Annotated in this window: 117 protein-coding genes and 1 pseudogene (2 of these 118 running past the window's edge); 66 read left to right on the top strand and 52 right to left on the bottom strand. The window is 67.7% G+C overall.

Features of this window, described 5'->3' with window-relative positions; genetic code table 11:
- The 42 genes and pseudogenes from flgJ to AC1DOM_RS02950 form a co-directional block, all read left to right on the top strand.
- Window positions 1–428: pseudogene (flgJ, locus tag AC1DOM_RS03155) on the top strand (flagellar assembly peptidoglycan hydrolase FlgJ); its annotated part reaches 421 nt to the left of the window's first position; the annotation flags it as partial.
- 7 nt (window positions 429–435) lie between these two features.
- Window positions 436–2313 (top strand): flagellar hook-associated protein FlgK, encoded by a 1878-nt coding sequence (gene flgK / locus AC1DOM_RS03150; RefSeq protein WP_498960114.1) that lies wholly within the window; start codon window positions 436–438, stop codon window positions 2311–2313.
- On the top strand, window positions 2313–3536 hold the full coding sequence (flgL, locus tag AC1DOM_RS03145; protein WP_498960112.1) for a flagellar hook-associated protein FlgL: 1224 nt from the start codon (window positions 2313–2315) through the stop codon (window positions 3534–3536). The genes flgK and flgL overlap by 1 nt, the downstream gene beginning before the upstream one ends.
- Before the next feature lie 147 nt (window positions 3537–3683).
- On the top strand, window positions 3684–4847 hold the full coding sequence (locus AC1DOM_RS03140; protein WP_498960110.1) for a flagellin: 1164 nt from the start codon (window positions 3684–3686) through the stop codon (window positions 4845–4847).
- Between the two features lie 72 nt (window positions 4848–4919).
- Window positions 4920–6254, top strand: a complete 1335-nt coding sequence (gene fliD / locus AC1DOM_RS03135) for a flagellar filament capping protein FliD (RefSeq protein WP_498960108.1) — start codon at window positions 4920–4922, stop codon at window positions 6252–6254.
- A 14-nt stretch (window positions 6255–6268) separates the two neighbouring features.
- The gene (gene fliS, locus AC1DOM_RS03130) at window positions 6269–6667 is read left to right on the top strand and encodes a flagellar export chaperone FliS (RefSeq protein WP_498960105.1); all 399 of its coding nucleotides are present in this window, start codon (window positions 6269–6271) and stop codon (window positions 6665–6667) included.
- On the top strand, window positions 6664–6963 hold the full coding sequence (locus AC1DOM_RS03125) for a hypothetical protein (protein WP_498960104.1): 300 nt from the start codon (window positions 6664–6666) through the stop codon (window positions 6961–6963). Before fliS ends, AC1DOM_RS03125 begins: the two co-directional genes overlap by 4 nt.
- Window positions 6960–7508: a PilZ domain-containing protein gene (locus AC1DOM_RS03120; protein ID WP_498960102.1), complete on the top strand. Its 549-nt coding sequence runs from the start codon at window positions 6960–6962 to the stop codon at window positions 7506–7508. The genes AC1DOM_RS03125 and AC1DOM_RS03120 overlap by 4 nt, the downstream gene beginning before the upstream one ends.
- Before the next feature lie 123 nt (window positions 7509–7631).
- Window positions 7632–8258, top strand: coding sequence for a response regulator transcription factor (locus AC1DOM_RS03115; protein WP_498960100.1), 627 nt, complete (start codon window positions 7632–7634; stop codon window positions 8256–8258).
- Between the two features lie 160 nt (window positions 8259–8418).
- Window positions 8419–9795 carry an RNA polymerase factor sigma-54 gene (gene rpoN / locus AC1DOM_RS03110; protein WP_498960098.1) on the top strand — a complete coding sequence of 459 codons (1377 nt, stop codon included), beginning with the start codon at window positions 8419–8421 and terminating at the stop codon, window positions 9793–9795.
- An 11-nt stretch (window positions 9796–9806) separates the two neighbouring features.
- On the top strand, window positions 9807–10202 hold the full coding sequence (locus AC1DOM_RS03105; RefSeq protein ID WP_498960096.1) for a response regulator: 396 nt from the start codon (window positions 9807–9809) through the stop codon (window positions 10200–10202).
- Window positions 10199–11671, top strand: a complete 1473-nt coding sequence (locus AC1DOM_RS03100; protein ID WP_498960095.1) for a sigma-54 dependent transcriptional regulator — start codon at window positions 10199–10201, stop codon at window positions 11669–11671. The genes AC1DOM_RS03105 and AC1DOM_RS03100 overlap by 4 nt, the downstream gene beginning before the upstream one ends.
- Window positions 11672–11753: 82 nt before the next feature.
- The gene (gene fliE, locus AC1DOM_RS03095; RefSeq protein WP_498960093.1) at window positions 11754–12089 is read left to right on the top strand and encodes a flagellar hook-basal body complex protein FliE; all 336 of its coding nucleotides are present in this window, start codon (window positions 11754–11756) and stop codon (window positions 12087–12089) included.
- Between the two features lies 1 nt (window position 12090).
- Window positions 12091–13764: a flagellar basal-body MS-ring/collar protein FliF gene (gene fliF, locus AC1DOM_RS03090; protein ID WP_498960091.1), complete on the top strand. Its 1674-nt coding sequence runs from the start codon at window positions 12091–12093 to the stop codon at window positions 13762–13764.
- Window positions 13765–13774: 10 nt separating this feature from the next.
- On the top strand, window positions 13775–14761 hold the full coding sequence (gene fliG, locus AC1DOM_RS03085) for a flagellar motor switch protein FliG (protein ID WP_498960223.1): 987 nt from the start codon (window positions 13775–13777) through the stop codon (window positions 14759–14761).
- Window positions 14758–15351, top strand: a complete 594-nt coding sequence (locus AC1DOM_RS03080) for a FliH/SctL family protein (protein ID WP_498960089.1) — start codon at window positions 14758–14760, stop codon at window positions 15349–15351. The genes fliG and AC1DOM_RS03080 overlap by 4 nt, the downstream gene beginning before the upstream one ends.
- The gene (gene fliI / locus AC1DOM_RS03075) at window positions 15348–16712 is read left to right on the top strand and encodes a flagellar protein export ATPase FliI (protein WP_498960087.1); all 1365 of its coding nucleotides are present in this window, start codon (window positions 15348–15350) and stop codon (window positions 16710–16712) included. Before AC1DOM_RS03080 ends, fliI begins: the two co-directional genes overlap by 4 nt.
- A gap of 50 nt (window positions 16713–16762) precedes the next feature.
- The gene (gene fliJ / locus AC1DOM_RS03070) at window positions 16763–17206 is read left to right on the top strand and encodes a flagellar export protein FliJ (protein ID WP_498960086.1); all 444 of its coding nucleotides are present in this window, start codon (window positions 16763–16765) and stop codon (window positions 17204–17206) included.
- Window positions 17203–18306 (top strand): flagellar hook-length control protein FliK, encoded by a 1104-nt coding sequence (locus AC1DOM_RS03065; protein ID WP_498960084.1) that lies wholly within the window; start codon window positions 17203–17205, stop codon window positions 18304–18306. Before fliJ ends, AC1DOM_RS03065 begins: the two co-directional genes overlap by 4 nt.
- 94 nt (window positions 18307–18400) lie before the next feature.
- Complete coding sequence (locus AC1DOM_RS03060; RefSeq protein ID WP_498960082.1) at window positions 18401–18898, top strand: flagellar basal body-associated FliL family protein; 498 nt, start codon at window positions 18401–18403, stop codon at window positions 18896–18898.
- Window positions 18895–19902, top strand: a complete 1008-nt coding sequence (gene fliM / locus AC1DOM_RS03055) for a flagellar motor switch protein FliM (protein WP_498960080.1) — start codon at window positions 18895–18897, stop codon at window positions 19900–19902. The genes AC1DOM_RS03060 and fliM overlap by 4 nt, the downstream gene beginning before the upstream one ends.
- On the top strand, window positions 19899–20228 hold the full coding sequence (fliN, locus tag AC1DOM_RS03050; RefSeq protein WP_498960078.1) for a flagellar motor switch protein FliN: 330 nt from the start codon (window positions 19899–19901) through the stop codon (window positions 20226–20228). The genes fliM and fliN overlap by 4 nt, the downstream gene beginning before the upstream one ends.
- A complete protein-coding gene (gene fliO / locus AC1DOM_RS03045; RefSeq protein WP_498960076.1) occupies window positions 20225–20584 on the top strand; it encodes a flagellar biosynthetic protein FliO in 360 nt (119 codons plus the stop codon). The genes fliN and fliO overlap by 4 nt, the downstream gene beginning before the upstream one ends.
- A 5-nt stretch (window positions 20585–20589) precedes the next feature.
- Complete coding sequence (fliP, locus tag AC1DOM_RS03040; protein ID WP_498960221.1) at window positions 20590–21408, top strand: flagellar type III secretion system pore protein FliP; 819 nt, start codon at window positions 20590–20592, stop codon at window positions 21406–21408.
- A 10-nt stretch (window positions 21409–21418) separates the two neighbouring features.
- The gene (locus AC1DOM_RS03035; protein WP_498960074.1) at window positions 21419–21688 is read left to right on the top strand and encodes a flagellar biosynthetic protein FliQ; all 270 of its coding nucleotides are present in this window, start codon (window positions 21419–21421) and stop codon (window positions 21686–21688) included.
- A 3-nt stretch (window positions 21689–21691) separates the two neighbouring features.
- On the top strand, window positions 21692–22480 hold the full coding sequence (fliR, locus tag AC1DOM_RS03030; protein WP_498960072.1) for a flagellar biosynthetic protein FliR: 789 nt from the start codon (window positions 21692–21694) through the stop codon (window positions 22478–22480).
- 7 nt (window positions 22481–22487) lie between these two features.
- Window positions 22488–23642, top strand: a complete 1155-nt coding sequence (gene flhB / locus AC1DOM_RS03025; protein WP_498960070.1) for a flagellar biosynthesis protein FlhB — start codon at window positions 22488–22490, stop codon at window positions 23640–23642.
- 20 nt (window positions 23643–23662) lie between these two features.
- Complete coding sequence (gene flhA / locus AC1DOM_RS03020) at window positions 23663–25705, top strand: flagellar biosynthesis protein FlhA (RefSeq protein ID WP_498960219.1); 2043 nt, start codon at window positions 23663–23665, stop codon at window positions 25703–25705.
- 20 nt (window positions 25706–25725) lie between these two features.
- Window positions 25726–27354 carry a flagellar biosynthesis GTPase FlhF gene (flhF, locus tag AC1DOM_RS03015; protein ID WP_498960068.1) on the top strand — a complete coding sequence of 543 codons (1629 nt, stop codon included), beginning with the start codon at window positions 25726–25728 and terminating at the stop codon, window positions 27352–27354.
- A complete protein-coding gene (locus AC1DOM_RS03010; protein ID WP_498960067.1) occupies window positions 27341–28225 on the top strand; it encodes a MinD/ParA family protein in 885 nt (294 codons plus the stop codon). Before flhF ends, AC1DOM_RS03010 begins: the two co-directional genes overlap by 14 nt.
- Window positions 28222–28977 carry an RNA polymerase sigma factor FliA gene (locus AC1DOM_RS03005; RefSeq protein ID WP_498960064.1) on the top strand — a complete coding sequence of 252 codons (756 nt, stop codon included), beginning with the start codon at window positions 28222–28224 and terminating at the stop codon, window positions 28975–28977. The genes AC1DOM_RS03010 and AC1DOM_RS03005 overlap by 4 nt, the downstream gene beginning before the upstream one ends.
- Before the next feature lie 81 nt (window positions 28978–29058).
- Window positions 29059–29451 carry a chemotaxis response regulator CheY gene (gene cheY, locus AC1DOM_RS03000; RefSeq protein WP_498960062.1) on the top strand — a complete coding sequence of 131 codons (393 nt, stop codon included), beginning with the start codon at window positions 29059–29061 and terminating at the stop codon, window positions 29449–29451.
- Window positions 29448–30086, top strand: coding sequence for a protein phosphatase CheZ (locus AC1DOM_RS02995; RefSeq protein WP_498960061.1), 639 nt, complete (start codon window positions 29448–29450; stop codon window positions 30084–30086). Before cheY ends, AC1DOM_RS02995 begins: the two co-directional genes overlap by 4 nt.
- Window positions 30087–30100: 14 nt before the next feature.
- On the top strand, window positions 30101–31852 hold the full coding sequence (locus AC1DOM_RS02990) for a chemotaxis protein CheA (protein ID WP_498960059.1): 1752 nt from the start codon (window positions 30101–30103) through the stop codon (window positions 31850–31852).
- An 8-nt stretch (window positions 31853–31860) separates the two neighbouring features.
- Window positions 31861–32601 (top strand): flagellar motor protein, encoded by a 741-nt coding sequence (locus AC1DOM_RS02985; protein ID WP_498960217.1) that lies wholly within the window; start codon window positions 31861–31863, stop codon window positions 32599–32601.
- An 8-nt stretch (window positions 32602–32609) separates the two neighbouring features.
- Window positions 32610–33557 (top strand): flagellar motor protein MotD, encoded by a 948-nt coding sequence (gene motD, locus AC1DOM_RS02980; RefSeq protein WP_498960057.1) that lies wholly within the window; start codon window positions 32610–32612, stop codon window positions 33555–33557.
- A 1-nt stretch (window position 33558) separates the two neighbouring features.
- The gene (locus AC1DOM_RS02975) at window positions 33559–34329 is read left to right on the top strand and encodes a ParA family protein (protein WP_498960055.1); all 771 of its coding nucleotides are present in this window, start codon (window positions 33559–33561) and stop codon (window positions 34327–34329) included.
- Window positions 34326–34919 (top strand): chemotaxis protein CheW, encoded by a 594-nt coding sequence (locus AC1DOM_RS02970; protein ID WP_498960053.1) that lies wholly within the window; start codon window positions 34326–34328, stop codon window positions 34917–34919. Before AC1DOM_RS02975 ends, AC1DOM_RS02970 begins: the two co-directional genes overlap by 4 nt.
- A 64-nt stretch (window positions 34920–34983) precedes the next feature.
- Window positions 34984–35274: an STAS domain-containing protein gene (locus tag AC1DOM_RS02965; protein WP_498960052.1), complete on the top strand. Its 291-nt coding sequence runs from the start codon at window positions 34984–34986 to the stop codon at window positions 35272–35274.
- Window positions 35271–35636 (top strand): response regulator, encoded by a 366-nt coding sequence (locus tag AC1DOM_RS02960; RefSeq protein ID WP_498960050.1) that lies wholly within the window; start codon window positions 35271–35273, stop codon window positions 35634–35636. Before AC1DOM_RS02965 ends, AC1DOM_RS02960 begins: the two co-directional genes overlap by 4 nt.
- Window positions 35637–35639: 3 nt before the next feature.
- Window positions 35640–37616 carry a chemotaxis protein CheW gene (locus AC1DOM_RS02955; RefSeq protein WP_498960048.1) on the top strand — a complete coding sequence of 659 codons (1977 nt, stop codon included), beginning with the start codon at window positions 35640–35642 and terminating at the stop codon, window positions 37614–37616.
- A 31-nt stretch (window positions 37617–37647) separates the two neighbouring features.
- Window positions 37648–38139, top strand: a complete 492-nt coding sequence (locus tag AC1DOM_RS02950; protein WP_498960046.1) for a chemotaxis protein CheW — start codon at window positions 37648–37650, stop codon at window positions 38137–38139.
- A gap of 114 nt (window positions 38140–38253) precedes the next feature.
- Here the strand turns inward: AC1DOM_RS02950 and AC1DOM_RS02945 are convergent, their stop codons facing one another.
- Genes AC1DOM_RS02945 through AC1DOM_RS02930 form a run of 4 tightly spaced genes read right to left on the bottom strand, consistent with a single transcriptional unit; the run spans window position 38254 to window position 40829 of the window.
- Window positions 38254–38751 carry a hypothetical protein gene (locus AC1DOM_RS02945; protein ID WP_498960044.1) on the bottom strand — a complete coding sequence of 166 codons (498 nt, stop codon included), beginning with the start codon at window positions 38749–38751 and terminating at the stop codon, window positions 38254–38256.
- A gap of 20 nt (window positions 38752–38771) precedes the next feature.
- Window positions 38772–39626: a flagellar motor protein MotB gene (motB, locus tag AC1DOM_RS02940; protein ID WP_498960042.1), complete on the bottom strand. Its 855-nt coding sequence runs from the start codon at window positions 39624–39626 to the stop codon at window positions 38772–38774.
- Window positions 39627–39636: 10 nt separating this feature from the next.
- Window positions 39637–40497 (bottom strand): flagellar motor stator protein MotA, encoded by an 861-nt coding sequence (gene motA / locus AC1DOM_RS02935; protein ID WP_498960040.1) that lies wholly within the window; start codon window positions 40495–40497, stop codon window positions 39637–39639.
- Between the two features lie 23 nt (window positions 40498–40520).
- Window positions 40521–40829 (bottom strand): energy transducer TonB, encoded by a 309-nt coding sequence (locus AC1DOM_RS02930; RefSeq protein WP_498960038.1) that lies wholly within the window; start codon window positions 40827–40829, stop codon window positions 40521–40523.
- A gap of 162 nt (window positions 40830–40991) precedes the next feature.
- Here AC1DOM_RS02930 and AC1DOM_RS02925 point away from each other — a divergent pair, with 162 nt between their 5' ends.
- The 9 genes from AC1DOM_RS02925 to AC1DOM_RS02885 are packed head-to-tail and all read left to right on the top strand — an operon-like array spanning window position 40992 to window position 52209.
- On the top strand, window positions 40992–43673 hold the full coding sequence (locus AC1DOM_RS02925; RefSeq protein ID WP_498960036.1) for a methyl-accepting chemotaxis protein: 2682 nt from the start codon (window positions 40992–40994) through the stop codon (window positions 43671–43673).
- Window positions 43674–43679: 6 nt separating this feature from the next.
- Window positions 43680–45005: a sensor domain-containing diguanylate cyclase gene (locus AC1DOM_RS02920; protein ID WP_498960034.1), complete on the top strand. Its 1326-nt coding sequence runs from the start codon at window positions 43680–43682 to the stop codon at window positions 45003–45005.
- A complete protein-coding gene (locus AC1DOM_RS02915; RefSeq protein ID WP_498960032.1) occupies window positions 44998–45879 on the top strand; it encodes a CheR family methyltransferase in 882 nt (293 codons plus the stop codon). The genes AC1DOM_RS02920 and AC1DOM_RS02915 overlap by 8 nt, the downstream gene beginning before the upstream one ends.
- Window positions 45880–45926: 47 nt before the next feature.
- Window positions 45927–46325 carry a hypothetical protein gene (locus AC1DOM_RS02910; RefSeq protein WP_498960030.1) on the top strand — a complete coding sequence of 133 codons (399 nt, stop codon included), beginning with the start codon at window positions 45927–45929 and terminating at the stop codon, window positions 46323–46325.
- A complete protein-coding gene (cheD, locus tag AC1DOM_RS02905) occupies window positions 46312–46908 on the top strand; it encodes a chemoreceptor glutamine deamidase CheD (RefSeq protein WP_498960028.1) in 597 nt (198 codons plus the stop codon). The genes AC1DOM_RS02910 and cheD overlap by 14 nt, the downstream gene beginning before the upstream one ends.
- A 1-nt stretch (window position 46909) precedes the next feature.
- Entirely contained in the window at window positions 46910–47965 is a 1056-nt protein-coding gene (locus AC1DOM_RS02900; RefSeq protein ID WP_498960026.1) for a protein-glutamate methylesterase/protein-glutamine glutaminase, read from the top strand.
- Between the two features lie 58 nt (window positions 47966–48023).
- The gene (locus AC1DOM_RS02895; RefSeq protein ID WP_498960024.1) at window positions 48024–49199 is read left to right on the top strand and encodes a methyl-accepting chemotaxis protein; all 1176 of its coding nucleotides are present in this window, start codon (window positions 48024–48026) and stop codon (window positions 49197–49199) included.
- Window positions 49200–49235: 36 nt separating this feature from the next.
- Entirely contained in the window at window positions 49236–51125 is a 1890-nt protein-coding gene (locus AC1DOM_RS02890; RefSeq protein WP_498960022.1) for a histidine kinase, read from the top strand.
- A gap of 13 nt (window positions 51126–51138) precedes the next feature.
- Window positions 51139–52209 carry an HDOD domain-containing protein gene (locus AC1DOM_RS02885; RefSeq protein WP_498960020.1) on the top strand — a complete coding sequence of 357 codons (1071 nt, stop codon included), beginning with the start codon at window positions 51139–51141 and terminating at the stop codon, window positions 52207–52209.
- 1 nt (window position 52210) lies between these two features.
- On the opposite strand, the gene msrB is transcribed toward AC1DOM_RS02885, so the two are convergent.
- The gene (gene msrB, locus AC1DOM_RS02880) at window positions 52211–52660 is read right to left on the bottom strand and encodes a peptide-methionine (R)-S-oxide reductase MsrB (protein ID WP_498960018.1); all 450 of its coding nucleotides are present in this window, start codon (window positions 52658–52660) and stop codon (window positions 52211–52213) included.
- A gap of 149 nt (window positions 52661–52809) precedes the next feature.
- On the opposite strand from msrB, the gene AC1DOM_RS02875 reads away from it, so the two are divergent.
- Window positions 52810–53622 carry an alpha/beta fold hydrolase gene (locus tag AC1DOM_RS02875; protein WP_498960017.1) on the top strand — a complete coding sequence of 271 codons (813 nt, stop codon included), beginning with the start codon at window positions 52810–52812 and terminating at the stop codon, window positions 53620–53622.
- Window positions 53623–53635: 13 nt separating this feature from the next.
- On the opposite strand, the gene AC1DOM_RS02870 is transcribed toward AC1DOM_RS02875, so the two are convergent.
- From AC1DOM_RS02870 to katG, 3 genes are all read right to left on the bottom strand, one after another.
- Window positions 53636–54067 (bottom strand): GFA family protein, encoded by a 432-nt coding sequence (locus tag AC1DOM_RS02870; protein ID WP_498960015.1) that lies wholly within the window; start codon window positions 54065–54067, stop codon window positions 53636–53638.
- A complete protein-coding gene (locus AC1DOM_RS02865) occupies window positions 54064–54675 on the bottom strand; it encodes a TetR/AcrR family transcriptional regulator (protein WP_498960013.1) in 612 nt (203 codons plus the stop codon). Before AC1DOM_RS02865 ends, AC1DOM_RS02870 begins: the two co-directional genes overlap by 4 nt.
- A 128-nt stretch (window positions 54676–54803) precedes the next feature.
- Window positions 54804–56972 (bottom strand): catalase/peroxidase HPI, encoded by a 2169-nt coding sequence (gene katG / locus AC1DOM_RS02860; RefSeq protein WP_498960011.1) that lies wholly within the window; start codon window positions 56970–56972, stop codon window positions 54804–54806.
- Window positions 56973–57118: 146 nt separating this feature from the next.
- On the opposite strand from katG, the gene AC1DOM_RS02855 reads away from it, so the two are divergent.
- The gene (locus AC1DOM_RS02855) at window positions 57119–58048 is read left to right on the top strand and encodes a YihY/virulence factor BrkB family protein (protein ID WP_498960009.1); all 930 of its coding nucleotides are present in this window, start codon (window positions 57119–57121) and stop codon (window positions 58046–58048) included.
- Here AC1DOM_RS02855 and AC1DOM_RS02850 read toward each other — a convergent pair whose 3' ends face one another.
- The 12 genes from AC1DOM_RS02850 to AC1DOM_RS02795 form a co-directional block, all read right to left on the bottom strand.
- Entirely contained in the window at window positions 58049–58714 is a 666-nt protein-coding gene (locus AC1DOM_RS02850) for an SDR family oxidoreductase (protein ID WP_498960007.1), read from the bottom strand.
- A gap of 3 nt (window positions 58715–58717) precedes the next feature.
- Entirely contained in the window at window positions 58718–59446 is a 729-nt protein-coding gene (locus AC1DOM_RS02845) for an oxygen-binding di-iron domain-containing protein (RefSeq protein ID WP_498960005.1), read from the bottom strand.
- A 43-nt stretch (window positions 59447–59489) separates the two neighbouring features.
- Entirely contained in the window at window positions 59490–60065 is a 576-nt protein-coding gene (locus AC1DOM_RS02840) for an SCO family protein (protein ID WP_498960003.1), read from the bottom strand.
- On the bottom strand, window positions 60062–60850 hold the full coding sequence (locus tag AC1DOM_RS02835; protein WP_498960002.1) for a formylglycine-generating enzyme family protein: 789 nt from the start codon (window positions 60848–60850) through the stop codon (window positions 60062–60064). The genes AC1DOM_RS02840 and AC1DOM_RS02835 overlap by 4 nt, the downstream gene beginning before the upstream one ends.
- 1 nt (window position 60851) lies before the next feature.
- Window positions 60852–62351: a copper-containing nitrite reductase gene (nirK, locus tag AC1DOM_RS02830; RefSeq protein ID WP_498960000.1), complete on the bottom strand. Its 1500-nt coding sequence runs from the start codon at window positions 62349–62351 to the stop codon at window positions 60852–60854.
- A 119-nt stretch (window positions 62352–62470) separates the two neighbouring features.
- Window positions 62471–63526: a PLP-dependent cysteine synthase family protein gene (locus AC1DOM_RS02825; protein WP_498959998.1), complete on the bottom strand. Its 1056-nt coding sequence runs from the start codon at window positions 63524–63526 to the stop codon at window positions 62471–62473.
- Entirely contained in the window at window positions 63514–63915 is a 402-nt protein-coding gene (locus AC1DOM_RS02820) for a SirB2 family protein (RefSeq protein WP_498959996.1), read from the bottom strand. The genes AC1DOM_RS02825 and AC1DOM_RS02820 overlap by 13 nt, the downstream gene beginning before the upstream one ends.
- Window positions 63915–65108: an NnrS family protein gene (locus AC1DOM_RS02815; RefSeq protein ID WP_498959994.1), complete on the bottom strand. Its 1194-nt coding sequence runs from the start codon at window positions 65106–65108 to the stop codon at window positions 63915–63917. The genes AC1DOM_RS02820 and AC1DOM_RS02815 overlap by 1 nt, the downstream gene beginning before the upstream one ends.
- A gap of 1 nt (window position 65109) precedes the next feature.
- A complete protein-coding gene (locus tag AC1DOM_RS02810) occupies window positions 65110–67389 on the bottom strand; it encodes a nitric-oxide reductase large subunit (RefSeq protein ID WP_498959992.1) in 2280 nt (759 codons plus the stop codon).
- A 65-nt stretch (window positions 67390–67454) separates the two neighbouring features.
- Window positions 67455–68207, bottom strand: a complete 753-nt coding sequence (locus tag AC1DOM_RS02805; protein ID WP_498959990.1) for a helix-turn-helix domain-containing protein — start codon at window positions 68205–68207, stop codon at window positions 67455–67457.
- A gap of 22 nt (window positions 68208–68229) precedes the next feature.
- Window positions 68230–69627, bottom strand: coding sequence for an oxygen-independent coproporphyrinogen III oxidase (hemN, locus tag AC1DOM_RS02800; RefSeq protein WP_498959988.1), 1398 nt, complete (start codon window positions 69625–69627; stop codon window positions 68230–68232).
- Between the two features lie 10 nt (window positions 69628–69637).
- The gene (locus AC1DOM_RS02795; RefSeq protein WP_498959986.1) at window positions 69638–69874 is read right to left on the bottom strand and encodes a hypothetical protein; all 237 of its coding nucleotides are present in this window, start codon (window positions 69872–69874) and stop codon (window positions 69638–69640) included.
- Between the two features lie 188 nt (window positions 69875–70062).
- Between AC1DOM_RS02795 and AC1DOM_RS02790 the strand changes: the two genes are divergently transcribed.
- Both AC1DOM_RS02790 and fnr read left to right on the top strand, forming a co-directional pair.
- Entirely contained in the window at window positions 70063–70716 is a 654-nt protein-coding gene (locus AC1DOM_RS02790) for an alternative oxidase (RefSeq protein ID WP_498959984.1), read from the top strand.
- Window positions 70717–70774: 58 nt separating this feature from the next.
- A complete protein-coding gene (gene fnr, locus AC1DOM_RS02785; protein WP_498959982.1) occupies window positions 70775–71533 on the top strand; it encodes a fumarate/nitrate reduction transcriptional regulator Fnr in 759 nt (252 codons plus the stop codon).
- Here fnr and AC1DOM_RS02780 read toward each other — a convergent pair whose 3' ends face one another.
- From AC1DOM_RS02780 to AC1DOM_RS02705, 16 genes are all read right to left on the bottom strand, one after another.
- Window positions 71534–72253 carry a sulfite exporter TauE/SafE family protein gene (locus AC1DOM_RS02780; protein WP_498959980.1) on the bottom strand — a complete coding sequence of 240 codons (720 nt, stop codon included), beginning with the start codon at window positions 72251–72253 and terminating at the stop codon, window positions 71534–71536.
- On the bottom strand, window positions 72243–72422 hold the full coding sequence (ccoS, locus tag AC1DOM_RS02775) for a cbb3-type cytochrome oxidase assembly protein CcoS (RefSeq protein WP_498959978.1): 180 nt from the start codon (window positions 72420–72422) through the stop codon (window positions 72243–72245). Before ccoS ends, AC1DOM_RS02780 begins: the two co-directional genes overlap by 11 nt.
- The gene (locus AC1DOM_RS02770; RefSeq protein WP_498959976.1) at window positions 72419–74827 is read right to left on the bottom strand and encodes a heavy metal translocating P-type ATPase; all 2409 of its coding nucleotides are present in this window, start codon (window positions 74825–74827) and stop codon (window positions 72419–72421) included. The genes ccoS and AC1DOM_RS02770 overlap by 4 nt, the downstream gene beginning before the upstream one ends.
- Window positions 74824–75324 (bottom strand): FixH family protein, encoded by a 501-nt coding sequence (locus tag AC1DOM_RS02765; RefSeq protein ID WP_498959974.1) that lies wholly within the window; start codon window positions 75322–75324, stop codon window positions 74824–74826. Before AC1DOM_RS02765 ends, AC1DOM_RS02770 begins: the two co-directional genes overlap by 4 nt.
- Complete coding sequence (locus tag AC1DOM_RS02760) at window positions 75321–76868, bottom strand: 4Fe-4S dicluster domain-containing protein (RefSeq protein ID WP_498959972.1); 1548 nt, start codon at window positions 76866–76868, stop codon at window positions 75321–75323. Before AC1DOM_RS02760 ends, AC1DOM_RS02765 begins: the two co-directional genes overlap by 4 nt.
- A gap of 3 nt (window positions 76869–76871) precedes the next feature.
- Window positions 76872–77156, bottom strand: coding sequence for a hypothetical protein (locus AC1DOM_RS02755; RefSeq protein WP_498959970.1), 285 nt, complete (start codon window positions 77154–77156; stop codon window positions 76872–76874).
- A complete protein-coding gene (gene ccoP, locus AC1DOM_RS02750) occupies window positions 77153–78097 on the bottom strand; it encodes a cytochrome-c oxidase, cbb3-type subunit III (RefSeq protein WP_498959968.1) in 945 nt (314 codons plus the stop codon). Before ccoP ends, AC1DOM_RS02755 begins: the two co-directional genes overlap by 4 nt.
- A complete protein-coding gene (locus AC1DOM_RS02745) occupies window positions 78094–78249 on the bottom strand; it encodes a cbb3-type cytochrome oxidase subunit 3 (protein ID WP_498959967.1) in 156 nt (51 codons plus the stop codon). The genes ccoP and AC1DOM_RS02745 overlap by 4 nt, the downstream gene beginning before the upstream one ends.
- A 1-nt stretch (window position 78250) precedes the next feature.
- A complete protein-coding gene (gene ccoO, locus AC1DOM_RS02740) occupies window positions 78251–78883 on the bottom strand; it encodes a cytochrome-c oxidase, cbb3-type subunit II (RefSeq protein ID WP_498959965.1) in 633 nt (210 codons plus the stop codon).
- 7 nt (window positions 78884–78890) lie between these two features.
- Complete coding sequence (gene ccoN, locus AC1DOM_RS02735; protein ID WP_498960215.1) at window positions 78891–80357, bottom strand: cytochrome-c oxidase, cbb3-type subunit I; 1467 nt, start codon at window positions 80355–80357, stop codon at window positions 78891–78893.
- A gap of 148 nt (window positions 80358–80505) precedes the next feature.
- Window positions 80506–81333, bottom strand: a complete 828-nt coding sequence (locus AC1DOM_RS02730) for a hypothetical protein (protein WP_498959963.1) — start codon at window positions 81331–81333, stop codon at window positions 80506–80508.
- Between the two features lie 97 nt (window positions 81334–81430).
- Window positions 81431–82117 (bottom strand): potassium channel family protein, encoded by a 687-nt coding sequence (locus AC1DOM_RS02725; RefSeq protein ID WP_498959961.1) that lies wholly within the window; start codon window positions 82115–82117, stop codon window positions 81431–81433.
- 3 nt (window positions 82118–82120) lie between these two features.
- Window positions 82121–83182 (bottom strand): calcium/proton exchanger, encoded by a 1062-nt coding sequence (gene cax, locus AC1DOM_RS02720; RefSeq protein ID WP_498959959.1) that lies wholly within the window; start codon window positions 83180–83182, stop codon window positions 82121–82123.
- Window positions 83179–84609: an efflux transporter outer membrane subunit gene (locus AC1DOM_RS02715; protein WP_498959957.1), complete on the bottom strand. Its 1431-nt coding sequence runs from the start codon at window positions 84607–84609 to the stop codon at window positions 83179–83181. Before AC1DOM_RS02715 ends, cax begins: the two co-directional genes overlap by 4 nt.
- A 7-nt stretch (window positions 84610–84616) precedes the next feature.
- A complete protein-coding gene (locus AC1DOM_RS02710; RefSeq protein ID WP_498959955.1) occupies window positions 84617–85798 on the bottom strand; it encodes an HlyD family secretion protein in 1182 nt (393 codons plus the stop codon).
- Complete coding sequence (locus AC1DOM_RS02705; protein WP_498959953.1) at window positions 85798–86226, bottom strand: DUF3302 domain-containing protein; 429 nt, start codon at window positions 86224–86226, stop codon at window positions 85798–85800. Before AC1DOM_RS02705 ends, AC1DOM_RS02710 begins: the two co-directional genes overlap by 1 nt.
- A 226-nt stretch (window positions 86227–86452) precedes the next feature.
- Between AC1DOM_RS02705 and AC1DOM_RS02700 the strand changes: the two genes are divergently transcribed.
- The 8 genes from AC1DOM_RS02700 to AC1DOM_RS02665 are packed head-to-tail and all read left to right on the top strand — an operon-like array spanning window position 86453 to window position 96817.
- On the top strand, window positions 86453–87631 hold the full coding sequence (locus AC1DOM_RS02700; protein ID WP_498959951.1) for a sensor histidine kinase: 1179 nt from the start codon (window positions 86453–86455) through the stop codon (window positions 87629–87631).
- A complete protein-coding gene (locus tag AC1DOM_RS02695) occupies window positions 87628–88290 on the top strand; it encodes a response regulator transcription factor (RefSeq protein ID WP_498959949.1) in 663 nt (220 codons plus the stop codon). Before AC1DOM_RS02700 ends, AC1DOM_RS02695 begins: the two co-directional genes overlap by 4 nt.
- Before the next feature lie 34 nt (window positions 88291–88324).
- Complete coding sequence (locus AC1DOM_RS02690) at window positions 88325–88708, top strand: response regulator transcription factor (RefSeq protein WP_498959947.1); 384 nt, start codon at window positions 88325–88327, stop codon at window positions 88706–88708.
- Window positions 88705–91458: an Orn/Lys/Arg family decarboxylase gene (locus AC1DOM_RS02685; RefSeq protein WP_498959945.1), complete on the top strand. Its 2754-nt coding sequence runs from the start codon at window positions 88705–88707 to the stop codon at window positions 91456–91458. Before AC1DOM_RS02690 ends, AC1DOM_RS02685 begins: the two co-directional genes overlap by 4 nt.
- 29 nt (window positions 91459–91487) lie before the next feature.
- The gene (locus AC1DOM_RS02680; protein ID WP_498959943.1) at window positions 91488–93188 is read left to right on the top strand and encodes an aspartate:alanine exchanger family transporter; all 1701 of its coding nucleotides are present in this window, start codon (window positions 91488–91490) and stop codon (window positions 93186–93188) included.
- Window positions 93185–94516, top strand: coding sequence for an OprD family outer membrane porin (locus AC1DOM_RS02675; RefSeq protein ID WP_498959941.1), 1332 nt, complete (start codon window positions 93185–93187; stop codon window positions 94514–94516). The genes AC1DOM_RS02680 and AC1DOM_RS02675 overlap by 4 nt, the downstream gene beginning before the upstream one ends.
- Before the next feature lie 10 nt (window positions 94517–94526).
- Complete coding sequence (locus tag AC1DOM_RS02670) at window positions 94527–95924, top strand: DUF3300 domain-containing protein (protein WP_498959939.1); 1398 nt, start codon at window positions 94527–94529, stop codon at window positions 95922–95924.
- Window positions 95921–96817 carry a DUF2950 domain-containing protein gene (locus AC1DOM_RS02665; protein ID WP_498959937.1) on the top strand — a complete coding sequence of 299 codons (897 nt, stop codon included), beginning with the start codon at window positions 95921–95923 and terminating at the stop codon, window positions 96815–96817. Before AC1DOM_RS02670 ends, AC1DOM_RS02665 begins: the two co-directional genes overlap by 4 nt.
- Here the strand turns inward: AC1DOM_RS02665 and AC1DOM_RS02660 are convergent.
- From AC1DOM_RS02660 to AC1DOM_RS02620, 9 genes are all read right to left on the bottom strand, one after another.
- Window positions 96814–98436: a mechanosensitive ion channel family protein gene (locus tag AC1DOM_RS02660; protein ID WP_498959935.1), complete on the bottom strand. Its 1623-nt coding sequence runs from the start codon at window positions 98434–98436 to the stop codon at window positions 96814–96816. The genes AC1DOM_RS02665 and AC1DOM_RS02660 overlap by 4 nt on opposite strands.
- A gap of 33 nt (window positions 98437–98469) precedes the next feature.
- Window positions 98470–98919 carry a PepSY domain-containing protein gene (locus AC1DOM_RS02655; protein WP_498959933.1) on the bottom strand — a complete coding sequence of 150 codons (450 nt, stop codon included), beginning with the start codon at window positions 98917–98919 and terminating at the stop codon, window positions 98470–98472.
- A gap of 111 nt (window positions 98920–99030) precedes the next feature.
- Entirely contained in the window at window positions 99031–99633 is a 603-nt protein-coding gene (locus tag AC1DOM_RS02650) for a hypothetical protein (protein WP_498959931.1), read from the bottom strand.
- Window positions 99630–100355, bottom strand: coding sequence for a lipase family protein (locus AC1DOM_RS02645; protein ID WP_498959929.1), 726 nt, complete (start codon window positions 100353–100355; stop codon window positions 99630–99632). Before AC1DOM_RS02645 ends, AC1DOM_RS02650 begins: the two co-directional genes overlap by 4 nt.
- Window positions 100356–100417: 62 nt before the next feature.
- Window positions 100418–101212, bottom strand: coding sequence for a hypothetical protein (locus AC1DOM_RS02640; RefSeq protein WP_498959928.1), 795 nt, complete (start codon window positions 101210–101212; stop codon window positions 100418–100420).
- A 108-nt stretch (window positions 101213–101320) separates the two neighbouring features.
- Entirely contained in the window at window positions 101321–101620 is a 300-nt protein-coding gene (locus tag AC1DOM_RS02635; RefSeq protein ID WP_498959927.1) for a hypothetical protein, read from the bottom strand.
- A 140-nt stretch (window positions 101621–101760) separates the two neighbouring features.
- The gene (gene trpE / locus AC1DOM_RS02630; protein ID WP_498960213.1) at window positions 101761–103236 is read right to left on the bottom strand and encodes an anthranilate synthase component I; all 1476 of its coding nucleotides are present in this window, start codon (window positions 103234–103236) and stop codon (window positions 101761–101763) included.
- A gap of 119 nt (window positions 103237–103355) precedes the next feature.
- Complete coding sequence (rpe, locus tag AC1DOM_RS02625) at window positions 103356–104030, bottom strand: ribulose-phosphate 3-epimerase (RefSeq protein WP_498959926.1); 675 nt, start codon at window positions 104028–104030, stop codon at window positions 103356–103358.
- 17 nt (window positions 104031–104047) lie between these two features.
- The gene (locus AC1DOM_RS02620; RefSeq protein WP_498959925.1) at window positions 104048–104386 is read right to left on the bottom strand and encodes a J domain-containing protein; all 339 of its coding nucleotides are present in this window, start codon (window positions 104384–104386) and stop codon (window positions 104048–104050) included.
- Window positions 104387–104457: 71 nt separating this feature from the next.
- On the opposite strand from AC1DOM_RS02620, the gene AC1DOM_RS02615 reads away from it, so the two are divergent.
- The 3 genes from AC1DOM_RS02615 to AC1DOM_RS02605 are packed head-to-tail and all read left to right on the top strand — an operon-like array spanning window position 104458 to window position 106804.
- The gene (locus tag AC1DOM_RS02615) at window positions 104458–105378 is read left to right on the top strand and encodes a phosphoribosylaminoimidazolesuccinocarboxamide synthase (RefSeq protein WP_498959924.1); all 921 of its coding nucleotides are present in this window, start codon (window positions 104458–104460) and stop codon (window positions 105376–105378) included.
- A 23-nt stretch (window positions 105379–105401) separates the two neighbouring features.
- Entirely contained in the window at window positions 105402–105893 is a 492-nt protein-coding gene (locus AC1DOM_RS02610) for an Mpo1 family 2-hydroxy fatty acid dioxygenase (RefSeq protein WP_498959923.1), read from the top strand.
- Window positions 105890–106804, top strand: coding sequence for a DMT family transporter (locus AC1DOM_RS02605; protein WP_498959921.1), 915 nt, complete (start codon window positions 105890–105892; stop codon window positions 106802–106804). The genes AC1DOM_RS02610 and AC1DOM_RS02605 overlap by 4 nt, the downstream gene beginning before the upstream one ends.
- On the opposite strand, the gene AC1DOM_RS02600 is transcribed toward AC1DOM_RS02605, so the two are convergent.
- The 7 genes from AC1DOM_RS02600 to hppD form a co-directional block, all read right to left on the bottom strand.
- Window positions 106805–107182 carry a DUF5329 family protein gene (locus AC1DOM_RS02600; RefSeq protein WP_498959919.1) on the bottom strand — a complete coding sequence of 126 codons (378 nt, stop codon included), beginning with the start codon at window positions 107180–107182 and terminating at the stop codon, window positions 106805–106807.
- Window positions 107183–107205: 23 nt separating this feature from the next.
- The gene (locus AC1DOM_RS02595) at window positions 107206–108069 is read right to left on the bottom strand and encodes an NAD-dependent epimerase/dehydratase family protein (protein WP_498959917.1); all 864 of its coding nucleotides are present in this window, start codon (window positions 108067–108069) and stop codon (window positions 107206–107208) included.
- A 1-nt stretch (window position 108070) separates the two neighbouring features.
- Window positions 108071–109261: a Na+/H+ antiporter NhaA gene (nhaA, locus tag AC1DOM_RS02590; RefSeq protein WP_498959915.1), complete on the bottom strand. Its 1191-nt coding sequence runs from the start codon at window positions 109259–109261 to the stop codon at window positions 108071–108073.
- Complete coding sequence (locus AC1DOM_RS02585) at window positions 109261–110214, bottom strand: sodium:calcium antiporter (RefSeq protein ID WP_498959913.1); 954 nt, start codon at window positions 110212–110214, stop codon at window positions 109261–109263. Before AC1DOM_RS02585 ends, nhaA begins: the two co-directional genes overlap by 1 nt.
- A gap of 54 nt (window positions 110215–110268) precedes the next feature.
- Window positions 110269–110946, bottom strand: coding sequence for a hypothetical protein (locus AC1DOM_RS02580; protein ID WP_498959911.1), 678 nt, complete (start codon window positions 110944–110946; stop codon window positions 110269–110271).
- A gap of 48 nt (window positions 110947–110994) precedes the next feature.
- Window positions 110995–112290, bottom strand: coding sequence for a homogentisate 1,2-dioxygenase (hmgA, locus tag AC1DOM_RS02575; RefSeq protein ID WP_498959909.1), 1296 nt, complete (start codon window positions 112288–112290; stop codon window positions 110995–110997).
- A 62-nt stretch (window positions 112291–112352) separates the two neighbouring features.
- On the bottom strand, window positions 112353–112506 hold the end of the coding sequence (hppD, locus tag AC1DOM_RS02570; protein ID WP_498960211.1) for a 4-hydroxyphenylpyruvate dioxygenase. 914 nt of this gene lie beyond the right edge of the window; the window shows 154 of its 1068 coding nt (coding positions 915–1068); its start codon lies off the right edge, out of view; the stop codon is at window positions 112353–112355.

The raw sequence follows: 112506 nt of genomic DNA, 5'->3' as shown, positions 1-112506 counted from the left end.
CGCAGAAGACGGCAGCGGAACTCGGCGTACCGGCGAAGGCGCTCGTCGCACAGGCCGCGCTCGAAACCGGCTGGGGCCGTCGCCTCGCGCAAACGCCGGGCACGACGTCGAACAACCTGTTCGGCATCAAGGCCGGCGGCGGCTGGAACGGCCAGCGCATGCGCGCATCGACACACGAATACACCAACGGCGTGCGCGAAACCACGCGCGCCGATTTCCGCGCCTACGGCTCGGCCGCCGAGAGTTTCGAGGATTACGCGCGCCTGCTCGGCAATGCACGCTACGCCGCCGCGCGCGGCACGGGCGAGGACACGCACCGTTTCGCCGCGGCCTTGCAGCAAGCCGGTTACGCGACCGACCCGGCGTATGCCGCGAAAGTCACCGCGATCGCCTACGGCGACACCCTCAACCGCGCACTCGCCGGATTGAATTGACATGACAGGCATCCTTTCCACCGGCACCTCCGCCCTGCTCGCCTTCCAGCGCGCGCTGGGCACCGTCGGACACAACGTCGCCAACGCGGCCACGCCCGGGTACAGCCGGCAGCGCGTCGAACTGTCTGCGCGCCCGGGCCAGGCCACCAACATCGGCGCGATCGGCCAGGGCGTCGATGTCGCGCGCTTGCGCCGTCTCGCCGATGGCCTGGTGTTCGCGCGCCAGGTCGACAGCAGCGGCGAGATGGGACGCCTGGAACAACTCTCGTCGCTGAACTCGCGCGTGGATGCGTTGCTGTCGGACAAGGCCACCGGCTTGTCGACGCCGTGGTCGGCGTTCTTCGCCGCGGCCAAGGGCGTGTCGTCGGATCCGACCTCGCCGGTCGCGCGCAGCCAGCTGATCACCGCGGGCGACCAACTCGCCGCGCGCTGGCGTTCGCTCGACGGCCAACTCTCCTCGATCGAGGAAGACACCGACCAACGCCTGAAGACGACCGTCGGCGACGCCAATCGCCTCGCCGGCGAGATCGCCGGCTTGAACCGCGACATCGCCACCGCGGGCACCAACGCCTCGCCCGATCTGCTCGACGCACGCGAACAACGCATCGGCGAATTGGCCAAGCTCGTCGGTGGCAGCACTGTCGCGCAGGATGATGGCTCCATCAACGTGTTCACCGCCGGCGGACAACCGCTCGTGCTTGGTGCGCGTTCGATGCAACTGACGACGGCGACCGATCCCTATCGTTCCGATCGCCTGCAGGTCGCGCTCGAAGGCAGTGGCGGCACGGTGCGTTTGTCGGCGTCGGCGTTCAGCGGCGAAGTCGGCGGGCTGTTGGAATTCCGCACGCATTCGCTCGATCCGGCGCGCGCCGAACTCGGCCGCGTGGCCACCGCCTTCGCGATGGCGGCCAACGACGTGCAACGCGCGGGCGTGGATTACAACGGCGTGGCCGGCACCGATCTGTTCGCGATCGCACCGCCGCGCGTGGATGCGCATGCGAAGAACACCGGCAGCGCGACCTTGTCGGCGACGATTACCGACACCGGCGCACTCACCGGCCACGACCTCGAACTGCGCTTCGACGGCGCGACCTGGAGCGCGACGCGCGCGGGCACCGGCGAAGCAGTCACGTTGACGGGCACCGGCACGGCCGCCGATCCGCTGCGCGCGGAAGGCGTGTCGATCGTCGTCGGTGGCGCGGCCGCGGCCGGCGATCGCTTCGCCGTCGCGCCGACCGCGGATGCCGCAGGCAGCCTGAAACTGATCATGCGCGATCCCAACGGCATCGCGGCCGCATCGCCGCTGCAGGTGAAAGCCGACGCCACCAACATCGGCAATGCGAAAGCCGACGCACCGGTGGTCACCGATCCGTCGGCGTTCGCAAGCTTCGCCGGCGCGACGATCGACTTCATCGACGCCACGACCTACACCATCGATGGCGCGGGCCCGTACACCTTCACCGCCGGCACGCCGATCGCCGGCAACGGTTGGTCGCTGAACCTGCAGGGCACGCCGGGCGCGGGCGACACCTTCACCCTGTCGCGCACGCCGCCGCGCGCCGCCGACAACGGCAATGCACGCAACTTCGCGGCGCTCGACACCAAGGGCGTGCTCGATGGCGGCGCGACCAGCCTCACCAACGGGCTGAGCCAACTCACCGCCCGCGTGGGCAGCGATGCACGCCACGCCGATCTCGCGCTCGAAGCGCAGGAAACGCTCGACACGCAGATCGCCGCCGAGCGCGACTCGGTCTCGGGCGTGAACCTCGACGAAGAGGCGGCCGACATGCTGCGCTACCAGCAGGCCTACCAAGCGGCCGCGCAGGTCATCGCCACCGCCGACAACGTGTTCCAGACCCTGCTCGGAGCGATCCGCTGATGACTCTTCGCGTCTCGACCGCCGCCCTCCATGCGCAAGGCCTGTCCGCGCTGCTGCGCAAGCAGCAGGAAATCGCGCACACGCAACAACAACTCACCACCGGCGTGCGCATCACGCAGGCCAAGGACGATCCGGTCGGCGCGGCCACCGCGCAACGGCTCGACCATGTGCTGTCGATGCTCGGCGAATTCGAGAAGAGCGCAGGCGCGGCCGAACATCGCCTGCGCACGCAGGAAGACGCACTCGCCGACACGGGCGATGTGCTTTCTCGCGCACGCGAACTGGCGATCCAGGGCAACAACGCCACGATGTCCGACGGCGATCGTCGCGCCGTGGCCGTGGAGATCCGTGCGTTGCGCGCCTCGCTGATCAGCATCGCCAACCGCGACGATGGCAACGGGCGTCGCCTGTTCGCCGGCACGCGCGATGGCGTGGCGCCTTTCGTCGACGGCGCGGCGGGCATCGCCTACCAAGGCGACGACGGGCAGAACCACATCGACATCGCGCCGGAAGTCGCGATCGCCGACACCGATCCCGGCAGCGCGGTGTTCCTGCAAGTGCGCACCGGCGATGGATTCGTGCGCGGCAGCGCGAACGCGGCCAACACCGGCAGCGGCGTATTGCAGCAAGCGCAGGTGAGCGATGCGACGGCGTGGTCGGGCGGCGCGCTCACGGTGCGTTTCACGTCGCCCACCAATTACGAAGTCGTCGACGCGAGCGGCGTGGCGCTCGTGCCGCCGGTCGTCGGCACCTATGCGACGGGCCAGGCGATCCCCGATCCCGCCGCGGGGCTCGGCGTGCAATTCTCGATCACGGGCGCGCCTGCGACCGGCGACGCGTTCACGCTGCAACCGGCACCCACACGCGATGTGTTCGCTACGCTCGATGCCCTGGCCGATGCACTCGAAGCGCCCTCGGGCACGCCGGCCGATGCCGCGCGTCGCGCCAACGCCATCGGCGGGGTGATCGGCGACATCGCCACCGCACAGGACCACATGCTCTCCGTGCGCGCGAGCACCGGCATGCGCCTGCAGGCCATCGACGACACCGCCGATCGCCGCGACAGCGACGAAATCGCGCTGTCCGACAGCATTTCCCAGCTGCGCGACACCGATTACGCCGAGGCGATCAGCCGCCTGACCCTGCAATCCACCGCCCTGGAAGCCGCGCAGAAGTCGATGCTGCGGATCCAGGGGCTGTCGTTGTTCGACAAAATCGGTTGACAAATCGACCTGAGCGACAAGAGGCGCTAAAGACCCGGAAGACGGTGCCGTTATCGACCCCAGCAGAGGACATCGCCACCAACGGCACGCCCCTGCGGACCACAGATCCGGCGTCCCCGTCGGCACCGTCACCAGGAGAACAACGCAATGTCCATCATCAACACCAACGTGATGTCGCTGAACTCTCAGCGCAACCTCGCGACCAACAGCGCCAGCCTCGCCACGACCATCCAGCGCCTGTCATCGGGCCTGCGCATCAACAGCGCCAAGGACGACGCCGCCGGCCTGGCGATCTCCGAGCGCTTCTCCACGCAGATCCGCGGCATGAACCAGGCCGCGCGCAACGCCAACGACGGCATCTCGCTCGCGCAGACCGCCGAAGGCGCGCTGGGCGAAATCGGCAACAACCTGCAGCGCATCCGTGAGCTGGCCGTGCAGTCGCGCAACGCCACCAACTCGTCGGACGACCGCGCCGCGCTGCAGAAGGAAGTCTCGCAGCTGAAGTCGGAAATCGACCGCGTCGCCGACCAGACCTCGTTCAACGGCACCAAGCTGCTCGACGGTTCGTTCACCGCCCAGACCTTCCAGGTCGGCGCCAACCAGGGCCAGACGATCACCGTCGCCTCGATCGCCGACGCCAACATCGCCGCGCTGGGTTCGTGGAACTCGCCGTCGACGACGACCTACACGCAGACGACCGCCTCGGCCTCGGCCACCGCGTTCGCCACCGGCGTGTCGATGGACATCAACGGCGTGACGGTTTCCACCGCCAACGGCGCCGCCGACGCAGCCGCCGCCACCGCCGCGCTCAAGACCGCGTTCGACGCCGCGAAGGCCAACCCGGCCAACACCGCGCTGGCCAACGTCTCGATGGACAACACCGGCAAGCTGACCTCGACCGACGCCACGCTGACCCTCGCCAACCTGACGAACGTCAGCGGCGTGACGGCCGGCGCGACCGCCGGTACGGCCACGCAGGTCGCAGGTGCCGCGCACACCGGTTTCGCCACGCTCGACATCTCGACCGCCTCGGGCGCCGACGACGCGATCCTCGCGATGGACGGTGCGCTGAACGCCGTCAACAGCGCGCGCGCCGACCTGGGTGCCGTGCAGAACCGCTTCACTTCGGTCATCGCGAACCTCAACACGACGTCCGAGAACCTGACCGCTTCGCGCAGCCGCATCCGCGACACCGACTTCGCGAAGGAAACGGCGGAACTGACCCGCACGCAGATCCTCACGCAGGCCGGTACCGCGATGCTCGCCCAGGCCAACCAGGCGCCGCAGGGCGTGATGAGCCTGCTGCGTTAACCGTTACGAACGCAGGGCGCGGATCCATCGCGCCCTGCGTCTTTTTTCTTCCAGTAGAAGGAGCCGCCGCCGATGAGCATCACCTCCACAGGCATCGGCAGCGGGCTCGACGTCAACACGCTGGTGTCGCAGCTGGTCACGGCCGAACGATCGCCGACCGCCGCGCGCATCGACGCATTCGAAAAAAAGACGAAGGCCGAGATCTCGGCGTTCGGAACCCTGCGCAGCACCCTCGACGGCCTGCGCACCGCAATCGGCAAGCTCCGCCTGCCTGAGACCGTCCAGGCGCGCAAGGCCTCGGTGCCGGAAGGCGCCCACTTTTCCGTGACGACGACGTCGGACGCCGCGATCGGCCGCTACGACGTCGAAGTCCTCGCGCTCTCCAGCGCGCACAAACTCGCTTCGACCCCGTTCGCGACGCAACAAACGCCCGTCGGCACCGGCAAGCTCACCATCGCCAGCGGCGACACGACGATCGCGGTGGACATCGATGCGACGCACAACACGCTCGACGGCGTGCGCGACGCGATCAACAAGGCGGCCGGCGGCAAGGGCGTGGTCGCGACGATCGTGCAGGCCGACGATGGCGCGCACCTGGTATTGAGCGCGACGCAGACCGGCGCGGCCAACGCGCTGCACATCACCGCCAGCGGCGGCGACGGCGGCCTGGCGGTGTTCGCGAACGCGTCCGCACCGAACACCATGCAACAACTCGAGGCCGCGACCGACGCACGCATCAAGGTCGATGGCTTCGAGCGCAGCAGCCCCACCAACACGATCGCCGACCTGGTCGAAGGCGTGAGCTTCACGCTGACCAAGGCCGAGCCGGGGACCACGCAGACCCTCACCGTCGCCGCCGACAGCTCGGTGTTGCGCACGGCGGCGAAGGCGTTCGTCTCCTCCTACAACAGTGCGACGACCGCGTTGAAGTCGGTCTCGCGCTACGACGCAGCGACGAAGGTCGCTGCCCCGCTCAATGGTGATCCGCTCGTGCGCGGCGTGAGCCGCGATCTGCGCGCGCAGGTCGGCGAGCAGGTCGAAGATCTCAAGGCGCTGGGCATCACGGTCGGCGCCGATGGCTTGTTGAAGATGGACGACGCTGCCTTCGACGCCGCGATGGCGAAGGATGCTGCGCCCGCTGCGCGCCTGTTCACCGGCGACGACAGCCTGTCCGCGCACCTGGACCAGTCGCTCGACCGCCTGCTCGACGACGACGGCCTGCTGCACGATCGCGACCAGGGCTTGTCGGCGCGCACCAAATCGATCGCCAAGCAACGCGACGACCTGGATACGCGCATGACGCAGGTCGAAGCACGCTATCGCGCGCAGTTCGTCGCGCTGGATGGGCTGATGACGCAGATGCAGTCGATCAGCAGCTACCTCACGCAACAACTGTCCAACCTCTGACGCCGGACGATCCCATGTACAGCGCCCGCAACCTCGCCAACCAGTACCGGAACACCGGCGTGTCCAGTGCCGTCCTCGACGCCAACCCGCACCAGCTGATCACGCTGATGCTGGCCGGCGCACGCGAGCGCGCGCGCCTGGCCATCGCCTGCCTCGAACGCGGCGACATCGCCCGCAAGGCGCAGGCGATCAGCGAAGCGAGCACGATCGTGGCCGCGCTCGATGGCGCGCTCAACCTCGAAGCGGGCGGCGAGATCGCCGACGGCCTGCAGGCCCTGTACGACTACGCGCAACGTCGCCTGCTGACCGCCAACGCCGAGAACGACACGGTGCCCCTGCACGAAGTCGACACCCTGCTCGGCGAAATCGAATCGGCGTGGCGCGCGATCGCGCCGGGAGACGCCGGTCGATGAATGCGGTGGTCGCCAGCGTCCCGAACCTGCCCGCCGTGCAATTGCGCGAGGCGATCGAAGCGCACGACTGGCTGCGCGCGACGCAATTGCTGAGCGAACACCAGCGCGCGGTGGCCGCGGCCCTGGCGACGCTGGATTCGACGACGATCGTGCGCGAACACTGGATCGACCTGCTGCTCGCGCAGCGCGCGATGCTGGGCGAACTGCACGCCGCGCGCGCGAAGGTCGCCACCGCGCTCGCGCGTTTGGGCGAGGATCATCGCGGCGCGCGCGCCTGGCTGCGGGAACTGGCATGAACGCCGTGCAGGCCGCACGCGAAGCGCTGTTCGGCGACGTCCTGGCCTGCCGGGAAACGCGGCCCGCGGCGTTCGAGGCGACCGTGCTCGACGGCGCGCGCCTGCAGGCACTGTTCGCGCGCAGCGAGGCGCTGTTGCGCGCACTGGCCGTGGTCGAGGACAGCCCGCGCCACGAGGACACCGACGGCAACGATGCGTCCTCGCTTCACCGCATCGAAGCCAAGCTCGACCTGCTCACCACGCTGGTGGCCACGCTCGCGGGCGCGCATGCGACCGACCCGTTGCGCGCCCTGCAGTGGTCGGCGCGTGGCGCATTGCTGGCGGTCGATGCCCCGCTCGCGGTGGGCACGACCGGCCTGCTGCGCGTGCAGCCCGCCGATTGGCTGCCCTCGCCCCTGCTGCTGCCCGCCACCGTGATCGCCTCGGCCGACGACGGCGCACTGCTGCGCTTCGACGACCTGCCGCCGGCCCTGGAAGCGGCGCTGGAACGCCACCTGTTCCGCCTGCATCGGCGCGCCGTGGCCGAAAGCCGCCGTCCGCGCTGATCCGCACGAATGCGCCGATGAGGCCGGCGCAAGTGGTGACCGGCCGTCAACACGCGGCGACGGCACCTTGCGTAAGCTGACTCCCGGAAAAGTTGCCAGGGAGGCGACGGATTGGTTCGGGTCATGATCTGCGACGACCACACTCTCGTGCGGGCGGGCTTGCGCCGGCTCGTGGATTCCTTCGACGGGATCGAGGTGGTCGGTGAAGCCAGCAACGCCAACGAGGCCGTGCTCCGCGCGCGCCAGATGATTCCCGACGTGATGCTGCTCGACGTGGCGATGCCCGGGCGCAGCGGCTTCGAAGCGCTCGAGGAAATGCACGCCGCGCAACCGGAAACCGCCGTGGTCATCATGTCGATGCACGACGACGCCGCGCACGTGCGCGAAGCCCTGAAGCGCGGCGCCATCGGATTCGTGGTCAAGGAAGCCGCACCGGCGGAACTGGAAGTGGCCATCCGCGCCGCCGCCGCCGGCCGCACCTTCCTCAGCCCGCAGGTGTTCGCCCCGCAATTGCAGGCGCACCGCGGGCGCAAGACCCTCGGCACCGGCGACATCGAATCGCTGCCCAAGCGGCAGCGCGAGATCCTCGAAGCACTCGGCGCCGGCCGCACCACCAAGCAGATCGCCGCCGACCTCGGCCTGAGCGCCAAGACGGTGGAAACGCACCGCGCGCGGATGATGGAAACCCTGGGCGTGCGCAACGCCACCGAGCTGCTGCGCATCGCGATGCGACATCACGACAAAAGGTGACGCGCGGTGACTGGTTTGTGACGCAATGTAGGGGAGACCCCTACGTCACTTAGGGGCGCCCCCTACTTTCGCGCGGGTTTGCCCCGATTCGGATTCACGCGCCGTTGCGACAGCATGTGTCCCAGGGGATCGGTCCAGGCCGATCAGGGGAGACAACGTAGTGAAAGCGTCAGTCCGCACCAGCCAGGTGCAGGGGCTCAATCTCACGCCGCAGTTGTTGCAGTCGATCCGGCTGCTCCAGCTCAACGCGCAGCAGCTCGAACTGGAAGTCCACCAGGCGCTCGAACGCAATCCTTTGCTCGAGCACGAAGAGACTTCCGAAGAAGACGAAGTCGATCACGCCGCCGACGCGGCCTGCGCCGAAACGGCCGCCTGGGACGAATTGCCCGAGCCGGCGTTCCAGTCCGGTGTGTCGGGCGATTGGAACGGCGAAGACGACGCGATGGCGCGCATCGCCGACCAGGCCTCGAGCGATCCGCGCGTGCGTCTGCTGCGCGAAATGGCGCTGCACTGGGAAGCGCGCGACCTCGAAACCGCAGCCTGGTGGCTCGACCATTGCGACGATCGCGGCTATCTCGAACACCCGTTGGCCGACCTGCTCGCGCAAGGCGCGGCGGCGTTTCCGAAGCACGACCTCGAAGCCATCCGCCAGCGCCTGTTGCACGGCGAGTGGCCGGGCATGGCCGCGGCCGACGCCGGCGAATGCCTGCGCGCGCAACTGACGATGCAGCCTGCAAGCGCCGTGCGCGAACTCGCCACGCGTATCCTCGCGCAGCATCTGGCACTGCTCGCGGCGCACGACGTTCCCGCGCTCGTCGCGGCCACGCACGCCTCCGCGGACGAGATCCACGCTGCAATCGCGCTGGTGCTGTCGCTTCGTCCGCATCCGATCGAAGCACCCATCGAGGCCGACGGGCAACACATCGTGCCGGACGTGGTCGCCTGGTTCGGCGGCGGCGCCTGGCGCGTCGCGCTCAACGCACGTTCGGCGCCGCGCGTGCGCATCGCACCGCACTGCGAGCGCGCGCTGTCGGGCAACAACGGCGACCACGCCGTGCTGCGCGAATTGCTCGACGAAGCGCGTTGGCTCGTGCGTGGCCTGGCGATGCGCAACGACACCCTGCTGCGCACCACGCAGATCCTGGTCGAACGCCAGCGCGGCTTCCTCGAACGCGGCGACGTCGGCCTGGCCCCGCTGACGCTGCGCGAAGTCGCCGATGCGATCGGCATGCACGAATCCACGGTCTCGCGCATCGTCAACGGCAAGTACCTGCAGTGCCCGCGCGGCACGATCGAACTCAAGCGTTTGTTCGCCGTTCGCCTGGAAGGCGCCGAAGTCGGCGGCGCCGCGGTGCGCGCGATGGTCAAGCAGCTCATCGATGCCGAGCCCGCCAACTCACCGCTGGCCGACGATGTCATCGCCGGACTGCTCGCACGCCAGGGCGTCCGCATCGCCCGGCGCACCGTCGCGAAGTATCGCGACCAACTGTCCATCGGCCCCGTGCGTGCGCGCCAGCGCATCGCATTGCGCGCCTGAGATTCGAAGCAATGAGCAGACTGAAAGTGTTGTTGGTCGACGACCATGCCGGGTTCATCTCCGCGGCGATCCGCCATTTCCGCCGCCTGCCGTGGATCGACATCGTCGGCACCGCGTCCAATGGCATCGAGGCGATCTCGCAATGTGAAGTGTTGCGCCCGCACGCTGTGCTGATGGACCTGGCGATGCCCGAGATGGGCGGCCTGCAGGCCACGCGCCTGATCAAGGCGCAGGACGGCGCGCCCTTCGTCGTCATCGCCAGCCACTTCGACGACAGCGAACATCGTGCGCATGCGCAACGCGCCGGCGCCGATGCCTTCGTCAGCAAACTCACCTACCTCCACGACGTCCTGCCGCTGCTGGAACAGCTCGAACGCTCGACGCAAGACGAGACGGCACCCGCATGAGCGAGTCGCGCATCCTCATCGTCGACCAGGACATGCGTCGCGCCGAACACGTGGCCGGCCTGCTCGAATTCATGGACTTCAAGCCGCGCATCGCCGCCGATGCCGACGAGCTCGACCGCACGCGCTGGCGCGCCAGCGATTGGCTGGCGGTGGTCGTCGGCGACATCGGCGATGGCACCAGCTGGTCCGCGTTCGCGCAATGGCTCGCGGCGCAGTCGCTGCATCCGCCGGTGTTGGAATTGCCGGGCCACGCGCCCGATGCGAAGTGGCGCGCCTGCCTGCATCCGCAGGCGGTGTGGCCGCTCGCCTTCCCGATCCGCCGCACGCAGCTGCAGGAAGTCCTGCGCCGCGCGAGCCTGAAGCGCCTGGACGAAGACGCGCGCCGCGAAGTGCCGCAGATCGGCCCGACGGGTCGCAGCGCCGACGTGCTGTTCCTCAACAACACCATCGCGCAGGTCGCGCCGCACGACACGACCGTGCTGATCCTCGGCGAATCGGGCACCGGCAAGGAAGTCGCCGCGCGCGCGATCCACGCGCGTTCGTCGCGCAGCGGCAAACCTTTCGTCGCGATCAATTGCGGCGCGATCCCGCCCGATTTGCTCGAGAGCGAGCTGTTCGGCCACGAGAAGGGCGCCTTCACCGGCGCGTTGACGCAGCGCAAGGGCCGTTTCGAAATGGCCGAGGGCGGCACGCTGCTGCTCGACGAAATCGGCGACATGCCGATGGCGATGCAGGTCAAGCTGCTGCGCGTGTTGCAGGAGCGCGTGTTCGAACGCGTCGGCGGCGGCGCGCCGATCCGCTGCAACGTCCGCGTGATCGCGGCCACGCACCGCAACCTCGAAACGCAGATCGGCGAGGGCAAGTTCCGCGAGGACCTGTTCTACCGGCTCAACGTGTTCCCGATCGAGATGCCCGCGCTGCGCGACCGCGCCGAGGACCTGCCCGACCTGATCGAAGCGATCAGCCGCCAGCTCGCCGAAGGCGGGCGCGGCCAGGCCACGCTCGCGCCCGACGCGATCGTGGTCCTGCAGCACTACGCCTGGCCGGGCAACGTGCGCGAGTTGAGCAATCTCATCGAACGCCTGGCCGTGCTGCATCCCGGCGGCGTGGTGCGCGCCACCGACCTGCCCGCGCGATACCGCGCCGGCATGCCGACGCAGGGCTTCGAACCGGCGCCGGAACCGGCGCAGATCGCGGCCGCGATCGGTGCGAGCGCGCCGGCGGCGGTCGACCCTTCGCGCTTCTCGCCCAACACCACGCTGCCGCCGCAGGGCATCGACCTGCGCGGCCACATGGCGGGCATCGAACTGGAGCTGATCCGAAGCGCGCTCAACCAATCCGGTGGCGTCGTCGCGCATGCCGCGCCCTTGCTGGGCCTGCGTCGCACGACGCTGGTAGAGAAGCTCCGCAAGTACGGGATCTTCCGCGACCAGGGCGAGCAGGCCACGGACGAAGCCTCGGGTTTTTGAGCCGACGCCAATTTCCCGCCGCGTCCGTGGCACGCGTCTTGCCTAGTCATCGCAAGCCCGTTTGGCAGCGACCGCGACCGCAATGACCGACGCCATCAACTCGATCCTCTCGCAGATCCGCGCGCACGAAATACGCACGCGCGGCCTGGGCGACGCACCGGCCGGCAACGCGGTCGCCGCCACGCCGCCGGCCGCGTCGGGTTTCCAGCAGTCGCTCACCAACGCGCTCGACCAGGTCAACCAGACCCAGGCCAACGCCTCGCAACTGCAGACCGCATTCGAACTCGGCGACCCGCGCGCCGACCTGGCGCGCGTGATGGTCGCCATGCAGCAGTCGCAGGTCGCCTTCCGCGCCACGGTGGAAGTCCGCAACCGACTGGTGCAGGCGTACCAGGACGTCATGAACATGCCGATCTGACATGAGCGCGATCACTCTTCCCAAAACGCCAAGCAGCCTGCGCGACCTGGGCTATCTCCAGGACATCCCGGCCGTGCGCCAGCTCGGCATGCTCGCGCTCGTCGCGGGGACCATCGCGCTCGGGCTGTGGTTGTTCTTCTGGACGCAGAAGCCCGATTACGTGCCGGTGCAGGCCGGGCTCGATGCGAAATCCAGCAGCGAGGCCACCGAGTTGCTGCAGGGCGCGAAGATCCCCTATCGCATCGATCCCAACGGCGCGATCGCCGTGCCCACCGACCAGGTCGCTTCCGCGCGCCTGGCGCTCGCCGCGGCGGGCCTGCCGAACGACGACCACGCCGGCTTCGAATCGCTGCAGGGCGACCAGGGCTTCGGCACGAGCCAGTTCATCGAGAACGCGCGTTACCAGCAGGCCCTGCAGAACGAACTGGCCCGCACGATCGCCACCCTGCGCCCGGTGCGCGAAGCGCGCGTGCATCTCGCGCTGCCCAAGCCCAGCGCCTTCACGCGGCAGAAGGAACCAGCGACGGCGTCGGTCGTGCTCGAGATGCGCGGCGGCAGCGCGCTCGAACAGGGCCAGGTCAACGCGATCGTGCACCTGGTCGCCTCCAGCATTCCCGACCTCGCGCCCGAGCACGTCACGGTCGTGGACCAGTTCGGCCGCATGCTCTCCAACGACGATCCCGAGGGCGAGGACGCGATCGGCGCGCGGCAGTTCGACCAGCAGCGCCGCCAGGAAGCGGTGTACGTGCAGCGCATCCAGGAATTGCTCGAACCGATGACCGGCCCCGGCCGCGTCAGCGCGCAGGTCAGCGTCGACATGGACTTCGCGCGCACCGAAGAGGCCAGCGAACGCTACGGCCCGCAAACCAACATCCGCAGCGAGCAGTTGTCCGAATCGGGCAATTTGTCGTCGACGAGCTCGGCGCCGGCGCAGGGCGTGCCGGGCAGCGCGAGCAATACGCCGCCCGCGCAGGGTGCGAATGCCGCGTCTACTGCGCAGACGCAAGCGCAGCCGCAACAACAAGCCAGCACGGCTTCCGGCCCCGGCAGCCGCAGCTCCGTGCGCAACTACGAAATGGACCGCACGCTCACGCACACGCTGCAGGCGCCCGGTCGCATCCGTCGCGTCACGGTCGCGGTCCTGCTCGACAACGTACCGCAGGGCGCGGCCGAAGCCGGCAAGCCGCAGAAGCTGCGCCCGCTCGCCGCCGCCGAACTCAAGCGCGTCGAAACGCTGGTGCAACAAGCGATCGGCTTCGACGCACAACGCGGCGACATGGTGTCGGTGGTGAATGCGCCCTTCGCGCGCGACGTCGCCGACAACGCCGACGACGCGCCCCCGTTGTGGGAACAACCGCGCGCACGCGACTTGACGCGCGTCGTGCTCGGCGGCCTGGCCGTGCTGCTGCTGATCTTCTTCGTGCTGCGCCCCGCGTTCCGTGCGCTGCTCGCGCCGAAGACGCGCAAGCCGCAGGAAATCACCGCCACGATCGTCGATCCCGACGAAGAGATTCCGGTCAGCCTGTCGGCATCGTCCACGACGCGCTCGGCCAAGACGCCCTCGCCCGCGCTGATGAACTTCGACGAGAAACTCGAAGTCGCGCGTTCGGCGGTCAACACCGACGCCAAGCGCGTCGCCCAGGTCGTGCGCAGCATGGTGGAATCCGATGGCTGACGCGCCCGTGTTGTCCGGCGTGCAGCGCGCCGCGATCGTCCTGCTCTCGCTCGGCGAACAGCAGGCCGCCGAAGTGCTCAAGCACATGGGCGCCAAGGAAGTGCAGAAGCTCGGCCTGGCGATGACCTCCGTCGGCGGCGTTTCGCGAGAATCGGTCGCCCACGTGTTCGATGAATTCGTCGACACGCTGGCGCAACCCGGCGTGCTCGGCTCGGCCGCCGACGACTACGTGCGCGCCGTGCTCACCCAGGCGCTGGGCGAGGAGCGCGCGAGCAGCCTGATCGACCGCATCCTCATGGGCCGCAACACCTCGGGTCTGGATTCGCTGAAGTGGATGGAGCCGCGCGCGATCGCCGAGCTGGTGCGCAACGAGCATCCGCAGATCATCGCCATCGTCATGGCCCACCTGGACAGCGACCAGGCCGCCGAAGTGCTCAAGTGCCTGCCCGACCGCGTGCGCGTGGACGTGCTGCTGCGCCTGGCCACGCTCGACGGCATTCCGCCGCACGCACTGAACGAACTCAACGACGTGATGCAGCGGCAGTTCGCCGGCAGCCAGAACATCAAGTCCTCGATGGTCGGCGGCATCAAGGTCGCCGCGAACATCCTCAACTTCATGGACTCGGGCCAGGACGAAGCGATCCTCGGCGCGATCGGCGACGTCGACGGCGAACTCGGCACGCGCATCCGCGACCTGATGTTCGTCTTCGACAACCTCGCCGACCTCGACGACCGCTCGATGCAGACCGTGCTGCGCGACGTGCCGAGCGACAAGCTCGCCATCGCGCTGCGCGGCGCCGATCCGGGCGTCAAGGACAAGATCACCTCGAACATGTCCTCGCGCGCCGCCGAAATCCTGCTCGAAGACATGGAAGCGCGCGGCCCGGTGCGCCTGGCCGAAGTGGAAGCTGCGCAGAAGGAAATTCTCGCCACGGTGCGTCGCATGTCCGAAGCCGGCGAGATCCAGTTGTCGGCGAAGACCGAGGCCTTCGTATGAACGCACAAGCCGTGCGCTGGACCGCGCCGGGCCTGGCGACGGCGAATACGCCGAAACCCGATCTTCCCGCGCCGCCCAGCGTCGAAGAGTTGCAGGCACTCGAAGCAGCTGCGTACGCCGAAGGCCATGCGCGCGGCCATGCCGAGGGACTCGCGTCGGGCCAGGCCGAAGTGCGGCGGATGATCGCGCAGATCGAAGGCATCCTCGATGGATTCACGCGTCCGCTCGCGCGCCTGGACGGCGAAGTCGCCGACGCGCTGGCCGACCTCGCGGTGCGCATCGCCGGCAGCCTGCTCGGCCGCGCCTATGTCGCCGATCCCACGCTGCTCGCCGAACTCGTGCGCGAAGCGCTCGACGCCGTCGGCAGCGACAGTCGCGAAATGGAACTGCGCCTGCACCCCGACGATTTCGGCGTGCTCGCACCACACCTGATGGGCCTAGACGGCGTGCGCCTGACGATGGACACCGCGCTCGGGCGCGGCGAACTGCGGCTGCACAGCGAAGGCGTGCGCATCGACGGCACGCTGGCCGCACGCCTGCGCAGCGTGCTCGAAGCCACCGTCGCGGCGCACACGGGATCCGACGCGTGAGCGTGCCCGCCGATCATTGGCGCGATGCGCGCAACCTGCGCCTGGCCGAACAATTGCAGGCGCGCACGCCGCAACCGCTATCGCTCGGCCTCTCTCGCGAAGGCGTGCTGCGCCGCGCCGTGGGCCTCACGCTCGAAGCGTCCGGTTGCAGTGCACCGCTCGGTTCGCGATGCCGCGTGGAAACGCACGGCGGCCGCTGGGTCGAAGCGGAAGTCGTCGGCTTCTCCGGCGACCGCACCTTCCTCATGCCGACCGCCGACCTCGGCGGCCTGCTGCCGAACGCGCGCGTCGTACCTTCGCGCAGCCGCGGTGGCGAAGTCGCGGTCGGCGAAGGCCTGCTCGGCCGCGTGATCGACAGCGACGGCGTGCCGCTCGACGGCCGCGGGCCGGTGCGACGCGAACACAGCGTCGGCCTGGCGGCCGTCGCGATCAATCCGCTCACGCGTGAACCGATCACGCGCTCGCTCGACGTCGGCGTGCGCGCGATCAACGCGCTGCTGCCGATCGGCCGTGGGCAGCGCGTCGGCCTGTTCGCAGGCTCGGGTGTCGGCAAGTCGACGCTGCTCGGGATGATGACCCGCTACACCGCCGCCGACGTCATCGTCGTGGGCCTGATCGGCGAACGCGGCCGCGAAGTGCGCGATTTCGTCGAAAGCACACTGGGCGAGGAAGGCCTGCGCCGCGCGGTGGTCGTCGCCGCGCCCGCGGACCGTCCGCCGCTCGCCCGCTTGCACGGTGCACTGCGCGCCACCGCCATCGCAGAGTGGTATCGCGACCAGGGCCTGCACGTGCTGCTGTTGATGGATTCCCTGACGCGCTTCGCGCATGCGCAGCGCGAGATCGGCCTGTCGGTGGGCGAACCGCCGACCACGCGCGGTTATCCGCCGTCGGTGTTCGCCAAGTTGCCGGCGCTGGTGGAACGCGCGGGCAACGGCGCGGACGGACGCGGTTCGATCACCGCCTTCTACACCGTGTTGACCGAAGGCGACGACCAGCAGGAACCGATCGCCGACGCCGCGCGCGCGATCCTCGACGGCCACATCGTGCTGACGCGCCGCATCGCCGACGCCGGCCAATACCCGGCGATCGATGTCGAAGTGTCGGTCAGCCGCGTGATGCAGGACATCACCGATGCCCCGTGGCGCGAACGGATCCGCAAACTCAAACGCCTGATCGCCGCGTACAACGCGCAACGCGACCTGATCGCCATCGGCGCCTACCAGCGCGGCAGCGATCCGGTGGTCGACGAAGCGACCGCGCGTTGGCCCGCGATCCAGCAATTCCTCGGCCAGGATGTCAGCGAGGCCGCCAACGTCGAATCCAGTCGCGCCGCCCTCGAGCGCGTGCTGGCCGATGCCTGATTTTCATACAGCAAGTTCGAAACAGTGATCGATCCCGGAGTCCACTACCCATGCGTTCGCGACGCTTAGAACCCCTCCTGAAGGTGGTGCAGCAACGCCAGGACACGGCCGCGCGCCAGGTCGCCGAGCGCGACCGCGTGCTCGCCGAGCAACAGGAACGCCTGGACGCGTTGCGCCGTTACGCCGAGGAATACGCGGCGGCCCCCGGCGACACCACCACGCCCGCGCTGCTGGTGAACCGGCTCGCGTTCCGCGAACGCCTCAATGCCGCCGTCGTGCAGCAGGCCGGCATCGTCGACCAGAACCGCCAGCTCAGCGACGTGCAACGCATGCGCCTGCTGCTGGCCAGTCGCGAAACCAAGGTGATGGAACAACTGTCCGGCAGCTACAAGGCGAGCGAATCGCAGGAAGCCGACCGCCGCGTGCAACGCGAACTCGATGAGCTCGCGGGGCGTCGTGGGGGCACTGCGCCCGACGGGGAGACGTCGGCGTGATCGGGGGCACGATGGGCGCGACGGCGACGGCACCGACGCCGGCGCCGACACAGACGCCAGCGAACGCGACTGCGGACGCATCCGCTGCGCAAGCCTCGGACACCCAAGGCACCGCCGCGACGACGAAACCGAAATCCCCGCCGTCGCCTGCGAACGATGGCGCAGACGCCAACGCGCCGCGCGACTTCGATGCACTGCTGGCCGCGCACGATCCCGCGGAGGCCGCCGCCGCAACCCCGGCCGACCCCGCGCGCGCACCCGCGTCACGGACGGACAATGCGCTCGACGCCGCGACCACGCCGATGCCGCCCGACCAATTGCTGGCCCTGCTCGTCGGCAGCCAGGCATTCTCCGCCGCGCCGGCGAATGCGCCCGCGCAAGCGACCGCAACGCCGCAGGGCGACGAGGCGATGCGCGCCGCGCGTCCTGCGTCGATCGCACAGCCGATCGCGGGCACGGCGTTGCCCGCGGCCATCGCCTCGACTTCCACCGACGCCGCCGCGACGACCACGCCGCTGCCGACGCATGCGGCCGTGACTGCATTCATGGACGCGGCGAACGGCGATGCGCCGAACGCAACGCCGCAGCCGGCCTCCGACTTCAGCAACCTCCTGGCGGCGCCCGCGCCCGCAGCGGCTTCGCATTCGACCAGCGCAACCGCCGCCGTCGCACCGACCACACCACCGCTTTCGATGCCGATCGACCCGGATGCAGGCTTCGACGACGACTTCGGCGCACAGATCGGCTGGATGGCGGGTCAGCGCATCGGCCATGCGCAGATCCGCATCAGCCCCGACAACCTCGGGCCGATCGACGTGCGGGTGGAAGTCGACGGCACGCGCGTGAATGCCGAATTCCACAGCGCGCACGCCGAAGTCCGCCATGCGCTCGAAGCGAGCGTGCCGCGCCTGCGCGAAATGCTCGGGCAGCAGGGCCTGCAACTGGGACACGCGGACGTGGGCCAACGGCGCCAGAACGACGCACGCCCGATGCCGCAGGACGCAACACCCGATGCGGCCGCTTCGCACGACGGCACCACGGCCGCCACGACGCTTTCCCGTCCGCTGCGCACCCGCGGCCTGGTCGACGAATACGCCTGACGGCATTCCGGCACACGACCACGCCAAATCCCCGTCGCCGCGTCGGGCACGGCGCTTGCACTGATCGGACATCGCCTTACCGGAGTGTCCGCTCGTGTCGTCCCCAGCCCCAGCCGCAGCCAAGACCGCAGCGAAGAAGAAGGGCCGCAAGTGGCCGTTGATCGTCGGCGCCACGCTGCTGATCGGCGGTGCGGGCGGTGGCGCTTGGTGGTGGTGGGCCGGCCAGGCGGCCGCCGCGCACGACGCTGAAAAGAGCGCGGCACCGGCGCACGCACCGGCGCAGTACTTCGCGCTCGAGCCCGCCTTCGTCGTCAACCTCGTCGACGACGACGCCGTGCGTTACCTCCAGGCCGACGTGCAACTGGTCACGCGCGACAACGACACGCGTGCGGCGTTCGAAACCCACGCGCCCATGATCCGCAATCGCCTGTTGCTGCTGTTCGGCCAGATGTCCTCCGCGCAACTGGCGCAGCGCAGCGGCAAGGAACGCCTGCAGACCGCCGCGCTGAACGAAGTGCGCACGGTGCTCAAGCAGGAAGGCGCCCCGTACCGAGTCGAAGCGGTGATCTTCACCAGCCTGGTGACGCAATGATGGGCGCCGACCTGCTTTCGCAGGACGAGATCGATGCCCTGTTGCATGGCGTCGACAGCGGCGTGGTCGAAACCGAACCGCCGCCGGCACCGGGCGAGGCGCGCAATTACGACTTCGCCAGCCAGGACCGCATCGTCCGCGGCAAGTTGCCGACGCTGGAGATGATCAACGAGCGATTCGCGCGTACGTGGCGCATCGGCCTGTTCAATCTCCTGCGCCGCTCGGCCGACCTGTCGGTGCGCGGCATCGACCTGGTCCGCTTCGGCGAATACATGCATTCGCTGCAGGTGCCGACCAACCTCAACCTGGTGAAGATGAAGCCGCTGCGCGGGACGTGCCTGATCGTCCACGAACCGCGCCTGGTCTACACCGTCGTCGACAACTTCTTCGGCGGCAACGGCAAGTTCCACACGCGCATCGAAGGCCGCGAGTTCACGCCGACCGAGATGCGCGTGATCCAGTTGTTGCTCAAGCAGACCTTCGCCGATCTCGCCGAAGCCTGGGCGCCGGTGATGCCGGTGGAATTCGAGTACCTCAACTCCGAGGTCAACCCGCACTTCGCCAACATCATCAGCCCGCGCGATTACATCGTCGTCAGCCGCTTCCATTGCGAACTAGACGGCGGCGGCGGCGAGGTGCACATCGCGCTGCCCTACGCGATGCTCGAACCGATCCGCGAGGCGCTGGATGCCGGCGTGCAGAGCGACCGCATCGAGAAAGACGAGAACTGGACGCGCGCGATGCAATCGCAGTTGCAGGACGCGACGGTCGAACTCAGCTCCACGCTCGCGCGCCGACAGATCAGCCTGCGCGAGCTCTCGCGGCTGAAGGTCGGCGACATCATCCCGATCGACCTGCTGCCGCAGGTGCCGCTGCACGTCGAACAGATGCCCTTGTTCTCCGGCGAGTTCGGCGTCCACAACGGCCGCAATTCCATCAAGGTCGCGCAGGTCCACGCTGCGCGCGCCCAACCTTCCTTCGATCCCACGACGGCCCAGCCATGAACCTGTCCGATGTCGCGGCGCGCGCCGCATTCGATCCCCTGACCGCCGAAGGTGGCGCCAACGCCGAGCTCAACCTCGACGTGATCCTCGACGTGCCGGTTTCGCTGTCGCTGGAAGTGGGCCGCACGCGCATTCCGATCCGCAACCTGCTGCAACTCAACCAGGGCTCGGTCGTCGAACTCGATCGCGCCGCCGGCGAACCGCTCGATGTGTACGTCAACGGCACGCTGATCGCGCAGGGCGAAGTCGTGGTGGTCAACGACCGCTTCGGCGTGCGCCTGACCGACGTCGTCAGCCCGGCCGAACGCATCAAGAGGCTGCGATGAACCCCGCGACCGTCGCCCATGCCGCGCCCGTCGGCGCCGGCAGCATCGGCGGCGCGTTGCTCGCGCTGGTCCTGGTGGTCGGGCTGATCCTCGCGTTGGGCTGGGTTGCGCGCCGCATGCCCGGCATGCGCGCCGGCAATCGCAACGCCGCCTTGCGCGTGGTCGATTCGCTCACGCTCGGCCCGCGCGAACGCGTGGTCGTCGTCGCGGTGGGCGAGACGCAATTGCTGCTCGGCGTCGGCGCCGGCGGCACGCGCATGCTCCACACCCTCGCGCAACCGCTGCCGGAAGCCGCGCCGGGCGCGACGCCCGCATTCGCGCAATTGCTCGCACAGCATTTCGGAAAGAAAGCATGAGTTCGATGATTCGATGCGCGATGCAGGCCTTCGCGTGCACGCTGCTCCTGTTCGCGCTGGTGATCGGCACGTCGTCCACGGCGCATGCGCAGGCGACTGCGACGCCGGCGGCCAGCGTCGCCGCGCAGCCTGCGAGCGCAGCGCCCGCGCAAGCCTTGCCGTCGGTGAACGTCGGACAGATCGGCGCCCAACCGGTGAGCATGCCCCTGCAGGTGCTGGCACTGATGACCGGCATCACGCTGCTGCCGGCGGCGTTGCTCGGCATCACCGCGTTCACGCGCATCATCATCGTGCTTGGCCTGCTGCGGCAGGCGCTCGGCACGGGGCAGACGCCGGGCAACCAGGTGCTGTTGGCGCTGGCTTTGTTCCTCACCTCGATGATCATGATGCCGGTGTTCGACCACGCATGGGCGAACGGCATCGCGCCGTACCTGGACCACAAGATCGATTTCAAGACGGCGTGGCAGCTGGGCTCCGAGCCCTTCCGCGGTTTCATGCTCGCGCAAGTGCGCGAGAACGACCTGATGACGTTCGCGGGCCTTTCGAACAGCGGCCCGTACGCGACGCCGCAGGACGTGCCCTTCGGCGTGCTCGCAGCTTCGTTCCTCACCAGCGAACTGAAGACCGCGTTCGAAATCGCGTTCCTGATCTACATCCCGTTCGTGATCATCGACCTGGTCGTGGCGAGCGTGCTGATGTCGATGGGCATGATGATGCTCTCGCCGATGTTGATCTCCGCGCCGTTCAAGATTTTGTTGTTCGTGCTCGTCGATGGTTGGGTGCTCGTCGTCGGTTCGCTCGCCGCCAGCTTCAATCCCTTCTGAGGCCGACGCGATGACGCCCGAAACCGCAATGACCGAAATCGCCGGCGGCCTGCAACTGGCGCTGCTGCTGTCCGCACCCTTGCTGCTCGCCGTGCTGCTCTCCGGCGTGCTCGTCGGCATCGTGCAGGCGGCCACGCAGATCAACGAACCGACGATCGCCTTCGTCGTGAAGGGCGTGACTCTGGTCGCGATGCTCGGCCTGACGGGGCACTTCCTGCTCGGCCGCCTGGTGTCGTTCACGACCGATCTGTTCCATCGGATCCCGCACCTGATCGGGTAGACGATGGACGCCGTCACGCTCACCACCGCCACCGGCGTCGATCTGTTCGGCCTGCTCGGCGCGACGCTCTGGTACGCGCTGCGCATCGGCGCGGCGGTCCAGGTGTTGCCGGTGCTCGGTGGTCGCAGCATGCCGGCGCGCGCGCGGTTGATCATCACGCTTGCATTGGCCGTCGCGATTTCCACGATCCTGCCGGCGCCGCCGCCGATGCGCCTGGATTCGGTGACGGTGCTCGGCGTGCTGCGCGAAGTGACGCTGGGCATCGCGATGGGCCTGATGTTGCGGCTCGCGTTCGAAGCAGGCCAACTCGCGGGCGAACTGGCGTCGCAGGGCATGGGCCTGTCCTTCGCGACGATGGCCGATCCTCTCAGCGGCGCGTCCTCGCCGGTGTTGTCGCAGTGGTTCTACCTGGTGTTCGCGTTGTTGTTCTTCACCTTCGACGCACACCTGGCGCTGGTGCGCGTACTTGCCGACAGCTATCGACAATTGCCCATCGGCGTCGCGATCCCGGACGTGATGGCCGTGCTCAGCGCGGTGCCCGACTTCTTCGGCCATTGCCTGGCCGCCGGCGTGTTGCTTGCGCTGCCGGTGATGATGGCGCTGCTCGCGGTCAACATTGCCTTCGGCGTGCTCTCGCGCGCGGCCTCGCAACTCAATCCGATGTCGATCGGCCTGCCGGTGTCGCTGCTGGTCGGCCTCGCCCTGCTCGTGGTGCTGACCACGCACCTGCAGGGCCCCGTGCAGGGCTTGTTCGACGACGCCTTCGCCGCCGCGCGCGCGCTCACCGCCTGAGGGTGCGATGAGCGAAGCCGCCGACAACGAAGACCGGACCGAACAGCCATCGGAGAAACGCCTCCGACAAGCGCGCGAAAGCGGTGATGTCCCGCGATCGCGCGAATTGGCGAACGTCGCCGTGCTCGGTTGCGCGACGATCGCGCTGAAAGCCACCGCGGGCCACATCGGCGGTGCGTCGCGCGACTGGATGCAGGGCGCCCTGCGCTTCGACCGCAGCCTGCTCGATGCACCCGAGCGCCTGCCCGATCACGCGGCGCACCTGTTGTTCGGACTGGTGCCGCCGATGCTGCCGTTGGTGGGCGCTGCGCTCATCGCGTGCGTGGTGGGGCCGATGGTGATGGGTGGCCTGCGCTTCGCCTCCAAGTCGCTGCAACCGGATTTCAGCCGCCTCAACCCGGCCGCGGGCCTCAAGCGCATGTACGGCAAGGACAGCCTGGCCGAACTCGTGCGCGCGGTGCTGCGCGTGCTGTTGATCGGCGGCGTCGGCGCGTGGGTGGTGCACGGTGCGTTCGGCACGCTGGTCGGCATGGCCGATGCGCCGATCGAAGTCGCGGTGAGCGAAGGCGTCGACCTCGTCCTGCACGCATTGCTCGCGATGGTCGGTGCGCTCGGCGTCCTCGCGCTGGTCGACGTGCCGTGGCAGCACATCCGCCATCGCGCGAAGTTGAAGATGACGCGCCAGGAATTGCGCGACGAAGCCAAGGAATCGGAAGGCAATCCCGAAATGAAGGCGCGCGTGCGCCATGTCGCGCGCGAGATGTCGCGTCGCCGGATGATGGACGCGGTGCCCACCGCCGACGTCGTGCTGATGAACCCGACGCACTACGCGGTGGCGCTCAAATACAACGCAGGCTCGATGCGCGCGCCCACGGTCGTGGCCAAGGGCGTCGACGAAACGGCGCTCGCGATCCGCGCACTGGCCGACAAACATCGCGTGGCGATCGTCGAAGCCCCGCCGCTGGCACGCGCCTTGTATCGACAGGCCAGGCTCGACCAGGAAGTCCCCGTGAAGCTCTACGCCGCCGTCGCCCAGGTGCTGTCCTACGTCTACCAGCTCAAGGCCTGGGTGCCGGGCCGCGGCCCGATGCCCGCGCTGCCCGCCATCGACGTCGGCGCCGACGGCGCACCGGACGACGACGCCAAGGGTTCGACGCCATGAGCGACGCAACACCGCGCGGCATGGCGACGGCCTTGCGCAACGGCATCGCCGCGCCATTGGTAATGCTCGCGATGCTGGCGATGGTGATGGTGCCGCTGGCGCCGATCCTGCTCGACGGCCTGTTCACCATCAACATCGCGCTGTCGCTGGTGGTGATGCTCGCGGTGGTCTACGTCCGCCGCCCGCTGGAATTCTCTACCTTCCCCAGCGTGCTGCTGATGGTCACCCTGCTGCGGCTGGCGCTCAACGTCGCCTCCACGCGCGTGGTGCTGTTGCACGGTCACGAAGGCCAGGGCGCCGCCGGCCACGTGATCGAATCCTTCGGGCAGTTCGTGGTCGGCGGCAGTTACGCGGTCGGCATCGTGGTGTTCACGATCCTCACCATCGTCAACTTCGTCGTGGTCACCAAGGGCGCGGGGCGCATCTCCGAAGTGTCGGCGCGCTTCATCCTCGATGCCCTGCCCGGCAAGCAGATGGCGATCGACGCCGACCTCAACGCCGGCCTGCTCACGCGCGAGGACGCGCGCCAGCGGCGCCAGGAAGTGCGCGACGAAGCGGACTTCTACGGTTCGATGGACGGCGCGAGCAAGTTCGTCCGCGGCGACGCGATCGCCGGCATTTTGATCCTCGTCATCAACGTCGTCGGCGGCATGCTGATCGGCGTGATCCAGCACGACATGGGCTTCGCCGAAGCGGCGCAGACCTACACCATGCTCGCGATCGGCGACGGCCTGGTCGCGCAGTTGCCCGCGCTGCTGATCGCCACGGCGACCGCGATGCTGGTCACGCGTTCCACCGGCGAGCAGGAAATGGGCTCGGCGGTGTCGCTGCAGTTGTTCGGCCACCAGCGCGCGCTGACCGTGGCGGCGGTATTGCTCGGCGTGATCGGCGTGATCCCCGGCATGCCCAACATTCCCTTCCTCCTGCTGGCCGGCGTGCTGGGCTACGCCGCGTGGAAGCTGCACCAGCGCGCGAAGCGCGCGGCGGAACAACCCGAGGTCGACACCGCGACGAACGCCGAATCGACCGCGGTGGCCGAACTGGGCTGGGACGAGATCCGCCCCGTCGAACCTTTGGCGCTGGAAGTGGGCTATCGCCTGATCGGCCTGGTCGACAAGCAACAGGGCGGCGAATTGTTGGCGCGGCTCAAGGGCGTGCGCCGCAAGCTCACGCAGGACATCGGCTTCCTCATTCCCGCGGTGCACGTGCGCGACAACCTCGAGCTGTCGCCCAACCACTATCGCGTGCTCGTGCACGGCGTGCCGGTGGCGAGCGGCGACCTGCATCCGGAACGCGACCTCGCGCTCGATCCGGGCAAGGTGTTCGGTGCGCTCGACGGTATTCCCGGCAAGGATCCGGCCTTCGGGCTCGATGCGGTGTGGATCCTGCCCTCGCAGCGCGCGCACGCCGAATCGCTCGGCTACACGGTGGTCGATGCGGCCACCGTCGTGGCCACCCATCTTTCGCACCTGGTGCGCGAGCGCGCCGCCGAACTGCTCGGCCACGAGGAAGCGCAGCACCTGCTGACGGCGCTTGGACGCAGCGCGCCGAAGCTCGTCGAGGATTTGACACCCAAGCTGCTGCCGCTGTCGGTGGTGGTGAAGGTCCTGCAATCGCTGCTGGCCGAGCGCGTGCCGATCCGGCAGATGCGCCAGATCGTCGAAGCGCTGCTCGACCACGGCGTGCACAGCCAGGATCCGGCGCTGCTCACCGCCGCGGTGCGCACCGGACTGGGCCGCTTCATCGTCCAGGAACTCAATGGCCTGGCGCCGGAACTGCCCGTGTTCACGCTCGCGCCGTCTCTGGAACGGGTGTTGCAGGACTCCGTCAGCGGCCAGGGCGCCGCGATGGAACCCGGGCTCGCCGAGCGGTTGCACCAGAACCTCGGCGAGTGCGTGGCACGGCAGGAAAGTCGCGGCGAACCCGCGGTGCTGCTGGTGCCCGGCGGGATCCGCGCGGCGATCGCCCGGCTCGTGCGGCACAGCATTCCGTCGTTGTCGGTGCTGGCCTACGGCGAGGTGCCGGAGGACAAGCGACTGCGCGTGGTGGGTGCGATCGGTTGAGTTGATTGAAGGAGCATGCAGTGAGAATCAAGCGTTTCATCGCCCCCGACATGCGCACCGCGTTGCGCATGGTGCGCGACGACCAGGGCCCGGATGCGGTGATCCTGTCCAACCGCGCGACGCCCGAAGGCATCGAAGTGGTGTCGGCGACCGATTACGACGAAGCGCTGGCCGCGCAGGCACTGCGTGCCGCGACGCCGGCGCAGGTGGCGACGATCGTGTCGATGCCGACGCAGGCAACGGTTGCGGCGAATGTCGAGATCGCGCCGGTGCCCGAAGCCATGCCCGCACCGGTTGTCGTTGCACCGGTTGTCGTCGCGCCGGTCGTCGAAACGCCGGCGCCCGCGCCGCGCGAATCGCTGATGTCGCGGGCGCGCGCCATCTTCAAGTTGGGCCACGACCTGCCTGGCGCCGACGCCGACACCGACACCGGCCCGACGCTCGCCGAACTCACTGCCTCGCAATCGCAGCAGGCGCAGGCGGAGATGCCGCGCTTTGAAGCGATGATGGCCGCGTTCGAGGTGCCGGCACTGCCGATTGCGCAATCTGCGCCGGCCGCGCCTGCCAACGATGAAATCCAGGACACCGCCGGCGACGCCTTGTGCGATGCCGACTATCTGATTGCACTGGGTTCGAACGACGTCGTTCCGCTGGCGACCTTCGAACCGATCGATGTCGCGCCCGCGCCGCAGCCAACGCTGCCCACCCTGCACCCCGTCCCGAACCCCACCACCGATCCCGGCATGGTCGCGATGCGCGGCGAACTGGCGGCGATGCGCCACCTGATGGAACAACAACTCGCGCAACTGTCGGTCGAACGTCTGCGCGGTTCGCCCGCGCGCGCGGCCGCACTGGATGCGCTGCTCGCCTATGGCTGCGACCCGGCGCTCGCGCAGGACATCGCCGCCGGCCTCGATCCGCGCCTGCCGCCGGACGAAATCCTCGCGCCGCTGCGCGCGGCGCTGATGGCGCGCGTGCCGATACTGCGTTCGGAACCCATCGACGAAGGCGGCGTGATCGCACTCGTCGGCCCGACCGGCGCCGGCAAGACCACCACCGCCGCCAAGCTGGCCGCGCGCTTCGCCAAGCGACATCGCGCACGCGACGTCGCCCTGGTGAGCATCGACAGCGAACGCACCGGTGCGCATGAACAACTGCATGCGCTCGGTCGTCGCCTCGGCGTCACCGTGTGCGACGCCGACGGCAGCGATGCACTCGGCACAACGCTCGACCAACTCCAGGATTACCCGCTCGTGCTGGTCGACACCGCCGGCTACGGCGTACGCGATCGCGCGTTGCTGCGCCAGATCCTGTGGCTGCGTTCGGCCAGCCGCGTGCGCAGCCTGCTGGTGTTGCCGGCCAACGCGAATGCGCTCGACCTCGGCGACATCCTGCGTCGCTATCGCCCGGCCGCGCCCGAAGGCGTGGTGCTCACCAAGCTCGACGAAACCGGCCGCCCCGGCGCCGCGCTCTCGATGCTCGCCGCGCACGACATCGGCATCGCCTACACCACCGCCGGACAGCAAGTGCCCGCCGACATCGACGCCGCGGACGCCGATCGGATATCGCTGACGTTCGAGCTGCCCACCGAAAAGCGCAACCGCGCCGACTCCGCCCACGACTTCGAGGATCGCCATGCATTCGCGTGATGTGCGCCTGACGCATTCGGACCTTGCGCCGCCGCGCCCCGCGGCGCCGCGCGTGATCGCCGTGGCCAGCGGCAAGGGCGGCGTCGGCAAGACGTCGGTCTCGATCAACCTGGCGGCCGCGCTGGTCAACGCCGGCCAGCGCACTTTGTTGCTCGACACCGACCTGGGCCTGGCCAATGTCGACGTGATGCTCGGCCTGTCGCCGCGCTTCACGCTCGCCGACGTGTTCGCCGGTCGCTGCGAGTTGCGCGAGACGGTGCTCGAAGGCCCCAACGGCCTGATGGTGATTCCCGCCGCGTCGGGCAAGCGCCACATGACCGAACTCACGCCGCAGCAGCATGTCGGCCTCGTGCACGCCTTCAGTGAGCTCGACATCGAGATCGACACGATGGTCGTCGACAACGCCGCGGGCATCGCCGACGGCGTGCTCACCTTCTGCCAGGCCGCGCAGGATGTCGTCGTGGTGGTCTGCGACGAACCGGCGTCGGTCACCGACGCGTACGCGCTGATCAAGGTGCTCAATCGCGACTGCGGCGTCTCGCGCGTGCAGGTGCTCGGCAACCAGGTCCGCGACGCAGCCGACGGCCAACAATTGTTCCGCAAGCTCGAACGCGTGACCTCGCGCTTCCTCGATGTCACGCTGAGCCACTTGGGCTCGATCCCGCGCGACGAATGGCTGCGACGCGCCATCCAGCGCCAGGAACCGGTGGTCGATGCGTTCCCGTCGAGCCCGTCGGCGCTCGCCTTCCGAGACATCGCACGGCGATCGCGCCAGTGGCAGTCGCCGCCCGGTGCGCGCGGCCACGTCGAATTCTTCCTCGAGCGCCTCGTGCAGGCGCAGGGCCCGGGCGTTGCGAGGACCGCCGCATGAACGCCGTCGCCGCGGCCCATTACCGCGCGCAACAGAACGGATCGGCGAACGAGATCGTCGAACGCCACGCCGAACTCGTGCGCCGCATCGCCCACCACGTCGCCGCGCGCTTGCCGGCGAGCGTGGAGATCGACGATCTCATCCAGGCCGGCATGCTGGGCCTGATCGACGCGGCGCGGAACTTCCACGCCGACCAGGGCGCGGCCTTCGAGACCTACGCCTCGATCCGCATCCGCGGCGCGATGATCGACGAGATCCGCCGCGGCGACTGGGTGCCGCGTTCGGTGCATCGCCGCTATCGCGACCTGGTTTCGGCCACGCGCGACATCGAGCAACGCACCGGCCAGGCCGCCACCGCGCGCCAGGTGGCCGCGGCGCTCAACGTCAGCATCGACGAATACCACCAGATGGTCGACGACGCGGCGCGCGGACAGTTGATCAGCCTCGACGCGCACATGGAGGAACACGAYGGCGAACCGCGCCTGGCCGTGTCCTCGACCGCCACGCCGGCGCGCGCCTTCGAAGGCGATGCGTTCCGGCATGCGCTGGGCGATGCGATCGGCGATTTGCCCGAGCGCGAACAACTGGTGTTGTCGCTGTATTACGAGCAGGAACTGAACCTGCGCGAGATCGGCGCGGTGCTCAACGTCAGCGAATCGCGCGTGTGCCAGATCCATGGCCAGGCGATGGTCCGGCTGCGCGCGCGCCTCGGGCAATGGCGCGGCGGCGACGACGACGGCCCGGCCGACTGACGTCCCTCACCAACCCCAACCCTTCAGGTTTTCCGCCTGCGGCCGTTAGTGCCTCCGAACACGCGAGGCTTGAGCATCCCCATGGACAAGAACATCCGCATCCTCATCGTCGACGACTTCTCCACGATGCGCCGCATCGTGAAGAACCTGCTCAACGACCTGGGCTTCTTCAACACCGCCGAGGCCGACGACGGCAACAGCGCGCTCGTGGAGCTGCGCAAGGACCGTTTCGACCTGGTCATCACCGACTGGAACATGCCGGGCATGCCGGGCATCGACCTGCTCAAGGCGATCCGCGCCGATGCGACGCTGGCGAAGATCCCGGTGTTGATGGTCACCGCCGAGGCCAAGCGCGAGCAGATCCTCGAAGCCGCGCAGTCGGGCGTGAACGGTTACGTCATCAAGCCCTTCACCGCCGCCACGCTGGGCGACAAGCTGGGCAAGGTCTTCGAACGCCTCGGGGCCGCGGCGTGAATGCCGAGACGGCCTTCGACGCGGGCCTGGAAGACCGCGCCGTCGTGATCGACTGCCTGCATGCCGCACTCGATGCGCTGGAGGCGGACGATCATGCAGCGTGGCGCGCGCGCGTCGACGAGCTGATCCAGTGGCGCACGCAGCCGCTGGTGCAGGGCCTGGCCAAACTGGCGCGCGAGCTCGACCAGGTGCTGGGACAAGGCACGGCGTCGGGCAACGGCTCCTTGCCGGAAGCTTGCGCGCGCCTGGAACATGTCGTGCGCATCTGCGAAGACGCGAGCCATCACACGCTGGACCTGATCCAGGAGTGCGGCGTGCTCGTCGGAACACTCGCCACGCACGCGAGCGCAGACGAAGGCACCGTTGCCACGACCGCCGCGATCCGCAGCCGCCTGTCCGAGATGACCGCGGCGCAGGGCTACCAGGATTTGACCGGACAGATCATCCGCCGCGTCATCGGTTTGGTGGGCGCCGTGCATGCAGGCCTGGGCGGCGTGGCATTGGAAGCGCGTCCCTTGCAGTTGTCGGCGCAGGAACTGTCGACAAGCGGCTTCGGCCCGTCGCTCGCCGGCCTCGACGCCGCGCCGGCCACGCAGGACGACGCCAACGACCTGCTCTCCTCGCTCGGCCTCTGACGGCGACCACGCGCGTGTCCGCCCTCGCCTCCGACATCTGCGCCGACTTCCTCGTCGAAGCGCGCGAGATCCTCGACCAGCTCGGGGCGCAGATGATCGTGCTCGAACACGATCCGACCGATCGCGACGGGCTGGATGCGGTGTTCCGCGGATTCCACACCATCAAGGGCGGTGCGGGGTTTCTCGATTTCGTGCCGATGGTGCAGGTCTGCCACGCGATGGAAGACCGACTCGATCTTGCGCGCAAGGGCGCGGCACCGCTGGATGGGCCGGCCTTCGATGGGCTCTTGCAGGCGCTGGATTTGGTGTCGGACATGCTCGCCGCCGTGGCGGCGGGCCTTCCGCTGGATCCGGCACCGCCCTCCTTGCTCGCCGCGTTGCGCGCCACCGGCACCGCGCCGGCGGCCCCCGCAGCGGACGCGATCGCGCAATTCGCGCAGGGCGGCGACGACATCGACGACCTCGATTTCGAAGCGCTGCTCGACACCTTGCATGGCGCCGGCGGAATCCCGGGACAGATCGCGACGATCGCGCCCGTCGCACCGACGCCGCAACCCATCGCGCCGAAGCCTGCACCGATCGCCAAACCCGCGGCGTCCGATGCCGACCAGACCGTGCGCGTCGACGTGCGCCGCCTCGATGCGATGGTCAACCTCGTCGGTGAACTCGTGCTCGCGCGCAATCGCCTCAAGACGCTGCGCCCGCGCCTGCGAGACGACGACCTGGATCGCGCCGTCGCCGCGCTCGACGTCGCAACCTCGCGCCTGCAGTCGGCGGTGATGACCGCGCGCATGCAGCCGGTAGGCCGCGTGTTCGCGCGCTTCCCGAAGGTCGCACGCGATGTCGCGCGCCAATTGAACAAGAGCGTCGAGCTCGACGTCGTCGGCGCGGACACCGAACTGGATCGCAATCTCGTCGAAGCGCTCGCCGATCCGCTCGTGCACCTGGTGCGCAACGCGATCGACCACGGCATCGAGATGCCCGAGGCGCGGCGCCGCGCCGGCAAGCCCGAACAGGGCCGCGTGCGCATGAGCGCGCAGCAGGAAGGCGACCACGTCGCGATCGAAGTCCGCGACGATGGCGCGGGCATCGATCCGGAGAAGATCCGCCGCAGCGCGATCGAAAAGGGCCTGGTCGCCGCCGATGCGGCGGCGCGCCTGACCAGCGACGAATGCCTGCAACTGCTTTTCCTTCCCGGTTTCTCGACGCGCGACGAAGTCAGCGACCTGTCCGGCCGCGGCGTCGGCATGGATGTCGTGCAATCGAAGATCCGCGAACTCAGCGGCCAGGTGCAGATCCAGTCGGTCGTCGGCGAAGGCAGTCGCTTCGTGATCCGCGTGCCGCTGACGCTCGCGATCCTTCCGACGCTGCTCGTCGAAATCGACGACGACGTGTACGCCTTGCCGCTGGTGCGCGTGGTCGAAGTCCTCTCGCATACGCCGGGCGACGTGCTGTGGCTGGACGGTCGCCGCATGCTCGACCTGCGCCAGCAACCCGTGCCGCTGCTCGACCTGCGCGAATGGCTCGGCGCGGCGCCGGCGCCCGATCGCGTGGCGACCAACGTGGTGCTGCAGTCGGGCGAGCAACGGTGTTGCCTCGCGGTCGATCGCGTGCGCGGTCGCGAGGAAGTGGTGATCAAGGCGCTGCCGAAGACGCTGCGCGGCCTGCCCGGTTACGCCGGCGCCAGCCTCGTCGGCGACGGCCGCATGGCCTTGATCCTCGATGTCGATGCGTTGTTGCGCACGGGCCTGCGGACTGACCGATGAAGACACCCCTGGATCGACTCAGCGTCGTCGGCGCGGTCCTCGCGATCGCCGCCCTGCTCGTGGGCAGCGTGCTCAAGGGCGCGGGCCTGTCGGCGTTGTGGTCGCCGGCGGCGTTCGTGATCGTCGTGCTCGGCACCATTGCCGCGATTCTCCTGCAGACGCCCGCCGCGACGTTCAAGCGTGCGCTGCAGATCGTGCGCTGGGTGTTCCGTCCGCCGTCGCAGGATCGCAGCGCGGTGATCACGCAATTGGTCGGGTGGAGCACGGTCGCGCGCAAGCAGGGCCTGCTGGGCCTGGAAGCCGAAGTGCAGGCGCAGCCCGATCCCTTCCTGCGCAAGGGCCTGCAGATGGTCGTCGACGGCGTCGAACCCGAATCGATCCGGCAGATGCTGGAGATCGAACTGCACGGACAAAACGCGCGCGATCTCGCCGCCGCAAAAGTCTTCGAAGGCATGGGCATCTATTCGCCGACGCTGGGCATCATCGGCGCGGTACTCGGCCTGATCGCGGTGATGAAGAACCTCGCCGACCCCAGCAAACTCGGGCACGGCATCGCCGCTGCATTCACCGCGACCATCTACGGCATCGGCCTGGCCAATCTCGCGCTGTTGCCGATGGCTACCAAACTCAAGGGTTTGGTCAACGCGCAAGCCGAAGAGCGCGAGATGATCGTCGAGGGCCTGATCGCGATCGCCCAGGGCGAGAACCCGCGCAACATCGAAGCGCGCCTCAACGGTTACCTGCCCTGAGTCCGCGCATGGCCCGCAAACACCGCCACGAAGAACACGCCAACCACGAAGCCTGGGCCATCCCCTACGGCGACCTGGTGACGTTGCTGCTCGCCTTCTTCGTCGTGATGTACGCGATCTCCTCGGTCAACGAAGGCAAGTACCGCGTGATGGCCGATGCCCTGTCGTCGGCCTTCGGTGGTCCGCCGCGCACGATCTCGCCGCTCAGCATCGGCCAGACGCAGTTGCGCGGCGCGGCCTTCGATCGTCCGTCCTTGCAGACCGCCGCGGCGAAGAGCGGACCGTCGACGACGAGCCCGGTGGCCGTCAAGAAAGTGCACCAGTTGCTCGACCAGCCGACGTACGGAAAGCAGATGAGATTGCAGACCACGCAGTCGCCCGGCATGGGCGAGGGCGAAGGCGCGCGCGAACGGCAACTGGCGTCGCTCGGCCGCCAGATCCAGGAGGCCCTGAGCGCGCTGGTCGAACAAAAGCTCGTGACCGTGCGTCGCGGGAACGACTACATCGAAGTCGAGATCCAGAGCGACATCCTGTTCGGCAGCGGCGCCGCCGTGCCGAGCACGACCGCGATCGCGACCGTGCGCAAGATCGGCGCGGTGCTGCGCGGCGAACCCAATGCCGTCCGCGTGGAAGGCTATACCGACGACAAGCCGATCCGCACCGCGCAGTTCCAGTCCAACTGGGAACTCTCGTCCGCGCGCGCGGCGAGCATGGTGCACGTGCTCAGCGAAGAAGGCGTCGCACCGCGACGCCTGGCGGTGGTCGGGTTCGGCGAGTACCAACCCATCGCCGACAACGCCACCGAAGCCGGCCGCAACGCGAATCGACGCGTGCTGCTGGTGATCCTCGCCGCGCCCGTCGCGCCCGATGCCGTGCCGCAACCGGGCCCGACCGTCGCGCTGCTGCCGAACATCGACGACGCACAACCTTCCCTTCCGCTACCGGGAGCCGGCTGACATGCAGGCCTGGGCAATCGCCAACCAGAAGGGCGGCGTGGGCAAGACCACGACCACCCTCTTCCTCGCGCGCGGACTCGCGCAAGCGGGTCATCGCGTGTTGCTCGTCGACCTCGATCCGCATGCGTCGTTGACGCGCGCCTTCGGCGTCCCGGCCGATCCGCCCGCGACGGGCACGCACGATGTCTTCGCCGCCAACGCGACCCTGTCGTCGATGGCGCGCGCGACGGGGATCGAACGTCTCTCGCTCGTCGCCGCGCAACCCGCGCTGGCCACGCTGGAGCGTCGCGGTGCCACGCAACCGGGGCTCGGTCTCGCGCTGGGTCGCGCGTTACACGCCGCGCAATCGCAGTACGACCACGTGCTGATGGATTGCCCGCCGACGCTGGGCCTGCTGATGATCAACGCGCTGGCCGGTGCCGATCGGCTGATCGTGCCGACGCAAACCGATCCACTCGCACTGCACGGCCTGGCCGACATGCTGCGCACCGCGGAGATGGTGGAGCGCTCGCGCCGGCGCCCGCTGCCCGGTTTCGTGTTGCCGACCCTGTTCGATCGCCGCACGCGCTCGGGCATCGAGAGCCTGGAACTGATGCAGCAGCGCTACGACGGGCGCGTTTGCCCGATCGCGGTGCCGATGGACACGCGTCTGCGCGATGCGCACGCGGTGGCGTCGGTCGCCGATCCGGTGGGTCGTGGCGCGACCGCATACGCACGCGCACTCGATTGGCTGCTCGCGCAAGCCGATCCTGCGCGGAAGTTGGCCGCATGAATCCGCCTGCCGTGTTGTCGATCGTCGACGCCTACGTCGATGCATTGCTCGATGACGCACCGCCGCCTCCGCCTGTGGTGGCGGACGTGCCCGTCGTTGCGCCGACGCCGGCGCCCGCTCCCGCGCCCGCGCCCTCATCTGCGCCCGACCTTGCACTTCCGCCCCGCATCGCGATCGCAAGCGCGCAACGCTGGCTGCGCGTCGCCGTCGGCACCGACAGCTATGCACTGGAATTGCTGCGCGTGCAGGAAGTCGTGCGCCTCGCGCCGGTGGTGGCGATGCGCGGCGCCGACCGCGCCGTGCTCGGCGTGATGAACCTGCGCGGCCGCATCGTCCCCGTCTTCGACCTGGGCCTGTGGCTCGACGCCGGATGGGTGCAGGCCGACGAGCGCAGCCGCATCGTCGTGATCGAACGCGACGACGAGTTGATCGGCGTGCTCGTCAGCGCCGTCGACGACGTGGTCACGCTGGGACGCGACCGCATCGAACCGCCGCTGGTCGGCACGCGACAGGGCGCGATCCTCGGCATCGCACGTGTCGGCGCCGCGCCGACCGTGCTGCTGGATGCCACGGCCCTGTTCGGCGACTGACCGCCGCCTCAAGTCCCGCGCGTCCACGCCGTTAATCCACGTGATCCCAGCGCACGCAACCGCCATGCACCAGCTTGAGCTACAACCCGACCTGAGCATCGAACACGTCGCCGACCTCCAGGCGGCGCTGCAACCGCACCTGGCGAGCGATGCGCCGGTCGCGCTGTCGGGGGAAAGCGTCGAACGCGTGCATGCCGCCGCGTTGCAGGTGCTGCATGCCTTCGTCCGCGACCGCGCCGCGCGCGGCCAGTCCACTTTCGTCACCCACGCATCGCCCACCCTCGCGACCGCCGTGCGCCAGCTCGGCCTCGCCGTCAGCCTGGGGGTCGACACCCACACCGGAGAGACCGCTTGAGCGCGCAACTTTTGATCGTCGACGATTCCACCTCGATGCGGCAGATGGTCGCGTTCGCCCTCACCTCCGGCGGCTACACCGTGCGCGAGGCCGAGGACGGCCAGGCCGCGCTGGAAATCGCGCGTACCCAACGCTTCGATGCCGTCGTCACCGACGTCAACATGCCGCGCATGGACGGCATCACGCTGATCCGCGAATTGCGCCAATTGCCGGCGTACAAGTTCACGCCGCTGCTGATGCTCACCACCGAATCGGGCGGCGACAAGAAGATGGAAGGCAAGGCCGCCGGCGCGACCGGCTGGCTCGTCAAGCCCTTCGATCCCGCGCAGTTGGTCGCCACCCTGAAGAAGGTCCTCGGCTGATCCATGGACATCACCCGCTTCCACGCCGCGTTCTTCGATGAAAGCCGCGAAGGCCTCGATGCGATGGAAGGCGGCCTGCTCGCGCTCGAAGCCGGGCGCGCCGACGCCGAGACCATCAACGTCGTCTTCCGCGCCGCGCATTCGATCAAGGGCGGCGCGGCGACGTTCGGCTTCACCGCCGTCACCGACCTCACGCACCTGCTGGAAACGCTGCTCGATGAAGCGCGCAGTGGTCGTCGTAGGCTGGATAACGATGCGACCGGCGCGTTGCTTGTCGCGGTCGATGTGCTGCGCGCGTTGCTCGCGGCGTGCGAACACGGCGACGCGGTGGACCAGGTGGCGCTTGCGCAGGCGCGCGCGGGGCTGGACCGTTTGCTCGGTGGCGGTACGGCGCCGAAGACCTCGGCCTCCGATGCCGCGAACGCAATGCGCGAAGAAGGCGACTGGCGCATCGCGTTCGTGCCGGCGCCATCGATGTTCATGAGCGGCAACGATCCGCTCCGCATCCTTCGCGAACTGGCGACCCACGGCGAGCTCGGCATCCAATGCCTCGACGCGCGCCTGCCGGCCTTCGACGCGATGGATCCGTATTCGGCCTACCTCGCGTGGGACCTCACCCTGCCCGGCAGCGTGCCGCGCAGCGCGATCGACGAAGCCTTCGCCTGGGTGCAGGACGAATGCGAGCTGTCGATCGAAAGCGGCGTGGCCAATACCCTCGTCGCGCCGCCCGCGCAAATGCCGGAGTCGCAGGCATCGCTGTCGGTCGCCCCGATCGAAGGCGGCCGTCGCACGTCGGACCACGACAACTCGATCCGCGTGTCGGTCTCCAAGGTCGATGCACTGATCAACCTCGTCGGCGAACTGGTGATCACGCAGGCGATGTTGGGCCAGCGTTCCGAACACCTCGATCCGGCCGCCAACGTCGCCCTGCTCGCGGGCCTGGCGCAGTTGGAACGCAACACGCGCGACCTGCAGGAATCGATCATGGGCGTGCGCATGCTGCCCGTGGAATTCGCGTTCAGCCGGTTCCCGCGCATGGTGCGCGACCTCGCGGCGCGCCTCGACAAGAAGGTTGCGTTGCGGACGTCGGGCGAAGCCACCGAATTGGACAAGGGCGTGATCGAGAAGATCGTCGATCCGCTCGTACACCTGGTGCGCAATTCGATCGACCACGGCCTGGAGTCGCCGGCCGAACGCCGCGCCGCGGGCAAGGACGAAACCGGCACGATCACGCTGACCGCCGCGCACCAGGGCGGCCGCATCGTCATCGAGATCGGCGACGACGGCCGCGGCCTGGATCGCGAGCGCATCCTGCGCAAGGCGGCCGAACGCGGCCTGCGCGTGTCGGACAATCCGACCGACGCCGAGGTGTGGGACCTGGTCTTCGCGCCGGGCTTCTCCACCGCCGAACAACTCACCGACCTCTCCGGTCGCGGCGTGGGCATGGACGTGGTCAAGAAGAACATCACCGCGCTCGGCGGCCAGGTCGAAATCCGCAGCGAACGCGGCCGCGGCACCACGGTGTCGATCCGCCTGCCGCTCACGCTCGCCATCGTCGACGGCATGTCCGTCGCGGTCGGCGGCGAGGCCTTCATCCTGCCGCTGAACATCGTGGTCGAATCGCTGCAGCTCGCGCCCGGCGACGTGCGCACCATCGCCAACGACACGCGCGTGCTGCGCGTGCGCGAGGATTACCTGCCACTGCTGAACCTCGCCCGGCAATACGGCCTGCCGTCCCTCGACGGCGAGCGCGAGGGCGCGTGCCCGATCGCCGTCGTCGTCGAAAGCGATGGCCGGCGCCTGGCGCTGGAAGTCGATGACCTCCTCGGCCAGCACCAGGTGGTCGTCAAGAATCTCGAAAGCAATTACCGCCGCGTCGCGGGCATCGCCGGGGCCACGATCCTCGGCGACGGTCGCGTCGCGCTGATCGTCGATCCCGCCACCCTCGCGCAGACCGCGCGCCTTGCCGCGGCCGCCTGACGCCGCGACCCATACCGAACGAGTAACGCCCATGTCCCACGTCCAAGCCACCACGTCCGCCGCGCCCAACCCCGCCGAGGAATTCCTGACGTTCGCCCTCGGCGGCGAGGAATACGGGGTCGACATTCTCAAGGTGCAGGAGATCCGCGGTTGCGACACCGCCACGCGGCTGCCCGATGCGCCCGATTACATCAAGGGCGTGGTGAATCTGCGCGGGGTGATCGTGCCGGTGGTCGACATGCGGGTGAAGTTCCGGCTGCCCGATGCGCAGTACACGTCGCAGACGGTCATGATCGTGCTCAACATCGCCGAGCGGGTGGTGGGGATCGTGGTGGATCGGGTGTCGGACGTGGTGCGGATGTCGCCGGATCAGTTGCGCGCGGTGCCGGAGTTGGGCGGCGCGGGCATCGATCGGCAGTTCGTCACGGGGATCGGCACGCTGGATGACCGCATGTTGATCCTGCTCGACATCGAGCGGTTGATGACGAGCGCCGAGATGGGGTTGATCGCCGAGGCGGCGTGACGCGCGCGCGGCGTCTGTCCAAAAGGGCTTACACCCTCCGCTTTCGCGCCGCCCGAACGTTGTGAGTTCCAAATTTTTTTGGGAAAAAAATTTGAAACTCACAACGCTGGGGCATCACCTTTCGCGCGTTGGCTCTCGCTCGGGCACTTCGCCCGAGCATTTTTTTGCCGGTGCGAAGCAAGCTTCGCACCGCCCCGATGTTGCCCAGAAGGCAAAGGCCTGGGCGCTCCGGCTTTGGCTCTGACGAGAACGATCGGTTTCCTGCAAGGCTTGCCTTGCAGCCCCCAGCGACCGCTCGGGCGAAAGACCCCTGATCGAAAGCCAACGTTCGAATGGTGATGCCCCAGCGTTGAGGGTTTCAAATTTTTTTCCCAAAAAAATTTGGAACCCTCGACGTTCGGGCGGCGCGCCAAATGATTTCTCGCTCTTGGCCTGCTTTTGACTCTCACAGCAACGATCGGCTTCCTGCAAGGCTTGCCTTGCAGCCCCCAGCAAGCGCCCGGGCGAAAACCCCTGATCGAAGCGACCCGAATGGTGATGCCCCAGCGTTGAGGGTTTCAAATTTTTTTCCCAAAAAAATTTGGAACCCTCGACGTTCGGGCGGCGCGCCAATGATTTCTCGCTCTTGAAGATCAGCGCCCGGCCGCGTCGATCGCCGCCGCCGCACGCTCGGCGCCCTGGTTCAACACGACGATACTGATGCGGCGGTTGATCGGATTGCGCGGATCGGTCTTGTCGAAGGGGACCGACGAAGCCAGGCCGATGATGCGCGCGACCTTCTCCTCGTGCATGCCGCCCGCCACCAGCGCACGGCGCGCGGCATTGGCGCGTTGCGCGGACAACTCCCAGTTGCCCATGCCGTTCTGGCCCGACCACGGCGTGGTGTCGGTGTGGCCGGAGATCGCCACGCGATTGTCGACGTGGTCCAGGTAGGTCGCCAGCTCGAACAGGATCGTCTTCGTGTAGTCCTTCAGCTGCGGCGAGCCGAGGTCGAACATCGGGCGGTTCTGTGCATCGACGATCTGGATGCGCAGGCCTTCGGGCGTGATGTCGACCAGCAGCTGGTCCTTGAATGGCGCCAGCGCCTGGCTCTTCGCGATCGCTTGCTCGAGTTCGCGCTTGAGCGCTTCGAGGCGGCGCTTGTCGCGCGCATCGTTGGCCTCTTGCACCAGCTTTGCTTGCTGCGTCGCGATCTGCGGGCGCTTGGCCTCGAACATCTTGATGGGCGCATCGCCCGCGCCGCCGGGGCCGTTGCTGCCCGGCGCCATGCTCGCGGCCTTGCCTTCGACGGCGCTGGGGTTCTTGAAGTAATCGGCGATGCCGCCGAGTTGTTCCTTCGGCATCGTGGCCACGAGCCACATCACCATGAAGAAGGCCATCATCGCGGTGACGAAGTCGGCGTAGGCCACCTTCCAGGATCCGCCGTGATGGGCCTTGCGGCCGCGTTGACGTTTGCGGACGACGATGATCGGCGGCACGGTGGCCATGGGTGCGTGCTCAGCCCTTCGCGGACTTCAGGTCGGCTTCGAGGTCCTGGAAGCTCGGGCGCACGTCGGAGAACAAGAGCTTGCGCGCGAATTCGATCGCGACCGAGGGTGCGTAGCCGCGCAAGGAGGCGACCAGCGCCATCTTCACCACTTCCAGCGCCTTGCCGTCTTCGTTCGCGCGATTCTCCATCGCGGACGCGAGCGGGCCGACGAAGCCGTAGGAAACGAGGATGCCCAGGAACGTGCCGACGAGCGCGGAGGCGACTTTCTCGCCGATTTCCGCGGGCGCCGCGCTGCCGACGATCGACATCGTGGTGATGATGCCGAGCACCGCGGCGACGATGCCGAAGCCCGGCAACGCATCGGCCATCTTCTGCACCGAATGCGCGGGCTCCAGCGACTCGTGGTGGTGCGTTTCCAGTTCGTATTCGAGCAACGATTCCAGCTCGTGGGGATTCATGTTGCCGCCGACCATCAGGCGGAGGCAGTCGGTGATGAAGTCGCGCATGTGGGGATCGGCGAGGATTTTCGGGTATTTCTGGAAGATCGCGCTGTCCTTCGGGTTCTCGATGTGGGCTTCGATCGACATCATGCCGTCGCGCCGCATCTTCACCAGCATCTCGTAGATCAGTTTCAGCAGGTCGACGTAATCGGGGCGGCGATAGCGCGGCCCCTTCGTGATCGAGGGCACTGCGCGCAGCGCCTGTTTCATCACCTTCGGTGGCGTGGCGATGACCCAGGCGCCGAGCGCGGCGCCGCAGATCACGATGATCTCGTTGAGGTGCCACAGGGCCAGCAGCTGGCCGCCGACCATCATGAAGCCGCCGATGACGCTGGCGATGACGACGATCGCGCCGATGATCAGGTACATGCGCTGCAGGCCCTATGCGTGGATCAGGGCTGGAAGTCCAGGCGCACCTTGCCGCGGCTGTCGCCGCCCGGGGCGAACTGCCACTGCTTCACGGCCTTGACGGCCGCCGCTTCGAACGTGCGCGCCGGCTGGGCGTTGACCACCGAGACGCTGGCGACCGAACCGTCGGGCGAGACGGTGAATTCGACTTCCACGAAACCGGAGGTCTTGGCGCGCGCTGCGGCCTGCGGGTACTGCGGTTCGACGCGCTTGGTCGGCGTGAGTCCGGCATGGGCCGGCGCGGCGAAGGCGAGGGTCGCGACGGTGGCGGCGATCAGGGAGAGATGGCGCATGAGAGCGGCTCTTTGGTTGGAGTGAGCCCTAGTGATCGGCCGGGCCGCAGGTTTCTTGAATCGCGCGTGCGCAAGGCGGGGGCCTAAAGATTTCGCGCGCTGCGCCGATGCCGGGGGTGTCGGCCCGTCCAGGGGCCCGTTGTCACACTCGAGGCTGCCACCATGTCCGTTCGTTCCAACTCTTCCCTGCTGGATCGCGCGCTCGCGCCGTCCGTCTCCCTGATGGCGCGCCTGCGCTTCGGGCAGAAGGCCCTGTTGATCGGCGCCAGCTTTTCGCTGACCTGCGCGGTGCTCGCCGGCATGGTCGTGGTCCGCAGCAACGCCGAGATCGCCGCGGCGAAGGTGCAACTGTCGGCGAGCGACGGCCTGATGCACCTGCACGGCGCGATGCTGGCCATGCAGCAACACGAGCAACTGGTGGCGCGTCGCGATGCGAAGGACGCGACCGTGTCGGGCGAAGCGCTCGCCGAATCGGCGCGCACCGTCGAGACCGAACTGACGGCGATCGGCAAGTGGCAGGAAGCAACGCTGCCCGACGCAGAGTTGAACGAACCGCTCGAGCAGACGCGCGCCGCATGGGCCAAGGCCGTCGGCGAACACAAGGACGCGGCCGAATCCGTCGCCACGCATTCGGCGGCGATCGATGCGCTCAGCCGCCTGATGGCCGGCGTCTACCAGGAAACCGGCCTGGAGCAGGCCGATGCGCCGGCGGTGTTCCTCAGCGGCCGCGCCGCCGCCGAGTCGGTGCCCAAGCTCGGCGAGACCGTCGCGCGCCAGGCGCTGGTCGGCGTGCACGTGCTCGGCGAAGGCGCGATCTGGGTCGACGATCGCACGGGCCTGGCCGTGTCGAAGGAAATGCAGCAATTCCTGGGCAACCGCATTGATGCCGACCTGGATCGCGCGGAAAAGACGATGCCCGAACTCCACGAGACGATCGGCAAGCCGGTGCGTCGCGCGATGGACGACATGGCCAAGCAGAACGCGCTGATCCAGAAGCACGTGCTGGAGGCCGAAACGCCGGTGCTGCCGGTCAAGGTGCTCGCCGCGCGCATGGAAGCCTCGCGGCTGTCCTTCGCCGCCGCGATGGCCGCGGCCAACTTCGGCCTGCAGAACGCGGCGAAGAACGAAATCGTGCGCCTGGAACGCCGCTCGGCCTCCACCCTCGGCGCGGTGGGCATCGCGCTGTTGCTGTCGGCCTACCTGTTCGCCGGCTTCACCCGCGGCACGCGTCGCGCGCTGGTCCAGATCGAACAGTCGGCCGCGCAGTTGGGCCGTGGTGAGTTCCCGTCGCACATCGCCGTCGAAACGCAGGACGAACTGCGCGAGATCGCGCGCAGCCTGGATCGTGCGATCCAGACGCTGCGCGGTTTCGCCGATGCGCAGGGCCAGTTGTTCGCCCAGCACCAGAGCGGCGAGATCGACGCACGCATCGACGCGGCCGCCTTCCCGGGCGCGTTCGGCACGATGGCCGACGAGGTCAACACGCTGGTCGGCTCGCACATCGACGTCGAGATGCACATCATCGATATCGTTGGCCAGTACGCGCGCGGCGACCTGTCGGCCGACATCGAGCGCTACCCCGGCCAGAAGGCGCGCATCACCCAGGCCATCGACGCCGTGAAGGCGGGCATGCAGGCGGTGAACAGCGAAGTGAAGACGCTGGTGGACGCCGCCGTCGAAGGCGACTTCAGCCACCGCGGCGACGCGCAGCGTTTCGAATTCGTCTATCGCGAAATGGTCGAAGGCCTCAACACGCTGATGGCCAGCGCCGATCGCGGATTGGGTGACGTCGGCGCGCTGCTCGGCGCGGTCGCCGAAGGCGATCTGACGCGCGAAGCCGATGCCGGCCTGCCGGGTCAGTTCGGCAAGCTCGCCGCCAGCGCCAACGAGACCGTGCGCCAGCTCGCGCAGGTGGTCGGCCAGATCCGCATGGGCAGCGATGCGATCAGCACCGCCGCCGGCGAGATCGCCTCGGGCAACAACGATCTGTCGCAGCGCACCGAACAGCAGGCCGCGTCGCTGGAAGAAACCGCCTCGTCGATGGAAGAGCTCACCTCCACGGTGCGCCAGAACGCCGACAACGCGCGCCAGGCCAACCAGCTCGCGATCGGTGCGGTCGACGTGGCCTCGCAGGGCGGCGAAGTCGTCGGCAAGGTCGTCGAGACGATGAACGCGATCCACGAGTCTTCGCGCAAGGTCGCCGACATCATCAGCGTGATCGACGGCATCGCGTTCCAGACCAACATCCTGGCGCTCAACGCCGCGGTGGAAGCGGCGCGCGCCGGCGAACAGGGCCGCGGCTTCGCGGTCGTGGCCGCCGAAGTGCGGTCGCTCGCGCAGCGTTCGGCCGGTGCGGCGAAGGAAATCAAGCAGCTCATCACCGACTCGGTCGACAAGGTCGAACAGGGCAATGCGCTCGTCGACAAGGCCGGCCGCACGATGGGCGAGATCGTGACGAGCGTGAAGCGCGTGACCGACATCATCGCCGACATCTCCTCGGCCTCGCAGGAGCAGTCGGCGGGCATCGAGCAGATCAACCAGGCGATCACGCAGATGGACGAGGGCACGCAGCAGAACGCGGCGCTCGTCGAAGAAGCCTCCGCTGCCGCTCGCAGCATGGAACAGCAGTCCGAGCAGCTGGTGCAGACCGTCGCGGTGTTCCGCCTCGGCGACGGTGCCGTGGTGGTGAAGCCGGCGCGCGCGCCGGCCGCGGCGAGCGTGCGGGAAATCCCGACGGCGGCGCGCAAGCAGGCCGCGACGCCGCACGGCAAGCCGGCCCGCGCACTGCGCCCGGCGCAGATCGCCGCCGCCGGTGGTGGCGACACGCACTGGCAGGAGTTCTAAGGCCCCGTGTCCCTGCATCTCGCCGTATCGCATGCCGCCGACGACAGGGAGAGCTGGTCGCCGACCAGCGCTTCCGCACGCGCCGGTCGGCAGGCTGAAGGCTTCGACGACCTGCTCGCCCTCGCACTGCATGTGCTCGATGCACCGCTGGGCCTGGTCGCGATGGCGGAAGCCGACCGCTTCCGATCGGTCGCGCAGGTCGGCTACGGCATCGTGCCGCCGCAGCACGCGCAGGTGGTCGGCAGGGCGATGAAGGCGTCCGCCACGCCGCTGCTGGTGTCGCACGATGCCGCGGTCGATCCGCGCTTCTGCGACGATCCGGCGATCTGCACGCACGGCGTGCGTTTCATCTGCGGCATCCCGCTGCTGGATGCGCGCGGCGCGCGACGCGGCCTGCTGGTCGTGGCCGACAGGCGACCCCGTGCACTGCTCACGCCCGAACAGCGCGAGATCCTGCAACACCTGGCGCGCATGACGGCGCGCATGTTCGATCGCGTCGATACCGCGCACGCAGGATTCGATCCCGCGCGCGCCACCGTCGAGGACATTGAACGGCGCAGGCTCGACCTCGATCTGCGACGCGCATGCCGCGACGACGAGTTCGAACTGCATTACCAGCCGCAGGTCGACCTGGCGACCGGCGCACCCACCGGTGCCGAAGCGCTACTGCGCTGGCGACATCCCGAACGCGGCCTGCTCGCACCGGGCGCCTTCATCGACGCGCTCGCGCACAGCGCGTTCGCGCCGAAGATCGGACGCTGGATCCTCCAGAGCGCGTGCCGCGACGCCGCGGCGTGGCCGCACGTTGCCGGTCGTCGCCTGTCCGTCGGCGTCAACCTGTTTCCCGCGCAATTCCACGATGGCCACCTGCTCGACGAGGTCGAAGGCGCGCTGTCGCGCACCGGCCTTGCGCCCGCGCAACTCGAACTGGAACTGGCCGGCCACATCGCCCTGCGCAATGACGGCCTCGCGGAGCGTCGAATCGCGCGATTGCGCGAACGCGGCGTGCGCGTGTCGCTGGAAGACTTCGGCACGGGCCTTTCTTCGCTCGCATTGCTGCACCGCTTGCCGATCGACCGGATCAAGATCGATCACGCCCTGCTTCGCGACGGGTTCGACAACGACGGCGACGTGCGCGCCATCGCGCAGCTGGCGCGCAAATTCGAACTCGGCGTGGCCGCCAAGGGCGTCGAGACGCAGGCGCAAGCCGAGCTCCTGCGCGACATCGGCTGCGACCAGGCGCAAGGGTTTCTGTATGCGCGTGCGTTGCCGGCGGCGGCGTTCGATCGCTGGCTGGCGCCGCATGCCTCCGGGGAGGCGATCGATGGCTGATGCATCGCTCGCGCGCGCCGGCGCTCCCGACGAACGCACGCTCACGTTCGACGACCGCGATTTCCGCCGCGTCTGCCGGATGATCCACGCCTACGCCGGCATCCAGTTGCAACCGCACAAGCGCGACATGGCCTACGGACGGCTCGTGCGCCGCGTCCGTGCGCGCGCGCTCACCGATTTCAGCGATTACCTGGACCTGGTCGAGGCCAATCCCGACGCCGAAGCGCAGGATTTCGTCAATGCGCTGACCACCAACCTCACCTCGTTCTTCCGCGAGGACTACCACTTCCCCGCCTTGGCCGAGCAGTTGCGCGCGGCGCATGCGGCCGGCGGCCGGCGCGATGCGCCCCTGTCGATCTGGTGCTGCGCCGCGTCCACCGGTGAGGAACCCTATTCGCTGGCGATCACCGCGTGCGAAGCCTTCGGTACGTCCACGCCGCCGGTGCGGATCCTGGCCACCGACATCGACACCGGCGTGCTCGAAACCGCGATGCGTGGCGTGTATCCACTCGAACGCATCGAAGGCATCGACGCGCGGCGCAAGCAACGCTGGTTCCAGCGCGGGAGCGGGCCCAACGCGGGCCTGTGCCGCGTGCGTCCCGAATTGCAGGCGCTGGTCGAATTCCGCCCGCTCAACCTGCTCGCAGCCGAGTACGGATTGCGCGGCGGGTTCGCGGCGATCTTCTGCCGCAACGTGATGATCTATTTCGACAAGCCCACGCAGTACCGCGTGCTGCAACGCCTCGCGCCGCTGCTCGCGGCCGAAGGCCGGTTGTACGCGGGTCATTCCGAGAGTTTCCAGCACGCCCTGGACCTGGTCACGCCCTGCGGGCGCACGACCTACCGGGCCACGAACCCGAGGGCCGGCCGATGAAATCCGTTGCATCGCCTGACGCGCGCCGTGTCGCGTGTGCGTCCACGATGTTGTTGATCGCAACACTCGCCGCGACCGGCGCGGTGGCCGGGCAGTCGCAGGGCGCCTTCGGGGTGTCGGTGGCTGTCGTCCGGCAACACGAACCGCAACTGGCCGCATCGGTGCCGGTGCCGGAGTCCGCGCACCTGATGGTCGAAAACGCCGACGGTCGGCACTACTACTACGAAGGCGCATTGGAAACCGCGCGCGCCTACTACCTCGATGCGCTGCAACGTCGCGGCTACCTGCTGCTCGACGAACGCGCCGGCGATCCGCGCACGGCGTTGATGCAGTTCCAGCGCGACGACGAAGTCCTCCTGATCGACCTGCGCGCCGCCGAAGGATTGGCGCCCACACGCATCAGCCTGCGCGTGATGAAGGACGCGCATCCGCATGCGCCCGGCTGAAGCACGCGCGCCGGCGCCCGTGCCCGGGGCCTATTTCGATACCGCGCTGCAGACCGACGCGATCCGCCTGCTGCCCGCCGAGTACCGCGCCACCGACGCACCCGTGGCACTGGTGACCTTGCTCGGCTCCTGCGTGGCCGCGTGCCTGTACGACGCCGCGATCGGTGTCGGCGGCATGAACCACTTCATGTTGCCCGGCGGCGGCGACAACGACGGCAGCGCGCGTTACGGCGCGCACGCGATGGAGTTGTTGATCAACGATCTGCTCAAGCGCGGCGCGCGACGCAATCGCCTCCAGGCGAAGGTGTTCGGCGGCGGCAACGTGCTCAGCGGTTTCCATTCCGATCCGATCGGCACGCGCAATGCGCGCTTCGTGCTCGAATACCTGGCCGCGGAAAACATCCCGGTGCGCGCGCAGGACCTCGGCGACATCCATGCGCGCAAGGTCGGGTTTTTCCCGCAGAGCGGGCGAACCCTGGTCAAGCGCCTGCCGGCGACGCGCGAGGATGTCGTCGATGTCGAGCGCGCCCTGTACGGTCGCCTCGCGCGCGCGCCGGCCAGCGGCAGCGTGGAGTTGTTCTGACATGGCGGCGACGCCCGGCAAACCGATTCGCGTGCTCGTGGTCGACGACTCCGCGCTCATCCGCAAGGTGATGACCGAAGTGCTGGCGGCCGATCCCGGCATCGAGGTCGTCGGTACCGCGGCCGATCCCTACATCGCGCGCGAACGGATCAAGCAACTTTCGCCCGACGTGCTGACACTCGACGTCGAAATGCCGCGCATGGATGGGCTCACGTTCCTGCGCAACCTCATGCGCCTGCGCCCGATGCCGGTGGTGATGGTGTCCACGCTCACTGCTGCCGGCGCGCAAGTCACGCTCGATGCACTCGGCCTGGGCGCGGTGGATTTCATCGCCAAACCGCAGCTCGACGTCGCGCGCGGCCTGGTGGATTTCAGCGCGTTGCTCATCGCGAAGGTGAAGGCGGCGGCGCATGCGCGGGTCACGCGGCTGCTCGATGCACCGAGCGGCGCGCCCGTGCATGACGGTCCGTTGGGTTACCGCACCACCGACCGCCTGCTCGCGATCGGCGCGTCGGCCGGCGGCACCGAGGCCATCCGCGAAGTGCTGGCGCAAATGCCCGCCGATGCGCCGGCCACGGTGATCGCGCAACACATCCCGGCGGCCTTCAGCGGCCCGTTCGCCGAGCGCCTGGATCGCCACAGTCGCATGACCGTGGTCGAAGCGACCCAGGACCAGCCGCTGTTGGTAGGCCACGCCTACGTCGCGCCGGGCGGTCGTCATCTGCGCGTGGTGCGCAGCGGTGCGCGTTGGCGCGCACGATTGGACGACGAGAGCCCCGTGCGCGGGCATCGCCCCAGCGTCGACGTGCTGTTCGAATCGGTCGCCGCGCACGCCGGTGCCAACGCGCGCGCCGCGCTGCTGACCGGCATGGGCGACGACGGCGCGCGCGGCCTGCTGCGCATGCGGCAGGCCGGCGCCTTCACCTGCGCGCAGGATCGCGAGACCAGCGTGGTGTGGGGCATGCCCGGCGCCGCCGTGCACCTGAACGCGGCCAATGAGGTCCTGCCGCTGTCGCAAGTCGCAAGTCGCCTGCTCGCGATCGGCGAAAACACCTAAAGCACGCGCGCCGCCGGCCGTTATCGGAATTGAACCTGCAACCCTTATGAGATCGACGATGGAATCCCGCGTATTGATCCGCATCGCGGCGCCGCTGGCGCTGACCGTCACCCTGTTCTGCGCCGAGGTCATGGGTTGGCCGGCGCCGATGCGCTGGGGCGCGTTGGTCGCCATGTCGCTGGCGTGGCTGGTGCACGCCTGGACCCTGTTGCGCCCCGCGCTGTCGGGCGCCGCACTCGGTGAGCAGAACCGCCTGCTGGGCGAACTGCGCACCTTCATCAACGGCGAAGTCCAGGGCTCGCGCACCGAGATCGAACGCGCACGCGAACTGATCCGCGAATCGGTCGCCAAGCTCGGCGGCAGCTTCGAGGCGGTCAACCGCCAGTCGCGCCAGCAGAACGAAGTGGTCTCGCGCATCATCGACCGCCGCGCCGGCGACAACAGCGGCGGCGCGGACGTGCACCGCTTCGCCGTGCACGCCAGCCAGCAGATGGAACAACTGGTCGAGGCGCTGGAAGCGGTGAGCGGCCAGAGCAGCACCACGGTCACCCACATCGACGCGATGGCCGATCATCTGGACGGCATCTTTTCGTTGCTGGAAGACGTGAAGTCGATCGCCGACCAGACCAACCTGCTCGCGCTCAACGCCGCCATCGAAGCGGCGCGCGCAGGCGAGGCCGGCCGCGGTTTCGCGGTGGTGGCCGACGAAGTGCGCAACCTCTCCGAACGTTCGACCGCCTTCAACGAACAGATCCGCAAGCTCGCGCACAGCTCGAAGGATGCGATCTCGCGCGTCCGCGACACCGTCAGCCAGATGGCCTCGCGCGACCTGGATCGCTCCCGCGTGGCGCGCGGTGAAGCGGCCTCGATGCTCGAGCGCGTGGACGAGATCAATCGCGGCCTTGGCAACGGCATGCGCGAGATCGCCGAGTGCAGCCGCTCGATCGACACCTCGGTGGCCGAAGCGGTGCGTTCGCTGCAATTCGAGGACATCGCCACGCAGGCGTTGACCGCCGTGAACGTCCACCTCGATCGCCTGAGCGAGATCAACCGCGAAGCCTCCGCACTGCAGGAACTCCTGCATCGCGGCGGCGGCCAGGCCGGCGTCGAGTTGCACGCCGCGCTGGGCCAGCTCGGCCAGCGCATCGCGCACATGCGCGGCGACTGGGAACGCCCGCCGCACAAGCCGGTGATGCAACAGTCGATGGATGCCGGAAGCGTCGAATTGTTCTGAGTTGTTCAAATCGGCACGCGCGCGTAGCGTGTGCGGATGTCCGCAGCCTCCCCACAGCCCGCGAACACCTTGCCCGCGTCCAAGCCGGGCTGGACGCTGATGCGCGATTTTGCCCGCCTGCTGTTGTTGGCGGTGGGCTTGCCGGTCCTCGCGATCGCCGCCCTGTTGTTGTGGCAGGGTCGCAACACGGCCCGCGCGCATTTCGAAACGCAGTTGGCGGTGGCCGCCGACATGACCGCGCGCGATCTCGACACGTTCCTGCAAATGCATCGCGCCGCGCTGCAACTGCTCGCCGAGCAGCGATCGCAGGACGCGGACCTGGGCGACGGTGTCGCGTGGACGCGCGAGATGGAACGCGTGCATCGCGCCTACCCTGCCTTCGAACGCCTCGCGGCATTCGACGCGCGATCGCGCGTGGTGGCGACGTGGCCTGCGCGCGCCGATGCGAGCGCCGATGTGTCGCGCGGCGACATCGACCGCGCGCGGATGACACGGCGTCCCTTCGTGTCCGAATTGCACCGCGGGCGCACATCGGACGCGCCCGCGCTGGTCACCCTCCTTGCACCGATGGATTCCAGGCAGGGTTTCGCCGGCGTCGTCGCGGGCGTGGTCCGCGCCGACAGCCTCCCCTTGTTCCGCGATCCCGCGCAGACGCGCGGCTTCGAGATGCTCCTGCTCGACGGCGCCGGCGCGGTGGTGCGCGCCACGCCCGGGTTGGCGTGGCGCTCGGGCGACGCACTGCGCGGCACGCCCGCGAGCAACCAGATCCGCGCGCTGCCGACGCGCGGGGAGATGGAAACCGTCGCGGGCATCCTGCGCGACGGCAGCGACGCGTGCGCCGTGAAGGCGCCGCTCGGGTCGGGTTGGTCGCTCGTGGTGCTCGTACCCGAGCGCGCGATCGCCGGCGAACTGCGCCACAGCGCCCTGCTGATGCTCGGTCTGCTCGCCCTGGTGCTGTGCGGCGTGCTGGCGGTGGTCTGGCTGCAGATGCGGCGGATGCGCCGCAGCGTGTTCGACCTGCTCGACCACATCCAGACCTTCGCGCTGGACCGCCCGCCCTCGCCGGAATCCTTCGTCGCGCTGCCGAGCGAACTGGCACCGCTGGCCGAAGCGATGAACCAGTTTTCCATCCGGTGCCACGACGCCTACGAAAAGGTCAATCACGGCCTGCAGGAACAAAGCCACCTGCGCGAGGAACTCGAACGCATGGCGCGTCGCCTGCTGCACGTGCAGGAAGACGAGCGGCGCACGCTCTCGCGCGAACTTCACGACGACATCGGCCAGGCGATCACCGCGATCAAGCTGGGCGCGATGTCGTTGCTCAACGAAGACGACGCCGACGGCCAGGGCAAGGTGCGCAGCGACGAGATCCTCGCCGACATCATCGCCACCACCGACCAGACCATCGCCAAGCTGCGCAACCTCTCGATCCTGTTGCGTCCGCCGCAACTGGACACGCTCGGCCTGGAGACCGCGTTGCGCTGGCAGGCCGAGACCTTGTTCCGATCGGGCAAGCCGCAGTTGGTCGTCAACATGACCCCGCTTCCGCGCCGGCCGTCGCCCGATGTCGAGCTGGCCTGTTTCCGCATCGCGCAGGAAGCGCTGACCAACATCGTCCGCCACTCGGGGGCGAATGTGGTGTCGCTGTCGCTCGCGCCCGTGGACGAGGGCCAGGCGCTGCGGCTGGACGTCGTGGACGATGGCCGCGGCTTCGACCCCGCCGACGGCGCCGGGCTCGGACAACTCACGATGCGCGAGCGCGCACACCAGGTCGGCGGCATGCTCCTGATGCAGACGGCCGCCGGCCAGGGCACGCGCGTGCACGCGGTGTTGCCGATGGAATACGCGAACCACGTCCCACTTCGTGAACACGGCGCTCAAGAGCCGCTGCCGACCGGCCGCTATCGCAGGGAAGACCGCGATTGACGGAGAGAGAGCAGTGCTGATTCTGGTCGTGAGCGACAACGATGCGCACATCGCGCAGGTGAAGCGGGAACTCGACGACAACGGCCTGGACTGGACGCTGGAGTGGGCGCGCAACGCCGACACCGCCCTGTCCGGCGACCGGGTGCCCGACGTGATCGCATGCGCCGAAGAAGTCGGCGATTGCAGCGGCATCGCCCTGCTCGGGCAGTTGCGCACGCGGCATCCGGAGACGATGCGGATCCTGCTGACGCGCTCGAGCGACGGACCGCAACCCATGCACGCCCTGGAAATGGCGCATCGCGTGCTGCCCGAGCCGCTGGACGGGCTGGCGCTGATCGACGCGGTCGAAAGCGCGATGGAATTGCGTGCGCTGCTCGCGGATCCTGCGTTGAAGCAGGCAATCGGCCGCGTCGGTTCGCTGCCCGCCGCGCCCAACCAATACCTGGCGCTCACGCGCCTGCTGCGCGATCCGAATGTCAGCGCCGCGCGCATCGCCGATTCCATCGGCACCGATCCGGCGGTCGCCGCGCAGGTCTTGCGCATGACCAACTCCGCGTACTTTTCCACCGGGCGCGAGATCACCGACCTGCGCACGGCGGTCACGCGCCTGGGCCAGAACGTGTTGCGCCAACTGGTGTTGGCGAGCGAAGTGTTCTTCGTCGGCACCAGCTCCGCCGAAGCGATGGGCGTGCGTGATCGCGCGCTGCGCATCTCGCGCCTGGCCGGCCAGATGCTCGACGCCACCAGCGCCGAAATGGCGGCCACGGCGGGCCTGCTTGCCGAAGTCGGCCTGTTGTTGCCGGCGGCCTCGCGCGTCGACGCCAACGGCGTGGCTGTTCCGCACAATGCCGCGGGCGCCTACCTGCTCGGCCTGTGGGGCTTGCCCGCGCCGATCGTCGAAGCGGTCGCGTTCCACACCAACCCGTCGCGCATCCGCGGCTTCTGGGTCGCCGGTGCGGTGCACGTCGCCGCCGCGCTGGTCAACGGCACGCAGCCCGATACCGATTACCTGCGCAAGGTCGGCCACCTCGACCAATTGCCGCGCTGGCGCAGCATGGCCGAAGGCCTGGCGCAGGCGGCGTGAGTCAGGGCAGGTCTTCCACCTGGTCGAGAAACGCGCCGTAACCGGCCGCTTCCATCTCCTCGCGCGGGATGAAACGCAGCGCGGCCGAATTGATGCAATAGCGCAGCCCGCCCTGGTCGCGCGGGCCATCGTCGAAGACGTGGCCCAGGTGACTGTCGCCGTTGGCCGAACGCACTTCGGTGCGAACCATGCCGTACGAGGTGTCGCGGATTTCCTGGATGTTCGCCGGTGCGATCGGCTTGGTGAAGCTGGGCCAGCCGCAACGGGATTCGTACTTGGCCGATGAGGCGAACAGCGGTTCGCCGGACACGATGTCGACGTAGATGCCCGGCGCGTGGTTGTCCAGGTATTCGCCGGTGCCCGGGCGCTCGGTGGCGCCTTCCTGGGTGACGGCGAACTGCTGCGGCGTCAGCTTGGCGACCGCATCGGCGGTCTTGCGGTACTCGCTCATCGGCAGACTCCTGTGCGGCGGCGCGCGGGCCAGAAGCATATCCCCGTAACCGAACGCGCATCCGGAACGCTCAATTGCGCGCGCGTCGATTGCCGCACCGGCGATGCGCCCGACATCTGGGGCGACACCGTCATTCCGCAGGCCGTTCCGTGAAGCTCATCCATTCCCTGCTCGCTGCCGCTTTGCTCCTCGCGAGCACATCCGCATTCGCCGGGCACAAGACCAAGGCGCCACCGCCGCCGCCCGCCGACGCACCGACCGTCGTCCTCGTCCATGGCGCCTTCGTCGACGCCGATTCGTGGCAGAAGGTCATCCGCGTGCTCGAGTCCCGCGGCATCAAGGCGATCGCCGTCGAGAATCCGCTGACCTCCCTGGAAGACGACGTCGACGTCGCCCGTCGCGTGATCAACGCGCAGACCGGGCCGGTCGTGCTCGTGGGCCATTCGTGGGGCGGCACCGTCATCACCGAGGCGGGCGCCAACGCAAAGGTGAAGGCGCTGGTGTATGTCGCCGCGTTCGCACCGTCGGCGGGGACGTCGTCGCGCGAGGACATCAAGGCCTTCCCGACCGCGCCGGGCCTCGAACACCCCGTCGCCAGCGCGGACGGTTACCTCACGCTGGCGCCGCAGACGATCCTCACCGATTTCGTGCAGGACGTCCCGCAGCGCGACGGCCTGCGCATCGCCGCGACGCAGGCGCCGGTGCGCGCCGCCAACTACGACGAAAAGGTCGGCGTGGCCGCCTGGACGTCCAAGCCGAGCTGGTACATCGTGGCCGAAACCGACCGCATGCTCGATCCCGACGCGCAGCGCGCGATGGCCGCGAAGATCCAGGCGCACACCGTGTCGCTGCTGTCGGGCCACGTGCCGATGCTGTCGCGTGCCTACGACGTCGCGGACGTGATCGAAGATGCGGTGCACTCGGTGAACACGCCCGGCTTGACGGCGCTGAGCCAGCGCTAGATCTCGTCGATCGCTAGATCTCGTCGATCGCGACCCCGCTTCCGCCGAGCTCCTTCGGGAAATCCTTCAACTTCGGCAGGCCGTCCTTCATCGGGAGGACGGTCTCGGCGTAGTTGACGTGGACGCCCGGTTCGAATTTCAGCGTCGGCAAGGTCGCCGCGAACACATCGATCAGCTTCAGCGGCGCGTGCGCGTTGTACAGGTGCCCGCCGCACTGCGTGCAGTAGTGGCGATCGCTCAGCGGCGTCTTGCTGTAATGGCCGAGGAACTCCTGGCCCTTCGTCACGCGCACCGCATCGGGCTGCCACAGCGTGAAGGCATTGACCGGCGCGGCGGACCAACTGCGGCAGGAATTGCAGTGGCAATAGCCCATGCCCACGGGCGCGCCGGTGGTTTCGACTTCGACCGCGCCGCAGAAACAGGTGCCGCGATACGTGTTGCTCATGACGATCTCCTGGGGGAAGGGCGCCGTGTCGCCGGCGCGGTGCGTTGTGGTGCGAGGGTCTGCATCGCCGCCTCGAATGCGCGCAGCATCGTCGCCGGGTCGTCCAGCGCCCATGCAACGAAGCTCCCGCCTTCGAGTGCGCCTAGCAGCAAGTGCGCGGCGTCGTTCGCGTTGACCTGCGGCGCGATGTCGCCCGATGCGATGCCGTCGTCGATCTGTTCGACCAGCCAATCCAGGTGCAATTGGAAGAAGCGCGCGACCACGGGCCGCATGCCGTCGGGCAGCGCGTTGCGTTCGGCCGACAGCGCACCGCACAGCGGCAGCAAGCCTTGTTCGATGCCGTCGAAGAACAGGCGCGCATAGGCGCGCAGGCGATCACGCACGTCGGTTTGCGTCGCAGCCAGGGTCGCTAGCGTGGCGATGAAGCGCGCGAGGTATTCATCGACCAGGGCCGCCAACAGCGCTTCCTTGGTCGGGAAGTGGTGGTGGATGCTGGCCTTGCGGATCGCGATGCGATCGGCCAGGTCGGCGTAACTGAAAGCCGCGTAGCCCCGCGTGCGGAGGAGGATTTCCGCTTCGGCCAGCAGTCGGGCGCGTGTTTCGGGCATGGGCCCTATTTGCCTACCAGTTGGTAGGTAGGGCAAGTGAGGGGGTGTGTGGGTATGGAAGTTGCGTGTGCCCAGACGCAACCCCTCCCCGGCCCTCCCCTGCCTTCGCAGGGGAGGGGGAAGAGCGATCACGCGGCTTCGCGGTAGCGCAGGTCGAAACGGTCGAGTTCCATCACTTTCGTCCAGGCGTTGACGAAGTCGCTGACGAAATGCTTTTCGCCGTCGCTGGCGGCGTACACCTCGGCCAACGCACGCAGCTGCGCGTTGGAGCCGAAGATCAGGTCCGCCATCGTCGCGGTCCACTTCACCGCGTCGGTCTTGCGGTCGCGGCCTTCGAAGACGCCCGGTTCGTTTTCCGAGGCCTTCCACGCCGTACGCATGTCGAGCAGGTTGTGGAAGAAATCCGTCGTGAGCGTGCCCGGGCGATCGGTGAACACGCCGTGCCGCGTGTTGCCGGTGTTCGCGCCCAGCGCGCGCATGCCGCCGACGAGCGCCGTCATTTCCGGTGCGGTGAGCGTGAGCAGGCTCGCACGATCGATCAGTGCGACCGCGGCGAGTTTCTCGGCACCCGTGCGCACGTAGTTGCGGAAACCATCGAGCGCCGGTTCGAGCACGAGGAAGGAATCCGTATCGGTCTGCTCGGGCGTCGCATCGGTGCGTCCGGGCTTGAAAGGCACGGTGATGTTGTGACCGGCCTTCTTCGCCGCGGCCTCCACCGCGGCCGCGCCGCCCAGCACGATCATGTCGGCGAGCGAAACCTTCTTGCCGAAGCCGCTACGGATCGATTCGAGTTGCGACAACACTTTCTCGAGTTCGGCCGGCTCGTTCGCTTCGAAGTTCTTCTGCGGTTCCAGGCGCACGCGCGCGCCGTTGGCGCCGCCGCGCAAATCCGAGCCGCGGAACGTCGACGCGGACGCCCATGCCGCTTTCACCAACTGCGGGATCGACAGACCCGAACCGAGGATCTGCTGCTTGAGCGCCGCGATGTCGGCATCGCCGATCAGCGGATGATCGACCGCCGGCACCGGGTCCTGCCAGATCAGGTCTTCCTTCGGCACGAGCTTGCCCAGGTAACGCACCTTCGGGCCCATGTCGCGATGCGTGAGCTTGAACCACGCACGCGCGAAGGCATCGGCGAACTCCGCCGGATTGGCGAGGAAGTGCCGCGAAATCTTTTCGTACGCCGGATCGAAGCGCAGCGCGAGATCCGCGGTCGTCATCATCGGCTGGTTCAATTTGCCCTTGATGTGCGCGTCGGGGACGTTGCGGCTCGCATCGCCCTTCGGTTTCCACTGGTGCGCGCCGGCGGGGCTCTTCGTCAATTCCCATTCGTTGCCGAACAGGGTCTCGAAGTAGCTCATGTCCCACTTCGTCGGCGTCGCGGTCCACGCGCCCTCCAGGCCGCTGGTGATCGCGTGTTCGGCGATGCCGCTTTCGTACGTGCTCTTCCAGCCCAGTCCGAGTTCTTCGATGTTCGCGCCTTCCGGTTCGGTGCCGACGTGGTGGTCGGGGCCCGCGCCGTGGCACTTGCCGAAGGTGTGTCCGCCGGCGACGAGCGCGACGGTCTCGTAATCGTTCATCGCCATGCGCGCGAAGGTTTCGCGGATGTCGCGGCCGGAGGCGACCGGATCGGGATTGCCGTTGGGCCCTTGCGGGTTCACGTAGATCAGGCCCATCTGCACTGCGCCGAAGGGATTGGCGAGTTCGCGCTCGCCGCTATACCGCTCGTCGCCGAGCCAGGTGGATTCGGGGCCCCAGTCGATCGGCTGCGGTTCCCACACATCCTCGCGGCCGCCGCCGAAACCGAAGATGGGTCCACCCATCGATTGGATGGCCACGTTGCCCGCCAGGATCATCAAGTCGGCCCACGACAACTTGCGTCCGTACTTCTGCTTGATCGGCCACAACAGGCGACGCGCCTTGTCGAGGTTGCCGTTGTCCGGCCAGCTGTTGAGCGGCGCGAAACGTTGTTCGCCCGAGCGCGCACCGCCGCGCCCGTCGAAGATGCGATACGTGCCCGCCGCGTGCCACGCCATGCGGATGAAGAATCCACCGTAATGGCCCCAGTCGGCGGGCCACCAATCCTGCGAGTCGGTCATCAGGTCGGTGAGATCCCTGGTCACCGCATCCAGGTCGAGCGTCTTGAACTCGGCGCGATAATTGAAGTCCTCCAGCATCGGATCGCCCAGCCCCGCGTGCTGGTGCAGCACGTCGAGATTCAACTGATCGGGCCACCAGTGCGAGTTGTTCCGCGTCTTGCGGTGGGCCATCACGGGGCACTTCGACATCTCGTTCATGGGCAAGCTCCTTGGCATGGCCGGTGGCGGGTCAACAGGAAGAAGTTAGTCCTGCGCTCGCCATCGGGATAATCGAACGTTCGAATGAAGGCGATAGCCGCGTTGAATCGCCACGGTCTTCACACGCGGGCTGGCCTGCTGGGCGCATGGCCAAGCTCGCGAAGAAACTCGACCCAACCCAATCCACGGCGCCGCGCGAGCAGAGCGGCCGGTCGAAACTCAAGCCCACCGTGTCGGCTTTCGTCCGACGCGCGGAGGGCAGCTTTGCCGGCGCGCTGTTCCGGCGCTTCGTCGATGCCGACCTGATGACGCAATCGGCGGCGCTTGCGCTCTACGCGTTGCTGTCGCTCGCGCCGCTGATGTTGTTGCTGGTGTGGCTGGTGTCCGCCCTGCTGCCGGGCGCGCAGGACGCGGTGATGGGACAGGTGGCGCTGCTCGCGGGCGCGGAGGCCGAGGGCGTGGGGCGCACGATCATCGCGAACGCGAAGGCGCGGCCCGACACGGGCTCGATCGCGGGTTGGTGGAGCCTGGCGCTGCTGTTCGTCGGCGCAACTGCTGTGTTCGCGCAATTGCAGGACGCGCTCAACCGCATCTTCCGCACCGAAGCGGCGCACCTGGAGGGCGTGAAGGCGTGGCTGCGCAAGCGCGTGTTCTCGCTCGGGCTCGTGTTCGGGCTGGGGTTTTTGCTGCTCGTCTCGATGACGATCACCACGATCCTGCAGGTCGTGTTCGGGCGCTTCGACTGGATGCTGCCGCTGCTGGCGAGCGTGGCCGCGTGGCTGGTCTACGCGATCGGCTTCGCGCTGATGTACCAGTACCTGCCCGATCGCAATGTCGGATGGCGACGCGCCCTGCAGGGCGGCGCGATCACCGCGCTGTTGTTCGTGCTCGGCCGTGCGGCGATCGCGTGGTATTTGCAGACCGCCTCGCCGGGCGTGGCCTACGGTTCGATGGGCACGCTGGTGCTCGCGCTGGTCTGGATCTACTACGCGGCGGTGATCGTGTTCGTCGGTGCGTTGGTCACGGCCGTGCTCGACGAGCGCTCCAAGCCGAAGGCGAAGATCCGCGCGAAATGATCACCAGGGAATGGCCGACCCGTTGGCATGCTGGAACGTCCCCGAACGTTCGGGCGTCAACGCATCGATGCGCGCGATCAACTGTTTGGCGGCCTCGTCGGGCGTGACGTCGCCACTGCCGCCGACCATGTCGGTCGCGACATACCCCGGATGCAGCAGCACGACAGACACGCCGCGCGCCGCCAGGTCCAGCGACAGCGATTTTCCGATCGCATTCAGCGCCGCCTTCGAGGCGCGATAGCCGTAGTAGCCGCCCGACGTGTTGTCTTCCATCGAGCCCATGCGGCTGGTCATGAGCCCGACCTTCGCGCCGCTGGTGAGGCTGTCGCGCAATGCGCGCACCACGATCAGCGGGCCGAGCGCGTTGACTTCGAACTGCCGGCGGATCGCCCCGATGTCGAGGGGATCCAGCGAATCGCGCTCCAGGATGCCGGCATTGGCGACGAGGATGTCGATGCGTTCGTCGCGCAGGCGTTGCGCCAGCGCCTGCACGGCCGCCTCGTCGGTGACATCCACGCCCGCTTCCACGCGGGCGCCCGTGGCCTGCAGCGCATCACTCGTCTTCCGGCAAACGCCGATCACGCGATCGCCGCGCGCCGCGAATTGTCGAGCCAGCGACAAGCCGATGCCGCGATTGGCCCCTGTCACAAGGACTGTCTTGCTCATGATTCAACGCACCAGTTCGCCCGCGAGCGCCCGCAGCAATGATGCGCCATCTCCACGCCACGCACTACCGTGCATGCAAGCGAGCGTTGTCGGATCGTGACGCGCGAGTTTCTCCAGCAATTCGCCTGCATTCTTGCTGTGCGAGAAATAATCCATCGCCTTGCGGAAGGCTTCGCTCGGCCCGAGGATGTCGGCGTCGGTGAGCGCAGGCAACCCGCGTCCGGGTTGCGTGAACAAATCGCCGGACAACATCGTGCGCGTGCGTTCTTCCATCATGAAGCCGCATTCCCATCCGTGTGGCAGGTGCGCGGCATCGATCCAGCGCACGGTGTGTTGGCCGAGCGACACCGCTTCGCCATCGGCGAGTGCGCGGGGCGGGCGATCGGCGAGATCGTTGATCGACACCATCGCCGCGATCGTCCCGCACAGCGGCGCCGCATGCGGCGCGACGGCGAGCCAATCGTTGAGCGCGCCGCATTCGTCGGCTTCGACGTGCGAGAAGGCCACGTGCCGCAGCCGCGTCACCGGCATCACGCTCTCTACCCCTTCCAGCACGAACGGGAACAACTGCCGCAAGCCGGCATGGAACAGCAGCGGCTCGTCGTCGTCGATCAGGTATTGGTTGAACGAAAACGCCGTGCCGTCCGGCAAGTCGATCGGCGTGCTGATGCGATAGATGCGTTCGGCGATTTCGTGGACGTTGGTGCCGGTCTGCGGGTTGGTGACGGACATCTGCGGCCTCCTGGATCGAAGGGCGAAGCGCGGCGCGGTGCAGCTAGAGCTGCGCCTTCACCGCGGCGAGGAATTCCGGATCCGGCGATGCGCCCATGCGTTCGGTGCGCGAGACGATGCGTCCCTTCGCGTCGATCAGGATCAGCGCGCTGGTGTGATTGAAATTGCCGTCGGCCAGCGCGCGGTATTGCACGCCGAGCACGCCCGCGACATTGCGCACGTCGCCCGGCGCCGGCGCGGCGAGCGTCCATCGGTCGGTGTCGACGTGGCGCTTGATGGCCATCGCGCGCAGGGCTTCGGGCGTATCCCTGGCAGGATCGATGCTGATGAGCACGATGCCGATGCCGCCGCGCTTGTCGGCGGGGAGCGCATGTTCGACGGCCTTGGCCGACTCCACGATCAACGGGCACATGTACGGGCACGAGGTGTAGAACATCGCCACCAGTCGCGGCTTGCCCTGCAGGTGGCGCCAATCCTGCGTGCGGCCCTGCGCATCGGTCAGCGGCAGCGTGAGTTGGTAAACAGAATCCCGCGGCAACGGGAGGGGCTTGGCCGCCTGCGACGGCAAGGCTGCAAGCAGCAGCACGATTGCCATCGTCGTGGCGCGGAACATCGTCATGGCCCACTCCTGGCACATCGGAATCCGAGGTTGGCCGTCGCATCGCGCGCCTGGAGCGACGAGAGCATCGCCACGCGCATCAGCACGGCATAGTTGTCGCGGTCGTCCGTCGACAGCGCGCCTGCGCCACAGAATTTCTGCTTGTCCGCATCGCCCTGGCTGCGATTGTCCGCGCTCACCAGCAGGGAGGCGTAATCCTCGGTCCATTCCCACACCAGGCCGTGGAGGTCCTGCACGCCGTAGGCATTCGGCGCTTGCAGGCCCGCGCGTGGCAGCGCCGTGTCCGACGGACGCGAGTACCAACCCAGGATGCGCTCGCGCCATGCGGGATCGGCGCGCGCATCGCGATGGCGTTCGTCGGCGGCGGCCGCGTACTCCCATTCGTTCCAGGTCGGCAAACGTGCGCCGACCGACTGGCAATACGCATCGGCGGCGAACCAGCTCACCCAGATGACCGGTTGGTCCGCGTGCGCTTGCGCACCCAACTGCGTGGGCGCGGCCCAATGCATCAGGTAGCGCTGCTCGGCGAACACGCCGGCGACGCGGTCGCGCCGCCACTCCGGGTGCGCCTGCACGAATGCGAGGAATTGCGCATTGGTGACCGGCGTGCGCATCAGCGCGAACGGCGCGATGCGTACAGGCTTGCCCTTCGCATCGTCGTAGCGCAACGCCGACTTGAACTTGCCGCCGGGCAATCCGGCGTAACGCGTTGTCGCCGCGCCCGCCATCGCGCCGCCGGCGAGGACGGCGCACAACAGGACGACGCCGGCGGCGACAGCACGCATCTCAATGTCCTTCGGAAGCGTTGGCAGTCGGGGTCGCGCGGACCTTCGCCGCTTCCTCCTTCGTGACGCGGCCACCGGGATTGCCCCAGCTGTTGAGCACGTACGTGGCGATGTTCGCCACTTCGTCGTCGTTCAACTGGCTCATCGGCGGCATGTTGGAGTCGTATTCGCGCCCGTTGACCGTGACCTTGCCGACCAGGCCGTGCAGCATGATCTGCGGCACGCGCTTGGGATCGGCGGCGATGTAATCGGATTTCGCCAGCGGCGGGAACACACCCGGCAAGCCCTGCCCTTCGCCCTGGTGGCACGTGGAGCACGTGCCGGCGAACAAGGCCTGGCCCGCCTTGACCTGGTCCTCGACGGTCAGATCACCCGCGCTCGCTGCTTCGGTGGCCTTGTCCACCGCCGCGAGGCTCGGTTGCGCGCGGTCGCCGAGGTACACCGCGTCGACTTCCTTGCCCGAATAGATGTCCTTGCGCTCGGGGCCTTCGGCCTTGAGGACGGCGATCGCGCCCTTGTTGAACGCGCGGAAGATCGAGTGGTCGACCAGCATGTAGCTGCCAGGCACTTCGACGTGGAAATCCATGATCGCCGCGCCGCCCGAGGGAATCAGCGTGGTCTGCACGTTTTCCTGGAAGCGCGTGCCGCCTTCGAACCACACCTTGTCGAAGATCTCGCCGATGACGTGGAAGCTCGACACCAGGTTCGGTCCACCGTTGCCCACGAACAGGCGCACGGTTTCTCCCGTGTTGGCCTTGAGCGCCTTGTCGCCGGTGAGCGCGCCCTCCATGCCGTTGAACAGCACGTAGGTCGGGTGTTCGTCGATCGCCTTCTGCATGTCGAAGGCCTGCAGGCCTTTCTCGCGATAGCGGCCTTCGGTGTAGAAATCGCCCTGCATGACGTAGTACTCGCGATCCACCGGCGGCAATCCTTCCGGCGGCTCGACGAGGATCAAACCGTACATGCCGTTGGCCACGTGCATGCCGACCGGTGCGGTCGCGCAGTGATAGACGAACAGACCCGAATTGAGCGCCTTGAAGGTGAAGCGCGAGACATGGCCCGGCGCGGTGAAGCTGGATGCAGCGCCGCCGCCCGGCCCGGTGACGCCGTGCAGGTCGATGTTGTGCGGCATCTTGCTGTCGGCGCGGTTGTGCAGGTGGAACACCACCGTGTCGCCCTGGCGCACGCGGATGAAGTTGCCGGGCACGGTGCCGCCGAAGGTCCAGAAGGTATAGGTCACGCCTTCGGAGATCGGCATCTGTTTTTCGATGACTTCCAGTTCGACGATCACGCGCGCGGGTACCTTGCGCCCGGTGGGCGGCGGCACCATCGGCGGTTGGGTTACGACCGCTTTGATGTCCGGCCCTTGCGGCGGCCCCAAGTCGCCTTTCAGCGAGCCGCCGGTGTCGTCGCTTTTCGCGACGGGCGCGGTTTCGTTGCCGCGGCACCCAGCGAGCGCGCAAGCGCAGGCGAGGACGATCAACCAGTGACGGAGGGTCATTGCAGGTATCTCCGAAGCGGAGCGGATGCCCGTTGCAACCAGCATGGCGGCGCGCGAAGCGCCGGTTGCTGATTTAGATCAACTCCGACCGGCGCTGTGGACGGCCACCGACGAACGGCTCAGGCTGGCGTCGCCGGCAGTGCGAGCGCACCGGTCGAAAGGCCCCGGGCGTGCAGCCAAGCCGGATCGAACAATGTCTGCGCGTAACGTTCGCCGCGATCGCACAACAGCGTGACGATGCTGCCGCGCTGGCCGCGGGCGCGCATCGTGTCGGCGATGCACAGGCACGCCGCCAGGTTGGTTCCCGATGAGCCTCCGAACCAGCGGCCGAGCCACGCATGGAGCCACCACGCGCAGGCGATCGAATCCGCGTCGTCGACTTCGACGACATCCTCCACGACATCGAACAGGAAGCCCGGTTCCACGCGCGGCCGCCCGATGCCTTCGATCACCGTGGATTGCGTTGCGCGCGCGTCGGGATCCCGCGTGCGCCAGCCTCCGGCGAACGCGCCGCCCGTCGGTTCGGCGACGCACAGTCGCGTCGACAATCCCTGGTAGCGCAGATAGCGGCCGATGGTCGCCGACGTCCCGCCGGTGCCGGCACCGCAGACGATCCACGCCGGCTCCGGGTCGGACGCCGATGCCATTTGGCGCAGCAGCGATTGTGCGATGTTGTTGTTGCCGCGCCAGTCGGTCGCGCGTTCGGCGAGCCCGAACTGGTCGAGGTGGCACGCGCCGTTGCGCGCATGCCACGCCGCGCGCGCGTGCACCTGCGTGGGATCGTCGACGAGGTCGCACGTGCCGCCCAATGCATGCACTTCGGCGATCTTGCGCGGCGCGGTGCGCGCGGGCATCACCGCGACGAAGGGCAGCCCGAGCATGCGCGCGAACCAGGCTTCGGAGATCGCCGTGCTGCCGGAGGAGGCATCGACGACGCCCTGCCCTTCGCGCAGCCGTCCGTTGCAAAGCGCGTACAGGAACAGCGAACGCGCGAGGCGATGCTTGAGGCTGCCGGTCGGATGCGCGGACTCGTCCTTGAAGTAGAACCGAATGCCGGGATAGTCGGGCAGATCCAGCCGCAGCAGCTGCGTCTCCGCGCAACGGTTCGCTTCGCGCCGCAACTGTGCGACCGCGTCGCGAATCCAGTGGCGCCCGGCGACGATCACGCCAGCCACCAGCGCAGCAGCCCGGCGGGGTCGTGCGAACGCGCCGTGGCGTAGATGCACGCGAACAACACGAGCGCACCGAGGAAAGAGATCACGCGCCCGCGCTGCGTCTTCGCGCGCCGCAACGCATGCACGCCCAGCGCGACGTAACCGACTAGCAAGGCCAGCTTCACGGCGAGCCAGCCGTTGGCGAACACCGCGCCGGGCAGGATCGTGAGCAACATCAGTGCGGCGGTAAGCAGCGCGGTGTCGATCGCGTAACTCGTCCAGCGCACCGGTGCCGCGTGCGGCCAACGTGCGCCGGCCAGCGCGAAGGTGCCGCGCAACGCGAACAGGCTTCCGCTGAGCAGCGCGACGAAGATGTGGAAGAGCTTGATCTGTGCGTAGAAGTCGAGCATCAGCCGGCTTTCCCATCGATGCGCGGCGCGAGATAAATGCGGCCCAGACGCAGCACCCATGGCGAGAGTGCAACAAGCCAACCGATCGCGGCGATGGACTGCCATCGTAGGGAATCGGTCGCGAGTTCCGCGCCCACGCGCAGGAGCGCGACGCATTGAATCGCGGCGAACGCGAACCACGCGACCGGCGGCATCACCAAGGGGCGGCCCGAATGTCCCTGCGTGACCCGCGTGACCATCGCCACCAGCACGCTGCCGAAGAATCCGACGAACAAGGCGTGCGCCGGCGCGCGACCGAGCAGGTAATTGCCGGTGCCCAGGTAGGCCAGGCTTTGCGCGACATACAGCGCGAAAGTCACCGGGAGCCATCCCAGGCCGATGAACAACACCGTGAGCAGACCCGGCTTTGCACCGCGCGGCCACCAGCGCCAAAGCATCACGAGGGCGAGGACGAACAACGGCACATCGGCGATCCACAACCACGCATACCCATGCACCAGTTCCAGCGCCAGATGCACGACGCACAACGCAAGCGCCGTCGCGAGCAACCACAGCGGACGCCACGGCACGTAGCCCTTCACGACGTTGGACGCAAAGAACGGAAACATGCGATGCGCGACGGTGAGGTACATCGGCAGCAGGAAACCGAAGGTGCCGAGCTTGATGCTGGCGAAGGCCCAAGACGGCGATCCGCCGGCGACGAACCATGCCCATCCGTACACACCGATGCACCCGAGGATCAAGGCAGAAAGGCACGCGCGCGCATGCCAGGTGGTGCCACGCTCACTGACCACGAGCCACGCGAGGACGCCGACACCCCAACTCCAACCCGCGACGGTCAGCGCAGTCCCCACCGCAATGCCCGGCGCCCAACCGAGCGCGCCGAGCAAGGTCGCGATCTGCCCGCCGAACAAGCCGATTCCGACGGGCACGTAGCGCACGCGCGGCAATTCGGGCAATCCCATCCATCGCGGAAACACGGTCAGCAGGAAACCGAACACGAAACTCGCCAACACCTGGTACTGCATGACGGTCGCGTGCAGCCATCCCGCGTACTGCGCGGGCTGCGCCAGATGCAGCACGTCGGGCCAACGCGTCGAGACCAGCCACGCCGACCACCACGCCATCGCCAGCAACACGTTCCCCGCACCGATGAAGAACATCAAACGATGCGGGGCCTTGACCAGGTGCATCTCAGCGCTCCGTCCCGGCGATCGCGGCAGCGGTGGTTTCGCGGCGCGGCAGCACCCACAGGCGGAACACGAACCAGCACAACGCGAGCGCGCCGACGCTGAACACCGTGTCGCCGGGCACGCGCATCCACACCAGCAGGTCGACGATCGGCCGCTGCATGAATTCCGCCGAGCGCGCATACGCGTAGCCGTGCTGGATCGTCGCCAGCAACTGCATGATGCCCAGCGGCAACAGGGTGAACAGCGCCATCATCGACAGTCCGATGTTGAAGCACCAGAACGCCACCTTCAGCGGACGCACGTCCCAGTGCATCTGCCCGCGCAGGCCGCGCAGGCAGAACAACAGCAGCGCGATGCCCAGCATCCCGTACACGCCGAACAACGCGGTGTGGCCGTGCAGCGGCGTGAGGTTCAGGCCCTGCATGTAGTACAGCGAGACCGGCGGGTTGATGAGGAAGCCGAACAGGCCCGCACCCACCAGGTTCCAGAACGAGACCGCGATGAAGAACAGGATCGGCCAGCGATAGCGCGCCATCCACGGCGTGGCACGACCGAGTGTGTAGGTGTGGTAGGCCTCGAAGCCGATGTAGGCCAGCGGCACGACTTCCAGCGCGCTGAAGCTCGCACCCAGTGCCACCACCGCGGTCGGCGTGCCGACGAAGTAGAGATGATGCAAGGTGCCGAGCACGCCGCCGGCCATGAACACGATCGTCGCGAACAGCACCGCGATCGTCGCCGTCTTCGCCTGCAGCAATCCCAGGCGCGTGAAGATCAAGGCCATCACCGCGGTGGCGAACACTTCGAAGAAGCCCTCCACCCACAGGTGCACGAGCCACCAGCGCCAATACTCCACTTCCGACAGGTGCGTGTGCTCGCCCCACATCAGCGCCGCGCCGAAGAACAGACCGATGCAGACCGTGGACAGGAACAGCAGCGCGATGATGCCCTTGGTCTCCGTCGCGGGCCCACGCAGCACGGGCCACAACGCGCGGCCGACCAGCGTGAGCCAGATCAGCAGTCCGGCGAAGAGGAACCATTGCCAGAAGCGCCCCATGTCCGCGTATTCCCACCCCTGGTGTCCCCACCAGAAGTTGTGCGCGAGCCCGAGTTTCTGCATGACCGCAAGCCACTGGCCCGCGAACGAGCCGATCACGATGACCAACAGGCAGCCCCAGAGCACGTTGACGCCCAGGCGTTGGTACTTCGGTTCGTGCCCCGACATCGCCGGTGCGATATACAAACCGGTGCCAAGCCATGCGACGGCGATCCACAACACGGCCAACTGCGTGTGCCACGTACGCGTGATCGAATACGGCAGGATCGCGGAGAGGTCGAAGCCGTAGGCGTGTTGCCCTTCGACCTGGTAATGCGCGGTCATCGCGCCCAGTCCGATCTGGACGAGGAACAGGGCGAGCACCACCCAGAAGTATTTTGCGGTGGCGCGCATCGAAGGCGTGATGCGCAGCGTGGCCATCGGATCGGTGGCCGGAAGCGTATGCGGCGCTTCACCGCGCGCATGCGTCCGCGCGTGATGCCATCCGAGCAGGCCGATGCCGGCGATCAGGAACAACACGCTGAACACCGACCACGCCCACAACGAGGGCGGCGGCGTATTCCCGACCAGGGGTTCGCTCGGCCAGTTGTTGGTGTAGGTGACTTCTGCGTCGGGCCGTTGCGTGCCCGCCGCCCAGGCGGTCCACCAGAAGAATGCGGTGAGCGCGCGACGGTGCGTCGCGTCCGGCACCGTGGATTCCTTCATCGCATAGGCTTCGCGCAGGTTTGCCGTCGCCGGGTCGTTGCCGAACAGACTTTCGTAATGCGCCGCGACATTCGACAGCGCCACGACGCGATCGCGCGGCAACACGATCGTGCCGGTCCGTGCGTCGTAGCCGTTGGTGCGGAACATGCCCTGCAGGCGCGCGCGCAACGCGCCCTGGCGTTCGATCGACAATGCCGCGTACGACGGGCTGTCTTCCTGCCGCGCCCACGCATCCAGCACCGCGACCGCTTCGCGATGCAGCCAATCTGCGCTCCAGTCGGGCGCGACATACGCACCGTGCCCCCAGATCGAACCGAGTTGCATGCCGCCCATCGATTGCCAGACCTGGCGTCCGCGCTCGATGTCCGCGCGCGTGTAGACCAATTGCCCCGTTTCCGAAACGACGCGCTCCGGAATCGGCGGCGCCGCGCGAAAGATTTCGCCCCCGGCCCAGAGCAGCACGGCGAACGATGCGATCAGCAACGCCGCCAGCCCGAGCCAAAGCCTGCGTGTGGTGTTCATGCGCTCCTCCCTGTGTCTTCGGGAGGAATGCTGCGCGCGGGGCGCGCGCGACGCCTTGATTCAGGTCAATCGCGCAGCACGGGCGCGGCCAGCGCGTGCAGGGCCTGTGCGTCGATGATTTCCAGCCCCCGCCCTTCCACGCGCACGAGCGCTTCCTGCTGGAACCGCTTCAACACGCGGCTCACCGTTTCGGGGGCCAGGCGCAGGTAGTTGGCGATGTCGGTGCGCGGCATCGTCAACTGGAAGCGGTTCGGCGAGAACCCGCGCGCGGACAGGCGCCGCGACATGCCCACCAGGAACGCGGCCATGCGTTGGTCGGCCGACCAATCGCCGGCCAGCAACGCGGCGCGCCCGATGTCGCGGCTGAGCAGGCGGAACAGTTGCCGTTGCAATCCGGGCAGGCGCGCGGCGAGCACGGCCATCTTCGGGAACGAGAAGCGGCAGAGCATCACCGTGTCGAGCGCGACGGCGTTGCAGGGATAGTGTTCGACGTCGATCGCATCCAGCCCGATGATTTCCCCGGGCAGGTGGAACCCCAACACATGCTCGTGCCCGTCGCGGTCGACGATGTAGGTCTTGACGGTCCCCGCGCGCACCGCGGCGATCGCATCGAAGGGGTCGCCTTCGCGGAAGATGTGGTCGCCCGCGGCGAAGGGACCGATGTGTTCCACCAGCACGTGCAGGTCGGCCAGCGCGGCCTTGTCCATGCCCTGGTCCATGCACGCCTGCGAAAACGCGCAGGTCGAACAGAAACGCAGCGCATCGCCGTCGTCCGACAGCGTGCGGGCATCCTGGCGCGGGAAGGCGATCGGCCGCATCGCGTGCGATGGTAGTACGCGATCAGATCGCGCGCGAGAACCGGGGCGCCACCACCTCGCCGGGCGCGTCGAGATATCGGTCGAAACACATCGCGACGTTGCGCAGCAGCAGGCGCCCCCGCGCAGTGACCGCGATGCGCAGCGGCTCGATCCGCACCAGCCCGTCGGCCACCAGCGGCGCGAGCCGCGCGAGCGCCTCGGCGAAATACGTCGAAAAAACGATGTCGTAGCGGCGTTCGAGGGCGTCGATGGGCACTTCGCCCTGGCACATCAGGCGTTGGATGAGGTCGGCGCGCAGTTGGTCGTCTTCGGTCAGGCGCATGCCGCGGAACACGGGCAGGCGGCCGCTGTCGATCATCGCCTCCCAGGTAGGCAGGTCGCGCGCGCTCTGGCTGAAGCTCGGGCCGACGTGGCTGATCGCGCTGACGCCCACGCCGATCAGGTCGCTGTCGGCGTGCGTGGTGTAACCCATGAAATTGCGATGCAGCCCACCGCGCGCCTGCGCCGTGGCCAGGTCGTCGTCGGGCAGCGCGAAGTGGTCCATGCCGATGTAGACGTAGCCCTCGCGCGTGAGGCGCGCGATCGCGTGCTGCAGGATTTCGAGGCGACGCTCGGCGTCGGGCAGGTCCTCGGCGAGGATCCGCCGTTGCGCCTTGAACAGCGTCGGCAAGTGCGCGTAACCGTAGACGGCGACGCGATCCGGGCGCATTTCCGCCACCGTGTCGAGCGTGCGATCGAAGCCGGCCACGGTCTGCTTCGGCAGGCCGTAGATGAGATCGATGTTGACCGACCGGAAGCCGTGCGCGCGGCACGCATCCACCACCGCGCGCGTCTGCGCGATGCTCTGCACACGGTTGACCGCCACTTGGACGTCGTGGTCGAAATCCTGCACGCCCAGGCTGGCGCGGTTGAAACCGCACTGCGCGAGCGCCGCGATGTCGTTCGCATCGACGTGGCGCGGATCGAGCTCGATGGAGATGTCGCGGTCGTGCGCATCGGCGATGCGGAAGTGACGCGCGATGGTGTCCAGCGTTTCGCGCAACTGGATCGGCGAGAGGAAATTCGGCGTGCCGCCGCCGAAGTGCACCTGGATCACTTCGCGATCGCGGTCGAAGAGTTGCGAAGCCAAGTCGATCTCACGGAACAGCCGCGCCAGGTACGCATCGCCGCGCGCCTTGTCGCGCGTGATCACGCGATTGCAGCCGCAGTAGAAGCACGGGCTTTCGCAGAAGGGCACGTGCACGTACAGGGACAGGCGGCGCGGGATCGGATCGCCGTTGCTCGAGGCGGCCGCTTCGCGCAGCTGGAGCTCGCCGAAGCCCGCGTGGAACTGCGGTGCGGTCGGATACGAGGTGTAGCGCGGGCCCGGGCGGTCGTGGCGCCGCAGCAGGTCGGGATCGAACGCGAGCTTGGTGTCCATGGTTGGTTTCTCAGCCGCCACAGCCGCCGCAACACTCCGACGGCTGTCGTTCCAGGTCGCCGGCGGCGACGAACAGGCCCGCCAGGCCGAGCGCGAGCAGCACTTCGGCGTCGGGCAGCACCGTGGCGATCCGCAGGCGGCCGGTCGGATCGATGTCGACCAGGGCGGCGGGATCCATGTGAATGAGGCGATCGGCGATCGATTCGACGCTGGCGACGCCGCCGGTCGCGGCAACGAGGTATTGCATGGTCAGGCCTCCGCGGGGGTGTGTCGCCATCCTTGCGTCCCGGCGGCGCGGGTGCATTGATCCGGATCAATCAGTTGCGGTGAACGCTTCAGCTTGCTCGCGGCGCGCTTGATCCTGGTCAAGGAGGTTTGTGATGGCGCGGCGCAGCATCACGCCAACGGACAAGAGACGAGAAGACAGAGCCCCCCATGAACGCCACGCTCATCACCCCGGTCGTCGCCACCCCCGCCATCATCGATACCACCGTCCACGCGCCGGTCCGCGATCTCTCCGACCGCGTGGCCTACGGCATCACGCGCGGCCTGCGGTTCCTCGCCGATACCTTTTTCGCCAAGCGCTACGGCAATCGCGCGATCGTGCTGGAAACCGTCGCCGCCGTGCCGGGCCTGGTCGGCGCCGCGCTGATCCACCTGCGCTGCCTGCGCTGGATGCGGCACGACCACGGCTGGATCCGCGCCTTGATGGAAGAAGCGGAGAACGAGCGCATGCACTTGATGACCTTCATCGAGATCGCGCGCCCGAGCTGGATCGAACGCGCACTCGTGCTCGTCGCGCAGGCGGCGTTCTTCACCTTCTTCCTGTTGCTGTATGTGTTCTCGGCGCGCACCGCGCATCGCCTGGTCGGCTACTTCGAGGAACAGGCGGTCGTCAGCTACAGCCAGTACCTGCAGGAGATCGACGCCGGACGGGTCGACAACGTGCCCGCGCCGAAGATCGCACGCGACTACTGGCAACTCGCCGACGATGCGCGCCTGCGCGATGTCGTGCTGGCGGTCCGTGCGGACGAGGCCGGCCATCGCGACGTGAACCACGGCTTCGCCGACGATTTGCGCGCACGCTGACGCGCCGCGTTTTCCACCCATCCGGCGGCCCAGGGGCTCGGGCCGTTACAATGCGTCCGTGAGCACGCCCGTCCTCGACCTCCAGACGCTCCGCAAGGGTTGCGCGCACTGCTCGCTGCAGCAGTTGTGCCTCCCCGCGGGCATCGGCGTGGACGGCCTGCGGCAACTGGATTCGATCGTGCGCCGCAGTCGGCCCATCGCGCGCGGGCAATCCCTGTTCCGCATGGGCGATGCGCTCGAAGCGGTCTACGTGGCGCGCGATGGCGCCTTCAAGACGGTGGCGATCAGCGAAGAGGGCGAGGAACGCGTCGTCGGCTTCCATCTGCCGGGCGAGTTGATCGGCCTGGACGCACTCGGCGCCGACGTCCATCGCTGCGATGCCATCGCGCTGACCACCGCGAACGTGTGCGAAGTGCCCTTCGACCGGCTCGCCGAGATCGCCGCGCAGGTGCCGGGATTGCAGCACCAACTGCTGCGCGTGATCGGGCGCAGCGTGGGCCGCGACCAGGATCATCTCGACATGCTGTCGCGCCGCCAGGCCTCCGAACGCATCGCGTTGTTCCTGCATGGCATGGCCGAACGCTTCCGCCACATCGGCCAGGCCGACGCGCAATTCCGCTTGCCGATGAGCCGCGAGGACATCGCGCGTTTCCTCGGGCTCGCGCTCGAAACGGTCAGCCGCGGCTTCACGCGATTGCAGGAAGACGGCGTCATCGCGGTCGACGGGCGTCGCGTGGAAATCCTCGACCGCGTCGAACTCGACCGCCTCGCGCACCATCCCGAAAGCACGCAGCCGCGCACCCGCGCCCTCGGCTGATCACGCCAGGCTGCGGCACCCCAGCGCTTCGAGCGCGCCGTGCAACGCGGGCACCTGCACCAACCAGGGGCCGGCCAGCGTTGCCAATCCCGCGAACAACACCACCATCGCCGACGCGACGCGCCAACCGCCGCGTTGCAGGCGTTGACCGAAGCGCGCGCCCGCCCATGTGAGCGGCAACATGACGGGCAAAGTCGCGAGGCCGAACGCGAGCATCGTCAGCGCGCCATGCCACGCGCTCGCCTGCAACCACGCCGCGACGAGCAGCTGCGTACTGAGCCCGCACGGCATCCAGCCCCAGAGCACGCCGAGCCCGATGCGCTTGCCCGTGGTGTCGGCGGGCAACAGGCGACGCTGCAAGGGCCGCAGGCGTTGCCAGAGGCTTGCGCCCGGAATCGTCAGGAACGCAAAGCGTCCACTGCGATCGAGCAAACGCAACGCGGCGAGGACCAGCACGATGCCCACGGCCGCACGCGAGGCCACGATCAACCACGGCAGTCGCGCGACACCGAGCACCGCCTGGCCGATGCCGCCCGCCAACGCACCGGCGATCGTGTAGCCCGCGATACGCCCGAGATTGGGTTGCGCCGCGATCCACCATCCCGTGCGCTGCCCGACCGACAGTCCCGTGGCGATGCCGCCGCACATCACTGCGCAATGCGCACCGCCGAGCAGGCCGGTGAGCAAGGCACCGCCCAAGACGAGCCAGTCAAGCGTCATTGCGTTTTTCCTGCGACGGCGGTGGTGCGTCCTCATCGTCGGCGAGGATCGAGAGCGCCGGCGTTTCGAGATCTTCGAATTGCCCGCCGCGCACGGCCCAGGCGAAGGCGAGGATCGCCACCACCAACAGCATCAACGCAAGCGGGACCAGCAGCAGGAGGATGTTCATGCGCGCACCGCCTTGCGTTCGCGCGCCAGGCGCAACGCATTGAGCGTGACGGTGAGCGAGGACAGCGCCATGCCGAGCGCGGCGATCCACGGTGTGACCAGCCCGAGCGCTGCGATGGGCAAGGCCACCAGGTTCCAGCCGATCGCCCACGCCAGGTTCTGCCGGATGACACGGCGCGTATCGCGTGCGAGCGCGATCGCATCGGGAATGCGATGCAGCGCGGGCGTGGCGAGAACGAGATCGGCTGCGCGTTGCGCGAGGGCCGCGCCATCGGCGACCGCGATGGACACGTCGGCGCCCGCGAGCACGGGCGCGTCGTTCAGACCGTCGCCGACCATCGCGACACTGCGTCCTTGCGACTGCAACGCACGTACACAGGCGAGCTTGTCCTCCGGCGATTGGCGGGCGCGGACATCGTCGAAGTGCAGCGCTTGCGCGAATCGCGACACGGCCGCATGCCCGTCGCCGCTGCACAAATGGACGACCAAACCCTGCGCACGCACCGCGTCGAGCGTTTCCGCGGCATCGGCGCGTGGCTGCTCGCGGATTTCGAAGCGAGCGACTGCACGCGCGCCATCGCCGAGCCACAGCGCGCCGTCGTCGGCGCCGCCGCTGGCGAAGGGCGCATGGCCAAGGCGCCATTCGACGCCATCGACGCGGCCCTGCACACCCTGCCCCGGCACGCTGCGCGTGGCTTCGACGACACCGTCTGTGTCGTGGTAAGGCGCGAAGGTCGACGCAAGCGGATGTTGGCTGTCGCGTTCGAGCGCCGATGCGATGCGCAGCGCCTGCTCGCGCGACATCCCGTCGAACGTTTCCACCTTCGCCAACGCGGGCACGGCATCGCCGAGCGTCCCCGTCTTGTCGAAGACCACGTCGGTGACGCGCGCGAGACGATCGAGCGCATCGGCGCCGACAGGCAACACGCCCATGCGCGCGAGCGCGCCGTTGGAGGCCGCAAGCGCGGCGGGAATCGCCAGCGACAAGGCGCACGGGCAACTGATCACCAGCAACGCGAGTACGACGTCCAACGCACGATCCGGTGCATGCGCGCGCCAGGCGAGATACACCAACACGGCAATCGCGAGCAGCGCCAGGACGAACGCCATCGCGACGCGATCGGCGGTGCGCGCGATCGCCGGCCGATGCGCCTGCGCCCGTTCGACCAACGCCGCGAGTTGCGACAGGCGCGTCGCCGTGCCGGTCGATGCCACGCGCAGGCGCGCCGGCACTTCGCGACATGCGGTGCCCGCGAACACCGGATCGCCTTCGCGCTTGCGCACCGGCGTCGACTCCCCGGTCAACAGCGACTCCTCGAACCAGGCCTGCGCATCGAGCAACACGCCATCGGCCGGCACGCCCGCACCCGCGGCGACGCACGCGATGTCGCCCGGTTGCAGCGCCTGCAGCGGAATGGTTTCGCGCCGGCCATCGCGCTCGCGCACGGCGAAGGCCGGACGCGCACGCGCCAACGCATCCACGCGGGCGCTTGCCAGCGCGCGCGCCCGCTGTTCCAACATGCGCGCGGCGAGCAGCAGGAAGACGAACATCACCGCCGCGTCGTACCAGACATGCGGACCACCGACGAGGGTCGCGTAGAGACTCGCGAAATACGCCAGCAGCACGGAGGTCGCGACCAGCGTGTCTGCGCCGAGGCGCCGCCCGCGCAACTCTCGCACGCATCCGGCCAGGAAGGTCCAGCCCGACCAGAACGCGACCGGCGTTGCGATCAGGAAGGCGACCCACCGCAGGAAGTCGCGCATCGGATGCGACATCGCGCCAGCGGTATCCAGGTACAAGGCTTCGGTGAACATCATCGCCTGCACCGCGCCCAGTCCCGCGACGCCGAGGCGCAGTAGCGCGCGATTGCGTTCGGCCACGCGCGCGCGTTCGCGATCGATGCCGGTCGCCAGGCTCGGGCGATACCCGAGCGACTGCAATCGACGCAAGGGCGTCGACAAGGCCGTGCGCGCAGGATCCCACGCGATGCGGATGCGCCCGGTCACCGCATTGGCGGAGACGTCCAGGACGCCGACCTCGCGACGCAACGCGCGATCGATCAACCACGCGCATGCGGCGCAGCGCATGCCGTCGGTGAGCAACACGAGCTCGCGTCCGCCGGGGATGGCGCGCGCGTGGCCGGCGAGCAGGTCTTCGCGATCCCAGCAGGCGAGGTCGTCGTCGTTCGGATTGACGCGCCCGGCGGCTTCGCTGCGCAGGCGGTAGTAGTCGCCCAGTCGTGCATCCCGGATCCATTGCGCGGCGGCGGCGCATCCCTCGCAGCAGAAGCCGCGTTCGACGCCTTCGAGCGTCAGGCGCGGTGCGTGCGCCGGGAGCGGCTCGCGGCAGTGGAAGCAGGCGGTGTCGAGGCTTGCAGGAAGGTCATCGACAACGACGGCGTTCATTGCGCGTGGGCCAGGGCCGGGCCGACTTCCGCCTGTGCCGCATGCGCCTGCCATCGCCCGCGCAGCCGCCAGCGACGATCGGGCGGCGCCAGTTCCAGGACCCAGTCGTGCGCGTCGTCGAATCCGCCGATGCGCCCGCTCCAACCCGAAACGGAGGGCGCGAGCACGACGCGCCGGTCCAGCGAAGCGAGCACCGGGTGGCGCAGCACCAGTTCCAGCGGCGTCTGCCGATCGAATCCTTCGCCCGCGGGCACGACGTCGAGCACCAGGCCGACGCGGTGGATGCGGGCCGTCAATCCCATGCGGCGCGCTTCGATGTCGGGCGTGAGGTCGGTGTCCTGCACCTGCGCGGTGCTCCGGACGGGGTCGGCCACCGCATCGATCGGCCCTTCGGCGAACCAGAGCAGCGCGAAACCGGCGACCACCGACATCGCCGGCAGCGAGAACACCAACCACACCAGCGGCTGGCGCCACGCGGAGGGCGGAGGACGTCTCATCGCGAAACCGGTCCGAAAAACGTGCTGTCTACTGTCTGTGTCCTACGCGGATCGCCATCGAGTGCGGACACTTCGAAGTGCACGTCGCGTCGCCCCGACACAGGCGTCGACGCATAAACGGTGACCGGCACGGACGCGACTTCGCCGGCGGGAATGGTGAGGGTGGGCGCGCGCCGCATGGCCAGTCCGCGCGTGTCGGAGGAGAGCGTGATCGCGAAGCGACGCGGCTCGTCGCGCTTGTTCGCGATCTTCAGCGTGTAGCCGTTCTCGATGCCGGCGGCGGTCGTGCGATACAGCGTGTTGCGATCGCGCAGCGCCTCGACCGTGAACGGCGCGCGCATCGCGATGCCCGCGACGAAGGCGATGCACACTGCTGCCAGGATGCCGCCGTACACGAACACGCGCGTGCGCAGCAGGCGCGTGCGCTTGCCGTCCACCGCGTGCTGCGTGGTGTAGCGGATCAGGCCGTGCGGAAAGCCCATCTTGTCCATCACCTCGTCGCACGCGTCCACGCATGCGCCGCAGGCGATGCACTCGTATTGCAGGCCGTTGCGGATGTCGATGCCGGTCGGGCAGACCTGCACGCACATCGTGCAGTCGATGCAATCGCCCAGTTCCACCGGCTCGAATTTCGGCATCGGTTCGACCGGGCCCGCGTCGAAGGTGATGGTGCCGGACGCATGCAGGCTGGCTGTCGCCGCGCTGGGAAAGAGCGCCGCGCGGCGCACGTAATCGGTGGCGACGCCCAATGGCAACAAACCGCGCGCGCGTTCGAGCACGCTGCCCAGGCCACGGCGTCGCGGGCCGCGGGGTTCGCCGCGCATCGGGTCGTAGGCGATCAGCAGCGTGTCGCGGTCGAACATCGCGCTCTGGAAACGCGCGTACGGGCACATGTACTTGCACACCTGCTCGCGCAGGAAACCCGCGTTGCCCCAGGTCGCGAAAGCATAGAACAACACCCAGAATGTCTCCCAGCCGCCCCACGCGAACGGCACCGCGTTCGCGGCGAGGACGCGGATCGGCGTGAAGAATCCGACGAAGGTGAAGCCCGTCCACAGCGCGAAGAGCACCCACGCCACGTGCTTGCCGCCCTTGCGCAGGAGCTTGTTCATCGACATCGGCGCGGCATCGAGTTTCATGCGCGCGCCGCGATCGCCTTCGAAGCGTTGCTCGATCCACAGGAACGCTTCGGTCCACACCGTTTGCGGACACGCGTAGCCGCACCACAGGCGCCCGGCGATCGCGGTGAAGAAGAACAGGCCGATGGCCGCGACGATCAGCAACAACGCGAGGAACAGGAAATCCTGCGGCCAGAACGTCAAGCCGAACACGTGGAACTTGCGCGCCGGCAGATCGAACAACACCGCTTGCCGCCCACCCCAGCGCAACCACGGAAAGCCGTAGAACATGCCGAGCAGCCACACCACCGCGAGGATGCGCAGGCGCGCGAAGCGCCCGGAGACTTCGCGCGGATACACCTTGCGCTCGCTGACGTAAAAGGTCCCCGCCTCTTCGACGAGTGCCGCGTCGATCGACTTCGACATGGCTCAGGGCCCCGGCAGCGGGCGGTTGAAGCGGCGACCGGGCCGCAACAACCACCAGGTGAACAGGCTCGAGGAAGCGGTGGCCGCCCAGAACAGGAAGAAGCCGATCGTGTAACCGAGTTCGCGTCCGACGGCGACGCCGGGGAAAGTGATGTCGCGCAAGGCCATCGGATCGACGAACGCGAAGAACACCATCGTCGCGATACCGGCGGCGAAGAAACTCGGCCACGCGATCGCGCCGATGCGCTGCGCGAGCGGGCGAGGCGCTTGATCGACCGCGGCGTTCATTGCTGCGCGCCCACGGCCGCCGCCGGTTCGGGATGCGACAGCGACCACACGTACGCGGCCACCAGGCGGGCACGCGTTTCGCCGAGCAATGCACGATGGGCAGGCATGCTGCCGTGGCGGCCGTTTGCGATGGTCGCCTGCAGCGTCGCGCTGTCGTCGCCGTACAACCAATAGTTGTCCGTCAGGTCGGGCGCGCCGATGTCGGTCTTGCCCTTGCCATTCATGCCGTGGCAATCGGAGCACACCGATTCGAACAAGGCCTTGCCCTGCGCGGCGCCGTAATTGTTCTGCATGCGCGTGGCCGGGTCGGGCAGCGCGCGCACGTACGCGATGACGTCGCTCACCGCATGCGGGCCACCAAGCCCGGTGAGGACCTTGCCCCATTCGGGCATCACGCCTTCGCGGCCGTCGAGCACGGTCTGCAGGATGCGATCGGGCGTTCCGCCCCAATGCCAGATGTGGTCGGTGAGGTTCGGGTAGCCGACCGCGCCCTGCGCCGACGAACCGTGGCAGGTCGCGCAGGTGTTGCTGAAGATCGAGCGACCGAGCCGGCGCGCGGCGGGATCGGCGGCGAGCACGTCGATGGATTTGCCGCGATACGGCGCGAAGGTTTCTTCCAGGCGCGCATTGGCGGCCGCCTGGTCGACCGCCAGTTCCTTTTGCGACGTCCACTTGCCGTGACCGGCGCTCGCACCGAGCCCCGGGAACCACAACAGGTAACCGACGCTGAAAGCGATCGTGATCCAGAACAGGTTGATCCAMCACTTGGGCAGCGGCTTGTTGTATTCGGTGATGGTGCCGTCGTCCCAGTAGTGGCTGGTGTCTTCCGGTTTCGGATCGCCCGGGCGGCGCTTCGCCGTCCACCACAACAGCCAGCCGCAACCGACGATGTTGAGCACGACGATCGCGATGACGTACCAGGACCAACTCGCGGTCATCATGGCGTGCCCTCCTGCTCTTCGTCGTCGACGTCTTCGCGCAGCGGAACGCGCGCGGCGCGATCGAAGGCTTCGCGGCGGCGCGGGCTCCACGCCCACGCCCATCCGGCGACGAACACCGCCAACAACACCGCAGTCACGATGCCGGCGACCATGTCAGTTCCCCCTCGGCGCGTGTTTGCCGAGCGCCTGCAGATACGCGACGACGGCATCCAGTTCGGTCTTGCCGGCGACATCGCTGGGCGCCTTCGCGATTTGCGCATCGGTGTACGGATCCCCGATCGCCTTCAGCGTGCGCATGTGCGCGGCGATGTCCTTGCCGTCGATCGGTGCGTTCTCCAGCCACGGGAAGGACGGCATGTTCGACTCGGGGACCACCGCGCGCGGATCGATCAGGTGCACGCGATGCCAATCGTCGGAATAGCGACCGCCCACGCGCGCAAGGTCCGGCCCGGTGCGTTTGCTGCCCCACTGGAAGGGATGGTCGTAGACCGATTCGCCGGCGAGCGAATAGTGGCCGTAGCGTTCGGTCTCGAAGCGCAGCGTGCGCACCATCTGCGAGTGGCAGTTGTAACAACCCTCGCGTACGTAGACGTCGCGCCCGGCCAGTTGCAGCGCGGGCCACGGAACGACGCCTGGCAGCGGCTTGATGGTGTCGGCCTGGTACATCAGCGGCACGATCTCGGCCAGGCCGCCGAAGGACACGGCCACGGCGATCAACACCGCCATCAGGCCGATGTTCTTCTCGATTTTCTCGTGCGGGTTGTTCGGCGGGGGTTGCGTTGCCATGTCGTGCTCAGCTCGATGCGGGGGCGGCAAGCGCGGCGTCGGCCGCGGGCGATTTCGCGGTGGCCCAGGTTTTCCAGGTGTTCAGCGCCATCAGCAACATGCCGGCGAGCACGATCGCGCCGCCTGCGAAGCGCACCAGGTAATACGGGTAGGTCGCGTTGAGGGCTTCGACGAAGCTGTAGGTCAGCGTTCCGTCGGGGTTGGTGGCGCGCCACATCAGGCCCTGCATCACGCCGGCGATCCACATCGCGGCGATGTAGAACACCACGCCCAGCGTGTGCAGCCAGAAATGCACGTCGATCCATTTCGTCGAGTACATCTGCTGCGCCCCGAGCAGGCGCGGCAGCATCGCGTAGATCGATCCGACGGAAATCATCGCCACCCAGCCCAGCGCGCCGGCGTGCACGTGGCCGATGGTCCAGTCGGTGTAATGCGAGAGCGAGTTCACCGTCTTGATCGACATCATCGGCCCCTCGAAGGTCGCGATCATGTAGAAGCTGATCGCCACGATGAGGAACTTGAGGATCGGATCGGTGCGCAGTTTGTACCAGACGCCCGACAAGGTCAGGATCCCGTTGAGCGCACCGCCCCACGAGGGCGCGAGCAGGATCAGCGAAAACACCATGCCCAGCGACTGCGCCCAGTCGGGCAGCGCGGTGTATTGCAGGTGGTGCGGGCCGGCCCACATGTACACGGCGATCAGCGCCCAGAAGTGCACGATCGACAACCGGTAGGAATACACCGGGCGCCCGGCCTGCTTGGGCACGTAGTAGTACATCATCCCCAGGAAGCCGGCGGTCAGGAAGAACCCGACCGCGTTGTGCCCGTACCACCACTGCACCATCGCATCGACCGCGCCGGTGTAGACGATGTAGGACTTGGTCAGGGTCGCCGGCAACGCGATGTTGTTGACGATGTGCAACAGCGCGATGGCGATGATGAAGCTGCCGTAGAACCAGTTCGCCACGTAGATGTGCCGGCCCTGCCGCTTGGTGATCGTGCCGAAGAACAACACGGCGTACGCGATCCACACCACGGCGATCAGCAGATCGATGGGCCATTCGAGTTCGGCGTATTCCTTGCCCTGGGTGATGCCCATCGGCAGGGTGATCGCGGCCGATACGATGACTGCCTGCCAGCCCCAGAACACGAAGCTGGCGAGCTTGTCGGAGATCACGCGCACGCCGCAGGTGCGTTGCACCACGTGCAGGGACGTGGCCATCAACGCGCTGCCGCCGAAGGCGAAGATCACCGCATTGGTGTGCAGCGGGCGCAGCCGTCCATAGGACAGCCACGGAATGCCTTCGCCGAGCGTGGGCCAATACAACTGCGCGGCGATGAACAGCCCGACGCCCATGCCCACGATGCCCCAGAGGATGGTGGCGAGGGAAAACTGCAGGACGACCTTGTCGTTGTAGACGACGCGGGCCGCCGCCGGCAGGGCCTGGCCCGGGCGGGAGGCGGAGGATTGCATGTCATCGTTCATGGGGGCCCCGCTATGGATGCGAGCAGTCTCGCGGACTCCACCCTGTGCCGATTTGATCCGGATCAAATCGGCCTGATCAAAATCGGCCTGATCAAATCGGCCGGATCAAATCATTCCGATCGAAATCGGTGCGAACTCACCAGCGATAGATGTACCCGAGCTTCAGGCCGCTATCGATGAAATCCAGGTTGCCGATGAAGTCGGTCTTGCGCGCATCGACGCTGATCTTGCTGAGCGAGTAATCGAGCGTGAAGCCCGAGCGCTCCCACGGATACCACTCCACGCCGATGCGGCCGAAGGTCACGTCGCCGTCGACATCGTTGACGTTCGCCTTGAAGTAGCCCACGTCCGCGCCGATGCGCCACGCGTTGTGGCCACCCGGTGTCCAGCGCCATGCGCCGCCGAGGGTCAGCGACGGCAGGTCGGCCTGTGCTTCCTCGCGGAACGCGCCGCCGGCGGCATTGCCGTTGACGTCCACCTGCAATGCCATCGCCATGTCCAGCCGATACCAGACCAGGCCGACGCGCGGGCCCAGTGTCCAATTCTCCTTCTGCGCGGCCCACCAGACGTAATAGCCCTCGTAGGCGTCGATGCCGACGTCCACGCTCACGGTGCTGTTGGCCTGGTAGGTCGTGTCGCGGAAGGTGATGTCGCGCGCGATGGTGCGCGTGGCATCGGCGTCGTCCTGGTAGTAGGTCAGGCCGAACTCATGGCTCTCCCATGGGCGCCAGGTCAGGCCGACGTAGCCGATGGTCGCGCTGTCGTCGAGGCCGAAGTCGCGGTCCAGTTCGACCTGCGAGCCGCGCTGGGTCTGGCCGTCGGCGCGGACCTTGGTGTCCCAGGAGGTGATGTAACCGCCGACCCGGAAGCTGAAGGTGTCCAGCGGTTCGACCGCGCGCGCCTGCGATGGCGCAAGCAGCCCGACACACGCGAGGGACAACAGGGACATCGTGGCGATCTTCATGACCTCTCCTCGAACACTGCGGTTGCGTGGACGACGCCCTTCCCTTCCATGACACAACGGTCGCCCGGCCCTCACCCGGACAGGGCGGCCGGCGCACTTATGGGGGGTCGTCGAAGGATTCGACGGCGATGCGCAAGCTGACCAGCCGCGCGACCATGATCGCGAGATACAGCTGGCCGAAAATGGCCTCGAACACGGCCAGGCCCCGCGCGATGGGTGTCACCGGCGTGATGTCGCCGTAACCCAGCGTGGCCATCGTGACGAAGCTGAAGTAGATGCCGTCGGGCAGCGCCATCGCCGCCATGGGCGCGCCGCCGAGGAACAGCGAATGCGGCTGGGCCTGTTCCAGCGCGACCCAGATCGCGCCGAAGAACACGCCCACCAGCAGATAGGTGTTCAGGGCCGCCAGCAGATGCTGCCGGTCGACCCGCGGACTCGACATCGCATAGCGCAGGGATCGCGCGGCCGCGAAGAACGCGATGCCCGCCCACAGCGCCAGCGTGATCGGCCCGGTGTGGCCCAGGCCGGTGCGGATCGGCGCCAGGCCGAGCACGATCGCAACGATCGCCAGGACGATCAGGCCGCGTCGGCGCACGCGCCCGCGCGTCGGCGCCAGCGCGGCCGCGAGGAGCGTCACGCCCAGGCAGGCGTTGAGCATCCATCCGCCCGAACCGGTCAACGACAGCAACGGCCCCATCGCGATGGTGACGATGAGCAGAATGAACAGCACCGCGTGGCGGTTGCGTCCCCACCATTGCACGAGGTTCGCGGACTCGCGCGACATCGTTCAATCCGATGCGCCGGGTGCGTAGAAAAACACCGTCGCGAGGATCAGGTACACCGACAACAGTTGCGCACCGCGAAACCAGTCGGTGCGCCCGTCCGAGGAGACCTGGCCGCTGATCATGACCGCGAGCAGCACACTCACCACCAGCCCCGGCGAGAACACCAGCGGCATCGGGCCCGGGCCGATGACGTAGCTGAGCAACACGAGCAAGGGCGCGATCAACAGCGCGAGCTGCACGCTGGCGCCTTGCGCGATCGACATCGCCAGGTCCATGCGGTTCGCGCGCGCGGCCATGATCGCGCTCACCGCTTCGGCCGCGCCGCCGAGCACCGCGAGCACGAAGACACCGGAGAACGCCGGGGACAGGCCAAGCGATTCGGTCGCCGGTTCGATCACCGCGACCAGGATTTCGCTCATGACCACGACACCGACCGTGGCCGCGCCGAGGATCAAGGCTGCGCGCCCGGGCGACCAGCCGGGTGCTTCGTGTCCGCCGCCGTGCGCGTCGGGGGCCCCGTTCGCTTCGCGCGGGGCGCGCAAGGTGCGCACCACGCTGCACGCATAGATCGCCAGCAACACGACCGCGATCCAGACGCTGACCGAATCGATCGCCGCCGATTCGGAAGGCACGACCGCGCGATACGCCGCCGGCATGATCATCGAGATGACGGCAAGCGTCAGCATCGCCGACAGCGAACGCGACAACGCGACGTCGTAGCGCTGTTCGCCCCAGCGCCGCCCGCCGACGACCATCGCGATGCCCATCACCAGCAGGATGTTGCCGATGATCGCGCCGGCCAGCGACGCCATCACCATCGCATGCAGCCCTTCGCGCAACGCGGCGAGGCAGATGATCAATTCGGCGGCGTTGCCGAAGGTGGCGTTGAGCAGGCCGCCGATCGACGGGCCGACGCGTTCGGCGAGGACGTTCGTCGCCTGCGCCATGATGCCGGCCAGCGGCACGATCGAAATCGCCGCGGTGGCGAAGATCAGCAGGATGCGGTCCGGCGCGAACTGCTCCAGCAGGAGCGCGATCGGCGCGAAGACCAGCAACCATTTCACCTGGCGTCTCCGCTGCCGGGCGCCTCGTCCGCGGTGGGTGGGCCGGCGATGAAATCGCCGCCCAATGCGAGATGCAGATCGACGCGCCGGACGAGGCGTTCACGCCGCACGGCTAGCAAGGCCACTTCCGACGCGTTCGCCGACAACATGCGATTCATCACGTCGCGCAGGTCGGATTTGCCGATGCGGTACGAGGTTTCGGTCAGCCCCGCCGCACGGCGGCTGTCTTCGGCCGACGTGTGCAGCAATTCCTCGCGCGTGGCGAGCGTGGCTTCCGCATCGAGTGCGTTCTCCACTTCGTCCAGCGCCTGCAGCGACAGGCGCGCGTAGTTCGCGACCGCTTCGCGTTGTTCGGCCGTGCGCAGGCGAACCTGGCCGGTCAGTTGCCCACCGGTGTACAGCGGGACGACGGCCGTGCCGCTGATGCTGGCGGTGTTGCCGCTCTCGCTTTGCGTGAAGTCGATCGCCTTGCGCGACACGCGTCCATAACCGGCGGACAAGGTGATCGACGGCCAGAACGAAGCCTTCGCTTCGCCGACGAGATCGAACGCGGCGGCGACGCGGCGCTGCGCCGCAAGCAAATCGGGGCGTCGATCCAGCGCATCGGCCGGCATGCCCGCGGGCACCGGGCCGGGGAACGGCACGAGATCTTCGCGCGCCTGGATCGCGGCCGCGGGATAGCGCCCCACCAGGATTTCCAATGCGCGCAAGGCCTGTCGATGCGCGAGTTCCACCTGGCGCGCGGCGTCCTGGTAATTCGCCGCACTCGCACGCGCCGTCATCACATCGGTTTCGTTGCCCGCGCCGATGCGCTGGCGATCGTCGGCGAGGCCGACCAGGCGCTGCGCATCGTCGGCCATGCGATTGGCGAGCTTGGCCTGCTGCGCCGTTTCGGTCGAAAGGAACCAGGCGCGCGCGACGGAGGCCGCAAGCGATTGCCGTGCGAAGCGCCAGTCCGCGCTGCTCGCATCGCGTTGCGCCCTTGCCGCGTTGCGCGCGTAGCGCAGGCGACCCCACAGGTCGATTTCCCACGACATGCGCAACATCACGCCGCTGAGCATCGCGATGAGGTCGGACACCGGCTTGGACCCCGCGCGACCAAGGATGCCGATCGCGGGCTTGAGTTGCGAGGTCGCCAGGTCGACTTGCGCTTCGGCCTGTTCGACGCGCGCGGCGGCGATTTCCAGGTCTGGGTTGTACTCGAGCGCTTCGGCGACCAGTGCATCGAGTTGCGAATCGCCGAAGGTCGCGAGCCAGCCGGTTTCGACGGGCGCCGCGCTCGCGGGGCTGCGCCAGCCCTGCGGCATTTGCACATGCGGCAGCGCCTGCGCCTGCACCTCGTCGGCGGTCGGCTCCGGCGATGTTGCGCAGCCTGCGAGCAGTACGGCCGCGAGCCCGGATGCGAATGCGATGCGACGTCGCGCCATGGCGGCCTCAGTGCAACTTCAGCACGAGCGCATCCAGCTTGGTGCCCACGCGCAGGATCACCTTGCGGATGATGTGCACCAGGTGGCCCTTCTGCGTGTAGATCGCACCCACGCCTTGCGCGCCCATCGGCAGGAACGTCGTTTCATCGCGCCCGGCGGCGCGCAGGCGCACCGCGAAACGCCCCGGCGGAATCGGATTGGTGCCGGTCTGCGGCACGGTGCCCGACAACGGCAATTGCCCCGTGCCCGAAGACCAGACGATGGAATCGACCTTCGCCTTGATGATGCGGTTGGGATAGGTCTTGAACGCGAGCTCGGCTTCGTCGCCGGGCTTGATGTTGCGCAACTCGTTCTGCGAATACATCGCCAGGATCATCTGCTCGTTCTCGACGAACGACATCACCGGCACCAGCGGGATCTGCGCGGCGTAGGAACCCGGCCGCAACTGGAGATTCACCACCGTGCCGTCGGCGGGCGCGAGGAACACGGTCTGGGAGAGTTCCCATTTCGAGTAGGCGATCTGCGCCTTCAATTGATCCACCGCGGCGCGCGCCTGCGCGACTTCGGACAACTCGCCCTTCTTGGTGCGCGCCGACAGTTTCTGCTGCACCTGCGAGACGTTGGCCGTGGTTTGCGCCAGGTCCGCCTGCAGGCTCTTGACGTCGGTCTGCGCCTGCTCGTAATCGAACTTCGTGCCCGCGCCGGTCTTCGTCAGGTCGCGCGTCTGGCCTTCGCGCTTCAGGGCGAGTTCGAGCTTCGCCGACAGGGCATCGCGCGTGGAACGCGCGGCGCGCAGTTGTTCGTCCAGTTCGCGCTGGTAGGCGTTCGCGCTATCCAGCTTCGCGGAGAATTCCGGCAGCTTGGATTGCAGTTCGTTCAACTTCTGCTGGAACGGCTCCGGATCCAGGCGGAACAGCACCTGGCCCTTCTTGATCGGGCGATTGGGTTCGATCGGCACTTCGATCACGCGCCCGGTCACGCGCGGCGTGACCTGCACGACGTAGTTGATCACGCGCACGTCGGACGAGGACGGTGCCACGACGTTGAGATAGAGGATCAGCGCGGTCAGGCCGAAGATCGGCAGCGTGAACACGATGATCTGGCTGATGAAATTCCACGGCAGCAGCTTGAACTTGAAGAAGATCAGCCAGACGATGCCCGCGTAGATGAGGAGAAGGATGATTTCCATCAGGTGGCCTTCTGCTCCGTGGCCTGGAAGTCGTCGTCGGGTGTCGGTTCCAGCGAGATCGCGTCGCCACCATGGCCGTGCGGGTCTTCCTTGTCGCGGCCGTAGGCCAGCTTGTAGAGCACGGGTTTCGAATACGCCCACACCCACGCGATCGGCCACAGCATCCCGCCGAACACCAGCGAAAGCAGGCAGACGATCTTGATCGCCTGCAGCTGCGGATGGTGGCGTTTCTCCGCGATCTTCTCCGGCATGATGTGGACCCACCAGAACGCGGCGATCAGCACCACCGGCACGATGATGATCGCGATCCACGCGATGACGTTGGCCATGGTGTCGAGCGCATCGCCTTCGAGCAGCGAGGCATGCGCGGGCGCGGCCCATGCGAGGACAAGGACGACACACCAGGCGCGCAGGAATCTGGCGGACACGGCCCCTCCCGAAATGCCGACCCGCATGGGCCGACGAACGGTTCGATCCTAGGGACCCCTCCGACGTGCGGATATTGTCCCTTGGGGCAACTCGGCGGATTCTTCTCGTGCGAACACTGAATCCCCTGAACGGGTGAGGTGGCCGTCGATCCCGATCTCCCCCGTTCGGGTAACTGCAGGACGCGTGAAAAAAAGCACCTTTCCCCCGAGGTGCGGGCCGAAGCCGATGGGCCATGCACAGGATGGCGAGAATCGCGACCACGTCGTCATCCGCGGCGTGGCATTCGGACAAGGGCGGCCCCGCAGCGCGTTCTTCGATCACGTCCGCGAGACCGCGCGCGAGCTGCTGGCGCCGCACGCGCGCCCGCATCGACTGCCGCTCGCGGAAATGCGCGCCTTGATGAATGCGGTGCCCGGCGCGCTCGTGCTGGCCGGCGACAATGGCCGCGTGCTGCTGGCCAACACCGCGGCCGAGGCCCTGTTCGGCTATGCGCACGATGCGATGCCGCACGTGTTCGCCGACTCGCTGGTGCCTTCCTTCGACGGCGGCGCGCGCGAATTGTTCGCCACGCGCGCCGATGGATCAGAGCTCCCGGTCGACGTCGAGTGCCGCACCGTGTCGATCGGCGACGAAGCGATGTTATTGCTGAGCGTGAGCGATGCCACGCAGCGCCGTCGCCAGGAACGCGAAGCGGCCCTGCAGTGCGACGAGCTCGCGCACCTGTCCCGCGTGGCGATGCTCGGCGAGTTGTCGGGCGCGCTGGCGCACGAAATCAATCAGCCGTTGTCGGCGATCCTGTGCAACGCCCAGGCCGCGCAGCGCCTGCTGCGCGCCGATCCACCGGACCTCACCGAAATCCGCGACATCATCGACGACATCGTCGTCGACGATCGCCACGCCGGCGAAGTCATCCAGCGCCTGCGCAAATGGCTGCGCAAGGAACACGTCGATCACGTCCCGTTGTCGCTGAATGGCGTGGTGCTCGATGCCTTGCACCTGGTGCGCGCCGATCTCGTGCAACGCGGCATCGACGTCCACCTCGAGCTGGCCGGCCAACTGCCGCAGGTCGCAGGCGATCGCATCCAGTTGCAGCAGGTCGTCCTCAACCTCGTGCGGAATGGTTGCGACGCGATGGTGAACATGGACGCCCCGCGCCTGTTGCGCATCCTGACGCGGCAGGTCGGCGCGAATGTCCAGTTGGAGGTCGTCGACCGCGGGCATGGCATCGAGCCGGCGATCGCGCAAACCATGTTCGATCCGTTCGAAACCACCAAGTCCGAGGGCATGGGCATGGGCCTGGCCATCTGCCGCACGATCGTGGAATCGCACGGCGGGCGCGTGTGGGCGCAATCGCTGGAAAGCGGCGCGCTCGTGGCGTTCGAATTGCCGGGCATCGCGCCATGACCGACCTGTCCGCGCCCTCGCCCGTCGTACACCTGGTCGACAACGACCCGCGCGTGTTGAAGTCGGTGGCGCGCCTGTTGGCCAGTGCGGGCATCGATACGCAGTCCAGCACTTCGTCCGACGCGTTCCTCGCGTGTTACGACGCCGACATTCCGGGCTGCGTCGTGCTCGACCTGGCGATGCCCGGTCGCACGGGGCTCGACGTGCAACGCTCGCTGCGCGATCGCCACGTCGACGTGCCCATCGTCTTCCTCTCCGGTTGCGCGGACGTGCCCACGACGGTGCGCGCGATGAAAGCCGGCGCGCTCGACTTCCTCGTCAAACCCGTCGACGGGGAAACCCTGCTGGCGGCCGTGCGCGACGGCATCGCCCGCGACCGGCGGCGTCGCGATCGCAACGACGAGAGTCGCGAACTGCACGTTCGCCTGGATTCCCTCACGCCGCGCGAGCGCGAACTGCTGCCGCACCTGATCTCCGGCAAGCTCAACAAGCAGATCGCGGCCGACCTGGGCGTAGTGGAGAAAACCGTCAAGGTGCATCGCGCGCACGTGATGCAGAAGCTGGGCGTGCGGCGGCTCGCCGATCTCGTGCGGCTCGCCGCGCGCCTGTCGATCGAGCCCTGCGCCACCGCGCGCATCGTTGGTCCAACGGCCAATTGAAGCCCCCGCTGCGGGGGCTTAGCGTCCGGTTTCGATGACCGGGCGCACGCCAACTGTCGCAGTGCTCGACGACGAGGCCCCGGTCCGGCGCGCGTTGCAACGGTTGCTGCGCGCTGCCGGATTCGACGTGCGCCTGTTCGCCACAGGATCGGATTTCATGGCACATCTGGAAGGAATCGACTGCCTCATCCTCGACCTGCACCTGCCGGGCATGTCGGGGTTCGACGTACAGGACGCACTCGCCGATCGGCACTCGCCGATCCCGGTCGTCGTGCTGACCGGCAACGACACCGACGCAAACCGCGCGCGCAGCCTCGCCCAGGGGGCGCGCGCGTTCCTCACCAAACCCGTGGACGACAAGGTGTTGCTGGATGCACTCCGACCCCTGACGTCGTCGACGCGCGCGAGGCCATCATGAACGAAAGCGCCAAGCCCAACCCTGCCGCCCTCAATACCGTCTTCGCCGCGGCCATCGCGCGCGAGGATCAATGGCGGCAATTGTCCGCATACGCCCGCGCGTGGTCGGAGGCGGGGGCTGACGCCAAGGCGTCCGAAGAGATGCGCGGCAAATGTCGCGCGACGCTGACGCAGATCTCACGGTTGGAACATTGCTGGGCGTATCCCGGCCCGCGGCTGATGGAAGCGCTGCGCGAGGGACTGGAAGGCGGCGGCGCCTCCGCGTTCGCGCGCCTGGTGCAGAAAGTCTCCTCCGCGCTGCGGTCGGGCGACTATCGCCGCGACGAAAGCGCGTGGGACACCAGCGAATCGGCCGACATGCGCCTGCTCGATACGCTGCCACCGGACCTGGAGTCCGGCGCGCAGGGCAAGCCCTACTTCGAGGTGCTCGTGGTCACGCCATCGGATCCGGCGCAGTGGTCGCGCTCGGTGGATGAAGCGCGCCGCATGCGCCGCGCGGAAGATCCCTTCGAATACGCGGTCTTCCACGTGGGCAGCTTCGAGGACGGTGCGCTGGCGGTGATGTTGAATTCCAACATCCAGGCCGTCGTGCTGATCGACGGGTTCCAATTTTCCTCCAGGCACGACATTCCGGACCTGAAGGACTTCCTCGCGCGCAACATGGAGATCGACAAGGGGAGCATCGCACCCGGCGCCATCTCCACGCGCCTTGCGCAGGCGATCGATGATTTCCGTCCGGAAATCGACCTCTACCTGCTCTCCGACCGCGCCACCGAACTGCTCGCCGCAAGCGACGAAGCCGCGCCCATCCGCCGCATCTTCCACAGCATCGAAGAGCCGATGGAGTTGCACTTGGCCATCCTCGACGGCATCAAGGACCGCTACGAGACGCCCTACTTCGACAACCTCAAGAAGTACGCGATGCGCCCGATCGGCACCTTCCACGCGCTGCCCATCGCGCGCGGCAAGTCGGTGTTCGGATCGAACTGGATCCGCGACATGGGCGTGTTCTACGGCACCAACATCCTCTTCGCCGAATCCTCGGCGACCACCGGCGGGCTGGATTCGCTGCTGGAACCGACCGGCAACATCAAGAAGATGCAGGACGCCACCGCGCGCGCATTCGGCGCCAAGCGCGCCTACCTCGGCACCAACGGCACCTCGACCTCCAACAAGATCGTCGTGCAGGCGATCTGCAAACCGGGCGACATCGTCATCGTCGACCGCAATTGCCACAAGTCGCACCACTACGGCTTCGTGCTCACGGGCGCACAGCCCTATTACGTCGAAGCGTTCCCGCTCACGCAGTATTCGATGTATGGCGCGGTGCCGCTGCGCACGATCAAGCAGGCGCTGCTGGACTGCAAGGCCGAGGGCAAGCTCGATCGCGTCAAGGTGATCGACCTGACCAACTGCACCTTCGACGGGCACATGTACAACCCGCGCCGGGTGATGGAAGAGTGCCTGGCGATCAAGCCCGACCTTGTGTTCCTGTGGGACGAAGCGTGGTTCGGTTTCGCGCGCTTCAGCCCGCTGCATCGCAAGCGCACGGCGATGGGCGCGGCCGCGGCGTTGACGCGCCGCTATCGCAGCGATGCCTATCGCGCCGAATACAAGGCGTGGAAAGAGAAGAACCCCGATCCCGACAACGCCGCGCTGCTCGATGGCCACCCGCTGCCCGATCCGGACAAGGTGCGCATCCGCGCCTACCAGACCAACTCGACGCACAAGTCGATGTCGGCCTTCCGGCAGGGCTCGATGATGCTGGTGTGGGACGAGGACTTCCATCAAGTGGAAGGCCCCTTCGAGGAAGCGTTCTTCGCGCACACCTCCACTTCGCCGAACCTGCAGCTCATCGCCTCGCTGGACCTGGCGCGCCGCCAGATGGAACTGGAAGGCTTCGCGCTCACCATGCGCATGACCGAGCTCGCGCTGCGCCTGCGCCAGACGATCAACGACCATCCGCTGATCTCGAAGTATTTCCACGTCGCCACGCCGGCCGACATGATCCCGGCCGAATTCCGCGAATCGGGCCTGACCGACTACGGCCCGCCCAACGGCTCGTGGACCGACATGATCAATGCGTGGGTCAACGACGAGTTCGCACTGGATCCCACGCGCATCACGCTGATCTGCGGCTCGGCGGGTTTCGACGGCACGCAGTTCAAGGGCCTGCTCGCCGAGAAGTTCGACATCCAGATCAACAAGACCTCGCGCAACTCCATCCTGGTGCAGACCAACATCAACAACACGCATTCGGATGCGGCGTTGCTGATCAAGGCGCTGGCCGACATGGCGCGCGAAATCGACAAGCGCCTGGCGCAGGAAGGCAAGGCGGGGCGCGAGATCTTCGACGCACGCGTGAAGTCGCTGATGACCGACGTGCCCGACCTGCCGAACTTCAGCCGCTTCCACGACGGCTTCCGCGAGAACCCGAAGGCGCCGAGCAACGAAGGCCACATGCGGCCGGCGTTCTTCATGGCCTACGACGAGAACAACTGCGAGTTCGTGCGCTTGAACAGCGACGACGTCGAGAAGCGCCTGAAGGACGGACCTGAGATGGTTTCGGCCAATTTCGTGATCCCGTATCCGCCGGGCTTCCCGATCATGGTGCCGGGCCAGGTGATCACGGCCGACACGATCGCCTTCATGCGCAAGCTCGACGTCAAGGAAATCCACGGCTACCACGCGGCGGCCGGCATCAAGTTGATCAAGCCCTCGGTCCTGTCGGGCCGTGCGACCTCGATGTAGCAGCCCTCGCGATTCCCAGGAGAACCGCCATGCAAGGCTTCTTCCAGTTCCTCGCTGACAATCCGTACATCTTGTTGTTCTTCACCGTCGGGATGGCCGTGTGGGTCGGCAAGTTTTCGGTGAAGGGCTACGGGCTGGGCATGGTGGCCGCGGCCGTGGTCGTCGGTGCCGCGCTCGCGACGTGGGCATCGACCTACGGCGTGAAGTTGCAACTCGACAACTTCGCCAAGTCGCTCTTCTATTACCTGTTCATGTATGGCGTGGGACTGCGCGTGGGTCCGGCCTTCTTCAACAGCCTGAAGAAGGACGGCATCACCTTCACGATCCTCGCCGTGATCTGCGCATGCCTCGGCCTGGCACTCGTCGTCATCTGCGCGAAGTGGTTCGCGCTGCCGCCGGGCGCGGCGGGCGGCGTGCTGGCCGGTTCGCAGACGATGTCGGCGGCGATCGGCACGGCGGAGATGGCCGTCGAACAGGGCGCCTACAAGCTGCCCCCGGGCACGACCGCCGAACAGGTCTCGGGCATGATCGCGCTCGGTTACGGCGTGACCTACATCTGGGGCACGATCGGCATCATCCTGGTGTGCAAGTACCTGCCGCGGTGGTGGGGCATCGATGCGCGCAAGTCCGCCAAGGAATACGAAGCGGCCAACGGCGTGCAGAACGTCGACGACGTCGGCCTGACGGGCTATCGCGCCGGTGGCATCCGCGCCTATCGCCTCGAGAACGCCTCCACGGCGGGACAGTCGATCGCGCAGTTGCGCAAGACCTATCCGCAATACCGCATCGCGAACGTGGTGCGCGACGGAACCTCGCTCGGCGCGGCTTCGGATGTCGTGCTGAAGCAGGGCGACGTGGTCGCACTCGGCGGGCGCCTGGAAGACCTCACCGCCAACCTCGGATTGCTGGGTACGGAAGTCGCGGACGCGGGTGCGCTGAACATCCCGCTCGATCAGGCCGAAGTGCTGGTGACCAACAAGGAACTCGTCGGTCGTCCGCTCAAGTCCTTCGCGCAGGAAGAGTACGCCGGCCAGGTCGGCATCAGCCGGATCGAACGCAGTGGCGAGCCGCTGCCGCTCGGCACCGACACCACGATCAAGCGCCTGGACGTGCTGTACCTGACGGGCCTGAAGGGTGCGGTGGAGAAGGTCGGCGCGCTCATGGGCAAGGTCGCGCGCCCGAGCACGTCGACCGACCTGCTCACCTTGTCCGCCGGCATGGTGATCGGCTTGCTGATCGGCAAGATCACCGTGCCGGTCGGCAGTTTCTCGGTGGGCCTGGGCAACGCGGGCGGCTTGCTGCTCTCGGGCATCTTCGTCTCGTCGATCGTGTCGCGGCTGCGCTATTTCGGCAGCACGCCGAACGCCGCGCGCAACATCCTCGAGGACCTCGGCCTGGTGACCTTCATCGCCATCGTCGGCATCAACGCGGGTGCGACGTTGCTCGAGCAATTGACCGGCGGCATCGCGGTGAAGATCTTCCTCGCCGGTTTCATCGCCAGCACGATCCCGCCCTTCATCACCTGGGCGATCGGGCTCCACTTCTTCAAGATCAATCCAGCCGTGTTGATGGGCGGCGTGGCGGGCTCGCGTTCGCACTCGGGTCCCGCGCGCGAGGCAGCGAAGGAGATCGGCAGCAGCGTTCCATGGGTCGGTTTCCCGGTCGGCTATGCGGTGTCGGGCGTCCTGTACACCGTGTTCGGCTACTTCGCGATGGTGCTTTCGCAATGAGCCGGGCACGGACATCGCTGTTCGTCGCGCTTGGCTTGCTCATCGCCGGGCCCGTCGCAGCGCAGACGACGACGGTCCCGACGGTCGAAGACCAGGCGGGCGATTCCAACGAAGACAGCGCCACGCACCTGGACAAGAGCTTCGGCGTGCAGACCTACGACGAGTGGGTGCGCGAGACGCGCCGCAAGGCGTGGGCGGATACGGACTGGAACGTGCAGCTGCGCACGTACTACCTGGATCGCGAGAAGTACGACGGCAGCGAAAGCGAAGCGTGGGCCCTCGGCGGTTCGGCCGGATTCAAGACCGGCTACTTCCGCGATCGCTTCTCCTTCGGCGCGACGGCCTACGGCTCCGGGAAACTGTACGGGCCCGACGACAAGGACGGCACCTTGCTGCTCAAGCCCGGGCAGGAGGGTTACGCAGTCCTCGGCGAGGCCTATACCGAAATCCTGTTCACCCAGGACGTGCGCATGACCATCGGCGCACGCACCTTCGACACGCCCTACCTGAACAAGAACGACAGCCGCATGACGCCCAACACCTTCCTCGCGGGGGTGGTCTCCGGCCTGCACGGCGATCCCAAGTCCAGCCGCGGGCAATGGCGCTGGGGCGCGGGCTATTTCGACAAGATCAAGGAACGCAACTCCGACGAGTTCGTGTCGATGTCCGACGATGCGGGCGCTTCGGTCAAGCGCGGCGTGTTCGCAGGCGGTTTGAACTACACGCGCGGCGAGCTCTCGGTGGGTGGCGTGGAGTACTACAGCAACGACGTCATCAACATCTTCTACACCGAGGCCAAGTACGCGATACCGATCGGCGGGAACGCGAAGCTGCGCTTCGCCGGCCAATACAGCGACCAGCAGAGCGTCGGCGACAACGCGCTCACCGGCAGCGACTTCCACGCCAAGCAATTCGGTCTGAAGGCCGAGGTCGCGGCAGGCGGCGCATTGCTGACCGGCGCCTACACCAAGGCCAGCGGCGATCGCGACATGACCGCGCCGTGGAGCGGCTATCCCGGTTACACCAGCGTGCAGGTCGAGGATTTCAATCGCGCCGGCGAAGATGCCTGGTTGATCCGCGCGCAGTACACGTGGCCGAAGGAGACGGGCGTCAGCGCGTACGCACTCTACGTCGCAGGCTCCGACCCCGATGCCGCCAGCGCCTTCGGTCGTGGCGAAACCGACTTCAACGTGCAGTGGTCGCCGCCGGAAGGAACGCTCAAGGGTTTGATGGTGCGCTTGCGTTACGCCTACGTCGCGCAGGACGACCCGGGCGACACCGACCTGAAGGACCTGCGCGTGATGGTCTATTACGACTTGCCGCTCTGAGGAGAGCCCCATGGCACCGCAACGAAGACTCCTGGTATTGGCCTGCATGCTGTCGGCGGCGGTATCGCTCGATGCGGCGGCGCAGTCGAGCGTGCCGACCGAGCGCGCATCGTCTTCGCAGAGTGCGTCGACGGCCGCATCGACACAGAGCGCGGTGTTCTCCAAGGAGGAAATCGCGCAACTGGTCGCGCCGGTCGCGTTGTATCCCGACTCCCTGCTCGCGCAGGTGCTGATGGCGTCCACTTATCCGGGGGATGTCGCCGACGCCGCGAAATGGGTGAAGGACCATCCCGACACCAAGGGCGATGCCGCGGTGAAAGCGGTCGCCAAGGAAGATTGGGATGCGAGCGTGCAATCGCTCGTCGCCTTTCCGCAGGCGGTGGGCATGATGGGTTCGGACATCGCATGGGTGCAGAAGCTCGGCGATGCTTTCCTCGCGCAACCCAACGACGTGATGGCGATGGCGCAGGAGCTGCGACACAAGGCGCAGGCGGCGGGCAACCTCAAGTCCAACGAGTACCAGAAGGTCTCGACTGATTCGACGCAGGTGCCCGGCTCCGGGACGCAGACGATCGTCATCGAATCCACGAGCCCGGAAACGGTCTACGTGCCTGCCTACAACCCCACGGTGGTTTACGGCACGTGGGGCTATCCCGGTTATCCGCCCTACTACTATCCGCCGTCGGCCTATTACTACCCTGGCGCGGCGCTCGCCGCGGGCGTGGCGTGGGGCATCGGCATCGGCATCACCGTCGGGTTCTGGGGCGACTGCAACTGGGGCGGCGGCGACGTCAACATCAACTCCAACCGCTACAACGAATTCAATCGCAACATCGATCGCGGCGATCGCCAGATGGGCGACCGCGGCAACCAACGCTGGCAGCACGATGGCGCGCGTCGCGACGGCGTGCCGTATCGCGACCAGGGCAGCCGCGACAAATACGGCAATCGCCAGGCCGGCGGGGAATCGCGCGAACGGTTCCGCGGCGAAGATGCCGCGCGCTCGCAGTCGCGCGACCAGGCGCGCCAGCAGATGGAACGCCAGGGTTTCGAGCCAGCGCGCAACAACCAGCAGGCGCGCGATCGTGCGCAGACCGCTTCGCGCGATCCGCGTTCGTCGCAGGCCGGTGGAGGTCGCGTCGATCGCGGGCCGGGTGGCTCGGCGTCGCAATATCGCCAGAGCGGGCAGACCAATGCCGGCTCGCGCGATCTGGCGCGCAGCAGCGGCGGACGCGGCGACTACGGCAATTCGCGGAACAACGCGTTCTCGGGCGCCAGTAATTCGGGTGCGTCGCGACAAGCCGCGAGCCGTGGACATTCGAGCAGCATGTCGCGCGGCGGCGGTGGCGCCGGGCGTTCGATGAGCCGTCCTTCGCGGGGCGGCGGTGGCGGAGGGCGTCGTCGATGAACACGATCCGGAAGACAAGCTTGTGCATTGCGCTTGCGGTGTGCGCAGTTCCGGCATTCGCGCAGCAAACCTATCCCACGCCCGAAGCCGCCGGCGACGCACTCGTCGACGCACTGGGCACGACCAAGGCCGACGGGGCCAAACTCGCCACCCTGCTCGGCAACGATTGGCGCACCTACGTGCCGGAGGACAGCATCGATCGCAAGGATGTCGATGCCTTCCTTGAGAAGTACCGCGCCTCGCACGCCTACAAGGATCGCAAGGACGGGGGGAAGGATCTCGTCGCGGGCAGCGATGCGTGGATCCTGCCGGTGCCGCTGAAGAAAGGAAACGGCGGTTGGCACTTCGACCTGGCCGCGGGCGAAGCCGAGATCCGCACGCGTCGCATCGGCCGCAACGAACTCGACGTCGAACAGGCGATCCGCGCGTACCACGATGCGCAGATGGATTACGCCGAAGAAGATCGCGACGGCGATGGCACGCTCGAATACGCGACCAAGCTGGTGAGCACCGATGGCTTGCACGACGGGCTGTACTGGGCGCCCGACGACAGCGGTGAAGTCAGTCCGCTCGGGCCGGTGTTCGGCGACGACACGCCCAAGGGCGATTACCTCGGCTATCACTACCGGATCCTGACGAAGCAGGGCCCGTCGGCACCCGGCGGCGCGCACGACTTCATGCTCGGGAACGACATGGTGCGCGGCTTCGCCCTGGTCGCATGGCCCGCGAAGTACGGCGACACGGGCGTGACCACCTTCATGATCGGTTACGACGGCCAGGTGTTCGAACGCAACCTGGGCGAGAAGACCGAGGACATCGTGAAGTCGATGACGCAGTACGACCCGGACAGCGAATGGAAGGAAGTTCCGGAGGTGAAAGTCGCCGGCGGCTAGGTCTCGCCGGTGCCTTCCCAATGCGCCCGGGGCACGATCTTCGCCGACTCCGGGTCGCCTTCGTAATGCGGGGTCATGATCTGCACGCCCGCGGCATTGAACGCATCCTGGATCTGCGCGTGCAGCGCACTGAGCGTTACCCAGCGGCCCTGCACGTCGGCGGTGCGCGCGCGTAGGCGGTACTCGATGCCGAAATCGCCCAGGGCCGTTTGCAGCACCAACGGCGGCGGATCCTGCACCACGCCTGGCGTGGCTTGCGCGGCCTGGGCCAGGAGCCGATGCACCTGCCGCCACGGCACTTCATAGCCGATCACGGCGACCGCCTGCAGCCACATCCCGGGTCCATCGGGCGCGCGCGAAAGATTCTCGAGCTTCCCGCCCATCACCACGTTGTTGGGGAAGCTGACCTCCACGCCCATCGGTGTGCGGATGCGCGTGGTGAACAACCCGATCTGCTGCACCGTGCCTTCGATCTCGCCGATGCGCACCACCTCGCCGAGGCTCATCGTGCGCGAATACAACAGCGTGAACCCGCCGGCCGCCTGCCCCACGATGCTCGATGCGCCAAGTGACACCATCAAGCCGACGAACAGGCTCAGGCCCTTGAACGCATCGGTCTCCGCGCCGGGCAGGTAGGGATAGGCCATCGCGATCGCGAACAGCCAGACGATGACGATGATGAGCTTGCGCGTGGGCTCGGCCAGTTGCGAATCGATGCCGACCAGCCGGAAGTGCCCGTGCGCCACGCCATCGAAGGCCAGCCGGATCGCCTGCACGAACACGCGCGCGACCACCAGGATGAACACCGCGGTGACCAGGCCGGGCACCGCGTGCAGGATCGCGTTGCCCCACTTCGAAAACCGCCCTGCCATCCACGCGGTCATCGCGCCGGACCACGGCTGGGTCCAGGCGAAGTGCGAGAAGCAGAACCGCAGCCATTCCTCGATCACCACGAGCAGGACGATCCACGCGAACACGCGCGCCAGGCCACGGCCGCTCGCCATGAACGCCAGGGCCATGTGCCGCGCCGATTCGTTGGCGATGCGCGACAGGCGCGCGGTCGCCCACGCATCGGCACGCGTGCGCAGGCGCGCGGCCACCAGGCGAAAGAGCCACAGCACCACCAGCAGCACGAGCGTCGCGACGACGCACCAACCGATGCTGCGTGCCAGCCGCGCGGGCGCGCGTGCGGTCTCCGCGGCGTTCACGCTGTCGGTCAGGCGCGCGAGGATGTCGACGCGGGTCTTGTCGAGTGTTTCGTTGCGCAGCCGGTCGACGTCGGCGGGCGTGACGACGGTGACCAGCTGGCCATCGAGCAGGATGATCACGCCCTGCGGCGCGTTCTGGTACGTGGCCTGCGCGACACCGGGTTGTTCGACGATGCGTTCGATGTTCGCTTCGGCGGCACGCGCGCGCATTTCCGGCGTATTGCCGAGGAAGCGGGAACGGAAGGTCGCGATGTCGCGGTTGAAGAAGCGCGCAGTGGCGGCATTCGCGTCAGAGGTGCGGACGCTGGGGGGCGTGGCCACGGTCGTCGCGGGCGTTGCGTGCACCAGCCCGGCCGCGGCCACCAGGCACGCCAGCAGGCAACGCAGGGCCGCGATGGGGGAGGCGCGCATGCATCAGACAACGCGCATCCCCCGGCCGGGCGGTCAGCAGTCGTCGGGCAGGGCCTGCACGATGGACTTCGAGGTCGCATCCACGCGCAGCGACAGGCACCTGCCCTGCGCATCCATCGCGTCGACTTCCCACAGGGCGCCGTCCTGCTCGGCGAGTTCCATCATCGTGTAGCCCTTGTCGGCGACGATCTGCGACACCGCGTTCAAGGCCTCCACCGAGCGCGCGCCGGCGCCGTCGAAAATGCGCCCGGTCTGCGGGTCGACCGCGACTTCGCGCCAGAACCCGCCCGACTTGCGCACCTTGGCTTCCCACAGCCCGTCGTCGAGGTCGACGTCGAAGACGTTGCGGTAGCCGGCGGCGTGCAGGTGCGCTTCGAGCTGCATCGGCGTGCGGATCGGCGTGGGCGCGGGCGCGGAGGGCGTGGTGGCCATGGCCGCGCAAAAGGGAATCACGAGGAGCGAGGCGAGCAGGACGACACGCATGGTGGCATCTCCGTTGGGGGAAGGGCACGTTGGGGTCAAGGCAGGATCGAAGCAATGCAATCTGTCGGGAGCCGAAGCTTCAACATCTGGCGCAGAAGAATCGCGCGAGGCTCACCCCGACTTGCCGGCGCGGCCGAAGGTTTCCAACAGATCTTCGAACGTGACGACATGGGTGCCGACGCGGCGCAACCCGTCTTCGGGAAGGTAGGAAATGCGCAGGATGTAGACCTGCGATCGCTTCCGGTCCTGCGCCTCCACCGCGTCGAGCAGGTTCTTGTCGGCGCCGATCTGCGCCAGGAGCGTGCCGACGGTTTGTCCGCCGAGCAGCAGGTCGGCGATGGTCCCGCCCAACCCGCTTCCCGTCGGGAAGAAGTCCAGGAGGCTGCGCGTGACCTGGATGCCGACCGAGCCGAGCGAGAACACTTCCCTGAAGCGCGCGTTCGGCGTGAATCGGTCGAGGCCGGCGTAGAGATGTGGCAACGCTTCGATATCGCTGATGATCCGGCGATGTGGTTGGGCGGCAAGCGCTCGCGCGATCTGCAGGAGCGTGCCGATGAACGCCAGCGGCTGCACGCCTGCGCCTTTCTCGGAGAATCGGTAGGTGCCATCGGACGCGGCGACCGCGGCGCGCAGTGCACCGGTGTCTTCGATGAGACTTCCGTAGTGTCCCGCGATCAGTTCGGGCGCGGCGACGCGCCACAGCGCAGTGGTCATGTTGGGAGCTCCTGATACTGGATGGATGCCACGGGCGCGCGGTGTGTGCAGCCTTGCTCGTAAGCGCGCAGGTAATGGACGAGACGATGGTTGCCCAACAGGTCGAACGGGTTGCCGAAATCGAGCAGGCTGGGTGTGAACGGATGGACGTAATCCGGCGCGAACGGATACTTCGGAACGATGTCGTGGACATTCGCGAGCGCGTTCGCCGCGAGCCTTCCGCTGTCGTGGGCTTCGCGCAACACGCGGGCGAAAGCCGAGTTGCCCGGCTTGGGCGGCGCCCAAAGCGTCAACGTGGCCGGAGACGAAATCCACTGCGCGCCGAGCAGCAGATCCGCACAGAGGTAACTCGCCAGCACCGCGCCCAGGCTATGCCCGGCCAGGTGCAGCCTGGCCGGGCGCGCGGTGGCGACGATCGCGTGAAGCGCGTCGCGCATCGAACGATAAACCGCCTCGAACCCCTCGCCGCCCCGGAGCGAGGCCGGGCCCCGGGGTGGGAACATTCGGCCGAAGGGCGCCTGTCGGCTGTGCAGGTCGGCAAACAGGTCCGCAACGTCCGCGGTGCCGCGAAACGCGAGCAGAAGGGTGTCCTCGCACCAGAACCCGACACCAAAGGTGCGCAGGCGACCCGTTTCGCCTGCACCCTTCCATGCGATGTCCGCGAAGCGATATCCGGCCGGCGGCGTGGGCGTATGCGCAGGATCGGCATCGAGCGCATACACCTGCGCGATCGCCAGTCCGCTGGCGACAACGGAATCGGAGACGCTGGTCATGGCAAGCCTGCTTAGATATCCAGGTTGTCGATGAAGGTTTTCGCGTGATCTCCGAGTTTCGCGACCACCGACTGCCGCACCTGGGCATAGACGTCGCGATCCAGCAGGATCGACTGCCCGGAGCGATAGATCGTGGTGTCGGATGTCGACCAACTGAAAAAGAAGACCTGTGTGTCGACGCGCGTGGAGGCGAAGTAGAACGCGCCCAGCGACATCTTCAGGACACCGCCATCGGCCGAACAGTTGGAGACCTGGAAATTGCCGTTGTGCGCCGAGTGCGAGCTCTGCTCGAACAGGCTGAATCGATGGTCGTCGCTCGAGAGTGCATTCAACGCGTCGATCGCGGACTTCGCGACGGCGGCACCGTTCTCGGTCGCGATCGCGGCCAGCACTTCCAGCACCACCTTGTCGACGGTCACGCTGCTGCCTGCGACGTCGTACTTCGAAAACGCGAACTGCTGCACGACCCAACCCAGGTTTTCCAGCACGTCGTGATAGAAGCCATACCAGCCGACGGTATCGGCCTCGCGATCGAACTTCTTGTTCGCGGCCAGTTGCGCGAGCAGCATCGAATTGAGCACGTCGGCCTGGGATTGGCGATCCACGCCGGCCAGGAAGGAGACCAGGCTGCCGTTGTCGATGAAGCCGGACGGTTGCCGCGGATCTGCGGTCGGGACGTTGTCGGTCGGCGCGTCGTCGCGCACGATCGACATCAGTGGCGTGGCGAACATTCGGCCGACATGCGCCTGGTGACGTGCGGGAAGTTCCAGCGCTTCGATGAATTGCAATTTGCGTGCGACGTTCATGGTCAGGCTCCTTGCAGTTGGGACTTCAGGTTGTGCAGCAGGTCGAGATCCGACGCGGACGGCTGCGTGGATGGGGTTCCGGCGAAATGCCGGTGGAAGGCGGCGAGCTCATGGCACGAGCGTCCATGCGACCAGCGCGCCGATGCCGATGCTCAGGGCCAATGCAGCCAGGAACAGGACATCGATGAAGCGCGACAGGCGGGCGGAGTGATCGAAGCCGCGCATGCGTGCATACGCAAGCACGCAGTCCACCATGTAGAGCATCGCGTTGACGACGAGCAGCTCGTCGGCGATGGAGGTGGATTTTTGCAGGGCGAGCGGAACCTGGAGCAATCCGACGCCGGTCAGGCACATGCCGCACAAACCTGCGGACGTTACGAAAACGTTCTCCGCAACGCGTTGCTTCATGGCGCGTGCAGGAGGCATCTGCGAATTGCTGACCATGCTCGTCATGCAACAACGTCTACGCTTGCTTGCATGATTCGAGTTGAAGACTCGTCTTGCGAGGCGCGTAGAAACGCCCGCAACAACGAGTGGAACTTGGCGCGTTACAGGCCCTTCGCGGCCTGCGCCACTGCGCGGAACAGCGCGCGCCCCTTGTTCATCGTCTCCTCCCACTCCTTCTGCGGATCGGAGTCGTGGACGATGCCGGCGCCGGCCTGCACGTGCAGGCGGCCATCCTGGATGACGGCGGTGCGGATCGCGATCGCGGTGTCGGCATCGCCGTGCCAACCGATGTAACCGACCGCGCCGGAGTAGACATTGCGGCGAATCGGTTCGAGGTCACGGATCACTTCCAGCGCACGCACTTTCGGTGCGCCGCTGACGGTGCCTGCGGGGAAGGTCGCGCGCAGCACGTCTGCGTACGTCAATCCCTCCTGCAACTGGCCCGTCACTTCGCTGACGATGTGCATGACATGGCTGTAGCGTTCGATGACGAATTGCTCGCCGACTTCGACGGTGCCGGGCTTGGCGACGCGGCCGACATCGTTGCGCCCCAGGTCGATGAGCATCAGGTGTTCGGCGCGTTCCTTCGGATCGGCCAGCAATTCGGCTTCGAGTGCGATGTCTTCCTCGTGCGTCTGGCCGCGCGGGCGCGTGCCGGCGATCGGGCGCACGGTGATCTCGCCGCCCTGCAGGCGCACGAGGATTTCCGGCGATGAGCCGACGACCTGCGTGCCGCCCACGTCGAGGAAGTACATGTAGGGCGAGGGATTGAGCGCACGCAGCGCGCGATAGACGTCGACCGGGCGCGCCTGGAAGGGCACCGACAAGCGCTGCGACAGCACGACCTGGAAGATCTCGCCGGCGCGGATCAATTCCTTGCTCTTTTCCACCGCCTCGATGAAGCCCTCGCGCGTGAAGCCGCTGACGAAGTGGCTTTCATCCAGCGCCGCGGGCACCAGCGTTTCGGGATAACTCGCACCTGCGTGGCGCAGGCGATGCGTGAGTGCGTCGAGGCGGCGGTTCGCCTTCGCCCACGCCTGGGGCTCGCTGGGATCGGCATGCACGATCAGGTACAGCCGACCCTTGAGGTTGTCGAACACCGCCAATTCCTCGCTGAGCATCAGCAGGATGTCGGGCGTTCCGAGTTCGTCGGGCTTTTCGGTTTCCGTCTTGAGGCGCTTTTCGATGTACTGCACGCACTCGAAGCCGAACCAGCCGACCAGCCCACCGGTGAAGCCCGGCAAGCCCGGGATTTCCGGCACGCGATGCTCCGCGCGCAGGCGCTCGACTTCGGCGAAGGGATCGTCGATCTCGCGGTAGTCGACCAGCTCGCCCAACTCGGTGGCGTAGAAGGTGCTGCCGGCGAAGGCGTACACGCGCCGCGCGGGCAGGCCGATGATCGAATACCGCCCGAAGCGCTCGCCGCCTTCGACCGATTCGAACAGGTAGGTATGCGGCCCGTCCGCGAGCTTCAAATAAACAGACAACGGCGTGTCGAGGTCGGACAGGACTTCGCGCACGACCGGGATGCGCGTGTAGCCTTCCTGCGCGAGTTGCTGGAATTGTTCGGGCGAAATTGTCACGCGGGCGTCACGCTTCTCACGGAAAATCGAAGGCCATCGCAGGGACGACGGACGGAAGCGGGATTGCTTCCACGAGGGCCGATACCGAAAGGTGTCGGCCTTTCTTTTGTGCGTCAGCGGCGCGTTGCGGCCACCGCGTCTTTCATGCGCTTGACCACGTCGGCGTAGTCGGCCTGGCCGAAGATGGCCGAGCCCGCGACGAAGGTATCGGCGCCGGCCGCCGCGATGTCCGCGATGTTCTCCGGCTTCACGCCGCCGTCGATTTCCAGGCGGATCGGCTTGCCGCTCGCATCGATGCGTTGACGCACCTCGCGCAGCTTCTGCAGCGCCGAAGGAATGAAACCCTGCCCGCCGAAGCCGGGGTTCACCGACATCAGCAGCACCATGTCCAGATCTTCGAGCACGTAATCGAGCACTTCGACCGGCGTGGCCGGGTTGAGCACGACGCCGGCCTGGCAACCGAGCGACTTGATCAACTGGATCGTGCGATGCACGTGGCGGCTGGCTTCGGGATGGAAAGTGATCATCGTGGCGCCGGCCTTGGCGAAGTCCGGGATGATGCGGTCCACCGGCTCGACCATCAGGTGCACGTCGATCGGCGCGGTCACGCCATGCTTGCGCAGCGCTTCGCACACCAGCGGCCCGATGGTCAGGTTCGGCACGTAGTGGTTGTCCATCACGTCGAAGTGGACCCAGTCGGCGCCGGCGCGCAGGACGTTGTCGACTTCCTCGCCAAGCCTGGCGAAATTGGCCGAGAGGATGGAGGGCGCGATGACTGTGGATTGCATGCTCGGGGTCCGGATGGTCAGGAGCGCTTCTTGCGCAAGGTCTTGATGCGGTCGTAGGCGGCGTTGATCTCGCGCGAGCGGCTTTCGGCCTGCCGTTGCAGGTCGTCGCCGGCGCCGGCCACGCGGTCGGGATGGTACTGGGACATCAGGCGGCGGTAGGCCAGGTCCACTTCACCGTCGCTCGCCTCCTCGGTGAGCCCCAGCGCCGCGTACGGGTCCTCCTTCTTGCCGGAGAACCAGTCCTTGTCCAGGGCATGGCCGAGCAGCAGGCCGATCAGCAGGCCCAGCAAGGGGTTCGATCGCAGGAGGGCCGCCCCGGCGAAGGCTCCCAGCAGTTTTCCGTACCAGCGCGTCATGGGCGCAGTCTACAGGCGCTGCGCGGGGGGCCGGCGTACACTACGCGGCCCTGCCAGACGTGCACGTGGCGATGCAAGCGTCCGAAACCGGCAACACCCGTCCTTCCCTCCTCGAAGCCGACCTGCCCGGCCTGCCCCTGCGCCATCGCGGCAAGGTGCGCGATGTATTCGAGCTGCCGGACAACCGGCTGCTGATCGTCGCCACCGACCGCCTCTCGGCCTTCGATGTCGTGCTCCCCGATCCGATCCCCGGCAAGGGCGAGATGCTCTGCCAGATCAGCAACTTCTGGTTCGATCGCACCAGCGGCCTGATGCCGAACCATCTCACCGGTGTCGACGTGGCGAGCGTGCTGCCTGCCGGCGTGGATGCATCGCGCTACGAAAAGCGCGCGGTGGTGACGAAGAAGCTCAAGCCGGTGCCCGTCGAAGCGATCGCGCGCGGTTACCTGATCGGCAGCGGCTGGAAGGATTACCAGCGTACGGGGCGCGTCAGCGGCATCGCGTTGCCGGACGGCCTGCGCCAGGCCGAACAACTTCCGCAGCCGATCTTCACGCCTTCGACCAAGGCCGCCGTCGGCGACCACGACGAGAACATCGACTTCGACACGATGGTGCGCATCGTCGGCGCCGACCTCGCCGAGCAGGTGCGCGATGCGACGCTCCGTCTTTACGCCTTCGCGCGCGACCACGCGGCGCAGCGCGGCATCATCCTGGCCGACACCAAGTTCGAATTCGGCACCGACGAAGACGGCCGCCTCTACGTCATGGACGAGATGCTGACGCCCGATTCCTCGCGCTACTGGCCGGCCGACGAGTACCAGGTCGGCATCAGCCCGCCGAGCTACGACAAGCAGTTCGTTCGCGATTACCTGGAACAGGTCGGCTGGAACAAGGTCGCGCCGGGCCCGCGCTTGCCGGCCGATGTCATCGAACGCACGCGCGCCAAGTACGCCGAAGCGCTGCAGCGCCTCGCGGGAATTTCCGTCGACTGACTCCGGGACCAACGATGGCCGCCATGCATGAGGACGCAACGACGGGCACGCGCCCGATCGACCGCTGGTTCGCCAGCTACTCGGGCGACCATCGCAATGCACTGAACGTGCGCATCCACACCATCGCCGTGCCGGCGATCACGTGGAGCGTGATCGCGTTGCTGTGGTGTGTGCCCGTGCCGCCGGGCGGCTGGTTCCGGCCCGGCATCTTCGCTGCATTGGGCATGGTGGCGGCGGGGTCGTTCTACCTGCGCAATTCGCGCGTGCTGGGCATCGCGATGCTCGCGGTGTTCGTCGCGATGGGCGCGGCGTGCTGGTGGATCGTCGAAGTATTCGGCACGCGCACCTTGTTGTGGACGGCGATCGCGGTGTTCGTGATCGCGTGGATCGCGCAATTCATCGGCCACAAACTTGAAGGCCGCAAGCCGAGCTTCCTCACCGATCTGACCTATCTGCTGATCGGTCCGGCGTGGGTCGTGGCCAAGGTGCTGCGCAAGATGGGCATCGCCTGGTGAACAACGCTGCGCGCGGCGCGGGCCTGCGCGGCCGCGATCTCGCGCTCGTCGCCATCGTCTGCATCGTGTGGGCCGGGAATTTCCTGACCTCCGCCTTCGCGCTGCGCGAGATTCCGCCCTTCCTGTTCACCGCGGTGCGCCTGTCGATCCTTGCGCTCGCACTGGGTGCCTTCGTCAAACGCCCGCCGCAAGGGCAATGGCCGCGATTGATCGCGGTCGCGCTGTTCAACGGCGTGCTGCATTTCGGCTTGAGTTTCTGGGCCTTGCACATGGCCGGCGATCTGTCGTCTCCGGCGATTGCGATGCAGAGCTACGTGCCGATGGCCGCGTTGCTCGCATGGTGGTGGTTGGGCGAACGCTTCGGCTGGCGCACGGGCCTGGCGATCGCGATCAGTTTTTCGGGCGTGCTGGTGCTCGGCTTCGACCCCATCGTGCTCGACGCGCCGATGTCGCTGGTGCTGATGTTGGTGTCGGCCCTGTTCCTCGCCATCGGCACCGTGTTGATGCGCCGCCTGAGCGGCATCGACATGATCAGCCAGCAAGGGTGGACGGCGATCATCAGCGTGCTGCCCTTGCTTGCGCTGAGCGTCGCATTCGAACCCGGGAATTGGCAGGCGCTGCGTGACGCGACGTGGATCGGCTGGGGTGGTGCGGCGTATTCGGCCGTGTTCGCTTCGATGCTCGGGCACGGGTTGTACTACGTGCTCGTGCAACGGCATCCGGTCGCACAGGTCACGCCGTGGTTGTTGCTCGCGCCCGTGGGTGCGATCGCGCTGGGCATCGTGTTCTGGGGCGATCGGCCGGGCCCGCGCCTGTGGATCGGCGGCGCGATGGTGCTCGGTGGCGTGTTGATCATCGCCCTGCGTGCAACGCAGAAAGCGCGGCCCGTGCCCGTGGCCGAAGAGATCTGATCAACGCCCCGCGCGGATCTCGCGCAGCAAGCCCTGGAGCCAGACGGCGCTGTCGATTTCCTTGCCGTCGGGCAGGCGCACGCGATACGGCTTGCCCGTCATCGACGAACGCGTGCCGAGCGCGTCGATGAACTGTTCCGGCGTGGCGATGCGTTTACCCGCCGCCTCGCGCTTGCGCTGCAGGTGCGCGGCGGCTTCGGCCGCCGTGTGCTCGCTTCCGTTGCGGATGAAGATCACGCCCTCGGCGTGCGCGACGCGATCGATCAACGCATCGATTTCCGCGGCAGGCGTGCGCGCGGTTGCCGACGCCGGTTGCGTGGCAGTCGCGATCGAAGGCGCCAGGGCGGCCAGGCAAGCTACGAGAATGAATTTGCGCATGGGCGCAGTGTCCGTGTGCGCGCTCAACGCGGCATGAACATCGGCGCCGTCGGGCGGAAGGCGCGCGGCGCATAGCCGAAGTCCCTGCGCGCCGGCTCGACATCGAACACCAGGTCGGTGCGCATGCGCGCGACCGCGGCGGCGTTGAAGCCGCCGACTTTCCCCAACGCGCGCGCGCCGAGCAAGGCCAGGCCGAACAGGGGCCCAGGCACTTCGATGAGCGGCGGCGGCGGATCGAGTACCGCGAGAACGCGTTGCACCATGTCGCGATACGACAGGCGTTCGCCACCGGGGAGTGCATAGGCCTTGCCGTGGGTCGCGGGCGCGTCGCACGCGGCGAGGGCGGCGTCGGCGAGATCGTGGACATGCACGGGTTCGCGCAAGCCATTGGCATTGCGCGGCAGGAGGAAGCGATGCCAACGCAGCGCGAGTTGCGCGATGCGCGTCAGCGTCTGATCGCTCGCCGCCCCGTAAACCAAGGTCGGCCGCAACAGCGTGGCCTGTGCGTTGCACGCGGCGGCGCGGTCGAATACCTGCTGCTCGGCGATGCGCAGGCGCTGCGCGACGTCGCGTTCCTGTTTGTCGGATGAGCCGCGCTTGACGTCGATGCTCGTCGACCCGAAGGCGACCACGCGCGGGCAATCGATGTCGGCGTGCGCATACCACTGCGCGAACAGATCCAGCGGCCCGCAACTGAAGATCGCATCGACATCGTCGGGCATCGGTTCGGCGAGGACCGGCAGCGTGCCTTCGATCCAATGCAGGCCCGGGTGATCGCGATGCGGCTGGCGCGAGACCGCCGTGACGCGCCAGCCGGCGTCCTGCAAGCGATCGGCAAGCGGCCAGCCGATCTGCCCCGTCGCACCGAAGAGCAGCGCATGCCGCATGTCAGCGCGCCGGCAACACCGCGCGCAGCCATGCCACGCCCAGCAGTGCGGAAACGACGGAGGCGACGAAGATGCCGAGCACGGCCTCTTCGTACAGGATCGGATCGATGTACGCGAGCGAACCGATGAACAGGCTCATCGTGAAGCCGATGCCGCACAGCAGGCCGAGGCCGAGCATCGCGCGGGAATCCATGCCCTCGGGGTAACGCGCCCATCCGAGTTTGCGCAAGCCCCACGCCGCGCCGCAGATGCCGATCGGCTTGCCGACGACCAGCCCCACCGCCACGCCGAACGGCAACGCGGCCAGCGCCTGCGACATGTTGAGGTCGCGCAGTTCCAGCCCGGCGTTGGCGAAGGCGAAGATCGGCAGGATCGCGAAAGCGACCCACGGGTGCAGCGCGTGTTCGAGGGTTTCCAGCGGCGAATGCTCGACTTCGTCGTCGATCATGTTGCGCTTGTCGACGTGCGGGATCATCAGCCCCGTCGCCACGCCCGCCAGCGTGGCGTGCACGCCCGACTTCAGCACGCACACCCACAACAGCAGGCCGAGGACGAGATACGGCACGAGCGATTTCACGCCCATGCGGTTCATCGCGAACATCGCCACAAGCGTCACCGCGGCGCCGCCGAGCGCGGCGAAGTTCATTCCGTGCGAATAGAACACGGCGATGATCACGATCGCGATGAGGTCGTCGACGACCGCGATCGTCGACAACAACAGTTTCATGCCGATGGGAACGCGCGAACCCAACAACGCGAGCACGCCGAGCGCGAAGGCGATGTCCGTCGCGGTGGGCACCGCCCAGCCGCGCATCGCAGCGCCGTTGTCGTGGTTGAACCCGGTGAAGATCAGCGCCGGCACGATGACGCCCGCGACCGCGCACACCATCGGCAGCATGCGTTGCGCGCGCGTCTGCAGTTGTCCGCCGACGAGTTCGCGCTTGATCTCCAGCGCGACGAGCAGGAAGAACACCGCCATCAGGCCGTCGTTGATCCACAGCAGCAGCGGCTTGTCGATGCCGAACGGACCGAGAGTGACCGCCGCCGGAAGATCGATGAAGGTGCGGTAGTGTTCGGCGAGCGGCGAATTCACGCACACCAGCGCGAGCGCCGCGGCGATGATCAGGACGATGCCGCCCGCCGCCTCCAGGCGGAAGAATTCGGCGAAGGCCCGCAACGCGCGGCCCGGCATCAATGTGTCCCCGTCGCCAGCACGAACACCAGCCACGCCAGGTAGGCCGCAACCAGGATGCCGCCTTCGACGCGGCTGATGCGAAGGTCGCCGCGCAACATCGGATAGAGCGCGACGGCGAAGGCGATCGCGGCAGGCACTTCAAAGCGCACGAACGAGGCAGGCACCGCGAGCACGCGGAACGCCGCCATGCCGCCGAGCACGAGCGTGAGGTTGCACACACTGGAACCGATCACGTGGCCGGCGACGAGTTCGCCCTGCCCGCGGCGCGCGGCGATGACGGCCGCGGCGATTTCGGGCAACGCGGTACCGAGGGCCACCGGCACCAGGCCCGTCAGCAACGGCGCCATGCCGAGCGACGCACCGACGGTCGGCGCCGATTGCACGACCCACTTCGACCCGTAGAACAGCACGATGGCGGAAATCGCCAGGCGCGCGCCGTTGAGTGCGAGGCCGCCACGCGTTTCGGTGAAGCCATCGAGCACCGCGTGCACTTCATCGGACTCGCGACGCGAACGCGCGATCGCGAAGGCCACGATGGCCGCGAAGGCGAGCAACAACAGCATGCCGTCGATGCGCGAGAGCACGCCGTCCAGCCCCATGCCTACGAGCGCGAGCGAAAGCGCGATGAAGCAGATGAGCAAGGGCGACAGCACGCGCCAGCGCACGACCAGCGGCGCGGCGATCGCGGCCAGCCCGAGCGTCAATCCGAAATTCACCAGGTTGCTGCCGACCGCGTTGCCCAGCGCGAGCGATTGCGCGCCGACCCACGCCGCGCGCGCATTGACCGCCAGTTCGGGAATCGAGGTCGCGAACGCGACGAGGAGCAGGCCGGTGACGAAGGGCGAGAGCCCGTAGTGGCGACCGACGCCCGAGGCGCCCTTCACCACCGAATCGCCGCCGAGCATCAGGAACAACAGCCCGAGAAGGAACAGGCCCCAGGTCTCCAGCATCGTCGCGCTCCCGTGCGTTGTCGGCGCCGGGAGTCTAGCGCGAGCGCGCGCCGGTCAGGAGCAACCCTCGACGTAGTCGACCTGCGGCGGTACACCGATGCGCCAATCCGTCGCTTTCCCGGACGGATCCACTTCGAAGACGAGCGCACTCTTGCCGCCCTTCGGGTCCATCGCGCGCAGGTACACGCTGCCCTCGACGTACTTGTGCGGCATCTGACTCATGCCCGGATACAGGGCCTTCAACGCGGCCTTGTCCATGCCCACCTTGCCGCCGCCGGGCGCTGCGATGTCGGGCGTGCGCACGTCGATGCGGCCGAACTTGTCGGCTTCCATCATGAAGGCGAAGCGATAGCCGTTGGCGCGGTGCGGTTCGGGGAACAGGTAGTAGCAGCCGTCGTGTTCCTTCGCGACCGCGTCCATGTCCTTGCCCCAGGCCTGCCGCACTTGCTCCTCGCTCGCGCCCCAATGCGCGGGGCCGAACCCGTCGAAGGTGATCGCGCCCGCGGCGGGCATCACGCCGCCGGGTGCGGCGACGGTGGACGGCGAGGCGGGCATCGTCGCGGTGGTCGCGGCCGGTGGCGTCGCGGTTGCGAGCGCCGGCGGCGGGATCGCGTTCGTCGGCGACACACTGGTGTTGGGTGCGGCGACGGTGCCGGTCGCGGCGTCGCGTTGCGTGCAGGCGGCGCACGCGAGCGCGAGGGTCAGGCAAACGATGATCGGCTGTGCGCGCATGCGGCGGACTCCACGTCGGTGAATGCGCGCAAGCCTAACGGATCGATGTCAACGCGGCGCCACGAAGCCTTTTTTCAGCCCGGCCCAGCAATCCTGGTAATCGCGCTGGCGGTGCGCGGCGTCCATCGCCTGTTGCGTCGGGCGGATGACCGCGCGCGTTTCGAACATGAAGGCCATCGTGTCCTTGATGACATCGGGCTTCGTCAGATCGGCATTCGATGCCTTCTCGAACGTGGCCGCATCCGGCCCGTGGCCGCTCATGCTGTTGTGCAGCGACGCGCCGCCGGGCGCGAAACCTTCGGCCTTCGCGTCGTACACGCCCGTCACCAGGCCCATGAATTCGCTGGCGATGTTGCGATGGAACCACGGCGGCCGGAACGTGTCCTGCGCGACCAGCCAACGCGGCGGGAACACCACGAAGTCCAGGTTCGCGGTGCCGGGCGTGTCGCTGGGCGAGGTGAGCACGGTGAAGATCGACGGATCGGGATGGTCGAAGCTGATCGAACCGATCGTGTTGAAACGACGCAGATCGTATTTGCACGGCGCGTAGTTGCCGTGCCACGCGACGACGTCGAGCGGCGAATGGCCGATGTCGGCGCGCCAGAGATGGCCCTGGAACTTCGCGATGAGTTCGAACTTGCCCTCGCGTTCTTCGTACGCGGCGTTCGGCGTCTGGAAATCGCGCGGATTCGCCAGGCCGTTGCTGCCGATCGGGCCCAGGTCGGGCAGGCGCACGAGCGCGCCGAAGTTTTCGCACACGTAACCGCGGGCTTCGCCATCGGGCAGCGCGACGCGGAAACGGATGCCGCGCGGGATCAATGCGATTTCCTGCGGTTCGACGTCCAGCACGCCGAGCTCGGTTTCGATGTGCAGGCGGCCTTGCTGCGGAACGATCAGCAACTCGCCGTCGGCGTCGTAGAAGTAGCGGCCGTCCATGTCGCGATTGGCCGCGTACAGATGCACGCCGACGCCATGTTGCGCCGCCGGCGACCCGTTGCCCGCCATCGTGAACAAGCCATCGACGAAATCGACGGCGCCCGTCGGCATCGGCATCGGGCTCCAGCGCAACTGGTCCGGCGACACGGGGCCGGTTTCGAAATCATTGTGGAAACGCGGTTGTGCGAAACGCGCGAACGCCCCATGCATCGCCGCCGGGCGAATGCGATACAGCCAGCTGCGGCGATTCTCGCGCCGCGGCGCGGTGAACGCCGTGCCGCTGACCTGCTCGGCATACAGGCCGTGCGCGACCTTCTGCGGAGAGTTGCGTCCGACGGGAAGCGCGCCAGCGACGGCTTCGGTGGCGAACTCGTTGGCGAATCCTGTCTGGTAACCGGTCGATTCCATGGCGTCCCCTTTGTCTCACCCCTCCCCAACCCTCCCCTTGCAGGGGAGGGAGCGGACATGCCTCAGAGCACCCCGCGGCGCATCTGGTCGCGTTCGATGCTTTCGAACAGCGCCTGGAAGTTGCCTTCGCCGAAGCCTTCGTTGCCCTTGCGCTGGATGATCTCGAAGAAGATCGGGCCGATCGCGTTCTGGGTGAAGATCTGCAGCAGCTTGCGC

It is taken from the genome of Lysobacter sp. P5_B12 (assembly GCF_056400425.1).
Note: the sequence above shows the minus strand (reverse complement) of the source record. Positions and strands in the feature narration are given on the sequence as shown.

Excerpts from the sequence above, each read along its gene's own strand:
- fliO (WP_498960076.1), top strand. The coding sequence starts at position 20,225 with ATGAACCCCGCGACCGTCGCCCATGCCGCGCCCGTCGGCGCCGGCAGC.
- rpe (WP_498959926.1), bottom strand. The coding sequence starts at position 104,030 with ATGCAATCCACAGTCATCGCGCCCTCCATCCTCTCGGCCAATTTCGCC.
- cheD (WP_498960028.1), top strand. The coding sequence starts at position 46,312 with ATGCGCCCGGCTGAAGCACGCGCGCCGGCGCCCGTGCCCGGGGCCTAT.
- flgK (WP_498960114.1), top strand. The coding sequence starts at position 436 with ATGACAGGCATCCTTTCCACCGGCACCTCCGCCCTGCTCGCCTTCCAG.
- flgL (WP_498960112.1), top strand. The coding sequence starts at position 2,313 with ATGACTCTTCGCGTCTCGACCGCCGCCCTCCATGCGCAAGGCCTGTCC.
- AC1DOM_RS02620 (WP_498959925.1), bottom strand. The coding sequence starts at position 104,386 with ATGACGCGCTGGTACGGAAAACTGCTGGGAGCCTTCGCCGGGGCGGCC.
- AC1DOM_RS02655 (WP_498959933.1), bottom strand. The coding sequence starts at position 98,919 with ATGCGTGTCGTCCTGCTCGCCTCGCTCCTCGTGATTCCCTTTTGCGCG.
- AC1DOM_RS02640 (WP_498959928.1), bottom strand. The coding sequence starts at position 101,212 with ATGAACGTCGCACGCAAATTGCAATTCATCGAAGCGCTGGAACTTCCC.
- motD (WP_498960057.1), top strand. The coding sequence starts at position 32,610 with ATGGCCCGCAAACACCGCCACGAAGAACACGCCAACCACGAAGCCTGG.
- fliR (WP_498960072.1), top strand. The coding sequence starts at position 21,692 with ATGGACGCCGTCACGCTCACCACCGCCACCGGCGTCGATCTGTTCGGC.
- AC1DOM_RS02805 (WP_498959990.1), bottom strand. The coding sequence starts at position 68,207 with ATGCGGCCGATCGCCTTCCCGCGCCAGGATGCCCGCACGCTGTCGGAC.
- nhaA (WP_498959915.1), bottom strand. The coding sequence starts at position 109,261 with ATGCCGGGCCGCGCGTTGCGGGCCTTCGCCGAATTCTTCCGCCTGGAG.
- AC1DOM_RS02745 (WP_498959967.1), bottom strand. The coding sequence starts at position 78,249 with ATGGTCGCCGGCATCGTGACTGCGGTGTTGTTGGCGGTGTTCGTCGCC.
- AC1DOM_RS02650 (WP_498959931.1), bottom strand. The coding sequence starts at position 99,633 with ATGACCACTGCGCTGTGGCGCGTCGCCGCGCCCGAACTGATCGCGGGA.
- AC1DOM_RS02965 (WP_498960052.1), top strand. The coding sequence starts at position 34,984 with ATGCACCAGCTTGAGCTACAACCCGACCTGAGCATCGAACACGTCGCC.
- ccoN (WP_498960215.1), bottom strand. The coding sequence starts at position 80,357 with ATGCAATCCTCCGCCTCCCGCCCGGGCCAGGCCCTGCCGGCGGCGGCC.
- AC1DOM_RS02925 (WP_498960036.1), top strand. The coding sequence starts at position 40,992 with ATGTCCGTTCGTTCCAACTCTTCCCTGCTGGATCGCGCGCTCGCGCCG.
- AC1DOM_RS03080 (WP_498960089.1), top strand. The coding sequence starts at position 14,758 with ATGAACGCACAAGCCGTGCGCTGGACCGCGCCGGGCCTGGCGACGGCG.
- AC1DOM_RS03010 (WP_498960067.1), top strand. The coding sequence starts at position 27,341 with ATGCATTCGCGTGATGTGCGCCTGACGCATTCGGACCTTGCGCCGCCG.
- AC1DOM_RS02910 (WP_498960030.1), top strand. The coding sequence starts at position 45,927 with ATGTTGTTGATCGCAACACTCGCCGCGACCGGCGCGGTGGCCGGGCAG.
- hemN (WP_498959988.1), bottom strand. The coding sequence starts at position 69,627 with ATGGACACCAAGCTCGCGTTCGATCCCGACCTGCTGCGGCGCCACGAC.
- AC1DOM_RS02950 (WP_498960046.1), top strand. The coding sequence starts at position 37,648 with ATGTCCCACGTCCAAGCCACCACGTCCGCCGCGCCCAACCCCGCCGAG.
- motB (WP_498960042.1), bottom strand. The coding sequence starts at position 39,626 with ATGGCCACCGTGCCGCCGATCATCGTCGTCCGCAAACGTCAACGCGGC.
- fliE (WP_498960093.1), top strand. The coding sequence starts at position 11,754 with ATGACCGACGCCATCAACTCGATCCTCTCGCAGATCCGCGCGCACGAA.
- fliS (WP_498960105.1), top strand. The coding sequence starts at position 6,269 with ATGTACAGCGCCCGCAACCTCGCCAACCAGTACCGGAACACCGGCGTG.
- AC1DOM_RS02855 (WP_498960009.1), top strand. The coding sequence starts at position 57,119 with ATGGCCAAGCTCGCGAAGAAACTCGACCCAACCCAATCCACGGCGCCG.
- AC1DOM_RS02670 (WP_498959939.1), top strand. The coding sequence starts at position 94,527 with ATGGCACCGCAACGAAGACTCCTGGTATTGGCCTGCATGCTGTCGGCG.
- AC1DOM_RS03115 (WP_498960100.1), top strand. The coding sequence starts at position 7,632 with ATGATCTGCGACGACCACACTCTCGTGCGGGCGGGCTTGCGCCGGCTC.
- katG (WP_498960011.1), bottom strand. The coding sequence starts at position 56,972 with ATGAACGAGATGTCGAAGTGCCCCGTGATGGCCCACCGCAAGACGCGG.
- AC1DOM_RS02890 (WP_498960022.1), top strand. The coding sequence starts at position 49,236 with ATGTCCGCAGCCTCCCCACAGCCCGCGAACACCTTGCCCGCGTCCAAG.
- AC1DOM_RS02820 (WP_498959996.1), bottom strand. The coding sequence starts at position 63,915 with ATGCTCGACTTCTACGCACAGATCAAGCTCTTCCACATCTTCGTCGCG.
- AC1DOM_RS02765 (WP_498959974.1), bottom strand. The coding sequence starts at position 75,324 with ATGAGACGTCCTCCGCCCTCCGCGTGGCGCCAGCCGCTGGTGTGGTTG.
- AC1DOM_RS02810 (WP_498959992.1), bottom strand. The coding sequence starts at position 67,389 with ATGAACACCACACGCAGGCTTTGGCTCGGGCTGGCGGCGTTGCTGATC.
- AC1DOM_RS02870 (WP_498960015.1), bottom strand. The coding sequence starts at position 54,067 with ATGAGCAACACGTATCGCGGCACCTGTTTCTGCGGCGCGGTCGAAGTC.
- AC1DOM_RS02795 (WP_498959986.1), bottom strand. The coding sequence starts at position 69,874 with ATGCAATACCTCGTTGCCGCGACCGGCGGCGTCGCCAGCGTCGAATCG.
- AC1DOM_RS02715 (WP_498959957.1), bottom strand. The coding sequence starts at position 84,609 with ATGGCGCGACGTCGCATCGCATTCGCATCCGGGCTCGCGGCCGTACTG.
- AC1DOM_RS02675 (WP_498959941.1), top strand. The coding sequence starts at position 93,185 with ATGAGCCGGGCACGGACATCGCTGTTCGTCGCGCTTGGCTTGCTCATC.
- AC1DOM_RS02755 (WP_498959970.1), bottom strand. The coding sequence starts at position 77,156 with ATGAACGCCGCGGTCGATCAAGCGCCTCGCCCGCTCGCGCAGCGCATC.
- AC1DOM_RS02700 (WP_498959951.1), top strand. The coding sequence starts at position 86,453 with ATGGGCCATGCACAGGATGGCGAGAATCGCGACCACGTCGTCATCCGC.
- AC1DOM_RS02585 (WP_498959913.1), bottom strand. The coding sequence starts at position 110,214 with ATGCTGGAGACCTGGGGCCTGTTCCTTCTCGGGCTGTTGTTCCTGATG.
- AC1DOM_RS02850 (WP_498960007.1), bottom strand. The coding sequence starts at position 58,714 with ATGAGCAAGACAGTCCTTGTGACAGGGGCCAATCGCGGCATCGGCTTG.
- flhA (WP_498960219.1), top strand. The coding sequence starts at position 23,663 with ATGGCGACGGCCTTGCGCAACGGCATCGCCGCGCCATTGGTAATGCTC.
- fliD (WP_498960108.1), top strand. The coding sequence starts at position 4,920 with ATGAGCATCACCTCCACAGGCATCGGCAGCGGGCTCGACGTCAACACG.
- ccoO (WP_498959965.1), bottom strand. The coding sequence starts at position 78,883 with ATGGCAACGCAACCCCCGCCGAACAACCCGCACGAGAAAATCGAGAAG.
- AC1DOM_RS02595 (WP_498959917.1), bottom strand. The coding sequence starts at position 108,069 with ATGCGGCATGCGCTGCTCTTCGGTGCGACGGGGCAGATCGGCTGGCCG.
- ccoS (WP_498959978.1), bottom strand. The coding sequence starts at position 72,422 with ATGAACATCCTCCTGCTGCTGGTCCCGCTTGCGTTGATGCTGTTGGTG.
- AC1DOM_RS02955 (WP_498960048.1), top strand. The coding sequence starts at position 35,640 with ATGGACATCACCCGCTTCCACGCCGCGTTCTTCGATGAAAGCCGCGAA.
- AC1DOM_RS02730 (WP_498959963.1), bottom strand. The coding sequence starts at position 81,333 with ATGAAGATCGCCACGATGTCCCTGTTGTCCCTCGCGTGTGTCGGGCTG.
- motA (WP_498960040.1), bottom strand. The coding sequence starts at position 40,497 with ATGTACCTGATCATCGGCGCGATCGTCGTCATCGCCAGCGTCATCGGC.
- AC1DOM_RS03105 (WP_498960096.1), top strand. The coding sequence starts at position 9,807 with ATGAGCAGACTGAAAGTGTTGTTGGTCGACGACCATGCCGGGTTCATC.
- AC1DOM_RS02840 (WP_498960003.1), bottom strand. The coding sequence starts at position 60,065 with ATGACGATGTTCCGCGCCACGACGATGGCAATCGTGCTGCTGCTTGCA.
- AC1DOM_RS03125 (WP_498960104.1), top strand. The coding sequence starts at position 6,664 with ATGAATGCGGTGGTCGCCAGCGTCCCGAACCTGCCCGCCGTGCAATTG.
- fliN (WP_498960078.1), top strand. The coding sequence starts at position 19,899 with ATGAACCTGTCCGATGTCGCGGCGCGCGCCGCATTCGATCCCCTGACC.
- AC1DOM_RS03100 (WP_498960095.1), top strand. The coding sequence starts at position 10,199 with ATGAGCGAGTCGCGCATCCTCATCGTCGACCAGGACATGCGTCGCGCC.
- fliF (WP_498960091.1), top strand. The coding sequence starts at position 12,091 with ATGAGCGCGATCACTCTTCCCAAAACGCCAAGCAGCCTGCGCGACCTG.
- AC1DOM_RS02665 (WP_498959937.1), top strand. The coding sequence starts at position 95,921 with ATGAACACGATCCGGAAGACAAGCTTGTGCATTGCGCTTGCGGTGTGC.
- AC1DOM_RS02930 (WP_498960038.1), bottom strand. The coding sequence starts at position 40,829 with ATGCGCCATCTCTCCCTGATCGCCGCCACCGTCGCGACCCTCGCCTTC.
- AC1DOM_RS02580 (WP_498959911.1), bottom strand. The coding sequence starts at position 110,946 with ATGCGCGCACAGCCGATCATCGTTTGCCTGACCCTCGCGCTCGCGTGC.
- AC1DOM_RS02600 (WP_498959919.1), bottom strand. The coding sequence starts at position 107,182 with ATGCGCAAATTCATTCTCGTAGCTTGCCTGGCCGCCCTGGCGCCTTCG.
- cheY (WP_498960062.1), top strand. The coding sequence starts at position 29,059 with ATGGACAAGAACATCCGCATCCTCATCGTCGACGACTTCTCCACGATG.
- fliJ (WP_498960086.1), top strand. The coding sequence starts at position 16,763 with ATGCGTTCGCGACGCTTAGAACCCCTCCTGAAGGTGGTGCAGCAACGC.
- AC1DOM_RS02915 (WP_498960032.1), top strand. The coding sequence starts at position 44,998 with ATGGCTGATGCATCGCTCGCGCGCGCCGGCGCTCCCGACGAACGCACG.
- AC1DOM_RS02900 (WP_498960026.1), top strand. The coding sequence starts at position 46,910 with ATGGCGGCGACGCCCGGCAAACCGATTCGCGTGCTCGTGGTCGACGAC.
- AC1DOM_RS02685 (WP_498959945.1), top strand. The coding sequence starts at position 88,705 with ATGAACGAAAGCGCCAAGCCCAACCCTGCCGCCCTCAATACCGTCTTC.
- AC1DOM_RS02975 (WP_498960055.1), top strand. The coding sequence starts at position 33,559 with ATGCAGGCCTGGGCAATCGCCAACCAGAAGGGCGGCGTGGGCAAGACC.
- hmgA (WP_498959909.1), bottom strand. The coding sequence starts at position 112,290 with ATGGAATCGACCGGTTACCAGACAGGATTCGCCAACGAGTTCGCCACC.
- AC1DOM_RS02815 (WP_498959994.1), bottom strand. The coding sequence starts at position 65,108 with ATGCACCTGGTCAAGGCCCCGCATCGTTTGATGTTCTTCATCGGTGCG.
- AC1DOM_RS02845 (WP_498960005.1), bottom strand. The coding sequence starts at position 59,446 with ATGTCCGTCACCAACCCGCAGACCGGCACCAACGTCCACGAAATCGCC.
- msrB (WP_498960018.1), bottom strand. The coding sequence starts at position 52,660 with ATGAGCGAGTACCGCAAGACCGCCGATGCGGTCGCCAAGCTGACGCCG.
- fliP (WP_498960221.1), top strand. The coding sequence starts at position 20,590 with ATGATTCGATGCGCGATGCAGGCCTTCGCGTGCACGCTGCTCCTGTTC.
- AC1DOM_RS02970 (WP_498960053.1), top strand. The coding sequence starts at position 34,326 with ATGAATCCGCCTGCCGTGTTGTCGATCGTCGACGCCTACGTCGATGCA.
- AC1DOM_RS02680 (WP_498959943.1), top strand. The coding sequence starts at position 91,488 with ATGCAAGGCTTCTTCCAGTTCCTCGCTGACAATCCGTACATCTTGTTG.
- AC1DOM_RS02865 (WP_498960013.1), bottom strand. The coding sequence starts at position 54,675 with ATGCCCGAAACACGCGCCCGACTGCTGGCCGAAGCGGAAATCCTCCTC.
- AC1DOM_RS02770 (WP_498959976.1), bottom strand. The coding sequence starts at position 74,827 with ATGAACGCCGTCGTTGTCGATGACCTTCCTGCAAGCCTCGACACCGCC.
- AC1DOM_RS02695 (WP_498959949.1), top strand. The coding sequence starts at position 87,628 with ATGACCGACCTGTCCGCGCCCTCGCCCGTCGTACACCTGGTCGACAAC.
- AC1DOM_RS02790 (WP_498959984.1), top strand. The coding sequence starts at position 70,063 with ATGAACGCCACGCTCATCACCCCGGTCGTCGCCACCCCCGCCATCATC.
- AC1DOM_RS02780 (WP_498959980.1), bottom strand. The coding sequence starts at position 72,253 with ATGACGCTTGACTGGCTCGTCTTGGGCGGTGCCTTGCTCACCGGCCTG.
- AC1DOM_RS02710 (WP_498959955.1), bottom strand. The coding sequence starts at position 85,798 with ATGGAAATCATCCTTCTCCTCATCTACGCGGGCATCGTCTGGCTGATC.
- AC1DOM_RS02635 (WP_498959927.1), bottom strand. The coding sequence starts at position 101,620 with ATGAAGCAACGCGTTGCGGAGAACGTTTTCGTAACGTCCGCAGGTTTG.
- flhB (WP_498960070.1), top strand. The coding sequence starts at position 22,488 with ATGAGCGAAGCCGCCGACAACGAAGACCGGACCGAACAGCCATCGGAG.
- AC1DOM_RS02615 (WP_498959924.1), top strand. The coding sequence starts at position 104,458 with ATGCAAGCGTCCGAAACCGGCAACACCCGTCCTTCCCTCCTCGAAGCC.
- AC1DOM_RS03035 (WP_498960074.1), top strand. The coding sequence starts at position 21,419 with ATGACGCCCGAAACCGCAATGACCGAAATCGCCGGCGGCCTGCAACTG.
- AC1DOM_RS02760 (WP_498959972.1), bottom strand. The coding sequence starts at position 76,868 with ATGTCGAAGTCGATCGACGCGGCACTCGTCGAAGAGGCGGGGACCTTT.
- AC1DOM_RS02895 (WP_498960024.1), top strand. The coding sequence starts at position 48,024 with ATGGAATCCCGCGTATTGATCCGCATCGCGGCGCCGCTGGCGCTGACC.
- AC1DOM_RS02725 (WP_498959961.1), bottom strand. The coding sequence starts at position 82,117 with ATGTCGCGCGAGTCCGCGAACCTCGTGCAATGGTGGGGACGCAACCGC.
- AC1DOM_RS02660 (WP_498959935.1), bottom strand. The coding sequence starts at position 98,436 with ATGCGCGCCTCCCCCATCGCGGCCCTGCGTTGCCTGCTGGCGTGCCTG.
- AC1DOM_RS03120 (WP_498960102.1), top strand. The coding sequence starts at position 6,960 with ATGAACGCCGTGCAGGCCGCACGCGAAGCGCTGTTCGGCGACGTCCTG.
- AC1DOM_RS02835 (WP_498960002.1), bottom strand. The coding sequence starts at position 60,850 with ATGCGTGCTGTCGCCGCCGGCGTCGTCCTGTTGTGCGCCGTCCTCGCC.
- nirK (WP_498960000.1), bottom strand. The coding sequence starts at position 62,351 with ATGACCCTCCGTCACTGGTTGATCGTCCTCGCCTGCGCTTGCGCGCTC.
- AC1DOM_RS03140 (WP_498960110.1), top strand. The coding sequence starts at position 3,684 with ATGTCCATCATCAACACCAACGTGATGTCGCTGAACTCTCAGCGCAAC.
- fliM (WP_498960080.1), top strand. The coding sequence starts at position 18,895 with ATGATGGGCGCCGACCTGCTTTCGCAGGACGAGATCGATGCCCTGTTG.
- AC1DOM_RS02610 (WP_498959923.1), top strand. The coding sequence starts at position 105,402 with ATGCATGAGGACGCAACGACGGGCACGCGCCCGATCGACCGCTGGTTC.
- AC1DOM_RS02690 (WP_498959947.1), top strand. The coding sequence starts at position 88,325 with ATGACCGGGCGCACGCCAACTGTCGCAGTGCTCGACGACGAGGCCCCG.